Here is a 99,075-nt window from a genome sequence, read left to right as displayed (position 1 = left end):
CGCTTCAGAACTCTCAACATTATTGATGAAGGAACGCGTGAATGCTTGGCGATTGAGGTTGATACGTCATTACCGGCTGAACGCGTCATCAGGGTGCTTGAACGTTTAAAAGCCGAAAGAGGGTTACCGAAACAGATCCGAGTCGATAATGGCCCTGAACTCATTTCAGTTAACTTATTGAATTATTGTGAAGATAACCAAATTTTACTGTGCCATATTCAACCGGGAAAACCGCAGCAAAATGGGTTTATCGAACGTTTTAATGGTTCGTTCCGTCGAGAGTTTTTAAATGCGTATTTATTTGAATCATTAAGCCAAGTGCGAGAATTAGCGTGGTTTTGGCTGCAAGATTATAACCAAAATCGAACCCATGAAAGTTTAAATCACCTCCCACCGGAGGCCTATCGTCAACAGTTAGAAAACTCTAATTTAACGTGTCTCAATTAAAGGGGAGTGGACAAAGTGAATTCGACAAATAAAACCAATAATGATGAACTCTAAATAGTTTTTTGTTCACTAACTTAAAGGGGGAGCTTTTGCTCCCTTTTTGCTAATAAAATTTAAATAAAATAAACCTGACATCCCTTTACCTTATCATGAGAACAATTACTTAAAATCTGTATTCGTTGACAAGCATTTGCGCTAAAACTGTGGTTAAAGGGAGGATGAATTATGAAAAAATCATTACTAACACGTCTATTTGTTGCAATCATTTTTTTTACGGGGACTTCAATATTCGCTCAGGCAGCAGATAACACAGTATTAACGGAGTTAGCATTACATAAGACAACGGCTTATGAATACAGTGTGTTAAATATCACTCAAAACGAAGCTGATATTGAGTCAGAACGTGAAACTAAAGAGTTAGATAGTGCCCAGTTGCGTAGCATCACGAATGATAAACGATTTACTGGACGGCAGTTTGAAATATAAGTTAAATAAGTATCTATGATGTTTTTAAAGATGACTAATCACTAAAATCCGTATTGATAACGAAAAAAAACAATCTCAATCAGTATGAGGATAAAACATGTATAAGGGTTTATGTTTATGCGGTGCTGTAACAATCAGCGTGTCTAAGTCTGTTGATCAAATTAGTGTTTGTCATTGTGGTATGTGTCAAAAATGGAACGGGGGCCCGGGTTTCAGCATTGATGGGGGAAGTAATTTAACTATCGAAGGAAAGGAGGCAATAACGGTATTCGCTTCATCGTCTTGGGGAGAAAGAGCATTTTGTAAACATTGCGGTACCCATCTTTTTTATCACTTAATTTCCCCATCCACTTATTATGTGTCCGCAGCTTTATTCGAAGAAAGTAAAAATGCGCAAATGAGTATGCAGATTTATATTGAAAGTAAGCCAAAGTATTATAATTTCGTTGAAAAAACCCCTATGCTTACAGAGCAAGACATCATAAAACTAATGGGAGGGGTATCGGATTAAGTTGCACAGCTTATGGATTAAACTATATGCTATAAACAACAGGGCAAAAAGCCTCATTTCGTATTTTGTTTTCTATTTCTTTTGTTAAATTTAATTTGTATGTTATGCGTGTGCATTAAATTTGATTTATAATTAAGGGCATGGGCTCGCCTCGGCAAGTTAGTTTAAATATTGCTCATTAGTCGTCGGGCATTGCATTATTGAAATCATCCGCAGGTTGTTTTGAGGGAAAATAAATGAACAGTATGAAAGGAATGCGTCACGCTAGCAATATCGCGTGGGTACTGCAGTGGATATTAAACCTTGGTTTGATAGCATTAGCCGCGGTGCTTGTTTTCTTTTTAGCAAAAGAAACCGTTACGATGGCTTCATTGATGTTTGGAAGTACCAATGGGGCAACAGCGTATGAATTATTAGAAGGCATTGTCATATATTTTCTGTATTTTGAGTTTATTGCCTTAATAATCAAGTATTTTATGTCAGGTTATCACTTCCCACTAAGGTATTTTATCTATATCGGTATAACGGCAATCATTCGCCTTATCATTGTCGATCATAGTGACCCAATGACAACTTTATTGCATGCTGGTGCAATTCTGGTTCTTGTCATTGCCCTTTTTATTGCAAACACTGAAAAACTAAAACGAGAGTAATATTAATTAAGCTAATTTATCCATAGGCAAAAAAGAGTAGATTCGATTTCTTTTTTGTCTATAGATGATTCTGGTGGATACTTAAGCAATATATATTGGATGTCATACTATAAATTAATAAAATTTAAGATACGGTAAATTAGCTAAAAACTAATAAACTTAAATGTTATTAATGAAATTGAATTTATCTGGTTTATCCTATAAAAACTAATAACGAAAGTGTTTTACTTTTGAATATAGGTTATTTACTGTTATAAAGTCCCAATTCTAATAACATAAGTAACTTGTAAATATGACAACTAATACACTCTCTAAGAAAAAAGGGTTTTTAAACCGTGTCGAACGGATCGGTAATGTTATGCCAGATGTTACCATGCTGTTCGTTTATGCCCTTATTATATGTTGGTTTTTATCTTATCTACTTTCATTTGTAGATTTCAATTATTACCACCCAATATCAAAAGATAAAATCTCTATTGTTAATATGTTTCAGTATGAGGAAATAATACTATTTATTACAGCGGCAGTTAAAAACTTCATTAATTTCCCTCCGCTTGGTATAACAATTGTTGCCACACTAGGTATTGGCATTGCAGAAAGTAGTGGGTTTATTAATACGGCATTGAAAAAAATGCTATCGTTTATTTCCCCAAGAATGTTGACTCCAACCGTGGTCTTTGTGGGTATTGTTTCTCACATTGCCTCTGATTCTGCTTATGTCATTCTAATGCCAGTTGCTGCTATGATGTTCTATGCCAGTGGACGTCATCCATTAGCTGGTATTGCAGCAGCCTTTGCGGGGTTAGCTGGTGGATTTACTGCAAGTTATACGCCTTCTATTATTGACCCAATTATGCAGAGTTTTACGCAGGATGCCGCACAAATGTTGGCCCCCGGTTATAGCGTTAATGTGCTATGTAACTATTTTTTTAGTTTGGGTGGAACATTTGGTGTTATTTTCACCTGTTGGTTTATTACTGAAAAAATTGTTGAGCCTTGGTTAAATAAAAATTGCCCGATTACTTCAAGCGATGTTGATACTGACTCTGAGAAAAAATTAGGGATGATTACCGCAGTTGAACATCGTGCTTTTCGTATTTCAGGGTTAGTTCTGATTGCTTTAGGTATTGGCTTATTTGCGTTGTTATGGCCAGATTCTTCTCCATTACGTGGCCCTGATGGCAGTTTAACCAGCCCGAAAGCCCCGATCATGCAAATCGTTGTGCCATTGTTATTCATTTTCTTTGCGTTACCAGGGATTGTTTATGGGTATATGACGAAATCTTTTACATCAACAAGAGATGTCGTTAAGGCAATGGAAAACATTACTAAATCATTGATCCCATTTATTGTTTTTGCTTTTTTTGCCGCTCAATTCCTATATTCATTTCAGCATTCTAATTTAGGTACATTATTAGCACTATCAGGTGCTGAATTATTGCGGACATTAGATATGCCTTCTGGCATGACTGTTTTTGGTGTTATTTTGTTGACCGCGATATTAAATATCATGATCACATCAGCGACATCTAAATGGGCAATTATGGCGCCAGTATTAGTACCAATGCTTATGGCAGTAGGAATTTCGCCAGAGTTAACCCAAGCTGCGTTCCGTGTGAGTGATTCAGCGATGAACGTAAGCACACCGATGTTCCCTTTCTATCCTTTGATACTGATGTATTGCCAGAAATACTATAAAAATGCAGGGATAGGGACGTTGTGCTCTATGATGATCCCATTTACCATCGGGTTATTAATTATTCTGACGAGTACGTTATATCTTTTCTGGGCATTCGATATCCCAATCGGTTTTGACAGTGGTTATACATGGCACCCTGCACAATAAGCGGGCTTAATACCCGACATACTTGATATGTCGGGTAGATATAAAAAAGTTAAGGAATATAAAATGAATGAGTTAGGTAAACAATTAGAGCAGCGTTTTTATCGCTACCTCGCAATTGAAAGCCAAAGTGATGCAGCAAGTACTATTGTACCAAGTACAGAAGGGCAGCGTGAATTAGCTAAACTGTTAGCGGAAGAACTTGAAAGTTACGGCTTAAAAGATATTTATATTGATGAGCACGCCATATTATATGCGATGCGACCAGGCAATAAGCCTACTGCGCCAAAAATCGGCTTCGTCACCCATTTAGATACCGTTGATGTTGGCTTATCACCCGTGATTAAACCACAGACATTAAAATATGAGGGGAAAGACTTATGTTTAAATGCCAATGAAAATATCTGGTTCAAAACGGCAGAGCATCCTGAAGCGGCACCTTATGTAGGTGAAAATATTATTTTCAGTGATGGAACCAGTGTACTTGGTGCAGATAACAAAGCAGCGATTACCGTTGTGATGGAATTAATGAATAAACTGCAACATGCTGATTTTGATTGCGGGGATATTTATGTCGCGTTTGTACCTGATGAAGAAATCGGTTTACGTGGTTCGAAAATCATGGATTTATCCCGTTTTCAGGTAGATTTTGCTTACACTATTGATTGTTGTGCATTAGGTGAAGTTGTTTTTGAAACCTTTAATGCGGCCTCTATTGAGGTATCAATTAAAGGTATTACTGCGCATCCTATGTCAGCTAAGAATGTATTATTAAACCCTATTCGTGTTGCGCATGATTTTATTGGCTGTTTTGATCGTTTTGATACACCGGAACATACGGAACAGCGCGAAGGGTATTTCTATGTGACAGATTTAGTAGCAAACCCCGATAACGCAAAAATCAAAATGGCTATTCGTGATTTTGATCGCAATAGCTACGAAGCGCGTAAGCGTTTTATTGAACAAAGTATTGAGTTGATCCGAGCCCGTCACCCTAAAGCTAAAATTGAATTTAGAATTGATGATGTTTATAGCAATATAAGTGATTCTCTAGGGGATGACCGTACTGCTATCGATTTGATTTTTGATGCACTGAAAATTCAAGGTGTTGAAGCAAATGTAATCCCTATGCGTGGAGGGACTGATGGCTCTGCTTTATCGGCTCGAGGCATCTTAACACCAAACTATTTCACAGGGGCACTCAATTTCCACTCCTGTTTTGAATTTTTACCTGTGAGTTCTTTTGAGAAGAGTTATTTGGTATCAGAGACTATTTGCCGTTTAGTTGGGCAAAAATAGTTTAGTATTGATATTATGCGTAAAAGGCCATGTTATAAAGTGGCCTTTTTTATTGAATAGTTAATATTATTTACTTGGTGAATACTTTGTAGTTATAGTTTTTTTAACTTTAAAATAAGATAAATGAAAAAGAATATATGACTTTGTAACTATTTAATTTATTATTCTAACTGTTATCTCTAAATAAACACAGGGGGAGTAATTGATTAATATTATAATCATTGATGATAATAATATTACTATTCGCGGTTTTGAAGCTATATTTTCTCGGCATTCACGTTACAAAACTATCGCTTCATTTCCATCTATTCAGCAAGTGATTACATGGAATCGAAACCAAAAAGCGAATATTATTTTAATCAGTAGTGTTAAATTACAATATGATTCATTGAAAACATTACAAACACTTCGACGAACTCAACCAGATGTTGGGATAATTATTTATAATGTAAGAAATAATTATGCCTTTTTTTTAAAAGCATTAGATATAGGTATTTTTGGTTTGTTGAGTGTTCATGTCACAGAAGAAGACCTGATAGAGGCGATACGGGTGGTTAATGTAAAGCGCCGAATTATTTCTCCAGATATAGCCCAAGACCTTGCTCTGCACCGGTTAGATTATAGTCACCAGAAAGATTTATGTGATTTATTATCGGGACGTGAACTCGAAATCATGTTGATGATCACCAAAGGTATGCCGATTAAGGTCGTGGCGGAGGCTCTATCTCTAAGCCCAAAAACAGTAAATACTTATCGATATAGAATGTTTAGTAAACTTAATATCGGTAGTGATGTAGAATTAACACATATAGCTATTGGTTATGGTTTAATTACAGCAAAACAGGGTTTATCCGAGTGGCAGAACAGTTCGAGTCAAAAGCGTTCTTAAAAACAGTAACGAATCAACCGGGTGTTTATCGAATGTATGACACTGGGGGCACTGTTATCTATGTTGGTAAAGCGAAAGATCTTAAAAAACGCTTATCAAGCTACTTCCGTGAAAATGTGGGCAGCCGTAAAACAGAGCAGCTCGTTAAGCATATTGCTTCTATTGATGTCACTGTGACCCATACTGAAACGGAAGCATTACTCCTTGAACATAACTATATTAAATTATACCAACCTCGTTATAACGTGTTGTTACGAGACGATAAATCATATCCTTATCTTTTTTTAAGCAAAGAAGCCCACCCGCGTATTTCAATGCATCGAGGCGCTAAACATGCGAAAGGGGAGTACTTTGGCCCCTTCCCAAGTTCTTACGCGGTTAGGGAAACATTAGCCTTAATGCAGAAACTGTTCCCTATTCGCCAATGTGAGGACAGTGTTTATAAAAACCGCTCAAGGCCGTGTTTGCAATATCAAATTGGTCGCTGCTTAGGCCCTTGTGTAAAAGGGTTAGTGTCTGATGAAGATTATCAGCAACAAGTTGATTATGTACGCCTATTTTTAACGGGCAAAGATAAACAAGTTCTAGCTGGGTTAGTTGAACGAATGGAACAAGCCAGCCAAGCATTGCGTTTTGAAGAGGCTGCTCGTTTTCGAGATCAAATTCAAGCGGTGCGCGCAGTGACGGAAGAGCAATATGTTTCTGGTGATAGTGATGACCTCGATGTCATCGGCGTTTCTTTTGAATCGGGTTTGGCTTGTGTCCATGTTCTTTTTATCCGCCAAGGTAAAGTGCTTGGCAGCCGAAGCTATTTTCCTAAAGTGCCAACAGATACTCAACTTGAAGAGGTCGTCCAAACATTTTTAGGGCAATTTTATCTACAAGGCAGCGAAAATCGAACCTTGCCAGGTGAAATTCTGCTTGATTTCGCATTAACAGAAAAAGACCTATTAGCACAATCATTGTCTGAACTAGCAGGGCGAAAAATTAATATTCAAAGCCAACCACGTGGAGCAAGAGCGCGTTATTTGAAATTAGCACGTACGAATGCATCAATAGCGCTTTCTACACGGTTAGCTCAACACTCAACAATACAGCAACGTCTGGATTCACTTGGGAAAGTTGTTAACTTAACGTCGATCAACCGAATGGAATGTTTTGATATCTCTCATACCATGGGGGAGCAAACGGTCGCTTCTTGCGTTGTGTTTGATAAAACAGGGCCAGTGAAATCAGAATATCGGCGTTATAATATTACTGGGATCACGCCTGGGGATGATTATGCCGCAATGCATCAAGTGTTGACCCGTCGGTATGGTAAACATATTGATGAAAGTAAAGTACCGGATATCATTTTTATTGATGGCGGAAAGGGGCAACTTGGGCAAGCCAAAGATGTTTTTGCTTCACTTGAGGTGGATTGGGATAAAAACCACCCGTTATTAATCGGGGTGGCTAAAGGTACCGACCGTAAAGCAGGACTGGAAACATTATTTTTAAAACCGGAAGGGGAAGGGTTTGTATTACCTCCGGATTCGCCAGCATTACATGTGATCCAACATATTCGTGATGAGTCACATAATCATGCAATTACAGGGCATCGCCAGCGACGGGCAAAAGTAAAGAATACCAGTGCACTAGAATCGATTGAAGGTGTTGGGCCGAAACGCCGACAGATGTTATTAAAATATATGGGTGGCTTGCAGCCATTACGTAATGCAAGTATAGAAGAAATCGCAAAAGTGCCCTCGATCTCATACGCACTAGCAGAAAAGATCTATAATGCATTGAAACAGTGAGTGTCTTAGGGCAACATATTCATAATATCCAACTTGGTCAAAAAGTTAGTGAGCGTGATGAAATTAAACATACCAACGTGGCTGACATTATTTCGCGTCATCCTAATACCATTCTTTGTATTAGCTTTTTATCTCCCTGTCAGTTGGGGGCCTTTCGCATGCGCGCTTATTTTTGTCATCGCGGCGGTTACTGACTGGTTTGATGGCTTTTTAGCAAGGCTATGGAAGCAAACCACCAAGTTTGGTGCGTTTTTAGACCCTGTCGCTGATAAGGTTATGGTTGCTACGGCATTAGTATTAGTCACGGAAAGCTATGATGTCTGGTATGTGACTTTACCTGCCGCAACGATGATTGCTCGTGAAATTATCATCTCTTCTTTACGCGAATGGATGGCTGAAATTGGTAAACGTAGCAGTGTGGCTGTTTCTTGGATTGGTAAATTTAAGACGACAGCACAAATGATGTCACTAGTGGGGCTATTGTGGCGTCCAACGCCATTAATTGAAAACCTTTCAATTGCATTAATGTACATCGCGGCTATCTTAACATTTTGGTCAATGTTCCAATATTTAAAGGCTGCTTGGGCTGATTTGAGCGAAGCGTGATCGAAATGATTGAAAAAACAGCGAACGATCCAATTATTTCAATAATTGTATTGACTCGAAAGGTGAAATCAGTAGAATGCATCGCATCGAACGGCAACATGGTTTACCAAAATAAATAAGTAAATCAGCCAGTTTGAAAAGCATAAGCTGAAAAGTAAAGCTTTAAGCGGGAATAGCTCAGTTGGTAGAGCACGACCTTGCCAAGGTCGGGGTCGCGAGTTCGAGTCTCGTTTCCCGCTCCAAATTTCGCAAGAAATTAGGATAAGGCGCGTTAGCAAAGCGGTTATGCACCGGATTGCAAATCCGTGTAGCTCGGTTCGACTCCGGGACGCGCCTCCAAATTTAGCCCAGGTGGTGAAATCGGTAGACACAAGGGATTTAAAATCCCTCGGCCTTTAGGCTGTGCGGGTTCAAGTCCCGCCCTGGGCACCATCTTGAAGTAAACAAGCCTCAATGGTGTGTTTTATTTTAAGTTATAACTGGTCAATATATATTGTCTACCACAATATATTGATTAGTGGGTAAATGAGTAATTTACCTAGATGTTGTAAGAAAGACAATTTGGCCCAGGTGGTGAAATCGGTAGACACAAGGGATTTAAAATCCCTCGGCCTTTAGGCTGTGCGGGTTCAAGTCCCGCCCTGGGCACCATCTAAACTTAATTGAGGTTACTCTTTAAGTTTAACATTTAACCACCTTGAGGTGGTTTTTTTGTATCTAAATTTTGGCTTAACAAAGTTAGTGTTACGTGATGCTTTAACTGCTCAGCCATTTTTCGCTTCCCACTCATATATCACCCACCAAAAGAAAGCACATGGGTATGCCATGTAAATTAACACTAAATTGGTGTAAAAAACCGTAAGTCAGACCGTTCCGCCAGTGTTTTATGTCAGTATTCTAACTTTAAAAGAGGACCTGACTATGTCTAACATGAAAACAGAAGTTGTCGTTGTACGGTTAACTAAACACGAACGAGCGCTATTAGATACGGTGAAAACAAAGCCGCTATTAGCTGATTGGTTGAAAGAAATTGCAATGGCTGAGGCAAAACAACGAAAAAACAAAGAAGCATAAAGTTGTAAATTACCTTTATTATGCGAGGTTATTCTTTTTGATAAAAGGAAGGTTACCTTTTGATTAATCGACTACTTTTGTTAGTATCCAATGAGATAATTTAATTAGGATGCTACAAGCAATGATAAAGGGAATTTTGATTTCTATTTTGGTTGTATTAACCTCTGGTTGCATGACAAATAAACAGAGTGCCCCTTATGGTTTTCAGTGGGGGCTACAACCAAGTGATTTAAAAAAATTACGGTTAAAAGAAACCCAGTGCACTGGGTTTCAAGAAGGCGGGGCGCTATGCTCTGTTGTAGGTTCTCCTGAATTTCATAATAAACCCTTTTTATTAATATTTTCACGGGAAAATAATACATTGATGTTAATTTCAGCACAGGGAAATGCTAGTCGTGACCAGATGGTGATCCTTAATGAATATGATGAAATTAACCAGAGAATGTTTGAATCATATGGCTTGCCAAAACAAACCATTGAACGTTATAAGCGAGACGTGTTTTTCTTAGATAAAATCTCAGATGATGAAACGACACCATTTAAGCGAGTATATGAACAAGGTGATATGCGAATTATGGTCGGGATTGTGAGTAACTCCCATTTCAGAAAGATACAAGACAAAAAGGACATTATTTATTCAGTTATGGTTATTCATAGTTTAATTCCAAATAAGCCGCAATAGGCGGCTTCTAAGCAAGTACGCAACTTCTTAGATTTATTTGCTTTTGCGTTTTTTAATCAGCTCGCTCATATCTTTCTGCCTTTGAATAAGTGACTCAATCTCCGCGTGGTAGATATCAGTGAAATGACATTCTAAAGAAGTTGCTTCCCCATCGAAGACTTCAACATAGCTACCATCTTGTTTAATTCCCCAGTAATGGTTGTCGTCCCCAATGATTTTTAATAATGGTAAGACATCAGTAACCTCATAAATTTCCCTTAGACTGTTATAAGCAGTTTTAATACTTGCCCACTCAGGTAGTTCTTCAGTTTCGATGCCTAAAATGACTAAACCACGATGAAATGTCCACGCAGGGCCAACATCAAACAGCTTTGCTTCTGGCCAAGCGTCTTCTTGAGCTAAGACACATAGCCCATTAGTACGTTGCGAAAAGCGCAAAAAATCTTCGGGTAGCGTAATGCCTGTTACATTCTCTAAATCACGAATTGCTTCCTCAGTCGGTGAATGTGCCGCAACGACGTGAAAATCTTTTTTATTTATTTGCTGCAGAGTTTCCCAAATCAGTTCATAAAATTGTTCTGGGGGCATAGTGAAATACTCCTTAATCTGATGGGTATATAAAGTGCGTTATTTTCCGGATTTTTTACATAAATTGCGATCGTTTTCCAACTAAGAAAAGTCTTGTAGATGAAAATATCATTAGGTGATGGACTAATGATAAATATTTTATTAAGTAGACTGAGAAAATATAATGAAAAAAGCCGTATTACTTACATTATTTGTCATGTTGATACCCTTATCGTCACAAGCGGGTTCTAGTTATTATAGTTGTGAGAAAAAACTGATAAAATTAGAGAAAGAGTTTCGTAGTGCTGTATCTCATGGTAATAAACATAAAATTTATAAAATAAAGAAAAAAATCCATAAGCTGGGTGATAAATGTTATGACAGTTATTCAGGAGCAACAAGGGGATATGATTATTATCCTAGAGGAAAAGCCAGTGAGCTTGAGAGAGAACTGGATTCACTGAGGCGTGTTCTTGAAGCTTTGAACGACTTAAAATAGACACATTATTGGCAAAATGAGAAATAAACTGGTCTGTTCACTATGTTTATGCTCACTCTGTCTTAAGTAAATGGATAATATCAGGTATATTAGAACCTGATTGTTAGCTACCAAGAAAAAATTATTATGATTATCAAACCTAAAATTCGTGGTTTTATCTGTACTACAGCTCATCCAGCAGGCTGTGAAGCCAATGTACGTGAGCAAATAGCCTACGTGAAATCACGCGGCGAGCTGAAAAATGGCCCTAAAAAAGTTCTAGTTATTGGGGCATCCACCGGTTATGGCCTAGCATCTCGTATCAATGCTGCATTTGGCAGCGGTGCGGCTACTATCGGCGTTTTTTTTGAAAAACCAGGCAGTGAAAGTAAGACAGGCTCTGCAGGTTGGTATAACTCAGCCGGTTTTGATAAAGCAGCAAAAGAAGAGGGGCTATATGCAAAAAGCATCAATGGTGATGCCTTCTCGAATGAATGCCGTCAAACCGTCATTGATTTAATCAAACAAGATTTAGGCCAAATTGACCTTGTTGTTTATTCACTTGCATCACCCGTTCGTAAAATGCCAGAGACAGGTGAAGTGGTACGTTCTGCGTTAAAACCTATCGGTGAACCGTATAAATCAGTTGCGTTGGATACCAACAAAGATGTGCTGATTGAAGCCGTTGTTGAACCTGCAAATGAACAAGAAATTGCTGATACCGTTAAGGTGATGGGCGGGCAAGACTGGGAACTGTGGATGAACGCATTAGATGAAGCCGGTGTTCTGGCAGACAATGCACAGTCTGTGGCTTATTCTTATATCGGTACAGATTTGACTTGGCCAATATACTGGCATGGGACGTTAGGTAAAGCTAAAGAAGATTTAGACCGCGCTGCGTATGCAATCAACCAAAAATTGCAAGCGAAGGGTGGGGCTGCGTACGTCGCAGTATTAAAATCTGTCGTTACTCAAGCGTCTTCAGCTATTCCTGTGATGCCTCTTTATATCTCAATTGTATTTAAGATCATGAAAGAGCAGGGGATACATGAAGGCTGCATCGAACAAATCCAACGTTTATTCGCAACTAAATTGTTTACAGGCACGTCACCTGAAACAGATGAAAAGCACCGTTTGCGCTTAGATGATTGGGAGCTGCGTGATGATGTACAAAGTACATGTCGCGAAATTTGGCAGCAGCTTAATGATAATAACATCAATGAATTAACAGATTACCAAGGGTATAAAGCTGAATTTTTACGCTTATTTGGTTTCGGCTTAGATGGTGTTGATTATGATGCTGATTTAAGCGGTGAAGTTAACTTTGAAGTAAAAGAACTCATTTAATTGCTTTAATATCATAGAAGCTGTGATTAAAACCCGCATTTATCAATGCGGGTTTTATATTATCTATTAATCTATTTTACTTTTCACATATTGGATGAATTGTTGGCTGGTTTGTTCTGATGCGAAACTACGAGCGGGGATAATAATTGCGTAGATTCTATCCAAGTACAGATATAATAAATCACCATCGGTTCTAATAAATTGTACAGCGCTCCATTTTATTAAAGAAGTTCCATGGATACTTTTCTCATGTATACCTTCTTCATCAATACAATATTCTCGTTCAGTAAATAAAAAACCATTATCATCAGGAATTGCTTTATTTAGGACCTGAACAAGACGTAATGCAAAAGTGATAAACAGCAGTACTGCTAGTAAAAATGAAGTGAATATAATTGGTAAGGTCGCATTAAAATACCGAAAAGTGAAAACACAGGCAACGACAAAAATCATGACTAAAACTAAAAAAGGTAAATTATTGGTCTTATCTTTAGTGAAATAATGGTTTTTATGGCTGTAACGACTGAATTTCATATAATCTGCACGATTAAGTATTACAGAAATTGGATCTATCATAATCAGGTTTTTAGGTTGTTTTATAGAGTGGTTATAGTGAGGATAGTAACGATAATTGTGGGTGGTGTAAATCTGATCGCTTATATAAAATAAACAATCAGATTAGTTTCTTCAAAAAATAAGCTAAGTGATTATTGTTCTATAAAAACTTCGCCATTTCGAATGACGGCTTTGCCAGTGACTGTACCGTTTTCATCAAATTCTGTTACTGTACCTACGAGTACACCATTATTAAATGTACCTGTAATATTAGGTTTATTGCTTGCGGTATCATGGAAAATTGTAAATGGACCTGATAATTTACCTTTGTTTACCGTCATCTCAAGATCAATACGCCCATTCTTATGATAATTACGTACAGTTCCGTTGACTAAACAATCTTTAAGTTGAATGTCAGATTCTGGATTCCCATTTTCATAATAGGTTTTGATGTATTTGTCGAAACATCCTTTTTTTATCCATGTTTTGAATTCTGGTTTACCATTATCATATTCCATTCCAAATGGCCCATCCGAAATACCTTTTGGTGCTTTTGTGGACGGAAATTCAATATTTTTAAGTTCATCTAAGGATGAAAATTTGGATTCTGATTTTGAGGAAGTAGCGAGTTGGCACCCTGAGATAAATAAAACTAGAGAACATAATACAACTGATTTAAAACGATTTAGCATTAACATATAAACCCTATTATTTGCTGTGAAAAAATAATTGATTCAAATAACTATATGACTATAGCCTTTTTATAACGGCGTGTTGTGAGAATTATCTTAATTTATTCATTTTTAGTTATAAGCCCAGCATTTGTTTTTATCGTTTATTTGAACATTTTTAAATAACTGATTTTAGTCAGGACGATTATAAGGTAATTTAATGAAGTTAAGTGATTTTGTAAAAAAGGGAGTCATGGATGTTAGTTGTTGAAATGTTAAGTACCGGCGATGAAGTTTTACATGGGCAAATAATCGATACAAATGCGGCTTGGTTGGCGGATTATTTCTTTCAGCAAGGGCTTCCTTTATCTAGCAGAACGACAGTTGGGGATGATTTAGAGAGTTTAATCTCTACTTTTCTTGAACGCAGCTTACATGCAGACATTCTGATTGTTAATGGAGGGCTCGGCCCAACAAGCGATGATTTAAGTGCATTAGCAGCGGCTAAAGCTGTGGGAGTTCCTCTGGTAGAACACTCACAGTGGGTTACGGTTATGGAAAACTATTTTATTGCGAGAGGGCGAGTCATGCCTGAAACGAATCGCAAGCAGGCATTATTACCTGAAAATGCAGAATTAATTGATAACCCCGTTGGAACTGCTTGTGGTTTTTCATTAAAACTAAATGATTGTGTGCTTTTTTTCACGCCTGGGGTTCCTTCAGAATTTAAGGTCATGATTACTGAACAAATCTTACCTCAAATACGTGAGAAATTTACATTACCGGAACCGCCAGTTTGTTTGCGTTTAACTAGTTTTGGGCGTAGCGAAAGTAGTTTGGCAAAACAGTTTGATAGTATCTCTTTACCGGATGATTGTGTGCTTGGATATCGTTCTTCAATGCCAATTATTGAATTAAAACTGACAGGGCCTGCATCACGACGCCAACAAATGGAGAAATGCTGGCATACGATTAAACAAGGTGTTGGCGATAATATGATTTTTGAGGGGACGGAAGGTTTTGCTCAGAAAATTGCTAAACAATTACAAGATAGGGGGCTCCAAATAGCGCTGAGTGAACAATTTAGCGCAGGTTTATTAAATTGGACATTAAATGCGGCTAATATCTTAGTGCATCATGGTCAAGTTATTGTTCCGCAGTCGGAACAAAGCTTAATAAGCCTATTGCAACAAGCCAAAGATAATGCAGCTCAACAATCCGTACAGATTGGGCTCGCAATTGGTGATTATCATGACCAATACTTAAATGTAGCGCTATCAACACCAACAGGAAGCTATGCACAGCGGATACACTACTTACCTAATAATCATAGCCAAAAAGAAAAACAAGAAGTGAGCGTCATGTTAATGTTAGATATGCTGTCGCGCTGGTTAAATGCTCGAGAAGTTATTGGTTATTATGAGTGGTTAGTTCAAGTTGAGACTTTGGTTCTGGATAATGAGCTAAATGATGACGTTAAATCTTAATGGTTATATTCCAATGCTAGAAGAGGTTCCAATCCAATCGGAATTTCAGGAAATAATTACTGAAACAGTGGAGCAACTCGCTTGGCTATTCAAAACGAAATTACATAGTGTTTATGTATATGGAAGCGTTGCGAGGGGAAGCGCAACGCCTCAGCAATCGGATCTCGACCTTTGTGTCATTTTATTGCAACCAGCGACTGTACAAGAGAATGCTGGGCTAACTGAAATGCAACTACAATTAGTCACTCAGTACAGCAACGTTAGTAAAATAGATTTTGATATAGGTTTATACTCTGAAGTTATTGATAAAGATAATTTATATAGCTGGGGGTATTGGATAAAGCACCAATGCCGTTGTATTTGCGGGGCGGATTTGTCTACCCAATTTAATCCTTTTATGCCTTCACGGCAGATTGCTGAAGCGGTGAATGGTGATTTTGTTGAGGTGCTAAATGGCTATATACAGAAAATAAAAAATTGCAATAATTTCGATGAATTAAAGTTATTACAAAGAGCGGCTGCAAGGAAATTAATACGTTCAACAGATGTATTAAGGTTAGATACTGATCGGGATTGGCCAAGTAGTTTAAAGGATTATATGCAAAAATTTACGGGTAGATACCCTGAGCAAAAAAGTCGATTAGATTATTTTTTTACTCAGAGTTTACATCCTTCAGCTGATGCTAACCAATTTATAGATAATTTAATAGCCTTTATTAATTGGTTAGATCATGAAAGAAATATAGCGGGTTAAGCTTATTATTTTTCTGATTGTATTGATTCAATTATGTAATTGAAGCTTGAAATGCCTTTTCTACAGGCTTTCTCTTTTAAAACTGATGGTGTTTTATCGATTGCACCTTTTAGGCTTGTTAGCTGGCTTGCATAAGTTTCAGCGCCAATTATGTCAGGGTTGTTGTTTAAATATTCTACTGTACTGTCAACTTTTTGGTAGAAATACCCACATGGGTTGTCAGTGATTTCTATGGTGCTCAGTTCTTTTAGTGAATCAGGTAAGAGTTGTTGTGAGTTTTGCTTAACCAGCTCAATATATTCCCCTGATTTTATCTGTTCAACCATGGTATTAATTTTACTTTTTATGTTGAAAAACATCATAATAGTAGTAATTAAAGCAATAGCTAAAATAACATTTATAGTAATACTGACCCCGAGTAGATACTTTTTCATTAAATCCCTTAAGTAAAAAGATAAAGTTTTATTTGTATTGATTATAAGTTAACTAGGTTTATTTTAAATATATTTAGGATAAATGATTAAACGTAAGCTAACTTGGCTGGAGCCGCATTTTATTATTTTTGATAAGGGTTTTATCGTACTGTGAGAACAGAAACTTTAGAGTTTTGAATAACCATTGAGGCGGTCGACCCCAAGAAATAAGTGGACATACTTGGTCGACGTGAGCCGATAACAATTAAATCTGCATTAATTTCTTCTGCAACTCGTAAGATTTCATCCCTTGGGGTACCCATCAGAACTTGTGCACTATATTTATCAGCGGGAATTTTAAATTCTTTAATAATCTCTGCTAGTTTTTTGGTTACGCTCTCTTGTTCGCTATCGGCTTTTTCTGCAAAACCAAAACCCATTGTTGTATAAAAGGGAATGGTAGGGATAACCGCTAAAAAATGAACTTGCGATTTTTCATACTCAGATAGGTGCTGAATATGAGGCATGACTAAATGAGCTAAGCTTTTTTCTGTAATATCAATGGGGACTAAGATTTTAGTGTACATTTTTTCTCCAGCTATCATCTTGTGAACATGCAACCATTAAGCTTTATTTTTACAAAAATAGGGCGGTAAACCGATAAAATAGACATAGCTAATTATAGAATAAAATATGCCTCTAAAACTAAGGTTAGCATGTTAATTAGGCAAATACTTTGATGAAGTATTCAATCTCAATAACTTACTCAATACGCAATCAAAAATTTTAATGCGGTTTGTGCTATTGACCGTTATCGCTCTTTTATCGGTTAATTCAATGTTATATGATCCGTATATGGTTTGTATCTATTTTGTATTGTGAGGGTATTTTGGGGATTGTTAAAATTTCAGATGAATTACATGATTATTTACGTCATGCAAGCCAAGTAATGTCTCGTTCAATTAACTCACAGGCAGAGTTTTGGATCAAAGTTGGTATGCAAGCTGAATTAAATCCGCATAAAACATTTACTATGCTAATCAGCGAAATGCTAGAAAAAGAGTCTATTGAATCAAAAGGAAAAGTTCATGAATAACATTAAAATTAAAACAGCAGATGAAATTGAACTCATGCGTGAGTCAGGAAGGCTCTTAGCTAGCGTATTTAAGATGCTCGATTCTATTATGGTTCCGGGTATTTCGACGATGGAAATTAACGACAAAGTTGAGAGTTACATTGTTAATGAATTGCAGGCACGTCCTGCAAGTAAAGGGCAATATGGTTACCAGTATGTTTTGAATACTTCATTGAATGAAGTTGTTTGCCACGGTGTTCCTAAAACAGATGAAATAGTAAAAGCAAAAGATATTATTAATGTTGATATCACATTAGAAAAAAATGGCTTTATTGCTGATTCTAGCAAAATGTATGTTATGCCAGAAGCCTCCCCTTTAGCACGTAAGCTAGTTAAAGATACTTATGCTGCGATGTGGGAAGGAATTAAACAAGTTAAACCAGGTGCCACATTGGGTGATATTGGTTCAGCAATCCAACATTATGCGGAGTCTCATGGGTATAGTGTCGTTAGGGAATATTGCGGACATGGGATTGGGCGTGAAATGCATGAAGATCCACAAGTGCTGCATTATGGTGTACGCGGTAAAGGAATTGAATTAAAAGAAGGCATGACATTTACGATAGAACCGATGATTAACCAAGGTGGAATGAAAATTAAAACCAAAAAAGATGGTTGGACGGTAGTGACTCGAGACAAAAAATTATCAGCGCAATCAGAGCATACAGTATTAGTGACTAAAGACGGTTATGAAGTGCTGACATTACGAGATGAAGAAAAATAGCCCCTTATAAATTATTAGATAAAACTAAAATACCAGTTTGTGATCAGTAATCGATGGCAAACTGGCTGATTGTTATTAATTATTGCCTTAGTGCGATTGCTATGCGATTAAATGCACTCATTAACCCAATGGCTATAGTAAGGTCTGAAATTTGTACATCGGTAAAATGGGTTTTTAGTGTTTCAAATAGCTCATCCGATGTACCACTTGTGGCGATATTCACAACCGCTTCAGTCCAAGCTAATGCGGCTCGTTCTTTCGGGTCGAAATGATGGCTAACTTGCCAACCTGCTAGCGTGTCAATTTTTTTATTGCTAACCCCCGAAGAGCGTAAGGAATTGGCATGCATATCTAGGCAAAAAGCGCAGCCATTGATTTGAGAAACCCTTAAGTAAACAAGTTCAACAAGTTCTTTGCCTAATCCACTTTTATTGAGTGCATTTTTACAATCAATAAGCCCTTTATAGGCATCAGGGGATAATGTCGGATAAGCCAGTCTTAGTGCACTCATGGATAATTCCTCGTAAGTTCCGTTATTAGATAAATACAATATTAAAAATATTTTTATGAATCTTTTATTAGTCGGGCTTTTAGTCATATTTTTATACTAATTTTAAGTGAGTATATACTTATTCGCCGACGAAGAGGAGTGATGGTTGTATAGGCTGCTTAACAGATTAATTACTGGGGACCAGTAATAGTTTAGCGCTACAAGAGTGACTAAATTGCTGTTGAACATCGGGAGGAAGGTGATTGTCTGTAATAATATGAGTCAGTTCATCCATTTGGGCAACGCGAAATAATGACCATTTCCCGTACTTGCTGCTATCCGCTAACATAACAGATTGTGTTGCATTTTTAATAAGATCACGTTTTAGACCTGCTTTTTCTTCAGTTGGTGTCGTGATCCCTTTACTCAAGCTCCAAGAGTTGCAACTAATAAATGCAATGTCAGGGTAGATACTACGAAGAAGGCTTCGTCCATGCTCACCGATGCAGGATTGGCTGCTATCATCAATACGCCCACCAATAATGGTTACTTCTATCTGTTTAAACTCGCAAAGGAAAAGGGCAATGTGAAGGTCGGCGGTCACAACGCGCAGCGGCATATGCGTTAGCTCGCGAGCTAGCTCAAGCATAGTAGTCCCAGCATCAAGAAGGACAGTGTTTCCCGGTTCAATTAAACGGGCTGCTGCTTTTGCAATAGCCCGCTTTTCTCTTAGGTTACGTTGGTTTTTTTCGACAGTCGTGGGTTGCACTGGAATAAAACGATTTAGCGTTACCCCACCATGAGTGCGAGATATAACCCCAGTTTCATCTAGTTTAATTAAATCACGCCGGATAGTGGCCGCAGAAACAGATAATGCTTGTACAAGCTCATCAACAGTCACAAGGTTATGCTGTTTAAGGTACTCAAGTATTAAATCCAATCTATCCATTGTGCTCATTGATTACACTACATTCATTGCAAGTTTAAGGGAAATAGCCATGCTTTCAGGGTTTGCTTTGCCTGTCCAAGCAATATCAAATGCGGTTCCATGATCCGCAGATGTGCGTAAGAATGGAAGGCCAGCAGTGATATTAACACCATCATAAAAACCTAATAATTTTAATGGGATATGGCCTTGGTCATGGTACATTGCAACAACCATATCGTACTGCCCTTGATAAGCTTGTAAAAATACAGTGTCTGGGGGACAAGGACCATACGCATCGATGCCTTCAGACCTTACCTGTTCTATAGCAGGTTGTAAATATACGATTTCTTCGTCACCAAATAAACCGTTTTCTCCAGCATGGGGATTAACCCCTGCAATAGCAATACGTGGTTTTTCAATGCCAACTCGTTTTAAAAAATACGATGCAATGCGAGTCACAGTAACAACACGTTCGCTGTTTAATGTGTCTAAAAATTTTCGTAATGCGATATGGGTTGTGACATGAATGACTTTTAATTTTTCAGTGTAAAGCACCATGGCATAATCTTTAGTATTCGTTAGCTGGGCAAGGAGTTCGGTATGCCCAGGATAATTATGCCCTGCAAGGTGCAAAGCTTCTTTATTTAATGGCGCAGTAGCAATTGCTTTAACGTCACCAGCCAGCGCAAGCTCAGTTGCTCGTTTGATACAGCGAAATGCTAAGTCACCGGCTTGTGCTTGAACTTTGCCCGCGACAAGTTCATCAGGGGCAGCTAAAGGTTCATCAATGATATTGATAGTATCGGCCGAAAACTGGGCTTCATTGATATTGTTTATGATATTAAGTTTTACTTGAGGAACCAAACCCGATGTAATTAAACGTTGCATTGTTGCAGCACAACCAATAACAACAGCGGGAGCTCCTGCTAATTCACCTTCGGCAAGGGATTTAACGATAATCTCAGGGCCAATTCCCGCAGGGTCACCCATAGTAATAGCAACGACATTATTTTTCACAATAAATTTCCTCAATATATTTGATGGCTTCGCATAAAGTGGTTATTTGGCCAAACCCTCCCGCTTTTGTTATGACGGGCAAGTCATCGATTTCACTATCAATAAAGATGCCACAAGGTATACATGGCATAACCTCAGATTGGATTCGATAACCTTTTGCTCCCAAAGTATTGGCAACCGCAATAGCGATATCACCACCAGTTAAAAAAAGTCCCCCGATGCTGGCAACAGACAGCGTGTTTAATGTCAGCAAACTAATAAAGTCGCTGATTGTTTTTCCCAATTCATTACGCGTCATGCCATAGGTTATGCATAGCTCATCAATATGATGCCTATCTTGCACATCTCGACTACTACGTATGATGGTGTGTTTTTGTTGGTTTAATGTATGACTAACTTCTTTAATGAGTGCAGCCATGTAGTCATTTTGTGTATTGGATGCAAGGAACTGTGTTACATCAATATCAATGACGCTGGCATTACAGTGTGTTTGTGCATAATTTACCTGCTCAATGGTCGCGCTACTCATGGAGCCTGCAACGATAAATAGCGGTAATCCTCGCCTTTTACTCATAAAATTATCTTCAGGTAAGGCATTTGCAAACCCAGCGGCTCCGACTAATAGGCAAGGTTCAACTAATGAGGAAACGGCCTCAGCGATTAAGGTTAAATCACGCTCATTTTCGGCATCGGTAACAATAATAGTTGCTTGTGTAGGCGCTTGTGTTTGTAGCCATGTTGCGAACTGCCCTGAACGTATTTGTTCTAAAGAGATCTCGATCACGGGAAGAGCAGTTTGCTGATGAATTATCGTTTGTATACGTGATGAAACTACGGGTGTTTTTGGGTCAGATGCGAATTCAGTTTCTATCAGTGGTTTTCCATTAACTAAGCACTCACCGTTTAAGGTTACTCGTCCAGCAGCAGGAATAGCTGCGGCAACAATAGCGAGTTTAAGATTGGCTTCAGACATAACCGTTTCAATTTCTATGCCGATATTACCGCGGAATGTTGAGTCAATTTTCTTATAAATTAAAGGCTTTTCAGTTTGTGATAAAAAGGGTTTTAAGCTACCTCGGAGATTATCCGAGGCAGTTTCTGCATTTAGTGCACGGCTTTCGGTATTGAGCACCACGACATCAGCAAACCACGAATGTTTTTGTGTGCTATCGAGTAATATCTCAGTTCGAGCCTGTTTTTTTGCAAACTGGACGCCAGTATCATTGGCGCCTGTAAAATCGTCCGCAATAACGAGTAGTTTCATGACTAATTCCTCACTCTTCGGCAGCTTGAGGCTGTTTAGCTTGTTGACGTTTAGCGACCCAAGACGTCAGAACTGGGGTTAAAATGGCCGTTGTGATCACCGAGGCTGCAATCAATGGGGCTGCAGATAGCGCAATCGCTTCAAGGGATGGGTCTGCTTGGGCGATTGCCAGTGGCGTTGCAACGGCATTGCCAGCGGTACTTGATGCGGCTGCGCCAGCAATACCTGAGCCGCCAACTAAACGGTCAGCTCTGATATTGAACCAACCTCCAACAAATGTGGTGAGGGCACCTAATAAAATCCCCGCTAAGCCCCCTTGTAATAGCATTTCTAAGTTGATCCCTGCACCTAATGCGAAAGCAAAGAAAGGGATTAATATTGGCCCGCCTTTTGTCAGGAAGTCACGCATATGCGGATCTAAGTTACCTAAAATCATACCAACAATCAGTGGGACGAGAACTGCGACTAAGGCCATTAAAGGAATATTTGCCATCCCTGCGGCACCTAATGCGATCATGGTAAAGAAAGGGCCATCATTGAGAGATAAAATTGAGATAGCACCGACATCCCGTTTGTTACCAAATTCCCCCACTAACGCAGCGTATAAGCCACCATTTGAATTACTCATAGCAGCAATAATTGCAACGCCAGTTAAACCAAAGATGCCATCCATACCAAACAGGTAATCGACACCGAGCCCGAGAGCGATAGCGACAATTAATTTTGTTAATGTGATTGTACCGCCTTGTAATAGGGCTTGAGGGGCTGCTTTGAAGCTAATGCCTGCCCCCATGCACAGAAAACACGCCCCTATCAGTGCGGGAGCGCCATTTTTAAATAGTGAAGTGGTAAAGCCTCCTATTTCGAGAGACTGGGGTGCAAAGGTATTGATCAGAGCACCGATGACTAATGGCACAACCATCATGCCGCCAGGTATACGTTCTATCGATTTTTTTATTTGCATGGTTTTCTCCGCCATGATTTATTTTAGTCATAATGATTATATTTAATCAAAATAAAACAGCCGTGACCTAGATCTCATTAATGATTTTTAGTGGAGAAGTATCATTTTTACTCATAAATAGCCTTTTTATCGTTAAATATAGTGAAATAACTTCAGAAATAGGGCGTATGGAGTGCACCGATACTTTGATTGAAATCGATCATGTTGACTATTTAATGACTGCAATCATGCACATAAGCTTATTGATGGCATATTAGCTAACATTTCTTGGTTCAAATTTAGCGGGATAAAAGTCGTATTTTAAAGGAGGAGTTGAATAGGTGAGATAATAAGCGTTGCTAAATTTAACTGTTCACTGACTATAATAATTAGCATTACCACTTCTATTTTATGGCTAATTTCCAGATGAATAAATGCAGTAGAAGAAAGGACCACAAGAAAGGATCAGAAGTATCAAACATTATATAAGTCATACTTGCTTTAGTTAAGTAGATAGCGGTCTTTAAACTTATTTTTATTCAAACAGTATTTAATCTAATACAGAATTATTTTTATCAACATTGAAATAAAATAAATTTTTTAAATAAAAAGGATAATTTTTAAAATATAATGTTAGGTTTATTGTAAGGTCTATTCTATTTAAAGCCTTATATCTCAGTGTGTTAAATTAAATTATTGTCTTATGCATTTTTTGCATGGTATTTCGCCCATTTGCATTTCTCTTTAAGTTAAAAAAATGTAACTATCGATTTCAGGCTCAAGAGTCGCATCCAATAAAAGGTTATAGGTGATAACTATGACTTTAAATAAATAAAATAGGGGTACGAATGAACAGACACAAACTCATGAAACAAATTATGATAGCTATTATTCTAGGTATTATATTAGGATGGGGGTTTCATAATTATGCCGCATCAGTAGAAGAAGCAAAAAATATCGCATCTTATATGAATATTATTACTGATGTTTTTTTACGTTTAATAAAAATGATTATTGCACCACTTGTATTTGCAACAATCGTGTCAGGGATTGTATCAATGGGAGGCTCTTCTTCTGTTGGTAGTATTACAATTAAAGCGATGGTATGGTTTATTTCAGCAGCTGTAATTTCATTATTAATTGGAATGGTTTTTGTCAATGTATTCCAACTAGGTGTAGGTTTAAATTTAACAGTTCCAGCGGCTGCGGTAGATAGTGGTTTAAATACATCAGGGTTTACTCTGAAAGCTTTCATCACACATATTTTCCCTAAAAGCTTTGCGGAAGCAATGGCGAACAATGAAATTTTACAGATATTAGTTTTCTCAATCTTTTTTGGCTCTGGTCTTGCTTTTATTTGTAAAGACAAAAAAAGCCCCATAGTGACTTTAATTGAAGACTTATCTCGCATCATGTTCCGTATTACCGATTATGTGATGAGCTTTGCACCGATTGCGGTATTCGCTGCAATTGCTTCAGCCGTGACGGTTGAAGGTTTAGGTTTACTTTATGACTATGGGAAATTAATTGGGCTTTTCTATATTGCTTTAGCGGTATTGTGGGCAGTACTTTTCTTTGCTGGCTATGTTTTCTTAGGAAAATCTGTCTTTAGTTTGGGGAAATTAATTCGTGAGCCTGTCGCTCTCGCTTTCGCAACTGCAAGTAGTGAATCAGCTTATCCAAAAACAATGGAAGCTTTAAATCAGTATGGTGTCCCTAAAAAAGTGACAAGTTTTGTATTGCCTCTTGGTTATTCCTTCAACCTTGATGGTTCAATGATGTACCAGTCTTTTGCCGTATTGTTTATTGCGAATGCCTATGGGATTGACTTGAGTATCACAGAGCAAATACTTATTTTGTTAACCTTAATGGTAACAAGTAAAGGTATGGCTGGTGTAGCAAGGGCATCTATTGTGGTTGTTGCCGCGACATTACCTATGTTTAGTTTACCTGAAGCTGGGATTTTACTATTACTTGCCATCGATCAATTTCTTGATATGGGAAGAACGGCAACAAATGTTGTTGGTAACAGTATCTCTACCGCGGTTATATCTCGTTTAGAAGAGAGAAAAGGGCGTGTAAATGAGGAGTCTGAAATAGTGATGAGCGAAAAAACACCCACAACTTTATAGTGATGGTCACTATTATCTAGTTAACGCCCTTCTTATCAGAAGGGCTATTTCTTTAAGCATTGGTAGTTATTGCGCGGTTTGGTTTCTCATAAACTGCCAAAAGCGTTCTGATGAGATATTTAACCTAGCTTCGGTTCGATAGATATAAACCCCCATAGTGACTGATAATTTTGGGTCTAAAATAGCCAATTCATTTTTTTCAAGTTCATTTTTAATTGAGTAATCAGGTAACCAACCAACGCCGCTACCTGTTAGTATCATGCGTTTTAATACATCGCTCATAGATGAAACAAAAGAAAGTTCAAAGGGAAGGTTATCTGATTTATTGATTAATTGGTTGACTTGCCTCCCCATATAGCTTTCATCTGTATACTTCATTAAAGGCAATGTTGAGCTATCAATATTGAAAATAGGGCGTTTTTTTTCGTCGCAGGGAGAGACAAGATGTAGCCGGCTTTCTAGTATTTTCGTGTGTAAGAATGGTGATGACATTAACTCTTCGTTATAAAATGATAATATAAAATCACTTTGCCCTTCTTTGAGTTTATGTACTGCTTCATCAACATTTATTGACTCTACAAAAAAAATCTTATCTACATTTTTTGAAAATTGTGAAATAAAGTCAGGAAGTAAAAATACTGAAAGTGAATGCGCAGCCGAAATATTAATTTTTTGCTTGTCATTATCTATACCTTTAATTCGGTTTATTTGAAAATAAATATCATCAAGTAAATTTCTGGCATAAACAATAAAGCTTTTTCCTTGTGTGGTAAGTTGTAATGGGTTGGTATTTCTATCAAATATTTCAAAGCCAACCGATGATTCAATTGATTGAATTCTTCGGCTGAAAGAAGACTGTGATATATTTCTTTTTTCTGCAGCTAACGTAAAACTTCTACATTCTTCTAGTACAACAATATCGTGCAACCATTTAATTTCAAGATTACTGATCATTGTGTCCTCTAATGGTTTTTAGTTATTAATCTACTATGCAAATTTAGCATGACTTATAGAAACTCTGCAATTACCTAATGCTAACAATATGTCATGATATCATTAATTTGATGGAGGGCTTATGAAAAAAATATTAGGTATGTTAGGGGGAATGGGACCCGGAGCAACCGCGGATGCTTTTATTAAATTAATCAATAATACACATGCAAGTAAGGACCAAGAACATATTCCTATTATTATTGTGTCATTGCCTGATATTCCAGATAGAACAGAAAATATTATTTATAATGGGCCATCACCATTACCAGCAATGATACACTCACTTAAAATACTTGAAAGTGCAGGTGTATCTTGCATTATTATGCCATGTAATACGGCGCATTATTGGTATGAGGACTTAAAGAAAGAAATTAATATTAATTTTATCAGCATTATTGATGCAGCATGTAAAAAAATAATTGAGGATAATGTTAAAAAGGTAGCACTATTGGCGACGACAGCAACCATTCATACTAAATTATATCAAGAAAAACTAAATGTGAACAATATTGAATGTATTGTTCCCGATGAGGTTAATCAATATAAAATAATGCAGAGTATTATTTTATATAAATCGGGTGATTTAGCTAAAGCAAGAGAGTTGCTCTATCCTTATATTAGCCAACTAAAATCACGTGGTATTGATAAGTTTGTAATGGGTTGCACTGAAATTCCTTTAATATTAGACGAGCTTTCAAAAAACAACCCTGAGGATTTTATTGATGCAACAGAAGCATTAATAAAAGAAGCTATTAATTGGTATACTATGGATGAGAAAAGAGAGGTAGATGAAGAAAAAACAAATAAATTAATTGAATTTCATTGAAAATTATCATTCGCCATCACTGGGGTAATCTGATAAACATAAAAACTATTAAATAATAAATATATAATAATGCATTGTATAACATGTAATTGTGATTTTTTTGCATTCAATTTTTAATTGACTGTAATTTGAGCTGTTTTATCTTGTTGGATAGATGGGTTAGCCTTTAACTTTAGGAATATTAGACTTGTAGTTGTCCGATAAGTAGTGACAATAGTCGGTTTATTATAATGACTAATATTGTTAGATAGGGATTAACTCATGCAATTTAAATCAATGGTTAAATTGGTTGTTGGTGCAGTATTGCTATTTGTAATCGGTATTATTGGTATTAATTCATATACAATTGTGCAAGACGGTTCTGTTAAAGTGGGAACATTTCTAGGTAAAGTAGACCCTGTCGCTTATGATGCAGGTTTGCATTTCCCTATTAACCCATTTACTACTTTCGATACATATTCGACGAAAGACATTCGTGTTTCATTAAAGGAATTAAGAGTGCCTTCACAGGATAAGCTAAAATCGATTGTCGATATTACTGTAATGCTACAGTTTGATGGTGCTAAAGCACCAGTATTGCGTATTAATGGTGGTACTGAAAGTGAGGCATTGGATAAATATGTACGCCAAAAGCTTATTTCAACCATTCTCGAATTTGGTAAAGACGTCGCTAATGCACAAGACCTGTATACGGCTGATACACAAAGGAAACTTCAAGAGTCTATCCGTGATGCAATTCAAGGGTATGCATCCCCATATGGGTATACAATAAAAGAAATCATGATCCAAGATATTACTCTACCAGAAGTTGTTCAGGAACAAGTGGTCAACACTAAAATGCGCCAAGAGCAGATCAACCAAGCGAAAGCAGAAGCCGAAAAAGAGCGTGAGTTAGCACAGAAAAAAGTGGTGATTGCTGAAGCTGAAAGGGAATCAGCGGAACAGCAAGCGATAGCGAGGGAACGTAATGCGCAAGCAAGTTCTTTTGCGATGCGTCAAGAGGCTGATGCAAAATTATATGCGGCTCAGAAGGAAGCAGAGGCTAATGCGATATTACAACGCACAATCACCCGTGAAATGATTAACTGGAAACAGTTAGAAATTGAACAAATTAAAGCACATAAATATAAAGGTGAAGTGCCTAACATTGTTGTTGGCGCAGATTATGACGGTAAAATGATTATGGATATGCGAAATAGCCAATAATCAGCACTGATTAACAAAAACTATATTATTGAAACCAGCTCTATTCATTTAGGGCTGGTTTTTTATTTTACTGAGCACAATTGACGCGAAATCGACCAACGACTTGTTGTCTAATAAGCTTCCCCGATTATTTAACAACAGAAATTAACCGGTATTTAGCGGTATTAAAAATTAGGTAAAATATCTATGGTTCATATTGAAGAAATAACAAAACTCAATTTTTGGGATGTATGTGAACTTACATCAAATAAAAATGGTATTGCTACCGTATTAGAAGAGCACGTATGTTGCAATGCATACTCAATAGCGGAGTCTCACTATTATCCGGAATATATCCCCAAAGCACTTTATTGGGATGATAAATTAATTGGCTTTTTTATGTACAAAATAGTTGATGAACAGCCAACTCATGCTTTTATTTGTCGTTTTATGTTGGATTATAAATACCTTGGTAAAGGTTTAGGAAAACAGTCTTTTTCTGCAATTTTGGTGTATTTAAATAGCTTAGGAATACGAAAAATCTCTCTTGGGTTAGATGAGGAAAATATGATTGCTAAAAAAATATATTGCAGTCATGGGTTCAGCTTTACTGGTGAGATTATTGATGGTGAGCATATATATGCTTTGAACCTATAGGCATTAAAGTCAGGCTTTATCGCTAAGGTGGTAGCTCTAATTTGTATTTTTGTGATAGTTATTTGATAGTTGTGCTATATCGTAATCAAGTAAACAAGGAGTTGCTGTGATGCTTAATGTTTCTGGATTAATCAATGACTCCCCAATAGTATAACAATATTGGGGAGTTTATGTGTTTTAACGAACAATAATACCTAATAAAATTCCGATTGCACCAAAGTCAGCATCACTGAATGTAGTGTTAGCAATACCAATATCACCCAGAACAGGTAATAGGAATACAGGTAAGAAAGTAATCAACAAGCCTTGAGCAAACGCACCTAAAATAGCCCCGCGACGGCCGCCTGTTGCGTTACCGAATACCCCAGCGGCTGCACCGACGAAGAAATGTGGGACAACACCAGGAATAATGACGGTCATGTTTAATGCATACAATACAAACATGCCTAAAACACCTGCTGCAAAACTACTTAAAAAGCCTACTAATACAGCATTTGGGGCATATGGGAATACGACTGGGCAGTCTAAAGCGGGTTTTGCATTTGGTACTAATTTGTCAGAAATCCCTTTAAATGCAGGAACTATCTCGGCAATAACCATACGCACACCTTGCAGAATAATATAGACGCCCGCAGCGAATGTAATAGATTGCATCAATGAGAACATGAACCAATTTTTACCGCCACTGACTTCACGTACAAAATCACCACCTGCAAATAAGCAAGTAATAATGAAGATAATGAACATGGTAAATGAAATGGCGACTGGAGTATCACGTAGGAATAATAAGCTTTTTGGTACATTCATATCTTCGGTAGAGTGTTCTTTATTACCGAATTTGCTACCAATAAAGCCGGCCAATACATAAGAAATTGTCGAGAAATGGCCGATTGCAACATCATCTGAGCCCGTGACTTTTTTCATGTAGGGGTGAGCGATTGCTGGGAAAAAGACCATACAGAAACCAACAATCAGTGAGCCTACAGTAACCAGTAAGGTTCCTTCCATTCCTGCTGTAGCTAAGATCACTGCAATCATCATTGACATGAATAGGGTATGATGACCGGTTAAGAAAATGAATTTCCAAGGCGTCAGACGAGCAATCAAAATATTGATTAACATCGCAAAGAACATAATCATTGCCATTTCACGGCCGAAGCTTTTTTGTGCAATGGAAACAATTGCTTCGTTATTCGGTACAACACCATTTATACCAAATGCATGTTGGAAAATAGCTGAAAAATCACCTAATGAGCTTACGACTAGACCAGCACCTGCACCTAAAATGACAAAACCCATGATGGTTTTAATGGTGCCTTTAATACATTCAGTCACCGGTTTTTTCTGCGCTATTAAACCGATAAGGGCGATTAAACCGACTAAAATAGCAGGTTCAGATAAAACATCCTGCATCAGAAAACGAAAAAATGACATAGTGCCTCCGCTTACATTGCACCAAGTTTTTGTAAAGCAACAGACAGGCGTTCTTTCATCGCGACTTTGTCAATCATGTTATCGAGCGCTACGATTTCGCCACCAACTTGTTGGGCAACCAATTGCTCTGCAATGTCAGTTGTTCCTACAAAAATATCGCTTACAGTTCCTTTTGCTGAGCCTAAATCGACGTGATCTACATCAGCACTTACTTGTAAGTCTTTCAAAATATTTTTGATGCTCATTTCCATCATCAAACTTGTGCCTAAACCATTTCCACAAACAACAGTAATTTTCATAATATTTACCTTAATATTTAATTATTCATATTTAGCGATGATGCTAAGAATGTCATCTACGTTTTCTGATTGCATGATGCTGTCTATATCTTCTTGATTATCAAAAAGCTCCGCCAACTTTGCGATAGCGCCAATGTGGCTGTTGCTATCTGTTGCTGCGAGAACAATTAATAACTTAACTGGGTCGTTGCCTTCAGAACCAAATTCAACGCCTTGTTTAATAACAGTTAAACCTAGTGATAATTGATTTACGCCATCTTCTGGGCGTGCGTGTGGCATCGCAATGCCAGGTCCTAATACATAATAAGGGCCAATTTTCTCATGTGATTTAATAATGGCATCAATATATCTTGGTTCGATGAATTTATTATTAACCAAAGGGCTACAGGCGATTTTTATCGCATCTTGCCAATCAGTGGCGCTTTCGACGACCTGAATGACGTTAGGGGTCAGTAATGTCGTTAGCATAGAGTTACTCCTGGTATGCTGAATTTTTATCTTTTTTAATGGTTGAATGAATAGTAGTGATCTATGGTAGCGCTATCTAGCTTAAACTTTCATTTTCGTGATAGCGCTATCATTTTGAATAAAAATAGCGAACAAATACTAATTCAGGACACTTGTTGGCTGATTAACAAATTCAACCTATGGTAAGTTACTCGGGTTAATAATAAGTTTAGGCTAATTAAAAGTATTTTATGGAAAAAACACGAAAAAGAAAAAATACAGGGCGAGTCACGCTGCAAGATGTTGCAAAATATGCAGGTGTTGGGTCAATGACAGTATCCCGAGCGCTTCGTACGCCTGAATTGGTTTCAGACAAATTACGTGAAAAAATCAACGAGGCAGTTGAAGAACTGGGTTATATTCCAAATTCAGCTGCGGGTATTTTGGCGTCAGGCCAAAGCCGAACAGTCGCCGTTTTAATTCCGTCGTTACGTGATAATGCTAGTTCGGTATTTCTACAATCATTACAAGAGGTTTTGAATAAAAATAATTATCAAGTTGTCATTGGTAGTCATGACTATCAGCAGAAAAAAGAATCTGAAGTTTTATCTACATTATTACAGAGTAACCCTGCGGCCTTGATCATTTTTGGTGCGATTAATTCAGAGGGGGTATACACCTACCTTAAAAATGTAGATATACCTGTTATCAGTGTTGCAGGGGGAGGGAGTCATCCATTTACATTGAATATTAAAAGTAATATAGGGGAAGCGGTTAATTTTTTAACACATTATATGTTACAAAAAGGGTATAAGAAGATAGGCTATATTGGCGCTCAAATGGATAATAAAATGCAAAGCCAGCAACTAAGTGGCTGGAATAAGGCCATGCTCGAATATAACCAAAGTGCAGATCAAAGCATTACGACTCCTTATGTTGCTACCATGGATTTTGGACGTCAGGCAATTAGCGAAATGCTAACTCGTCAGCCTGAACTTGAGGCTGTGATTTGTAGCCACGAAATGATTGCGTTAGGGGTTATTTTTGAATGTCAAAGGCGCTTGATTAAAGTGCCGAAAATGTTGGCTGTTGCTTGTGTTGAAGGGTCCGCAAATTGCGACCATATTCACCCATCCTTGACTTCGGTACGCATTGATTATAGCAAAATGGCGAGAGAAGCTGCCAAGAAGTTGCAAAGATGGTTAGCGGATACTGACGGTGATCTTTCACAGAGACAAGAAGAAGTCATTTTCCCTTATAAGTTCGAAGCTAGGCAAAGTGCATAGGGGGGTATCGATTTAGTCACACTATTTTGTTATTTAACTGTCTCTTAAACAAGAAATTCTATAAGAAGTCACTTTTTTGTTCTAAAAAAGATTGTTTTTTTGGCTCTCAAAATAAGATTGTCGACTTGGTCACTGCATCATTCTTATTCCTTGCTACAGTATATTAGTAGGTCATATTTCACCTGTACTTAAGTTTAGACTTTTGACGGGTATTGACCTCTTTATAGCTTTAGACAATAGCAGGGGAAATATAATGAAATTATTAAAAACAGTTATTTCTACCGCAATTTTAGTTTCTTGCGGTGCATTAGCAACAACCACGGGGTCTGAAGTACTTAAGGTGCAAGACGGAGGTACGCCGAATAAGGTCTATACCGCGAATAAGCCTACGATTAAAGTTGCAACTTATAATATCGGAAAGAACGAGTTGGCATCAGATGTGAAAAATTTCGATGCTTTAAATAAAGCAATTGCGAGAATTGATGCAGATGTCATTGTTTTAACCGAAATTGATAACAAAACGGCGCGCAGTAAACATGTTAATCAACTGGAGGAAATCGCTAAGGCTAACAAGATGCACTTTGCATTTGGTAAAGCATTAGATTTTGATGGTGGTGAATATGGCGTAGGAATTTTATCAAAATATAAAATTGAAAAATCAAAAGTCATTAACTTGCCTTCAGGCGATGCGGAGCAACGTGTTGTATTATTATCTCAGATAACAAAACCGGGTTTTGATGCGCCAATTATTATAATGGGGACTCATCTTGATTGGCAAAAAGACCCAACAGTGCGTATTGGGCAGGTTCGTCATATTTTAGATGCGAGCATTGGGGATACAGACACTGGTTTTGATAATATAGCTGCATCAATAAAAATATTAGCTGGTGACTTTAACTCAACGGCTAATGAACAACCTATTCAAGAAATCCGTTATATGTGGCAGCCCGTTGAGAAAAAAGGGACGGATTATCGTAGTTGGCCAGCAGTTAATCCAGCGATTGACATAGACCACATTTTTACATTTAAAGGGCAAGTGTGGAATGTAAATGAAATGCAAATACCAACGGATAGCGAAGAGTTTCAATGGTCAAGTGTCAGTGACCATCTGCCAGTGATAGCGGAATTGGAGTTACAAGAGCAGTAGATAGGTAGGTAAAACGGAGTTGTATCGGTAAAGGCCTCATTTGCAGGCCTTTGTTACATCTGTACTTTCATTGTTTCTGAAGCAATTTCTGTCTCTGAATATAACGTTTTTCAGCTATTTCCAAATAACGTTCAACGGTTGAATATATTTGTTGACGTTGTTCCGATAACTGTGGGTCATTATCTAAGGCGGAAGAGGTTTGTTTAATAAACTCAGCAATATAGCTTTTAATACAACCAAACTGATTAGCCACATTAGCATAATAGTATTGGTAAACATAAGATTCTTGAGAATGGCTTAGGTCTGTATTGTTTTTTATATTGTTGGTTGCAAGCAAAAGTAATTGAATTTGTGTCATGGCATACCCTTTTTCTTTGGAAGGCAATGCTACCTGAATTTGAAATTTAAATTTGTCATTTTTAGTCGGAAAATTTTATGTATTAGTTTAATAGGGGGTTTTTATAGGAATATTCTGTAATTTGGGTTAGTTTAACTAGACGAATTGGGAGATGTTTGAGGTACACACAAGATTTAAATCATAATGATATCGTTAAATATTCTTATGGTTTATTTGTTAAATTATTGTATTAATCTGTTTTTTATCACTTTCAAAATGCTCATTGCAATCTCATTATCGATAATTTTCAATTATTAATCAATTCATTACGATATTTTTTGTTTTGGTTTTTTGGCTGTGGGCAATATGGGATGTAAAATAATATTGATAATGGAAAGGTAATGACGCTACTTATGAAACTAGTAGAAGAAGATAACCTAACTTTCCTTTTGATTGTAATTTATTGATTTATATTTACTTTTATCTTTTGTGTGTTTTTCTTGGAAGAGATAATCTTATTTATAAAATTACTCAATAATAAAATAAATAAATAATTTACTCATATACTGAGTCTATATACGCATTATATGAGTTTATTAACAATTAGACACACTAATTCTTAATTCGAATTGTTTAATAATATATTTGAAGTGATTACTATTAAATGATAATTAACAATTAAGTCCAATTATTGTTTCTATCATATAAAAGAGAAACGCTTTTTGTGAAAAAAATACAAATTGAAACAGTTAATCTTTCGGGTACTATTTATATTTTTAGCTTAATGCTGGTATACTTACTCATGTGATGGGTAAAATAAAGTATAAATACGAATAACCTATATGAAACTAGTTGTGTCTATTTACGTAGATTATTACTATTACGGAAAATAGCGATTAGGTCAAATGCGGTTGTCTAATAAGGTATTCTTAAGTAGGTAGTACCATCTATTATTAAATTAATTCTTATTTACTTACAATTAGCTAAAAATAACTACTCAGGTATTTTTGAGAGAAGTACTGTTGTGTCATTTTGGTCAATTGGCTGTGTCATTGCGTTTATGAGAGCTTAAAAACATGAATATCATAAAGTTGCTCACAATCTTATTGTTAACTGGGTGCTCTTTTATTTTAGGAGTAACGATGAATTATGCTCCAACACCTGATTTGGTAAAAATGGCAAAAAGTAGTGTGGAAGATTACTTGTCTTATCCTGAATCTGCGTCATTTAAAGGAGTGAAATATAATTTTATTCGGCAAACAGCAGACAAAGGGGACTTAGGCTATGTTTGTGGCGAAGTTTTTCGCGTAAAAAATGCTAAGTTAGAAGGGTACAAAAAATTTATTGTGAAAGCGTATACCTATAATGATGGTAGAGTCACAATGTCTATTCCAATGGTTGAAGGGGACTATGACTTATTACCGATGGAGATGGTAAATGCATTATGGCAAAAATATTGCTTTTGAGATTAGTCGGTAAGGGCTTTTTATCCGTTCAACATACAAATAAACAGGGAACAGAGAGAAGAAAGCCATAAAGCGGCTTTCTTCATTATAAGGCTAGATAAGGCTAGCTAATAGTTATTTAACCTTTTAACTCTCTAGCGCATTTCTGTAAGTGTAAAAAAGACGCAAACCGTATATCGTGATGCGCTTTATAGGCCTTATTCGGGTGGTAAGTTAAATCAATCGCACTAAACTTATTCATAGCCTGTGCGACATCATTACAAACTTTTCCTGCAACAGCACCTAGGATAGCGGAACCCAGCAATACAGGTTCACTTGCTCGGGTTGAAATAACTGGCACACCACATGCGTCTGCAAGTAATTGGCGGATTAGTGGGTGTTGACCCGCTCCACCACTAACAACGATATTTTCGATTGAAGCACCTGATTTAGCTTGTGCTTCAATAATTTGCCTCAAACCATACCCAATACCACAAACACCGGCAACATAGAAAGACAGTAAATTTTCCATGCTGTTATCCATTGTTAAACCTGCAATCACAGCTCTTGCATGTGGATCGGCAAAAGGCGCTCGGTTACCTAGAAATTCTGGGACAACATGTATTTTTTGTGCTAGTTCAACGGATTGAGAAGGAGAATCAGCTTTTTCTAGAACTAAATCTGCTAGCATGACAGGTAATGATTTCCCTTGTCTTTTGGCTGTTATTTGAGCTTGCGCTGAGGCTGGGTGTAATGAAAGCAGTTGGTCTATTGCAGCACCAGCGGCACTTTGCCCCCCTTCGTTTAACCACATACCAGGAACCATAGCGCTATAATAAGGCCCCCAGACCCCAGGTATAAAAACAGGTTCTTTGGTGGTTGTCATGGTGCATGAAGAGGTACCAAATACATAGGCCATATTTGCAGTTGCATCACCGTTCACACCTACAGTCCCAATCCCTCCTGCATGAGCATCAATCATACCGGCAGCAACAGGAGTGCCTGCGAGTAAGCCCATTTGCTGTGCGGCCTGTTCTGTTAACCCTGAACCACAAGGCGTGCCCGGCTCAACGATTTGTTGCCCAATGCGGGAGAAATTTTCTTCGACCAGTTCAGATAAACCAGCTTGTTGGAAATAATCAGCATCCCAACGTTTTTCATGGGCAAGGTAGGTCCATTTGCAGGTGACGGTGCAGGTTGAGCGTGCCAGTGAACCCGTTGATTTCCATGTCAAAAAATCAGCTAAATCAAAAAACTGCCATGCGTTATCATAGGTTTGGCGTAAATTTTCTTTTAACCACAATATCTTTGGTGTTTCCATTTCTGGAGAAATTTTGCCGCCCACATAATTTAAAACGGGGTGTTTTAACTGGTTAATACGCTCTGCTTGTTCAGTCGCTCGATGATCCATCCACACAATGATGTTACGTTCAGGGTCATTCGACGGGCTAACAGTGATCGGGTGCTTATCGTGTCCAATGACGACCAGTGAGCAGGTTGCATCAAAACCGACTCCAACCACTTGTTGTGGTTTTACATTAGAAGAGGTGATCGCTTGTTTGACACAGTAACAAACTGCTTTCCATATTTCATTACTCGACTGTTCCGCAAAATTAGCGCTATCGCGAAAAAGTGAAATATCATGTTTGGCTGAGGCTAGCATATTACCAGCCATATCAAAAACACCGGCACGCGCGCTACCGGTGCCAACATCAATACCAATAACGACATTGTCATTATTATTTAATGAGGTCGTTGGATTACTCATTTTTTCCTCCAAGATGTGGGCTGTAATCTATGACAAGTTGGTAGGTTAGAGGTCGACGCTATTTGGAACGATAACTAAATCACGGATAGTGACATTTTTGGGGCGCGTCAACATGAATAAAACGGCTTCAGCCACTTCAATCGGTTGCATTAAACTGCCATTAGCTAATGCCTCATCCATTTTTTCCTGCGGCCAATCGTCGAGTAGTGCGGTGACAACAGGGCCTGGTAATACTGCACCAACACGCACACCATGCTCAGAGACTTGGCGGCGCGTAGAATGGACAAACGCTTGAACGGCAAATTTTGATGCAGTGTAAATTGGTTCCCAGATCACAGGAACGACCCCAGCGATTGAACTGGTGAATAATACATCGCCAGACTTTTGAGCAATAAAATGTGGTAATACGGCACGAACACTACGAAAAGCTGCATTAATATTTAAATTCAATACCTTATCCCATACATCGGGGTCGCCTTCAGCAACGGGCCCACCAATATAGGCACCCGCATTGGCATGGAAGATATCTAAACGACCTGCTTTTTTTAGGATTTCATCTAACATCCCATCAACTTGTTTGGGGTTCATCAAATCGATGACTAATGGAATAGCGTTTTCGCCAAGTTCAGCCACGAGTTGATTCAATCTTTCTTCAGCACGGTCTATCAAAACGACTTTAGCGCCTGCTTTGATCAGTGTACGAGCACACTCAAGACCGATACCAGAAGCGGCACCTGTGATTGCTGCGACTTTGTTTTCAATGGAAATAGCCATAATTTTTACTCCAATTGGATATTTTAGCGGAAATATAAGAATAAAAAGCATTGTGAAATCAATGAAATGACAATGAGTCACAGGAACGGATAGGTGGCTACATATGAAAGACTGATAATATTTTTTTGTTTTATATCAGCTCAGAATTCATCAATTTCAGTTCTGCTCAATCGATGTAGCAGTATTGCGACTTTTCTACTTTGGTGTCAAGCTAGTAAAAAATGGAGATATGAATCTGTGACAAAGATCAGACAAAATAAGAAAACAACGATCTACGACCTTGCAGAATTAGCGGGGGTTTCAGCCAGTGCGGTGAGTGCTGTACTTAATGGAAATTGGCAAAAAAGGCGGATTAGCGCACAGCTTGCACAGAAAGTAATGCGTATCGCGGAAGAACAAAATTATTCTGTAAATAAGCAGGCCAGCTTATTACGCAGCAATAAGTCTAAAATTATCGGCATGTTAGTACCCAAATATGACAACCGTTATTTCGGTTCAATTGTTGAGCATTTTGAGGAAATGGCACGTGAAAGAGGGCTATTCCCTATTATCACCTGTACGCGACGTGATCCTAAACTCGAAATTGAAGCGGCACGCGCTATGCTTTCATATCAGGTGGATTGGTTGATTTCGACAGGGGCAACCAACCCCGATAAAATTACGGAAATCTGCCAAGTCTCCGGCGTGCCTACTTTGAATTTAGACTTGCCGGGCACATTGGCGCCTTCGGTCATTTCAGACAATTATCTCGGGGCGAAAACGCTAACCCAACGTATTTTGCGCAAACAAAAAACGCCACTTATACAGGGCGCCGCTCTAATTTTTATTGGTGGACGTGAGCATGATCATAATACTCGCGAGCGTATTCGCGGGTTTATTGATGCCCATCGCGAGCTAAGCATAGATGTCCCCAGTGAAAATATTTTGGCTTGTGGCTATGCGCCTGAAAAAGCAGAAAAAGCGCTCTCTGTTTTCTTTAAGCAGCATAATAATGACCCGCAAAAGATAGCGGAATGTGGCTTATTTATTAATTCAACAATTTCATTAGAAGGAGTGATGCGTTGGTTAGGGCATAAAGGGTATACTGGGTTACAGCAACCTAATTTAGGTTGTTTCGACTGGGACCCATTTGTTGCATTGCTAGGTAATGATATTGAAATGGTTAAACAAGATGTGCCTACTATGCTTAATCATATTTTTAATTTAATTGATAACGAAAATAGCCAAGCTCAACTGATTGAAGTCTTGCCAGTAGGAATAAGCTAATCCACGCTAATAATGATGATTGAAACCGCCTGCACAAAATTAACTTACAGGCGGGCTATGGCGAATTACTTATTGAGTGTTGTGACTAAGAGTTGATGCCGTTGATTATAAAACTTGGTATAAGTCATATAACCGGCCAAGATAGTTGAAAGGCTGGCGGTTCCCAGTAGCATAAATGTCACCATAATTTGGTATTTGACCGCTTGCAGTGGGTCAACGCCTGCAAAAATTAACCCCGACATCATGCCGGGAAGGCTAACAATTCCAACTGTTTTAGCTGAATCAACCGTGGGGATTAATGATGCGCGAATACTATCGCGGATTATGGAAGCAGAAGCCACTTTCGGTGTTGCTCCCAAGCTCAGCATTTCTTGGATTTGTTGCTGTTGGCTGGCAAAACGTTGACCAAGGTTATTAAAGCATAATCCTACGGCTATCATCGCATTCCCGGCTATCATGCCCGTTATAGGGATGACTTGCATAGGCGTAAATTCTATTGCGTTGGATAATATTAGGATAAGCAGCGTTAGGAATGTACCAGATGTAATCGCTATTAATGCCGTAACATAAACTTTATCAATATACTTACTTCTTTTTTTGGCATTCCACGCAGCATTAACGCAAATAAACATGACTAAGGCGATGGTGAGCAGTTTATGATCAACATTGAAGATGTATTTTAAGATATAACCCGCTATTAGTAGCTGGATGATAGCTCGACAGGTACTCCAAATTATATCTTTTTCTAGGGAAAGTTTTTCTTTATGGCTAATAAAAATAGCCACTAAAACTAACATGACCGAAAATGTTAGTGATTCATTGGAGATGGCTGGTTGGTGCACAGTAATATCCTATTATTCTTCATGATGAATGGGAAGGGTAATAACCTCATTGGTATGAGATATTTCATCTTGGTCATGGGTTACCCACAACACCCCGATTTTTTTATCAGTGGTAAGGTGGTGAATAAATTCATTTACTTTGATTTTATTTTCTTCATCAAGGGCACTGGTTATTTCATCTAATAGCAAAATTTGCGGTAAAAATTGTAAGTTACGGATAAGAGAAATACGTTGTTTTTCCCCACCAGAAAGCTCATTGATACCTTTTTCTAAAATAGTTTCATGCAGTGAGAAATAGTTTAAGTCACTTATTATCTTATCTTTATTGAAAGGTAACTTTCTTATTTGGTATGGAAATGCCAAATTATCATATACTGTTGTGCCAAATAAAGCAGGCGTTTGCGTACAGTATGAAACTTGTTGGCGATAGGTTTCTGGTAAAATAGTATTGATATCTTTTCCCTTGAAGGTGATCGAACCTTGAGTGGGGGAAATTAAAGATGCCACTATTTTTAATAAGGTGCTTTTTCCACAACCGGAAGGCCCTGTGATTAATTTGAAATCACCTGCTTGTAGGTTAATCTGCACATTATCGAGAATTGTTTTCCCATCAATGGTATAACCAATATCCTTCAATTGTAGCAGTAAATGGTTTTGTTCCATATTATCAATGACCTATTTAACTAAAATACGCAGTTTAACGCGAATGATACCCATTCCATTATTTTATCTGATGACAGTACATTTACGTTGTTCAATATCAATTTAGATATAACTAATATTATGCGCCAGTTATTGCTAAATTTATACTGTATTATGCAGATAGTGGTTAAAGGACTATCAATAGGGGACTATGATTGTTTTATAATCTGTCATTGTGCTATCGAAAAAATGGATTAAATACTCATGTTAATATAAACAAATAATCAGTTTGAATTTAATTGTGAACAAATGTTCTTAATCTTATTTTTCATTTCTAATAATATGAGAAGTGGCTCATTTTTATAAATTATAAATATAGATTTAAACCTGTAACACTATTATATTAGTAAAACTAAATATTAATTAACTCTCATCGAATATCATGGTGTTTCAGTTTCACCATCGTATTCATATTATATTTTTATTAAATATCACATCATGATGTTAAGGAATTATAATGAAAAAATTTAGTGGATATAACACCAACTTTTCTCTTGATGGTAAAGTGGCCGTGATCACAGGGGGAGCCGCAGGTATTGGGCTCGCCATTGCTCAGTTATATGCCGAGAAAGGGGCTAAAGTTGCCTTAGTTGATAAATCAGAAAAGGTTACTGAGGTAGCTAAAATGCTAGGAAATAGCTTAGGTATTCAATGTGATATCACAAATTCTGAGTCAGTTTCAGAAATGGTTCAACAGGTTTTACAGCATTATGGCTCATTGGATATTGCTGTAAATAGTGCGGGGATTGTGGCATTAGCTCCTGCGGAAGATTTAGCAGAGTCTGATTGGGACTTAACCATGAATGTGAACTTAAAAGGTACCTTTCTTGTTTGTCAGGCAGTTGGTAATATCATGATTAAACAAGGAAAAGGGAAGATAATTAATATGGCTTCCCAAGCAGGGGTCATTGCTTTAGATCAGCATGCCGCATATTGTGCCAGTAAAGCAGCGATCATTGGCTTAACTCAAGTATTAGCGCTGGAGTGGAGCCCTAAAGGGATACAAACTAATGCAATTTCTCCAACTATTGTGATGACGGAATTAGGTAAAAAAGCATGGGAAGGGGAGAAAGGTGATGAAATGAAAGAAAAAATTCCTGCTAGACGTTTTGCTGAACCATCAGAAATTGCGGCATGTGCGTTATTTTTAGCCAGTGATGCATCTGATATGATCACTGGACATAATTTAGTTATTGATGGTGGATATAGTATTCAATAATTATCTAATTAAAAATAAGCCAAATAATAATGTTATTATTTGGCTTGTAATAATAATTACAAAGTAGGATAACGAATTTTAATAAAACTTAGCTTTAATTATTTATCGGCCTGTAATAATGAAAGTGACATACTAATTAGCTTTTCAACAGTGAAACCAAAATAGTCAAATAACTGCTTAGCAGGTGCAGATTCGCCAAAGCTATTCATTCCCATTATTAACCCATCCAAGCCAACATATTTACGCCAGTAATCATCAATGCTAGCTTCAATGGCAATACGTTGACGAACATGATTAGGTAAAACCTGTTGTTTATATTCATCAGGTTGTTTATCAAAAGTATCAGTGGATGGCATTGATATAACATTGACGTTAAAACCCTGTGCGGTTAAAACCTGCCAGGCTTCAACCGCCAAGGTGACCTCAGAGCCCGTCGCAATTAACAATAACTCAGGTGATTGGCTATTACTTCGTAAAATATACCCCCCACGCTGGATACAGGTAAGTTGCTCAGAGGTACGTGAGTGCTGATGGAGATTTTGCCTTGAAAGGACTAAGGCCGTCGGCTTATTTTGTTGCAGTATGGCTTGTTGCCAAGCAACTGCGGTTTCTACTTGGCAACAGGGCCGCCATACGGAAAGGTTGGGAGTAGCCCGCAATGCGGCTAATTGTTCGACCGGTTGATGAGTCGGTCCATCTTCACCTAAGCCAATCGAATCATGGGTGTAAATCAGAATTTGCGGTAATTTCATTAAGGCGGCCATGCGTACCGCATTTTGAGCATATTCACAGAACATCAAAAAGGTTGCGGTGTAAGGGCGAAACCCTCCGTGTAATGCAATACCATTGGCAATGGCAGTCATGCCAAATTCCCGTACACCATAATGAATATAATTACCCGCAGGATATTCATTGATAGGTTTTGAGCCTGACCAGTAAGTCAGGTTACTCGGCGCTAAATCTGCCGAGCCACCCATTAGCTCAGGTAAAACAGGGCCGATAATATTGAGAACATTTTGTGAAGCCTGACGAGTGGCAATTTCTGCTGGGTTATTATTCAGGTGCTGAATGTACTCATTGATAACTGAACTAAATGATCCGGTAGGTTGGTTTGATAAGCGCTGGTTTAATTGAAGGGCTAATTCGGGATATTGCTTGGCATATTCCCGTAGAGCCTGTTCCCAACGTAATTGCTGTTCAGCACCACGCTCTATTGCATTCCATGGTTGGTAAATCTCTTCAGGGATTTCAAAAGGTGGGTACTCCCAGCCTAATTGTTGACGCGTTAATGCAATTTCATCGTTCCCAAGGGGAGCACCATGTGAACTCGCTGTTCCCGCTTTATTGGGGGAGCCATATCCGATAGTGGTACGACAAATAATCAATGTTGGTTTAGAGGTTTGTTGATGGGCTTGCTCAATCGCGGCTTTAATTGCAGGACGCGAATGCCCATCAATGGCTCTAATAACATGCCAACCATAGGATTCAAAGCGTTGTGCGGTATCATCGGTGAACCAGCCTTGTACATCACCATCGATAGAGATCTGGTTATCGTCATAAAAAGCAATCAGCTTATTGAGCTTAAGAGTCCCTGCTAAAGAGCAAACCTCATGGGAAATCCCTTCCATCAAGCAGCCATCACCGAGGAAAGTATAAGTAAAATGATCGACAACAGGGAAACCTGAGCGGTTAAAGGTAGCCGCTAGTGTTTTTTCCGCGATAGCCATTCCCACTGCATTTGCAATACCTTGTCCCAGAGGGCCTGTGGTGGTTTCAACTCCCGGTGTGTAGCCTAATTCAGGATGACCAGGTGTTTTTGAATGTAATTGTCTAAACTGCTTTAAGTCCTCGATAGAAACATCATAGCCCGTTAAATGAAGCAAACTGTATAGCAACATTGAGGCGTGGCCATTTGATAACACAAAACGGTCGCGATTAGGCCAGCAGGGGTCGGCTGGGTTATGTTGTAAGTAGTCTCTCCATAATACTTCAGCAATGTCTGCCATCCCCATAGGGGCACCTGGGTGACCCGAATTTGCCTGTTGTACAGCATCGATTGAAAGAAAGCGGATTGCATTTGCTAATTTATTTTGTGTTTGTGTGCACATAACAAAACTCCCAAATTAAAACTAACGTTCCCCATTTTCATATTCACTAATACGGGCTACTTTGGGTGCTGAACGTCCCCCTTCATAATGGGAAGCTAGCCATGTGTCGACGATTATTTTGGCTAATTCGGGGCCTATTACCCGTGCTCCGAAAGTGATAATTTGCGCGTCATTGCTTTTTTGTGCCCGCTCTGCTGAGTAAGTATCATGGCAAAGCGCTGCACGTATCCCCGCAACTTTATTGGCTACGATAGACATCCCAATACCCGTGCCACAAATTAAAATTCCGCGTTGATGTTTACCTTGTGTGATAGCGGTGGCGACGGCATGAGCAACGTCGGGGTACATTTCATCTTCAACCCCAGTCTTTAAGCAGTAATCTGTCACTTCAATATTTAGCTCTTTTAAATGAGCTTTAATTAAATCTTTCATTTCAAATGCAGCGTCATCAGCACCAATGGCAATAGATAGCATGATAGAGATCCTTATGATTGAACAAATGTTCATTAACTATTCAATTGTACTAAATAGAAAATAGGATCTTATGAACAAATAATCAATAGGTGAACATATGTTTTTATTTTTGGTATGCTTGATTCTGTGATCTAGGGCTTTAAATTACATTTTTTTTCGATAAATAGCGAAAAGTAGTCGTTTAAAAGCTATTTTATAAGAATATTTGCTCTAAATCACACTTTGACAATCTGGTTATGGGCAAGGATAAAGAAAAGAAGGTATGGTTAATTTGTATCTTCATTGAACTTATGTTCATTTTACAAACCGCCGAGGATAGAACTATGTGTGAACACTGTGATTCAAAAGCAACGATGAGCGCAGGCATCCCAGAAAAAATGCAAGCCGTGGTTGCTTATGCACCGAAAGATTACCGTTTAGAAACGGTGGATGTGCCAAAAATTAGTGAAGAAGAAATTCTAGTGCGTGTAGAAGCTTGCGGTATTTGTGCAGGTGATGTGAAAGCCTTCGAAGGTGCCCCAAGTTTTTGGGGGGATGATGAACAACCTGCGTATATTAAAGCGCCGATGATCCCAGGGCATGAGTTTATTGGTCATGTTGTTGGTTTTGGTTCAAAGGTAGAAGGTTTTGCATTAGGTGACCGTGTTATTTCCGAACAAATCGTCCCATGTTGGGAGTGCCGTTTTTGTAAACGTGGTGAATATTGGATGTGTGAAAAACATGACCTGTATGGCTTCCAAAAAAATGTGAATGGCGGTATGGCTCAATACATGAAATTCACTAAAGAAGCGATTAACTACCATGTTCCTGTTGATATGCCAATTGAAGATGCCATTTTGATTGAGCCTTATGCTTGCTCCTTACATGCAGTGCAGCGCGCCAATGTCAAATTGGGGGATGTGGTAGTACTTTCAGGCGCAGGAACATTAGGCTTAGGAATGATTGGTGCGATTAAAAAGTCTGGTGCTGGAAAACTGGTTGTTTTAGACCTCTTTGATAAACGCCTTGAACTAGCAAAAGAATTTGGCGCGGATATCGTATTGAATCCGAAACGTGATGATGTGGATAAAATCGTTAAAGACATGACGGAAGGCTACGGTTGCGATATCTACATTGAAGCGACAGGCGCACCAAAATCTGTAGAACAGGGGCTGAAAATGATCCGTAAACTTGGAACATTTGTCGAGTTCTCTGTATTTAAAGACCCAGTGACCGTTGATTGGAGCATTATTAGCGACCGTAAGGAACTGGACTTATTAGGTTCTCACCTAGGCCCATATTGCTACCCGTTAGTCATTGAAGGTATCGGTAATGGTGATTTCCCAACAAAAGGTGTCGTCACTGATATCTTACCATTAGAAAAATTCGCAGAAGGCTTTTCTATGATGGCGAAAGGTGACCCGCATATTAAAGTGGTCTTAGACCCGAACCTATAATGCTGTAGCCGGTTCAAATTAAACGCGAAATAAAAAATAACGATAAAAATTGGACCTGAATAAATGTCACCCTACCAAGGCTTGTTATTCAGGTCCTAACCCAGCGAACAAGCACTGAGGTTAACGATATGATAATCAATAAATTGTCTAAAGTAACGGGTTTTTCACCAAAGTTACTACTTGGCTATTTTGGCGTCCTTATCTTTATGATGGGGGAAGGGCTAGAACAAGGTTGGCTATCGCCTTTTATTATTAGCCGTGGAATGAGTATTGAAGAATCTTCATTACTTTTTAGTGTATATGGTTTTTTTGCAGCGGTTGCCGCATGGTTATCAGGGGTGCTTGCTGAGATTTATACGGCGCGTCGAGTGATGATTTTTGGCTTTGTGATGTTTGTGATTGGCTCGGTTATTTTCTTATCCGTCGGGCTGCCAAGCAATAGTTTATCTATCATGGTCCCAACTTATGCCTTACGCGGGTTTGGTTATCCAATGTTTGCTTATGGTTTTTTAGTTTGGGTAGCGTATGAAGCACCTATTAAAAAATTAGGTTCAGCCGTCGGAATTTTCTGGTTCGTTTATAGTGGCGGGCTAGGTGTATTAGGCGTGATGTATTCAAGTTATGCATTACCTATTCTCGGTGAAATGGCGACGTTATGGAGTGGGCTGATATTTGTCACTATTGGGGCATTTATAGCGATAGCGCTCAATCGTAATAAAGCGGGCGATGTACAAGACAAACCAAAAGAAAAAGTTTCGCTCAGCTATTTATTTAAAGGAATTACCATCGCATTTGAAAACCCTAAAATCGGTTTAGGGGGCATTGTAAGAACCATTAACACATCAGCGGCATATGGTTTTGTGATCTTCATGCCAATGTTTCTCGCTGACTTTGGTTTTTCTCGAACAGAATGGTTACATATCTATGCCGCACTTTGGACTGTCAATATTGCCTTTAACCTTATTTTTGGTGTTGTGAGTGACCGAATTGGTTGGCGCAATATTGTGATTTGGTTCGGTTGTGTCGGTTGTATGATTTGTACCCTAATGTTTTATTACGTACCGTACTATTTCGGTCACAGTTATACCCTGATGATGATTGCCGCCGGTTTGTTTGGCGCATGCTTGGCAGGATATGTGCCACTTTCAGCTATCATGCCAACGCTAGCTCCTGAAAACAAAGGTGCCGCAATGTCAGTACTTAACTTAGGTGCTGGGTTAAGTACCTTTGTTGGTCCAGCATTAGTAGGGATATTCATTAGTAGTGTTGGGGCATTGGGCGTGATTTGGATCTTCTCAGGGCTTTATTTATTTAGTGCGATACTGATGAAATTTATCACTGTACCGCAAGAACTGCTTGAACAGTCAGCAAAGATGCAGCTAACACCAGAAAATAAGTAAATTGAGGGAATTATGAATAGAATCATTAATGAACCTGATCTTGTTGTTGAAGATGCGATTCAAGGCTATTTGAAAGCGCACCCTGAATATTTTGCGCAAACGGAGAACGCTCGGGTTTTAAAATATCCACAAGCGCCAGTACCAGGAAAAGTAGGGATTGTCACCGGCGGGGGTTCTGGTCATGAACCTGCATTTTTAGGTTATGTTGGCGAAAATATGCTAGATGCGGTGGCGATTGGCGAAATTTTTTCCTCACCAACCGCAGGCGCATTCTTAGATGCCTTTAAAGCGGCTGACAGTGGCGCTGGTGTTGCTTGCTTATATGGCAACTATGCAGGCGATAACATGAACGTCAAAATGGCGATGAAAAAAGCTGAAAAAGCGGGCATGAAAATTAAAACGGTGGTGGCAACCGATGATGTTGCCTCAGCACCCGCCAGCGAAAAAGAAAAGCGTCGTGGTGTAGCCGGTGAAATTTTAATGTGGAAAGTTGGTGCCGCCGCCGCCAGTAAAGGTTATGACCTAGATGGCGTGATTGGCGCAGCACAAAAAGCTATTAATAACTGCCATTCTATTGGTGTCGGTCTAACGTCTTGCACCATTCCAGCGGTAGGGCATCCTAATTTTCATATTGAAGATGGCATGATGGAATTAGGCATTGGGCACCATGGTGAGCCGGGTATTGAAATCATGCCAATTCAATCTGCTGCACAAATGGCTCAAACAATGTTAACGCCAATCTTAGATGATATGCAGGCAAAACAAGGGGATGAAGTCGTGGTGCTAGTTTCTGGATTGGGCGCGACTCCCGTAATGGAGCTGTATATTTACTACGCAGAAGTTGAAAAACAATTGAGTGAGAAAGGTGTGCGCATTGTTCGCAATTACGTAGGTAATTACTTTACTTCATTAGAAATGATGGGCGTTACTCTAACCTTAATGAAGGTAGATGATGAATTAAAAACACTGATGGATGTACCTGCGTATTCATTAGGTTTAACTCAGGTTAAGTAAAGGAGCCAGTTATGCAAGTTATATCAACGGATTGTGGCAGTGAAGTAACCCTTGATTTAGTGAATATTATTGTGACAAATCGTGAATACCTGAGCGAAATTGATGGTGCTATTGGTGATGGTGACCATGGGATCAATATGGCAAAAGGTTTCAATTTATGTGCCAAGGCAATTGAAGGTCGTCAACTATCATTGAGTGAAGGGTTTGAAGAAATTTCAGATGCGTTGATGGAAGGTATTGGCGGGTCAATGGGGCCGTTGTATGGTAGCTTCTTTATGGGCATGTCTGACAGCATTTCAGGTAAAACAGAGCTAACGCAACAAGATTTTCTCGCCATGCTGCAAAATGGGTTATCTGAATTACAAGATATCAGCAGTGCCACTGTTGGTGATAAGTGTTTAATGGACACGTTGATCCCCGCGACCCAAGCATTCGAAGAAGCGACAACATCAGGTAAAAGCTTTAAACAAGCGCTTGACGCAATGCAAGAAGCTGCGATTGCAGGGCGTGATTCCACATTGGATTTAGTGGCAAAAATTGGTCGTGCAAGCCGTTTAGGTGAGCGTTCAAGAGGCGTGTTAGATGCGGGAGCAACCTCTTGCTGTCTCTTGTTATGTCAATTGGCTCAAAGTGTCGAAAAACAAGCTGCTCTAGCTAATGCCTGATTACCTAACCTAGTCATTATATGGATATATACGTCACCGTTGTTTAGGCGTATATATCCACTCTATTTTACAACTTACTTATTAATTGCCACTAGAAACGCTATACTAAAACCTTATTATCCTTGTTGCGATTAACACCAATAAAGAGGAAACCACTATCTTATGGATAGATCACAAACATCTTCCGATATCGAGCTACTCACTGAAATTGCGATAGCGTATTATCGTGATGAAATTACTCAGGAAGAGATCGCCAATAAGTTTGGTATATCGCGGATTAAGGTGGGGCGCCTATTAAAGCGTGCCAAAGAGGAAGGCATTGTTGAGATCAACGTACGCTATCATCCTATTTTTAGTACTCAGTTAGAGCAACAATTACTCTCTCGTTTTCCAATATCCCGTGCATTAATCGCATTAGACCATCCAGATGAAGAAGAGCAACGCTATCAAGTTGGAACGTTGGTTGCTAATTATCTATCAACCACATTACGCGACAATATGATTGTTACTGTAGGGCAAGGGCGCAATGTGGCGGTTGTGGCAGACAGCGGAGGAGCTGTACCTGAAAAAGATTGCCGTTTTATCTGTGGGATAGGCGGGACTCATCGCCCTGGTGATTCGATTAATGCAGACCATATCAGCCGCCGATTAGCGAAAAAATTTGGTGGAACCAGTGAAACCTTATATGCACCAGCCTATGTTGAAAATAACGAATTAAAGCAGTCATTCATGAAAAACGGCACCATCAAGGAAACCTTAGATCGCGCCCGTAAAGCGGATATAGCGTTGATTGGTATTGGTGACATGAATGAAGACAGCTATATGGTTAAGCTAGGTTGGTTTACGCCTCGTGAAATTGTTGATGCCAGCTTAAATCAAGGGGTTATTGGGGATATTGCGGGTTATGATTTTTTTAATGCACAAGGGCAACATGTAGACACTGTCATGAATGACCGGGTGATTGGTTTAAGTATTGATGAGCTAAGAAAAATCCCCTGTGTAATTGCGATTGCATCTGAGTCATCAAAAGCGATGGCGATCATGGGGGCCTTACGTACTGGGGCGATTGATATTATCGCCACTAGTGCCAGCAATGTGCGGACGATTTTAAAAATGTCCCAATAATGGACGACACCTATCTTAAATAAGCAATAACCCTGTTGGTGAGCCTATGGCACATGACAATCCTCCTAAGGGTGATTGATTTTGTCTTTTTTAAGCGGCATGGTGATGCTGTAAAAGCAAACCACCATGCCGAGAGCTACGTTGATAGCGAAACCGTGCTGTAAGCTATTTTTTATACAGCAAGGTCAACCGCCCAGTGATCATCAATAACAAAACAGCGGCACAGATTGCCATCAATACATTAAACCCTAGCCCCCAACTGATGGCCCATTTTAATTGTTCAAATGGTAATTGTTTTGGCATAGCCGCCAATGCATATTGCATAATGACCGAAACACTTGTCGCCCCCATCGCCGCGCCAATTTGTTGTAGTGTTGCGGTAAAACCTGATGCTTGGCCGACAAGCTCAGGGGTGACTTTTGCTAACACGAGATTTAACATTGGCGTCATAATCATGCCTTGTGTAAAGCCGATGAAGAATAATATTGGAGATAGCCATTCCACTGGGCTGTTTAATGAAAAAGCATACAATGCTATCAGGAGTAGCACATAACTTATTGCGTAGAATATGGCCCCCCAAAATATGACTCGGTCACCATAACGACGGGTCCAATATGGCGTTATAATTGATGAGATAACAAAACCAATACTTGAAGGAACAAATATTAAACCGGATAAAAACGGGGTTAAGCCCATGCCTTTTTGCAGTAGCAACGATAGCATCAAAGGGAAAGCAGATGATGTTGCGTACACGCTCATGACAACCAAAAGCCCAATGACAAAGTCACGATGGGTTAAAATGGATAGGGTAAATAACGGTGCTTTTCCTTGCTTTTCTAATCGTTTTTCTTGATAGACGAATAAGGTAAGAAGCATAATCCCACTAATGAGTAATACTGTGCCTATCGTTGACCATCCCCAGACGGGTAGCATGAGTAATGGAAATAATGCGCAACAAATACCGCTACTGGACAGGAATACACCATACCAATCTAAATTTACTTTCATTCGATGGCCTTCAAGTAGAAAACCCGATAAAAAAACAGCTACCGCACCAATGGGGAGGTTGACTAGAAAAATTGTCCGCCAGCCTAAGCCAAACAGGTCGAGTGTAATTAACCAACCCCCTAAAGCTTGCCCAGCAATAGCGGCCAATCCTAAACTCATTCCCAGATAGCCAAAGGCTTTTTTAGCTGTCTGCTCATTAAAATTAATGCGGATACTGGAATAGACTTGAGGGAACAATAAGGCAGCAGATAACCCTTGTAGAAACCGAGAAGTGACTAATAAAGATGCCGTTGGTGCTAAAGCGCAAAGTAGAGAGGTGATTGTAAACAGCGTCATTCCGACACGATATAAGCTTTTTTTGCCATAAATATCGCCCAATCGTCCCCCCGTGATCAGCAGCAGCCCAAATGCTAATTCATAGCCGACAATGATGAGTGTGATTTGTGTCAGATTGGCATTCAATGATTGCTGGATACTTACAATGGCTACATTGACAACAAACAAATCAAAAATTGTCACAAAACCTGCCAGTAATAAAACAAATAGCGCAATACTTTGGTGTCGGTTCATATTTTTCCCATTTAGACAGACAAATAAATGGGGACTATAATGAATGCATTATCCTGATACAATTTAACTAGTTATACTATTACTAAAAGCAATAGGCTATGAAAAATAGAGAACGTAACCGCCCTGAGTTAGCTGATTTTTTAAAGCAAAAACGTGAAAGTGTCTCTCCTGAATCAGTCGGTTTACCACGCACAACTCGCCGTCGAACGCCAGGATTGCGCCGAGAAGAAGTTGCCGCACTCGCTGGTGTTGGTTTGACGTGGTACACATGGCTTGAACAGGGCCGAGAGATAGGGGTTTCAACGCAATTTCTTGATAACCTGTCAAATGCACTTAATTTAAATACGGCTGAACGCCAGCATCTTTATCTACTTACGCATAACAGAGAGCCTATAGCGACTGGAAATACAGAACACTGTGTGCCTTCGGCAATTTCAAAAATGATCACTGATTTTCCAGATAACTATTTATGTTATGTGCTTAATTTGCATTGGGATGTACTGGCTTATAATTCACGTGCTGATGATTATTTTCATTTTTCCGAAGCTGAACCGTATTTATGTAATTTTCTTTATTTATTATTCACAGACCTTCGCTATCAAGAACGGTTTGCGGATTGGCCGTTAGTCGCTAAACAGTTACTCGCAAGTTTTCGTCGTGATTATGCTTTGACTAAAAATGACCCTAATATCAAAACATTAGTAAAAACGCTGGTGGGGCAATCTGCGCTATTTAATCAATTATGGAATAAGCATGAGATTTATCAGCCTTGTACTGGTGTCCGTGAATTGGTTTATCAAGGAAATTTAGAACATTATGACTACACATCACTGACGTTTGATATTGAAAAAGGGAATCGACTATTAGTTTATATTCCTAAATAAATCATATGCTTACTTATTTTTAATCTCTCGCCTTGACGAGTTGCAACTTGAATTATTTAGGAGTATGTTTTTAAAAAGAGTTCACATAATATAATAAATAACATTATGATTTTATGTAGAACTATGGGAGATGGCATTCCTCCTGTTACAAAACCGCCCATGTAGGGCTGATGATGCCTACGTTAACCTTTCCAAAAGATAGGGTACGTAGGTATTATGTGCCCTGAATTTAGGGCATGAATGATCTAATAGGAAACTTTCCTTTCATTTATCCCGCCAGACATTAAAGGAAGTTTCTATGTATGCCTCTTTATTTGCAATAGCGCTGGGTTCTGTTCTCGGTGGGTGGTTAAGGTGGTTTGTTAGCCTGAAACTTAATCACTTTTATCCCAATATTCCCCTTGGTACTGTTGTTGTCAACTTAGTGGGTGGCTTTGTTATTGGTTTTGCTATTTCTTATTTTGCCAACGCCAATATTAGCCCCGCCTATAAGTTATTTATTGTGACGGGCTTTTGTGGTGCATTCACCACTTTCTCCACATTTTCACTTGAAGTGGTCGTTTTAATTCAAGAGGGAAAATTTGGCTTTGCCATCAGCACCATTGCCATCCATGTTATTGGCGCGTTGGTCTTTACTTTGCTCGGTATGCTGTGTCATCACTGGTTAGCACAGGGGTAATATTAACCTTATAAACTGAACAAACCATTTTTTAATGGAATGATTCGTTATAAAAAAGAAGAAACTCAAGCGATGCATTATCGCCTGAGTTTCTGTTTTAATTATTTTCTAATAAATGATGAGCTGTGGCTTCATCGGTTACTAACCCTGTGACCCAACCGCCATTTAATACCGCTTGTATCGCGTGAGTTTTATGGGAACCCCCAGCAAAAGCAATAACAGGTTTATTCGGTGGTGCAAATAGAGGGACGCTGGTGTGTGTGTCATCTAACGCTGTCGATAGCCTTTCCCCATTGGCTTGAATAAAATGGCCTAATAGCTCAGCGGCTACGCCTTTCTCAAGTAACATTTCCAGTTGTTCATCGGTGACAAAGCCTTCCGAATTCAGCGGGCAGCCTTTTCCCACCTCACCAATACCAATAAAAGTTATGTCTGCATTTAAGGCTTTTTCTGTTACTTCCTTATACACACGGTGTTGGCACCACATGGCCTTATCTTCTGGGCTATCTGCATATAGCGGGGCAGGTAAGATATAATGGCGACATTGCAGCTTTTCTGCAAAACGCAGTGGAATATCATAACGTGTTGCCGAACTGTCCCGAGCGATAGCACCAATCAATGAAACACATTGATGTTGCGGGGTTTCTAGGTAAGGAAGGGCATCAATAATACTTCGTAATGTTCGGCCTGAACCAATACCGATCACTTGGGGGTTGTCTTGTTCGATTAATTGTTCCATTAATTCAGCGCCAGCCACTGAAATCATATCGAGGGTTGAGCCTGTATCAAGCTGGCCTGATGGAACCACACAACAATGTGTTAGTTGGTATTTCTGTTGAATTTCATTGGCGAGTTTAAGGCACTCAGTAATTGGGTGAGTGATCTGAACATGGACCATGCCTTGTTCTTTGGCTAGTGAAATAAGGCGTTGTGCTACTTGTCGTGATAAACCAAGTTCATGAGCAATTTCTTGTTGAGTTTTGCCTGCCACAAAATATAACCATGCTGCACGCGCTGCTTGCTCCATTTTTTTTAATTCTTTCTGCATGGACTGTCTCCTGCTTTTTTACGATATTGTAATTCTGGGCAATTGCTTATTAAAAGGGCAAAAGTCAATATTGTGAGCATTATCGCAGTAATTGTGATCAAGTTGAAACTAAAATATAACAAACGGGCATATGCCCAAACTTGTAGCAAATATTTATTCTAAGTTAAGGGGTCACAATGTTAAAGCAAAAATCAGTGTGGATGCACATCGGTGCTGGGTCATTTCATCGTGCTCATCAAGCTTGGTACTTACACCGCTTAATTCAACAAGGTGATGATAGTTGGTCAATCGCATTAGGGAATATCCGCAATGATGCTAATACATTGCTTGATAACTTAGCTAAACAAAATGGAGAATACACACTCGAAACGGTGTCCCCTGAAGGGGAACGTCAGTACGAAAAAATTACCTCGGTGCGTAAAATACTTCATTGGGACTCTAATTTAAGCCAACTCGTTGAACAAGGTTGTGATAAAGCGACTCGAGTGATCGCATTTACCGTAACAGAAGCAGGTTATTATTTGACTCCACAGCATGAGCTGGATGCTGAGCAACCAGATATCAAGGCTGATTTGGCAGGCGCAATGTGTACTATTTATGGTGCATTGACCCATATTTTACGGGCACGCTTAGCCGCACATGGTGAGCCGGTAACCTTATTAAACTGTGATAATTTACGTCATAACGGTGAGCGTTTCAGGCATGGTTTTTTATCTTTTTTACAATTAAAAGGTGAAACAGAATTATATCAGTGGGTAAAAGAAAGCACTCGCTCACCAAATACCATGGTAGATAGGATCACACCTCGGCCAACACCAGATGTGGCTGAACGTGTAAAACAACATACAGGCTGGGATGATAAAGCTCCGGTAATGGGGGAAGCATTCATTCAGTGGGTAATTGAAGATGACTTTATTAATGGGCGTCCAGCACTAGAAAATGTCGATGTTGAAATGGTGGATTCAGTATTACCGTGGGAAGAAGCCAAAATCCGTATTTTGAATGCAAGCCATAGCTGTATTGCTTGGGCGGGAACACTCATTGGTTTGAATTTTATTGATGATAGCACCCGTGAAGCGGCTATTAAACAGATGGCTTGGAACTATGTAACGCAAGATGTCATCCCTTCGTTATCACCAAGCCCGCTAGATCTTGAGCAATACCGCGATGTCGTTTTAGCTCGTTTTAGTAATCCTTACATAAAAGATACTAATCAGCGAGTTGCCGCTGATGGTTTATCAAAAATTCCAGGCTTTATCACTCCAACACTACAAGAATGCTATCAACGAGGCCAAGTTCCTGCAGCAACAGCAGTACTTCCCGCACTATTTTTTGTCTTTTTACAGCGTTGGGCACAAGGCAAATTACCGTATGAATACCAAGATGGCGTGCTTGATGCTGCATATTATCTACCCTTGATGAATGCCAGTGATGCATTGGAAAAATTCGTTTCCAGTGAAATGCTATTTAGCACATTAGCGCATTCAACGCAGTTTCATGAATTAATGAAAAATACAGTGGCAGATGTTGAACGCTGGTTGAAATCACCACATCAACCTCTGTAAGGAGAAAGTCGATGTACCTTGGAATAGACCTCGGCACTTCAGAATTGAAGGCAGTTTTAATTAATGGGCAGGGAGAAATTGTCTCCTCTAGCCATATGGCATTAACCGTGCAAAGGCCCCACCCTCAGTGGGCGGAACAATCGCCAGATAGCTGGTGGGAAGCGACTAATTCGGTGGTAGCCACACTTCGTCAAAAAGCACCAGAAGCATGGGCAGCAGTAAAAGCGATAGGTTTATCTGGGCAAATGCATGGTGCGGTATTACTTGATAATCATCATCAAGTGCTACGGGATTGTATTTTATGGAACGACACCCGAAGCGCGAATGAATGTGAATGGCTGATGGAAAACCACCCCGAGTTTTTGACAATAGGTGCCAACCTTGTCATGCCCGGTTTCACTGCGCCTAAATTATTATGGGTAGCACGTAATGAACCTGAGGTATTTAATCAAGTTGCTAAGGTATTGCTACCAAAGGACTATTTGCGCTGGAAAATGACTGAACAGTTTATCAGTGATATGTCAGATGCTTCAGGAACCCTATGGCTCGATGTCGCAAAGCGTGATTGGTCTGATAAATTATTGGCTGCAACAAATTTAACTCGCGAACATATGCCTACTTTAGTGGAAGGTGCAGAGAAAAGCAGTGTACTTCGTGCAGATTTAGCTTCCCAATGGGGGCTCAGTGCAGATGTTATTGTGGCGGGAGGCGGTGGGGATAACGCCGCCTCCGCTGTGGGGGTTGGTGCCGTTAATGAAGGGGATGCATTAATCTCTCTTGGCACGTCAGGTGTCATTTTTGTCGTGAACAATCAATTGCAGGCGGCACCACATCAAGGCGTGCATGCATTTGCTCATGCTTTACCAGACCGTTGGCATCAAATGAGTGTGATGCTAAGCGCCGCCAACTGTTTACGTTGGCTTTGCCAGTTGTTGTCTACAACGGAAAACCAATTGATGGATGAAGTAGGCCAATTGACTGAACAGCAAAAAAAACAATCTCCCGTGTTTTTACCTTACCTTTCTGGGGAACGAACTCCGCATAATGATCCTTACGCAATGGGGTCTTTTTTCGCCTTAAGGAATGAAACAACACGTGCTCAGCTTGGTTATGCGGTGATAGAAGGAGTGACGTTTGCCCTTGCAGATGGCATGAAAGTTCTAACTGAAACGGGCACACAAATTAGCCGTTGTAGTTTAACTGGCGGGGGAGCTCGTAGCCCTGTCTGGGCACAATTAATTGCCGATGTGATTGATATACCGATTGTTACACACCCTGCAAGTTCATCCGGTGCGTTAGGTGCAGCACGCCTAGCGTGGCTGGCGGATGGCGGAGATACCGAAACAGTATGCCAAAAACCTGATGTGTTAGACACTTATTCACCGCAAGAACAATACCAAACTTGGTTACATCAACGGCTTGATGTATTCCGTTTATTGTACCAACAGCAAAAACAAGCAAGGGAATTACTGCCACAGTAAGTCAGTATGGCGGTGTTCCCTACACACCGCCATTACTGTTAACTCTTCGCGATTGATTAAAATAACAAAATGACAATGAGGAAACTGCAATGGAACAGAAGCAGTATTGGCTTGGTTTACCTAAGCATTTGTTCTGGGGGTTCATCGCTATCGCTATTTTTATGAGTGGTGATGGTTTTGAAATGGCTTTTTTATCCAAACATATTACTGACTTAGGTTTTACACCGACGCAATCTGCTATGGTATTTACGGTATATGGCTTAATGGCAGCGGTTGCCGCATGGGCATCGGGTGTGGTGGCTGAAATTATTACTCCACTTAAAGCGATGATGATTGGGTTTATTCTGTGGATAGTGATGCATGCCTTATTTATGGCTTTTGGTTTAGGCCTGAAAAGCTATACTCTAATGTTATTATTTTACGGTATTCGTGGGTTGGCTTACCCGCTATTTATTTACTCATTTATGATGATGTTAGTACAGGTGATCCCCCGAGCTCACCTTGCTGCCGCAACTGGGTGGTTTTGGGCGATGTATTCTGTTGGGATAGGCGTAATTGGTAGCTATTTACCTAGTTTTTCTATTCCAATGATAGGGGAAACCGGCACATTATGGATGGCAATCGGCTGGGTCGCAGTTGGTGGTGCGATTGCTTATTTTAGCTTACGCCATGTTCCAGTAGACCGTTCAAAAGTAAACTTACCCATGAAGGATAAAATGGCGGAATTGTCGCGTGCTGCGACCATTTTATTCACCAATAAAGATATCTTTATGGCCAGTTTGATTCGCATCATTAACACGATTTCTCTGTTTGGTTTTGCGATCATCATGCCATTGCTATTTGTTGACCGCTTAGGGTTTACCATCTCAGAATGGTTACAAATTTGGGCCGTGTTCTTCTTTGTGACTATTTTTACTAATATTTTCTGGGGGATTGTTGGGGAGCATATAGGTTGGATACGCCAAGTCAGGTGGTTTGGCTGTTTAGGCATGGCTATCTCAAGCCTGATGTTTTACTACTTACCGGTCTATTTTGGGCATAACTTTGCGATTGCTTTAATACCTGCCATTTTATTAGGGATTTTTGTCGCTGCCTTTGTACCTATGACTGCGGTTTTCCCAAGTATTGAGCCTAACCATAAAGGCGCAGCGGTTTCTATTTATAATCTTTCGGCTGGGTTAAGTAACTTTGCTGCGCCTGCGATCGCCAGTTTGGTCTTACCTTTCTTTGATATTGTTGGCGTGGTTTGGGCGTATACAGGGTTGTATATTTTTGCAGGTGTTCTGACATTCTTTATTAAAGTCCCACAACCGGGTTTTGAAAATAATCGTAAGGTAAAAACCACTAAGTCTGTAGTAGAGCAGCAAACGAGTAATTAACTTATTTTATTAAACTCAAATCGAGCCCTATGGCCATATTATGGTTATAGGGCTTTTCTCATTTAGAGAGTAAATAAGGTATTAGAAAAGGCAAAAAAAGCGAAAGGTATATCCTCCTTTACAGTGGCAATATAAAGAGAAACAGATTAACGGTTAAATAAAGTATAATATTCCACGAAAATGGAAATATTAGTCATATTTGTAAGGCTGTTTCTGCTGTTATCGCGAGATTTATTGAAAATACATCCTGAAGCAATAGAATATAATTTCATAGATTAAAATTTAGTCTATAGTCGATCTTGTTATAAATAAGCTAATAAGTGAGATTAAATATTAATATCTGAACTATCATTAAGATGATATTAAGGAGACGATGCTTTCTGTTGTTATATCTGACTATTGAACAAGATTATTACCTTTATTCTAACCTACTTAATTCCTGTTTTGTTATCTATACATCTGTATTTTCGGTGTTATTATGATTTTTGTTGCAATTTTGTATTTTTGCAGCGAATTGCTCTTAATACTGATGTTTTATCAAACAAAATAAATTTTTTAATAAAGTTAAAAGATAAATTAAAAGCTTATAACACCAAAAAATAATCTAATAAAAAAAGATAAATGCGGGGAAAAAGTTATGTCACAGATGTTAGCTCTGTTTCTGATTGTGGGGATATTATATATCGGGGATGCTATTGCGGTTAGAACGAAAGCGTGGGTTCCTTCTGTTTTCGTGTGTGCGGTATTATTTTTAATCGGTTATTGGACTATTTTCCCAAAAGATATTGTCAGTATTGCGGGTATTCCTCAAGTGGTGGCAATTGCCTTAATGTATTTGCTAATTACCAATATGGGAACACTGTTATCTTTAAAAGAATTATTGCGTCAGTGGAAAACTATTTTAGTTTCATTAGCGGGTATTTTAGGGATCATCATTTTTACCTTAATTATTGGCGTAATGCTATTCGATTTAAATACAGTATTGGTTGCTGTACCTCCATTAGTTGGTGGTATTGTCTCTTCACTAATTATGTCAAAAGGTGCAGCGGAAGCTGGTTTGGTTGATTTATCGGTTTTCGCTATTTTAATTTATGTTATGCAAGGTTTTGCGGGTTATCCGTTAACCGCAATAATGTTAAAAAAAGAAGGGCGCCGAGTTCTGGAAAAATACCGTAATGGTCAATGGAAAGAAACATTAGCTACTGGAGAAACAAAAGAGGTTGAAGTCAAAACACTCGTTTCTGAAGACGAAATGCCTCGTATGTTTAAAAAAATTCCTAGCCACTATAATACAAGCTATTTCAAATTCTTACGTCTAGCTTTCGTAGGGTATTTAGCATATTTAGCGTCCAGTTTTGCCGCACCTTTTGTTAGTATTAGCCCTTTTGTACTGTGCTTATTATTCGGTGTAATTGCATCTTCATTAGGCTTTTTAGAAAGGCAGCCATTGCAAAAGGCTAATGGCTTTGGCTTTGCTATTATGGCGTTAATGTTGTTTATTTTTGATACATTAAACCATGCCACCCCAGATATGTTATTACGCCTAGTTTATCCGATGGTGGTATTAATTTGTGCTGCAGTGATTGGAATGTTTATCGCATCATGGATTGTTGGCAAAATTCTAGGCGTGACTAAAGAAATGGCTTTTGCTGTTGCGCTCACTGCATTGTATGGTTTCCCTGCAGATTACATCATTACCAATGAAGCGATTAATGCATTAACAAAAGATGAAAAAGAGCGGCAAGTATTAACTAGCCATATGTTAGGGCCAATGTTAGTGGGTGGTTTTATTTCTGTCACTATGGTTTCTGTGGTATTAGCGGGCATTATGGTTGCGTATATTGTTCCAGTAGCGGGGTAAATAAAACAATGGAAACAAGTACTTCAAGAATTCAGCGCCATTTAGAACAATTGGCAGAATATACTGCGACACCAGGTCAAGGTACAACGCGGATGAGCTATAGCGAGCAAGATAAACAAGCTCGTGATTATTTAAAGCAGGAAATGACCGCGTTAGGTTTACACGTTCGCGAAGATGCGATCGGAAATATTTATGGGCGTTTGGAAGGTCAACAGCCTAATTTACCGGCAGTTATTATTGGTTCTCACTTTGATTCAGTTCCTCACGGTGGTGCATTTGATGGACCAGCGGGGATAGTCACGGGGTTAGATGTTGTTGCTCGGATACGCGAACAAAACTTAACACCAAAGTACCCATTAGAGGTGATTGCGCTGGTGGAAGAAGAAGGAACCAGTTTTGGCCGTGGTTTGATGGCTTCAAGTGTAATCACGGGGCTAATTGGCACCAAAGAATTGCACCAATTAAAAGATAGGCAAGGGGTAAGTGCCGCTGAGCGAATGGCTGCTGCGGGTTTTAATGCCGACAAAGCGTCAGAAGCTGTGCTTGACCCTAAAAAAGTGAAAGCCTTTTTAGAATTACATATTGAGCAAGGCCCCGTATTAGAACAGGCGAATGAAGATGTTGGCATCGTCGAAACAATTGTTGGTATTAGCCAGTTAGAAATAAAACTCACAGGTAAAGCAGGGCATGCTGGCACAACACCGATGAATATGCGCGCAGATGCCCTTGTTTGCGCTAGCCGAATTATCAGCCAAATCCCTAAGCTTGCAGAAGCTGCGGGGGATAATACTGTCGCGACAGTGGGACGGTTGGCGGTTTTACCAAATGGGGCTAACGTGATCCCAAGTGAAGTCACCTTCAGTGTTGATATTCGTTCTAAAAACGATGAAGCCCTTAGAAAAGTCATCGCTCAAATTATGGCTTTAACAGAGCAAGAAAGTACTGAAGCGGGAATAGGCAGTGACATTATTCAGCCATTATATGTTCAACCGACTGAGCTAAATAGCGAGATTCATACTCTAATGCAAGAACATGCCAGCGCTCAAAAGCTACGTTTTCGTAGCATGGTCAGTGGTGCAGGGCATGATACGATGATTTTTGCACAGATCACCCAAACGGGACTGATATTTGTCCCAAGTCGCAATGGGCTTAGTCATCATCCGGATGAATGGACTGATTATGCACAAATTGCACGCGGTGTTGATGTGATGTTTGAAACCGTTAAGTCACTCATAGAATGTTAATTATTAATTATATAAGCCATGCAAAACGTTATTTTGTGATGGGGTAAAAGGTAGAAAAATGATCAGCAAAACTATTACAGCCGCAATCAAAAAACATACTCAAGAAATGATTGCATTTCGACGTGATTTACATGCTCATCCTGAATTGCCATTTGAAGAAGTACGTACAACAAAACGTATTGCCGAAGAATTAGACAAAATAGGCATAGAATATCGCTTAACTGAGCCAACAGGGGTTATCGCTGAAATCAAGGGGGCGAAGCCAGGCAAAACCGTTGCATTACGTGCTGATATTGATGCGTTACCCGTATTGGAATTAAACGATTCGTTAGAATATAAATCCACTACAGCAGGGAAAATGCATGCCTGCGGTCATGATGCACACACAGCCATGTTGTTAACCGCGGCCAAAGCGCTATACGAGGTACGTGAAGAGTTAGCCGGCAATGTGCGTTTGATTTTTCAACCTGCGGAAGAGATTGCTCAGGGTGCATTAGCGATGATCAAACAAGGGGCTATCGAAAATGTGGATAACGTGTTTGGTATGCACATTTGGACAACGACGCCATCAGGCAAAGTTTCTTGTAATGTTGGCGGTTCATTTGCGTCTGCGGATTTATTAAAAGTCACCTTTAAAGGACGAGGTGGGCACGGTTCTATGCCAGAGGCGACAATAGACGCTGCGGTTGTTGCTTCGGCTTTTGTGATGAATTTACAAGCTATTGTTTCTCGTGAAACCTCATCATTAGATTCAGCAGTGGTAACGATTGGTAAAATGGAAGTGGGAACTCGCTTTAATGTTATCGCTGAAAATGCGGTATTGGACGGAACGGTACGGTGTTTCGATATTGAAACGCGTAATCGTATTGAAGCCGCTATCCGCCGTTATGCAGAACATACTGCAGCGATTTATGGTGCAACAGCACAAGTCGATTATATTTATGGGACTTTACCTGTGATCAATGAAGAGCGCAGCGCACTGCTTGCTCAGTCAGTTATTTCGCAAGCCTTTGGTGAGCAAGCGTTGATCAACGAAAGGCCAACCCCAGGGGGCGAGGACTTCAGCTTCTACATTGAAGATATTCCGGGGTGTTTTGCGTTGCTAGGTACCGGGAATGCTGAGAAGGATACGCAATGGGCACATCACCACGGCTGTTTTAATATCGATGAAGATACGATGGCGACGGGGGCTGAGTTACATGCACAATATGCATGGGCCTATTTACAGCAGCAGGAATTTTAATTGAGTATGTTAATGCTCTTAGGGCTCGTTATTCTACCTATACCGGGCCTCCCTTTGACTTTGTTGCCTATTTATTTTGTTTATTAACACTCAGTATAGCGGCTAAGTATTTGGTCGCTATACATTATGATGGGCAAATATAGCCTCCCTTAGACGCTGTTGTTGTGTAAAACGTTGGTCTTCATTGAGTTGTGGGTCATGGGATAACTGCATTAGCATTTCATTCATATGGTGAACAGCGTTTTCACCAATGAGCCGGTCAACTTTTTCGATAATTTCATCATAGTAGGGCATGTTTTAAGCTCCAATTAATATAGTCTATGGCTATTAGAGTGTTATAGGTATTTATGATGTCAATTTTGTTTCTCTATGACCATAACGGCCATCGTATTGGGTTCTAAGGCTCGCATGATATGCGGCTCATCTCCTGGATAATGAATATAATCCCCAACTTTTAACTCGACAGGGTTATCTAATGGGCCAACCAAAGCCCTACCGGCCATAATAATGATATGTTCACTTACACCATGCATATGTGGTTCTGAAATACGGTCACGACCCGGTTGGGCAATAACAGTATAAATATCACGTCGTGAATCATTAGGTGCAGATGATAATAAAAATGCTAAATAATTAGCATGTTCCGCACTGACGGGAAGGGCTTCCCCGTGGCGTATCACAGTGACAGCATCTTGTTTTTCTTCAATTAAACGAGCAAAAGGGATATCTAACGCAACACAAAGCGCCCATAAGGTTTCGATACTTGGGTTACCACTACCAGATTCCAATTGCGATAAGGTCGACTTCGCAATACCTGCTTTACGAGATAACTCGGACAACGATAACCCATTTTTTTGCCTTTCACGAGCCAGTGCTTTGGAGATCAACTCAATGGGGGGCGAAGGTAAGTTCAATTTTTTATCCTATTTATAATACTCGCTACAGATGATGAGGCTTACGCATTTGTCACCTACCTGCAACTTGAATTTTTCTGAGTATTGATTGCACTTTATAGTAAAGATCGACATAATGAACAAATGTATTTTATATCGAACGATTGGAAAGTGCTAACTTCAACACTTAATAATAGCACAGTGAAAAATATCGCTCTCGTTTGTATTGCGGACTTAATTGTCGGTATTTCATATGGTGCACTTGCCCTTTCTCAAGGTTTTGATTGGTGGGTCCCTCTGACGTTATCTATTTTAGTACTTGCTGGAGCCTCTGAATTTTTATTTATTGGGGTTATTTTTTCAGGGGGAAGCCCCATTTCAGCTGCCTTAGCGGGTCTACTGGTTAATTCAAGGCATATTCCTTTTAGTTTTGCGGTTAGTGACCTAACAGGCAAGGGGGCAAAAGCGCTATTGGGTTACCACATCATGAACGATGAAAGCGTTGTATTTGGCTTAGCACAAGAAACAAATACAGAAAAACGCGCCGCATTTTGGCTGTGTGGGGTCGGGATTTTACTTTGTTGGCCTATAGGTGTACTGATTGGGGAAGTATTAGGCAGTTTAATCAGTGACACACATGTCTATGGCATGGATGCTATGTTTCCTGCGATTATTTTAGCGCTTTCATTGCCTGCGCTCACGGATAAACGCTTACGGATTACGGCCATTGTGGGCGCCGTTATTGCTGTTTTGGTAACCCCCGTCTTACCTGCTGGGATACCTGTTTTACTCGCATTATTGAGCCTAGTTATTTATATAAGGAAATAGTCATGACAAACAGCCCATGGTTAATATTTTGCGGGGTTTTACTACTAGCGGTCGGTACTTATTTAATGCGCGCATCTGGTGCATTACTTAGAGGCCGGGTGATTTTATCGGAAAATAGCAAAGCCCTTTTTTCAGCGGCAGCAATTATTATTTTGTTTTCTGTGGCCGTAACCTCTACATTATTTTCAGGAGAACAGTTGTCGGATTGGCAAAAAATAGTAGGGGTGTTAGTTGCAGGCGTACTTACATGGTATAAAAAACCATTTATTGTCATAGTTTTGTCTGCGGCAATTGTCACTGCGCTACTTCGGTTAATTTAGAATACAACTAATTGTAATTAGCGCGATAAAGCCCCTACCTAAAGAAAGTAGGGGCTATCAATTAAGCGGTTAAGTCTTTAATCGTCTCAGAAGGGCCATTGGTTTGTACTGACGCAATACCTTTTAATGCAGATTGTTTAGATGCATACATTTCACTTGTCGCAATGATCTCATGGTTAGCTGCTTTTAAAACGAAATAATAAGGCTGAGCAACATCTTTGGTAGATTTTTTTAATTCATAATACCCCATGGTAGGCTCCTGACTTTTGTGGTTAAAAATATGAAAACCGAGGAATAAATCATAAGCAGCAAATAAATATCTGCTTAAATAAGGTTAGTCGCTATTAGGTATTATTACTAGAAGAGGGGATAAAATTCAGAAAAAGTTCAAAAAAAAGCCCCTGATAAACAGAGGCAATCGTAGGATATATAGAACTCTTTATTATGTGGCTAAGATATCGGCTTCTATCTTATAAGGCTAGTCGATTATAGTTATCGATAAAAAAGGTTTTGCCGATAACGCCATGTAAGTTAACTGATATAGCTTACTACTGGGTTACTGGTGTATTGTTAGCTTTAGGCATCGGCATTGGAGTTATGTTCTTAAATTCAGGGACTTCCATCACGGTTACTTTAACCATGTAGCGTTTGCCATCTTCAATTTTAGGTGTATTATCCGCCAGCTTTTTTATTGTTTCATTTGGGGTAGTTGTCTGTTCCGCCACGTTATAAACCATATTATGGTGATTGCCATTTCCCATATGTTGACGTGGCATGTGGTTATTCCCTCCATTGCCGATGTTTGCTGCTGTCGCAGCAAAGCCGATAGACATTAAAGTTAGGGCGAATAAACTGGTAGTTATTTTTTTCATTGCGATTTCCTTTATATTGGTGATGAACCAATAGTTAACCAATTGATTTCCACCCGCAATCGCTTTTACCTCCGCTGACTGAAGCTCCTTAATTACTGCACTTTTTGTTCAATCTTAATTCATATTCATGAGAAAACAGTGGGTTAGTAGACTTTTTTTTACATTTTTAGACCTCTTGTGCTAATGGGAACTTAAGCACTGGAGACATCAAATCGGATAGTCTACGATGGTAAGTTAGGTTCTATATCAATAAAACCCTAACAAAGTGAGCGTATATGTCTGATAAAAAAACACCCCTTTCTTTGCTTGATTTAGCACCAATTATTCAAGGTTCCACAGCCAAGGAGGCTTTCGCTCATTCCCTTGATATCGCAAAATTAGCGGAAAAATTGGGTTATCACCGTTATTGGTTGGCAGAGCACCATAATATGACAGGGATAGCTAGTGCTGCGACTTCAGTGTTAATTGGCTACCTTGCCGCGAATACTCACACTTTGAGACTTGGTTCTGGGGGCGTCATGTTACCGAACCATTCACCATTGGTGATAGCCGAGCAATTTGGCACACTTAATACGTTGTATCCTGAGCGAATTGATTTAGGTATTGGGCGAGCTCCTGGAAGTGACCAAAGGACAATGCAAGCATTACGTCGTCATATGAATACGGATATTGATAATTTCCCGCAAGATGTAGCACAAATCGTGAGTTGGTTTGATGCAACTAACCCAGAGCCTGCGGTACGCCCGGTTCCTGGGTATGGTGAGAAAATCCCCGTATGGCTACTTGGCTCAAGCTTATACAGTGCGAGGTTAGCGGCTCAAATGGGGTTACCATTTGCGTTTGCTTCACATTTTGCACCGGACTTGCTGCTGCAAGCACTTGAGGTTTATCGTGCTAACTTTAAGCCATCATCACGGTTGTCAAAACCTTATGCCATGGTCTGCATTAATATTATTGCGGCAGACACCCAGCGCGAGGCCGAGTTTTTATTTACGTCGATGCAACAAGCTTTCGTTATGTTACGCCGAGGTCAGCCATCGCAGCTTCCCGCCCCTGTTGAAAGTATGGAAAACATTTGGTCGCCAGCAGAGGAATTTGGTGTGCAACAAGCATTGGGGATGTCATTAGTGGGAGATAAAACTAAGGTGGGTTACGGTTTACAAACCATTTTACGCCAAACTCAAGCCGATGAAATCATGGTAAATGGTCAAATTTTCGATCATCAAGCACGTTTATATTCCTTCGAGTTAGCTATGCAAGTCATGAATGAAATTGTTTAAATTAGCTTCATAGCATTTGTTTGCAAGAGCGCGGGCAATCAACTTTTATTCATAACCAGAAAAGATAACCCAGAGAACTCTGGGTCATTGACGGTTAGCAAGCGATTTGCGGGTGGTGAGGCTCTAAAGGCGGTAAACCATGCGCTGCTCGCGCTCTGTCACAGGCTTCATTATATATTCCATCCTGCCAAGATTGCTCAAATTCACGACACGGCGTAGGCCTTTGAGCATAAATGGAACAAGATACACATTTGCCTATTGTGCCTTCTAGGGCGGTACAACGGGTGTTTTGTTTTTGGTTAGTACCCTGCATACAGCTCATAAACGGCGTAATCTGCTCAGTTAAATGTTGGGGAACAACACCGCCGCCGCTTTCGGCTTCAGCCCAATAAAATGAGACACGAAAATAGGCGCAACAAGCACCGCAGCTTATACAGGGGTTATCTGAAGGATCAGTTTTTAGTATATGGACATTAGTCATATAAAGATAAAACTCCAAATATTTAAAACGATTAGAAATGTTAATGTTAATCGAAATATAGATATTGAATTAAACTTGGTAATTCATTGTATTGAAGTAATATGTATTGATGGTGGACATATGCAATGTTGAAATCACATAAGAAATGGTACTGCATTTGGGGTTGTTTTTAGTGCTTTAAAAAACTTCCCCAAAACCCCACCAAAATTTATCCCCAAAATAGTATGGAAACCGAGTCGATTAAATTACAACAATTTGCCATTCTTTTCCACGATCATCATTATATTTATCTGTCATTATTTGGGTTCGATGACCAAGTAATTTTTGTGTATCTATCCCTTGTTCTCTGTACAATCTTTCAGATAATGATCTAAGTTCATGGAAAGATGGTGCAGCGCCATCTTCCCATTCCAGCCCACATTTGTTTCGTGCATTCTTAAATGATGTAGTTAATGATGCATTTGATACCTGCCCTCCAATTTTTGCATTACCTGCAGTATGTTTGTAATGTAGTAGATAGGGGCTAACAACAAGATCTCGGCACATAGAAACAACATCACTTAATGTTAAATTCAACGCATCACATCTTAGCGATAGAGGTATTGCTAACTTGGTCCCTGTTTTTTCTTGCTGTACATGTAACATTCCATCCCAGATGTCTGAGAATTTCATGTTAGTAATATCACCAAGCCGTTGCCCTGTTATAACCGCCAATAACATCCCACAGCGCAAATAATGCTGGTGGTTTGCAGATTGCTTATAAATTTTTTCCCATTCTTCAAATGATAAACGCTCACGCTTGACCTTGTTTCTTGGTTTTTTGGTGGCCTGAGCAGGATTATAACCGGGAGGAACATGGCCCATGTGCTGTGCTTCTTTAAAAACATCGATAAGAACAAAACGCACAATTTGCGCCATTCTGTTGTGGCCTAGTGCTTTTACTTCATCAATGATCCCAGCTATTTCTAATGCTGTAATATCCTTGAGTGGTAGTGTCCCGCAATGCTGTTTAAATAAATTTAAGGGCTTTATTTTTTGTTTGTATGAGTTTAGTTTTAATTCGTTTAGTTCGACTCGCTCTTTCTGAATCTCTAGATATCTATCGATCCAGTTTGTAACGCTAATTCCCACTTTCTTGTTTTTAATTGTAGATAATCGTTCATTAACGCTGAGTATTTGTTTTGTTTGTTGCTCAGCGATAACTGTATTTGCTTGAGATGCCACAAGTGCGGCTTCCTCGGCATCCGTGCCAAGGCTGTGAAAGGTTCCAGTTAGCGGGTGTTTGTACTGCCAGTAAACTTTTCCGTTTCGTTTATCAAGCTTTCGATATAGATTAGGAATTGTAATTTTATGAGAGCGTGGTCTTGCAGCCATCAGATAATATCCTTTTTAGTTTGTCGCTTGCGCCATTTGGCAATTGCGGTTTTGAAACAACCCCGACCCACCGAGAATCACGATCTATCACCCATTTATTACCCACTTTAAGGGCTGGTGGTACCATCATGTTCGCTTTGGCGTACTTTCTTAGTACTTGAGTGCTGGGGGCGTTTTTACCGAATTCTAATGTTGCCCACTCTTCTAGTGATACCATCCTAGACATAATTATCTCCACATCTGCCGCATACAGATTTAAAAATTAAATATCGTCGTTAACTGGTTTAATTAAATGCTGGTGGATAATAGACACATACTTAGCTTGATGAATTGCATCGGCTAACGCATTGTGTTGCTCACCTTCGAACTGAAGTGTTTTCTTTGGATCGATTCCAGCATTACGGCCTATCTCTACAATCGTTCTAACACAACGATTATTCCAGTGTTTCCAGAATGGCTCTAAAACAACGGCAATATAAGCATTACGAAGAATGACATTATCGTAATCAACGCCATTCCCCCACACCTGCACATCATCAGTTAATGCATCTTCAGCAAAGCAATTAAGTTCATGTAGTGCTTTACGTAAATTAACCCCATCAGCAATGATAGCAGCTCTAGCTTCACTGCTTTGCTGCATCCACCAAAGCACAGTATCAGCATCTATATGAAGCCCTGCACGTTGGCAGCTACTTAAATCGACCACTTGGTAAAATGTAGACCCAATCTCACCAGTTGAAGGCTCAAAAGCTACTGCACCAATAGAAACAATGGCTGCATTGTTATGTGTGCTCATTCCCTCTAGATCTACCATTAAGTGTTTAAATTTCATTACGTCGCTCCAATTCAGTTTTAATCCATTCTTCGGCTTGGCCATTGCATGCAAGAACATCACCCATCATCAATTCAATATCAATCGATTCATTTGCTACGTGAGTGAGTTGACTCATAAACTTAGCAAACTCGTTTAAATTACAATCAATAAAATTAGCTCGATACGCACTAATTAAATGATTACGTGCAAATAGAACACCAAGCTTCATTTGTTCTTTATTGAATAGTGGCTCTTTCCGTAGTTTTTCAATTTCAGGACATAGTTTACGAATAAATTTTACCGCCTCTTCATGGCTTACTGATTTTTCCATTTGCTGATTGAACCAGGAGTTCAAATCACTAGAATGAGCTTTCATGTCATCGTGCATTTCAGGCTCAATCCATTGATAAATGCTCTGGACCCATGAGCGAGCTTCTTTGACATTACCGATAGATAGGTAGTGATCGGCAATCATCAGAACCATACTCCAGCGGTGAATATCCCAAGATAGTTTGAGGTCCATTCCGGCATTACGCTGAAGGATTTCAATTTCTTCTGTAAGTTTATTATTCACAATCACTCCTCCAAAAATTCTTTAAATTCTTGAATCTTTTCCTTTCTGCCTGCGCTAATTCCTCTTGAATAAGCAGTTTCCACTAAATCTATAATTGAGTTTATATTTTCTTTGGTTAGCGCTGTGTTATATATGGTTGCAGCTGGTGACCCATTTTCAAAAATAAACTGAATACCGTATTTATCTTTTTTATATTTATTAGATAAAATAGCCATAATCACACTCGCTTAAACTCAATAACCCACACCCACGGATTACTTTCATAATTACAGTCAGGCTTACTAACTGAATCCCATAAGTGACGAAACCAGCAAAATGCATCAGTACTGCCGCCAGTTAATTCTCTCTCCAGCGGATAGCCTTCAGCTTTAAAATCATCGTCGCTAGCTGCCTGTAGTCGCTCTACTCGAACATCAGTAATTTCTAGAGTGATACGTGAGTGACAACGTTTCATTCTAACTGGGGACTGCCATTTAACAGGAACATCTGCCCCACAGGCAGTTCTATACCTAACAGCATTTGGCTTATCTGCTTTATAAACAAAAAACTCACCAGTACCACCAAGGCAGTCGCGTCGCACTTGTAACCCAGCGGTTTCACGAACCCAAAGGCGATCGCCAACTCCACCGTGTGGACAGGCTATGCCAGCAATGCCAGCCCATATCCCTTCGTTATCCTGCATCATATCTTCGATATTAATCATTGACTGACATATATTACTAGGCCACCAAGTACCACCGTTTTCATTTGGTTTTGGCTGTGGCTTCATTATTATACGAGTTTGAGTTTTACGGCCATCAAGGATGGCGCGTACCATTTCTGAGTTAAAAATAATTCCGCGCTCTTTCATATCAGCCACCTATGCGTGTAGCAGTTCTAATGCGCTCATAAACCTCACTAGCTTGAATACGTTCATCACCAACATCACAGGCGCAGAAATATTCAAATGCAGCTTTTTCAGCTTCTTTATGTGCCCTGAGGAATTTTGCCTTTAGTTTTGCCACATCAAGCCTTAGCCATGAACAAACAGGACCGTCTTCTGATTCAGAAATGCCACCAATAAACCAGCCATCACCTTGAGGTTTGCTAGGCACCCAACCTGAGATATCACACTGGCCATCTTCAAAGTAGAGTTTGAATGTTGGGTGACTTTCATCGATATCGCCATCCATATAGACATTACAGATTTCAAGGCAGTTGTTATCAAACCATTGTTTTAAATATTCAACATCTTCACTTACGGGAATTTGCGAATGAGCCCAGTAGCCAAGTTCGTCGCGTTCTACTAATTCAGGTTTAATAGACATAATTAAATACCTTTATTTGCTTCAATTGATTTATAGGTAGACTTCATTTCTTGATAAAGTTCTTTTCCTTCACCTGCTTCGTAAAGCTCTTTCCATTTATCCCAATTATCGATAACAGCAGACCACTGGGGTGAGCATGCTTTCATTTCATGTAATTGGCTTGCTAGCTCAGGTACGGCTTCTAGTAATCGAATGCAGCGGCCTAAATCAGCACCATCCCAAGGGTAATGATTTGGAGCGCTAAATTGACCAGAAAGAACGGAAGCCATATATTTTGAACTCGCCCCAACATCATCACTAGCAAGCCATGCAGCAAGACCCATACCTTCAGAAGCTTTAATAAGCGGCTTTTTGAATTCATCACAAACCAAATTTGCAGCCCTAATAATGGCATTCATATAACGAGGTTCAGCAGGTATGCCGGGTATTTGTTTTTCTATTTCATTAGAAATAGCGGAAATTAAATCAATTTGGCTAAGTTGCATAATTAATACTCCACACAAAATTTAGATAATAAAAGTCCGTCTCTTAATAAAGAGAATTAATTCCTTGGTGTTGGCTAAATAACTTAAAGCTTGGATTCACCGCCAAGTGAATCAATTAATACTTTTATTAAAATATTTAATTCAGAAATAATTAAGAAGAAATCAGCATCAAAGCGTTGGTTATAATCTTCTCGTTCGATATCATCATTAGTTTCTAAAAATGCGGAATCAAATTTAAGCGTAGATAAAACAAAACTATCATCAATACAGAATGTAACCCTATCTTCATAACCTAATGATAATTTAGTAACTAGTTTACCTGCTTCAATATTTGTTTGAATTTCATCAGAAATTAAGTCTTGTTTTGTATATTTAGCAATTCCACCTTCTTCAAGGATGGCTTTCATTTCTGATTGCTCACCAAATACAAAGCCTTTTGGTAATTGCCCGCTTCTAACCCATTCTGTTAGCGTTAATTCAATAGGGTCTTTCATCGTTAACGGTACGACAGGCAGAGAACCAAGAGCCTTACGTATCATTGCAAAACACTCTTCAGCACGTCGATGTGACGATACTAGCGCAGCAATAAAGCCATCAGTAAGATTAACCCACACATCGAAACGGGTATACTTAGAGAATGCACGAGGTAGCAGTTCCTGAATAACTTCATCTTTAATGGCTTGGCGTTCAGCTTTCTTTAATTTTCTACCCTGATCCGCTTCTAGCTTCTCAATTTTTTTATTTAACTCATTATTGATAACAGGAGTTGGTAGCATTTTATCTTCTTTAAAAAGAGATATAAGCATCTGGTCATTAACTTGATGAGTCAAACAATCAGAATTACCAATACCAAGTGGTGGAATGAAGCCAAAACGTTGCATATCAAGTGAACCGCAAGGCTCATATTTTAAATTTGATAACTGCTCTTCGATATTATTAAAATCAATATCGCGAGTTATTCGATAAATAACTAGATTCTTAACATTAAAAACACTCATAAGATAATCCCTATTAAGTTAGCTTTGCTTTTCACCACAGAAAGGACAGTGAGACATTTTTACGTTGGTATCGAGTCTAGTTAAGTTCTTTGCCATTTCACCGTTTTTCTTTTTGGCACGATAAGCAAATTTATAATTAAGCATTACGTGAAATTTGCCATTTGAAAAATCAAGCACCTTATTATCCCAACCTGTTTCGGTGTCAGAAATAATTCCACCTTCAGTTACTTTCAGTGCTAATTTAGAATTTAATTCTTTAGCAACTCTATTCATGCAATCACACATATTTATGTCCTCAATAATTAACTCCACACAATAAATAAGACCACTGACAATATATAAAGACATATTACCTAGTATGGACTGACATAAAGTCAGTGACCTTATGTATTATGATAAAGGGCGGTGCGATACCGCCAAAAACTACAAGGGTCACTTATTACTAGCAGCGGCAATACTATTTTCAGCCAAGATACGCTGATAAATTTCTTCACGATGTACAGCAACATCTTTTGGGGCTTCAATACCAATCCGCACTTGGTTTCCTTTGACCCCTAAGATTTTAATTTTAATATCATCGCCGATCATGACTTCTTCACTGACTCTACGGGTTAAAATAAGCATTCCCATACTAAGTACTCCACACAATTGAATTCAGTTAAGCACTAACAGTAACTGCACACATATCCATGCACTCTGCAATTTCTTCGTCGAGCTTTTCGAGTTCAGCTTGCTTGTTATCACGGTCAGCTTGCAGTCTTTTAAGATGATTAATTAGTTTAGCCTTTGCCAGTATCCACTCGCGTACATCATCCTGCGACATTGGCACACTAAAAGTAACAATTGGTTCATTTGAATTGGTTTGCATGATATCCACCTAATGATTGTCTCGATGGAATAAATATAGCAATGAGTATTAATTATAGCAATAAGTATATTTTATTTGTTTTAATATGGACTGTATTTGATTGAAATTAAAGAGATTATTTTTTTATGTTTATAATAATACGAAAGGCTATCAGAATTTTTATAGAATAATTCTTGCAAATTTTACTTGAGAATATAAAGTATAAAACAATTTACTGTATAAATACACAGTAAATAACCAAAAGCTACAATGTTATATTCGAGAGGAATGAGACGATGGTGATAGTTTTGGTGAGAAATGGGGTTGGTAAGTATAGAGAGGTGCTTGTTAGTAAAAAAAAGAAAACAAGCTATCTCCTGAAATCACGAACAAGAAAGACAACTACACCGATAAATAGTGCAGAGGATAAATCAATCAATGGCACTCTATTATCATCAACTGACAGGAAGCCGTGACTACCACCATCTAAAAATTTATATACAGAAATAGAATTGTTGACCTGCGCTATCACCAGATCCCCCGTTCCTGGTGTTATCTCAGTATCTACAATAGCGATACTCCCGTTAGGTGCCTCAGCGCACCCTGTATTGCGACTAAGGACATATGCACGGTAAGACGGTAATGGCTTGCCCATGGGGGATAAAACGAAATCGTCAGTCTCACCAGTCTCATCCCAAACTGAAATATTAAGAGATTTATCTAGCCTAAATTTTTGCTCGTTATTAGACCCTTCCATTTCCCCAATGCCGTTCGCCAACCAATCAACATTCACGCCAAGAGCATTAGCTATATCAACTAATTTAACAGAGCCTTTAGCTTTTCCATTAACTAAACGCCAGATAGTAGGTTGAGCAACACCTGATGCTTCAGCTAAAGCACCCTGAGTCATATTGCCCCTATATTTCATAGCCTTTTGAAGGCGTTCAGACAGTGTCGTTTTCATGAATGCGAATTTATAGTCATGCGTATTAAAAATCAAATTCTCATTGCTATTGTATAAATTAATACTCATTGCTATTATTTATCTCACGACAATACTAAAAGGGTTAAAAAATGAAAAACGAAGCAATTCAAAAAGCAATTGATATTGCTGGGGGGCAAAAAAAACTAGCTGACTTATGCGGCGTTAGCCAACCTACAGTTTGGCGTTGGCTTCATGGAGGTGGTGTAGACGCAAGGTTGGTTATGTCTATTGTGAAAGCCACCAACAATGCTGTTTTACCTCATGAAATAAGACCAGATCTGTATGAACTAATTGGAACAGGCAAACAATAACAAATCCAACTAACTGAGTTAACTACCAACAAAGCAACGGAATTGTAGATATGTGCAAACAAACATTAAAAGAAGTCGTAAAAGAAATGTGTAAGGCATTCCCTGGTGGTCGTTCAGCGATGGCGGCTGCACTTGGAATTAGCGAAACCACATTCAACAACAAGTTGTATGAAAAAAATGGTTGTCGCTTTTTTGAAAATGATGAGCTGGAAGCAATGGAAGACTTATCAGGTACTAGAAAGCTGGTGGAATACCATGCAGCACGGCATGGCCTGTTATTACGTGAGCCTGTAAAAGCGGGCGATCTTAGCCATATAGATTTATTTGAAAAAAAGCTATCAACGGATGTTAGGCGTGGAAAGGTTGACCAGATCATTAAACAAGCGCTTGAGGATGGGGAGATAACACAAGATGAAGCAAATGATATTAGGAAGGCTCACCGCAAGCATATGGCGGCAAGGGATGAAGAAATTGAATCAATCATCATCTTGCATACGCGCGTTAGAAATAAGTGACGCCTCAGATATGCGGTCCGAGGCGTCGAGAACGCTAACAACTTTAGTGTGGAGTAATTAGCATGAGCAGTTTAAACCAGTTTCAACCTAAAAAGCAATTCCGCTGCTTACCAGTATCGAAATGTAGTCCGTTTCAATATGTAGAGATCATAACCTCTGCTGACGAGTCGGGCAACTACCAGACTAAACAACAATTGGTAGACAACAAAGATCTAGAAGGTATCTGGGCTCAGTACTATTTCCGCAGTGGGAGAGAGGTTAATGAGCAATGAAAAGCATAAAAACCTTAACCGTTACTTCCGAGATAGGCGCGGCATCGTCGTTAAAGTCATTGAGTGGGATCCGTACCAAAAACGGGTCATCTTCATGTGGGGTGATTATCCACATCGGTGCTTTGTTCCACTCTGGTTATTTCAACGTGATTACACAGAAGTTAAGTAGGTAGCAGCATGAGCGTAAAACTATCAAGTTATGTTTGGGATGGCTGCGCAAGTGCAGGTTTGAAAATAACCTCTGTTGCGATAATGGCCCGTCTCGCCGATTTTTCAAATGATGATGGTGTTTGTTGGCCATCAGTACCGACAATTGCCCGGCAAATTGGTGCGGGTGAAAGCACTGTTCGTACAGCAATAAAAGATTTAGAAAAGGGTGGATGGTTATCCAGAGAGAAGCGTCGTAAAGGTAACCGCAATGCGAGCAATATCTATCAATTAAATGTTGATAAATTAGCTTCAGCGGCAATGGCTGCGCTTTCTCAACCAGCAGAATCTGACCCGTCAAATTCTGCCCCCTCAAAACCTGATGCGTCAAATTCTGTTGCATCAAAATCTGTCCCGTCAGAATCAAGCAAAAATAACCGTTTTGACCCACCAGAATCTGGGGGCGATCCGTCAGTAACTTCAAAACAAGATCCATCAGTAACTAACTCTTCGTCGCAGAATTCTAACGAATCCAGCGACCAGTCAAAAATTGATTTTTTAAATCGTTACCCAGAGGCGGTGATTTACAGCGCTAACTTCAAAAAATGGGGAACGGAAAAAGACCTAGAGTGCGCCCAATGGCTATTTGAACGGAAGCAGTGGTTATTTCAAGAGCGTGGTATTGGTGAGCCTGATAAGCCTAACTTCACTGAATGGTCGAATACCGTTCGACTGATGCGTGAAATTGACGGGCGCAGCCACAAGGAAATTTGCCAACTCTACAAGCGCATTACCCTCGATGATTTCTGGCATTCAGTCATTTTATGCCCCTCCAAGCTCCGCGAGCAATGGGAAAAGGTCATTGTTAAATTTGCCAGTGGACAAAAAGTGAGTGTAGACCCAGTAGAACGTGACAATGCTTACACACGGATCATTGGTTCCAGACTAACCCCTAAAAACCGTATTGAAGAAATTGCAGCTGAATTAGCGGGCAAACAGGGTGTTCGTAACATGTCGGATTTTGTAGGCCGCAAGGCATGGGCAGGCATTTGGCAACAAGCAGCAGAGCAAGCAGCGAAAGAGGTGACAGCATGATGCGTAGTGAAACTAAAACAATCTATGGCGTTGACGTGCTAGGCATGATTGCCATGTTCAAACAGCTACGTAAATGGCGCACTATTCGCAAGCTTCGTAACAGATGGAATCAATCCCGTTGTGATTTAGTGAGTTGCAGGAAGTTTCGCCACTTAAACCATCATGCTGACCATTTTCAAGTTCAGCAGCGTTATAAGCATATGCGCGAGTATGTTAAATCCCACCAGCAGCGAGGTGCTATCTGATGAATAAATACATTCAAAGCCTCGAGGCGCTTAAAGCTAAACCACGACATAAGCTTAATGAGATTGGGGATCAGTGGTGTACACCCGATGAATTGTACTGGGGTATCAGCTCGATATATGGGTTATTCAAACTCGATTTATTTACTGACGGTAAAAACACTAAGGCACCTAACTTCTACACTGCAGAAGATAATGCTTTAACTCAAGATTGGTCGGAAAAGCTAAAAGAAGTTGGCGGTGCTGCATTTGGTAATCCACCATATTCACGCAGTTCATATCACGAAAAACAGGCTATAACGGGTGTTGGCCACATAATGAACCACGCCTTTGCAATGAGAGAGAAAGGCGGTCGCTATGTTTTTCTTCTGAAGGCGGCAACAAGTGAAAGCTGGTGGCCAGAAAATGCAGATCATGTTTGCTTCATTCGCGGTCGTATTGGGTTTGAGCTCCCTGCGTGGTTTAACCCATCAGATGATAAACAGAAGCCAACGGGGGCATTCTTTGCTGGCGCTATTGTCGTTTTTGATAAGTCATGGACAGGTAAACCATTTGATTATATCAAGCGTGAGGATCTAGAGGAACGAGGCAGAATATTCATAGAGCAAGTTAGGTGGTTAGCGAAGAGGGTGGCTGCATAAAATGATAACTGAATACCAATACACGCAAGGAATTGAAGTCATTAGGATTGGACGCGAATTTAAAACAATAAATGCAGCGATCCTAAAAAATGTTGCTAGTTATTCACCATCCGCTGCACACCGAACTTTTGAAATGCTGGAAAAAATTGGCTGCATAAAATATGTCGGCAATTTCCCTGCAGGGAAAACTAAGCAGAGGTCAAAGCAATACAGCATTGATCCCCACGCAATTACAAAGCTAAAAGCAATGTGGGAGACAAAATTAGAGGAGAAGGAAAAACCAGAGAGGGCAGAAAAGCTTAAAATACAGCCACTATCCGAGCCTAAAAAAGTGGACGAAATCAAGAAGTGCGAGCCCGAGCCTCAATTTGAGTGTGGGATTAAAGTTGTTGAAAAAGCTTACATAGGCGATATGGGGAGCGAGACGCTGAAGAAATTAGATAGACTTTTGGTGGGGGTTAGGGCGTGAAAAACAAAATGCCAGAAATTCACCAATGCAAATGCGGCAGTGAAGATCTGCATATTCTTACCCTCGAATACCGCACTTGGTTTTATGTTTATTGTCATAGCTGCGGTAAAAAAAGCCCTGCAATAAATGATAGGACAGAAGCGGTAAGAATTTGGAATGAGGTGGTATCAAAATGAATTCTTCAATTACTTTAATACTCCCATTTCCACCTAGTGTTAATGCTTGCTGGCGGAACATTAACGGTAAAACGTTAATTAGTGCAAAGGGGCGTGCATTTCGGGCAAATGCAGCTGCAGCAATCTATGAACAACTACGCAAAAGACCAAAGGCAATCACTAAGCATGTATCTGTCATTGTGAGGATGTACCCACCGTCAAAGCGTCGAATGGATATTGATAATTACTTGAAAGCCCCCTTCGATGCATTAACACATGCTGGGGTTTGGAGTGATGACGTTCAGGTTAGACGTGCTGTCATTGAATGGCATGAAGTCGTAAAGGGTGGTCGATTTGAAATTGAGATAAAGCCCCTTAACACAACGGTGGAGAAAATATCATGAGCCACAAATGGATATTAACCCCTATCATTATTCCTGAAGTTAATGCTGTGATGTTTAAACCAGGAGTAAGCCTAAATTTGTTTAATGGCAGAATGCTGATAACAACATTACCTGATGAATTAAAGCATCAACCATCAGGCCTTATCTCTCTTGCTGACCAATACCTCAGCGACGTAGTAAATGATGAGCGAGCATCAAAACCTGTATTAAATTTAACCATCAACCCCGAGCCACCAGCTAGTTTGATGTTGAAGCCTAAATTACAGCGCTGGATTAATGATAACTACCTGCAGTGGGTAAAATCACAACCATGTTGTGTCTGTAATTCCATCGCGCACGAAGCACATCACCTAATCGGTCATGGTCAGGGTGGAATGGGCACTAAGGCCCATGATTTGTTCACTATCCCATTGTGCCGTATTCACCACAGCGAGTTGCATAAGGATCCAAATGGGTGGGAAAGCGAACACGGAAGCCAATTATATTTTTTATTTCGATTCCTAGACCGTTCAGCGGCACTGGGTGTTTTTGGTTAATGCGTTGTGCGGAACGCAGGAGACTTTTTGCATGAGAGATATTCAGTTGGTTCTACAAAAATGGGCAGGGTGGACGAGCGATAATCCGAGCATCGATTATTCCCATATTGCTGCAGGCTTTAAAGGTCTAATTGCAAACAAGGAACCATCAAGAGAGTCATGCAGTGATGATGACGGAATAATTATAGATAGCGTTATTGCGAAGCTACGGCAGGTTAGAAAAGAGGAAGAGCTAGAGTTAATTGTGTTGCATTACCTTTATGGGGTGTCAAAACGCAATATTGCTAAGGAATGGAAAATGAGTGAGGGGCGAATTAGGCAAATGATGCAAGTTGCTGAAGGCTTTGTGGATGGTTGCTTAGCCATGCTGGGTGTAACCCTAGAAATGGACTCTGAGGTTATTAACAAAGTAAAAGCGATAGATAGTAAAAAAGTATTAGTGCGCTACGCAAATTCGATGTTATTGTGATAAGAGTGAATACGTTGTCACCTAACTTATAGAATGAAACCTCGCCATTTGTGCGGGGTTTTTTGCTTTCTGGGACTCAATAATGCAAATACCTACCGAATTAGTGTTCAGACCCGCCAGCGAATTACCAACTGAAGATTTAGAAGGAAAAGAGGTTATTGTACTTAATCCGTGCGATGGTTGGCATATTGGATATATTCAAGTCGATAAAGATGAAGATGATTGCTTTATCGGAATTTACTATTCACCCGGTGAGATAATGAGCCCTCATAGTTTTTATGTTGCGTGGGCACTTTTGCCAGATGGCATAGCTTTGAGTGATAAATTTGAGGGCGAGCCGAGCAATACTTGAATCGCCATTGTTGCGTATGTGAGCGGTACGACCATTCAACGGCAGAGCACAAATAACAAAAAGTGATATCAGAAGTGGGTGGTCATACTGTGACAATCATCAAAGGATAAGTTTAAATTTTAGTCTATTATTATTGAACAAAGGTAATTCGACGAACATCAGTCAGACTGTTTAATTACCAAAAAAATCACAAAATGTTTATGAATAATATGTGCGATGTATAAATAAGGCTCCACTTCGGTGGGGCTTTATTTTTGGCAAAAAAATACCACCTTTCGGTGGTGGCATAAATTAAATTACTGGGAAGCCAATAAAATGGAACCAACAATGCTTGATGAGTTTTTATACCACTAAGTTGACTTAAGGTAAATATATAAAAGCGATTCAGTTCACATAATGAAAACTCTATTTGCTAGCTTCTATCTTGCACATAGTGGCACTAAAGCGAGTAGGGTTTTCATTGTGGAGAATGCCAAGGCTGATTGGCTAACTCGCATGGGTTATCTGTACTTATCAGGATAGAAGCACACACGCCATGGGGAACCTGAACGCATACACTCTCAGCGTATGCCTCCACAACACCATTTCGAACAACAAAATATTCCAAAAATTATTCCAAGGGCTGCGCATTGCGTGGCCTTTTTCTATTTAAGAGAGGTAGTTATGAGTGCCCAGAGTGATAATGAACAAAATTTATACGAGGCCATGAAAAATGCGGCATCTAACGCCGCATTGTAAGGATTTAATATAGCTATTCAACATCACTTAAACGATAGGTCTCATCCAAGCCCCGAGCAGACTCCAGAATATCAGAATAAGTAGACTGTATTTTCCTAGAAAACTCCTTGGCGGTTTCCTCTGATAAAGTGGGATCTACACTTAAGAGGTTGGATTCATAATCTCGGTCTTTGATACTTTCAATGACCGAGTATGCTAAAGCTTTTTTTGTCATCAGGCAAAAAATGCAACAAGATGGAAATTGTGTGTTGAAGAGCTAAACATTTAGCTTGCACTATTAATATTCTCCACCGAAGTTAATCAGCCATCCCTTCGGTAAGTCACATAGGGCTGAACCTCTAACTTAACCTAAATATCAACTGAATTCATTAACCCACACTAGCTACTGTAGCTGGTGGATTTTCTATTACCCACGCACTAAGGAACGTAACTATGTACGCACTTAAATTAATGACAGAACGTAATGGCCGTAAAGTTGAGGAGTCACATTATTTGGGAAAAATGTACCGACTTGAGTTTTATCCAGTAGTCGATAATCCCGATATAGTTGCTCGACTGGAATACACAACAAAAGACGGTGTTCCTGCATTTGATATCAAACGAACAGATCATGCCTACATTACGACGGTAACTGGCGATACGGTTCGAGTTATCTGCAGAGGTAAAACACCTTCTCATTAACTGTTAAGAGAACAAATAATTTATGAGCACATCAATAGGGATAACCCTCGGTGCTGCTGGCGGTGGCGCGATGGGCGGTTTCCTTATTGGTGCCGACTATGGCGTTGTGCTAGGCGCAGTTATAGGCGCATCAGTTTCCGTCATTGCATCCAAAGATAATAACCGACGAAAGATACTTCATTTTATTTTGGCGTTAGGTGCGGGGATCCTCATTGCTAAAGAAGCCTCGGATTTTATTGCTCAGGTATGGCAATGGGAAATTAGCCCTAAGATAACAGCCATTATTATTTCGGCTTTATTAATCCCCGTTTTGGTGCTAGCTGCAAACAAAGACAACCTTAGAAAGTTGTTTAGTCGTATTGCCGCATCAATAGACCGAAACTTCAGTGGTATCGTACAAGCCATTAAAGATTGGCGAAATAAAGGGGGTAACTGATGGATGCCTTCTTAACGATTTTTATGGATATAGCCCGCTGGATAGATACTCACCCACTAGGGACTGCTGATATTTTGTTTAAGTCCGCTTCGGCAATCACGGTGTTTTTATGTCGTTACGCTAAGCGTCGGGATTCGATTATTGGCACCGTCTTATTTGTTTGTTGGGTTTATCAAATTTATCAAACGGCGGTGGGCGAGCGTATAGCAGCATCATCAGATGTATTGTTTAGTGGCGTTTTATTTACCGTTATCTTCTCTGCTGGTGGAAACATCATGTCGGTAGTCGTCATTAGTAAGCTATTAGCCCGAATCAAATCAATCTGGCTGCTCATTAAGCGGCCTTTTACTTTTATGGTGAAAAAATGACTGAACCTAAATGGCTAACTGAAGCCAGAAAAGAAATTGGCGTTTCTGAACATACCGCTGAAGGTTCGAAAGCCGTAGATCAAATGTGGATTGATAGCAAGTTACGTGGATTGGTTGGTACTGCACGTAAAGTGCCGTGGTGTGCTGGTTTTGTTAATGCCATGTTAGAGCGTGCTGGTATTAAATCCCCTCGCAAAGATGCTTCAAGTTCATTTGATACTTTCGGGCAAAAGCTAACAGAGCCTAAATATGGCTGCATTGTTCGCTTCTCACGCTCAGGCGGTGGGCATGTTGGTTTCTGTGTTGGTAAAACTGAAAATGGCTCGCTTCTTATCTTGGGTGGTAATCAATCAGACGCAGTAAACATCAAAGCGTTTGGGACTGACCGAGTTGTTGCTTATCGCTGGCCTGATGGCGTTGAAATCGATAATCGACCGATACCAGTTGGTGATGCTGCGCTGTCAGTGAAAGAGTCGTGATATGAAACTCGGTGAAACGATAATTTGCGTAGCTGTCATTTTGTTTATGACAGTCTTTATTGGCTGGCAAGGTGGAAAAATTGAAAATCTCAATAACCAACTATCTGTAAGCCAGCTACTAAATAGAGTAACCCAATCAGCAATCACTCTTCACTATCAAGTATCACTCGATAATATCAAAGCAAAGCAATTAGAGGACTCAGAACATGTCAAAGTTAAGACTGTTATCAAAACAGTGCTCAAAGACAATGAGTGCGCTAATACTGCTGTTCCCGATGATGTTGTTAGTGAGCTGCGGAAATACAAAAGAGGTATTGACTCCCGTTCATTCAGTACCGATACCAGCGCAATTAACCGCTGATTGTCCTCAGCCTGATGTACCAGAGCATATGGACTGGAAAGATATGCCACAGTTGCTCGTTGATGCCATGAAATCAATAGCAAAGTGCAACTTGGATAAGAAAGCAATACGGGAAATTGAACAACAACGAGCCTCTAAGTAATTAGGGGCTTTTTAATGGAGAAATATCATGGCAACACAAGGCTTCGATAAACCAGCTCAATTCCGTGAAGAGTTGGATAAAAGTATTCCGAAAGAATAAAAAAAGCCCCTCGTTGGCGTGGGGCAATGCTAGGAATGGGTATTAATAATTATATGAATAGCCCAAATGTCAAATGGGCGCGTGAATACTACCAGTATAAGTTAAATAATCTAGGTATAAATTGTTACGAAATACGGAAAAGAATATTGAAAAACGCGTATGCAAATAAAAAAAAGCCTACACAGCGGTAGGCTAAAGTATTGCTTTACGATGAATATCAGCGTTAAGCCTAGCAGGTTATTTCAAACGTGCAATTATATTGGTGATTATTAAATAGATTAGAGATAAAAAAAAGGCCCCGAGCCAGCATGCTTGGGGCTTAATGTAATCATATTGTTCATTTTATTCTAATCAGGCGTAAATATACACAGCTCCGTTTTTTAGTCAATTTATCTTTAGCTATCAGCTAATCACTGGTGGCCTTTTCATATATGGAGACAGTCATGTCAGATAAAAAAGAAATAGCCACCCTATCTATAAAGATATCAGTCGATAGCTCTGACTTAGATAAGCTGGAAGCGCAACTAAAGCGCATTGAAGGGCTGATGTCCAGCACTGGGCTGAAGCAGACAACAAGCGTAGGCTTTAGTATCAATGAATTCCGCACAATTAGCTCAGGTGAGGTTTTCCTTGATAGTAGTTCATTTATTACATCACTAGGAGAGGCGGTGGAAAAAGGGACTGAAGCAATTAAAGCCCAAGACGAAGCTTTAGTGGCAGCTATCAAAGAAGTCATTATTAAAGATGCAGCGCAAGGTGGTCCATTGTACCGAGCTATGCGATAGAAAGCGAGGTATTGAACATGCCACCACGCATTCCCCGCGCTTGTCGAAAGCACGGGTGCAGCAAGACAACCACTGACCGTAGTGGTTATTGCCAAGATCATATAAGTACAGGATGGGAAAACCACCAGCCCGGCAAGAGCAGGCATGAGCGAGGTTACGGTTCCAAGTGGGACAAGATACGCCCTCGCATCCTTCAGCGTGATAAACACCTTTGTCAAAACTGCCTGCCTCGAGCTGTAGAAGCCAAGACTGTCGACCATATCATACCTAAAGCACATGGTGGTACTGATGATGAGAGTAACTTGCAATCACTGTGCTGGCCTTGTCATAAAAGAAAGACAGCAACTGAACGATTACGCAAGTAGCTGTTATATATGAACATTTACATGAATGATAATAATTATCATCTATGGGAGGGGCGGGTAAAATCTCTACCCCTCTCGCCCTCTAGGACTGCCGCTTCAGGTGAATTTTTATATCCGCGAAAAATGAAATTAAAACTGGCTGATAGTTTAGCCTAATTTATGTATTAAAAATCAATAGCCTCGCAATCGCGGGGCTTTTTTATACCCGTCATTTGGTGCACTGCATGCGCCGTTATTTTTAAACATCGAACCTGTACTTAGGAATGAGCCTTGAGGTGATCAGTTATAGCTGATGTTGCTTCGATGGGCTGGTTTCCTATGCAGCAAGGTTCATTGCTAAGTAAGGTAAACATTATGCAATATCCAAGAGTAAGCGTTAATGGTGTATCTGTCAGAGTTGATAATGAAGGTAGATACAGCCTGAATGATTTGCATGCCTCCGCAGTAATTAATGGGGAGGCAAGAGAAAATCAAAACCCTAGCCAGTTTCTGAGAAGCAAACAGGTAAAGGCATTTGTCGATAAATTAAGCGCAATGCAAAATTGCACTGCGGTAAAAGTCATTAACGGTGGGCTTAATCATGGTGTGTGGGCGCTTGAGTTGGTGGTTATACGATACGCCGCTTGGCTAAAACCCGAATTTGAGATTCTTGTTTATAACACATTCAAGGATGCTGCAAGAAAAGGCCTTGATGTTATGGCTCGATTAAACAAGCTGGACCACATCATCAACACTGAAACCAAAAATGTCAGCGGTTGTGCAAGAATAATGGCCAATTGGGGATCGGGTGGACGTAAACAATTATTGCTTACCGCAAGAGAGCGAATTGTTTCTGAAGCACAAATCTACTTACCGGGCATTGATGATTATTAATGCTTTATTGGAGGTTCTGTTATGGCTGGCACTCCGGGCAAATCTGGTCGTCGCCCGAAGCCTACGGCCAGAAAAGAATTGGCCGGCAATCCGGGGAAACGTGCATTAAATAAAGATGAACCAGTATTCACGCCACTAAAAGGTGTGGCACCACCTGATTGGTTCACTGAGAACGAGTTAGAGCTAGCCATTGTCATGTGGGAGCTGACGATAAAAGAACTCTGCGGGCAAGGTATTCTGTGCATTACCGACCTTGCGGTGCTTGAGCGCTGGTGTGTGGCCTACCATATTTGGCGCAATGCAGTTATTGCAATCATGCGAGACGGAACTCGCTTAACTGGTGCAACCGGTGGACCGATAAAAAACCCTGACTTAACGACGAAAAAAGAGCAGGAAAGTGAAATGGATCGTACTGGCGCAATGTTGGGTTTAGATCCGAGCAGTCGCCAGCGGTTAATTGGTATGGCAGGGCAAAAGAAACAAGATAACCCCTTTATGAGGATCATTTCATCATGAGCCGTAAATCTTACCCGAACGTCAATGCAGCAAATCAATATGCGCGTGATGTGGTGCGCGGCAAGATTGTGGCGTGTCAGTACGTGATTGATGCTTGCCAACGACACATTGATGATATGGCCCAAGAGAAAGGGCGTAAATTCCGCTATCGATTTGATAAAGACTTAGCAGAACAAGCCGCTAAATTCATTCAGTTATTACCCCACACAAAGGGGGAATGGGCGTTTAAGCGCATGCCTATTACGCTTGAACCGTGGCAACTTTTTATCGTTTGTTGCGCGTTTGGCTGGGTGCAGAAGGGCACAAAGCTCAGGCGTTTCCGTGAAGTTTATACTGAAATCCCCCGTAAAAATGGCAAGTCGGCTATCTCTGCGGGTGTCGCACTGTATTGTTTTACATGTGATAACGAATTTGGTGCCGAAGTTTACTCAGGCGCAACAACCGAAAAGCAAGCGTGGGAAGTGTTCAGGCCTGCAAAATTGATGTGCAAGCGAACACCGTTACTCACGGAAGCATTTGGTATTGAAGTCAATGCAAAAAACATGAACCGCCCTGAAGATGGTGCGCGGTTTGAGCCGCTTATCGGTGATCCGGGGGATGGCCAATCGCCCCATTGCGCCATTGTCGATGAGTATCACGAACATGATACAGATTCGCTTTATACAACGATGTTAACGGGAATGGGGGCAAGGCGACAGCCGTTGATGTGGGCTATCACTACAGCAGGTTATAACATTGAGGGGCCTTGTTACGATAAGCGCCGCGAAGTGATTGAAATGTTGAATGGTACGGTACCGAATGATGAATTATTTGGTGTCATTTATACCGTAGACGACGGCGACGATTGGACAGATCCTAATACACTGAAGAAAGCTAACCCAAACATGGGTGTTTCTGTCTACAGTGATTTTCTGATTAGCCAGCAAAACAGAGCAAAAAATAACCCTCGACTTGCCAGTATCTTCAAAACAAAGCATTTAAATATCTGGGTTTCAGCGCGTTCAGCGTATTTCAATATGTTGAGCTGGCGAGAGTGTGAAGATAAAACCCTAACATTAGAAATGTTTGAAGGGCAATCTTGTGTTCAGGCACTCGATCTGGCCAGAAAATTGGATATGAACTCGCGGGTTCAGTTATTTACTCGTGAAATTGACGGCAAGCGGCACTATTACTGCATCTCTCCGAGCTTTTATGTGCCTTATGACGCTGTTTTTAGCTCAGATATTGAAAATCAGCGAACTGCAGAACGGTTTAGAAAGTGGGTGGAAACGGGCCATTTAAAGCTAACCGATGGCGCTGAAATTGATTATCGCGTTATTTTAGAAGATGCCAAAGCAGATAACTTGAATAACCCGATTGATGAAAGCCCGATTGACCCTCACGGTGCAACAAACTTATCTCACCAACTGGCTGATGAGGGATTAAACCCTATCACCATCGTTCAAAACTACACAAATATGTCTGATCCAATGAAAGAACTTGAAGCCGCGATTGCTTCAGGGCGTTTTCATCATGACGGTAACCCCATCATGACATGGTGTATGGGGAATGTGGTGGGTAAATATTTACCGGGTAACGATGATGTCGTTAGGCCTATAAAAGAGCAAAATGAAAATAAAATTGACGGGGCTGTAGCGCTTATTATGGCTGTTGGTCGGGCTATGCTGAACGAACAGGAAGAAACACTCTCATCTGTTTTATCGTCAAGAGGTTTAAGATCCCTCTAAGGAAACTCAATGAAATTTTTAACAATTACAGCCTTATTGGTTGGGATTGCTGGTGCCTGTTTACTATCGTTTGGTGCTTGGCAAGTTTACCCCGCGGCGGGGTATATAACAGCGGGTGGGCTATGTTTGTTTTGGTCATATCTGGTTTCAAAATCCATGAGCCAACCGAAAGATGATAAGGAGTAACTATGTTTTTTCCTGGTCTATTTCGGAAATCGAATGAGGGGATGACTTCACATGAACTCAGCGAGTTAATTGGGCTTTCTTATGATACCTATTCAGGCAGACGGGTAAGTCCGCAGTTAGCGATGCAATTAACCGCAGTATTTAGTTGTGTTCGAGTTTTAGCAGAATCCGTTGGGATGTTGCCGTGCTCCTTATATGAACAGCTAGAAAAAGGAAATCAGCGGGCAATACGAGAAAGAGTCCATAAACTAATATCCGTAAAACCCAATAACTACATGACTTCTCAGGAATTTTGGGAGTTGCTAATTGCCTGCTTGTGTTTGCGTGGTAATTTTTATGCTTACAAGGTTTACGCGCTGGGCGAAGTTGTTGAATTACTCCCTCTTAATCCCGGTTCAGTAACGCCAAAATTAAACAGTAATTGGGAGCCAGAATATAACGTCACATTTCCAAATGGTAAGAGTGAAACATTAACGCAGTCTGAAATTTGGCATGTACGCATTTTCACACTAGATGGATTAACCGGACTCAGCCCTATCGCTTATGCAAAACAAGCTGTTGGCCTTGGCTTGGCGACTGAAGAGCATGGCGCGAGATTGTTTGGTAATGGTGCTGTAACCAGTGGTGTTTTACAAACAGACCAATATTTAAAGGATGATGCTTATGAACGGTTAAGGGAAGATTTTGCGGGCAGACATCAGGGATTAGTTAATGCTCATAAACCTATGATCCTAGAAATGGGATTGAAGTGGCAGCAAATTAGCTTGTCTGCTGAAGATGCACAATTTCTTGAAACGAGAAAATTTCAGCTTGAAGAAATCTGTCGTATCTTCCGTGTACCGCTTCATATGATCCAAAATACGGATAGGGCCACGTTCAATAATATTGAAAACCTTGGGATCGGGTTTATCAATTACTCTTTAGTTCCTTATCTTACACGTATCGAACAGCGCATTAATGCTGGGCTTGTTAAATCAAGTAAGCAGGGTGTTTTTTATGCCAAATTTAATACAGGCGCACTGCTACGTGGTGATATGAAGTCGCGATTTGAATCTTATGCAACGGGTATCAACTGGGGGATTTATTCGCCAAATGAGTGTCGTGAATTGGAAGAGCTAAACCCACGTGAGGGTGGTGATATTTACCTCACACCAATGAACATGACCACAAAGCCAGAATCCTCAAAACAGGAGGGGGAAACGCATGTCGATAATGACAAAACAACGGCTTGATGTACCACTAAAAATTAAGTCAGTCACCGACTCGGGAGAGTTTGAAGGCTATGGCTCAGTTTTCGGCGTGAAAGATAGTTATGCGGATATTGTGATGCCGGGTGCTTTTCTTAACTCACTGAATCAGTGGAAAGAAAAAGAGTCATTACCCGCCATGCTTTGGCAGCACAAAATGTCTGAGCCGATTGGTATTTATACCGAAATGCGGGAAGACAGCACGGGGCTCTATGTCAAAGGGCGATTACTCATTGATGACGACCCCTTATCTAAGCGCGCGCATGCACACATGAAGGCCGGATCACTATCCGGCCTTTCTATTGGATACATCCTCAAAGATTGGGAGTATGACCGCAATAAAGATGCCTTTTTATTGAAGGAAATCGATTTGTGGGAGGTCAGTTTAGTGACATTTCCCTCAAATGATGAAGCCAGAGTCAGTGATGTGAAGTCGGCATTTGCTCGAGGCGAATTACCCACACAAAAAAGTATTGAGCGAGTCCTGCGCGATGTTGGGCTTTCGCGAACACAAGCTAAGGCCTTTATGGCTAAAGGCTACGAGGCACTTTCTCTGCGTGATGCTGAGCAAGACGCCATCGACACATTGAAATCCATTTTTGAATAATAAAGGTACTATTATGGCTGTAGATCATAAAGACGTTAGTGAAGTTGCGCAGGAACTGAAAGGTAAATTCGAAGAGTTTACCCAAAAAAATGACAAGCGCATCGATGCGATTGAAGCAGAAAAAAGTAAACTTGCAGGGCAAGTTGACTCATTAAACGGCAAGTTATCGGAGTTGAATGAATTAAAAACCAGCTTAGAAGCGGAACTGGCTGAAATTAAGCGCCCTGATGGTAGCGTAACTGCAACAAAAGAGGTGACTGAGCATAAAGCCGCCTTTGAACAGTTTGTTCGTAAAGGCAAAGAAGACGGTCTTGCAGATTTAGAGCGTAAGGCTATGCAAACGGGCTCTGATCCCGACGGTGGCTTTGCAGTGCCAGAAGAACTAGATCGCAGCATTATTACAGCCCTGCGCGATGAAGTGGTTATGCGTCAGGAGTGTAATGTTATTACAGTGGGTACGCCTCACTTTAAACGCTTGGTGAATCAAGGTGGTACGAATAGCGGCTGGGTTGGTGAGGTGGACAAACGTCCTGAAACTGCAACCTCAAAACTTGCCTCTATTGAGCCAGTGTGGGGGGAAATTTACGGAAATCCCGCAGCAACACAAGTTATGCTTGATGATGCCTTCTTTAATGTTGAGCAATTCATTACGGGTGAGCTGACGATTGAATTTGCTGAGCAAGAAGAAGCGGCTTTCACTCATGGTGATGGTGTCAAAAAGCCAAAAGGCCTATTAGCCTATGGCAGTGACGACCAAGCAGATAAAGATCGCGATTGGGGCAAGCTGCAGCATCTGTTACTGAAAAAGCCGACAGAAATTACCGCTGATGAAATCATGAAACTGATTTACACCATGCGTAAAGCTTACCGCTTGGGCTCTAAGTTCATGATGAACAACAACACCCTGTTCCAAGTCCGCACGCTGAAAGATTCTCAGGGCAATTACCTGTGGCAGCCGGGCTTGCAATTAGGCCAACCTTCCGCATTGCTGGGCTACGGCATCGCGGAAAATGAGCAGTTTGCGGATGTTGCTGCAGACTCAGCACCTGTTGCATTTGGTAACTTCAAGCGTTGTTACACCATTCTTGACCGTATTGGCGTCCGCATGTTGCGTGACCCGTACACCAACAAGCCGTTTGTGCATTTCTATACCACTAAACGCGTTGGTTCAATGATGACGGATAGTAATGCGGTGAAGTTGCTGAAAGCGCCAGCAGCAAAATAATTACAATATTATCCATGGCGGCTTAGTTGCCGCCTTTTTTATACCTCTTAGATGCGAACATAGTCGCATCAATTTAATAATATATAACGGAGGAATAATGTCTTTGCCAACCATAGAGGAGTTACGCCTGCAATGCCGCATTGATACCGAAGATGAAGATGCCATTTTATTGGGGTATTTATCAGCCGCTAAAGAAAAAGCCGCTAATTATTTAAATAGAACGTTACATGATGATAGCGTTCCTGATGATGACCCAAATGGCATAGCAATAACACCGATCATTAAGCTGGCATTAATGCTGGCGGTTGGTTTTTGGTATGACACGAGGGAGTTAAAGAAAATCCCTCAAGGATTTTACGAGTTGTTAAGCGACTACCGAATATCACCCATGAGGGCTAAGTAATGTTAGCAGGCGAACTTAATAAGCGCATTACTTTGTCACGCCCTGAAGAAATCAGAGACGAATTTGGTGAATCTAAGACAGAGCTAGTAAAAGTCACTGATGTATGGGCCAAAGCGGAGGCGATGTCTAATCGTAAAATTCGCACTGCCGACCAACAGCAAGTCATTGAAACTTATCATTTCACTATTCGGTCTCGTAACGATATCAATGAGGGATGGATAATTGCTTATCAAAATCGCAATTTCACGGTACGCGCATTAGATAGAAACCAGCCGGACCGTTTAATTATTACCGCGGAGGTCGATAGTCGACATGATAGAAACTGATATCAAAGCGGATTTAGAACGACTAACAGGATTAAGCGCATACCCCGTTGCGCTACCTTCCGACAAATTAGAAGGGGTGACTTATCAGCGCATCAGCGACCCTAAAATGATGACCGGTCTAGCAAAAATATCCCTAGTTCAAGCACGATTTCAAATTACTTTTCAAATCCCTAATGACTACTCAAAAGCATTAAAGCTTGAAAAGGTTGTGCTCAATGCTTGGGAAAGCATCACTCATGGCCATATTGGTCGTTATCCCGTTCAAACAGTTCAGCGAGGTAATTTCATGCAGAACCGAGAAGAGCAGACGGATAAACGGGTTATTTGGCGTGTGATGCGTGATTTTATTATCACTTATCCAGAGGGGGCTGAATGAGGGTAACTGTTGAGATAAAAGGCCTTAAAGAATTGGAGTATGAGTTAAACCGTTTAGGGGAAGACATAACAACAAAAGTGCTTCGGCAAGCTGGACGTGAAGCGATGGCACCTGTACTGGAGGATATGAAGCAGCACGCAGGCTATGATGCAACCAGTGAATCAGAGCACATGCGTGACAGTATCAAGATCCGCACAACGAGCCGCATGAAAGACCAAAAAACGTTATCTGTCATGACCGTTCGTGTAGGGCCAAGTAAAGCTCACGCAATGAAAGCCAAAGCACAAGAGTTTGGCACAGTAAAACAAATCCCTAATCCCTTCATCCGTCCAGCATTGGACTATAACCGCCAATTTATTTTAAACACGCTAGCCGCTGAGATACGCGCCAGCATCGAAAAATATCGTTAATTCATTTATTTGGAGTAAAAATTATGGCTGATAAATCTTCGCCAGAATACGCCATGCTTCCCGCTGGGACTATCGTTAAATGGGGTAAAGTGGGTGATTTACCAACTGCTTTGAAGCCGCTGGAAAACTGTAAAGCCATTGGTGCTACAGGCCTAACGGGTAGCTTTGTGGATTGCACCACGCTAAAGGATAAAAATAAGCAGTTTATTTCTGATATGCCAGAAGGCCCTGAAAAAACACTGGGATTTATCGATGATCCTGAAAATGCAGATTTTGCGGCTTTTTTGAATGCGGCACAGGCGCGTGAAACCGTGCAGTTCTTCATTGAACTTCCCAATAAACGTACTGCGACGATGATCTTGGCATTATCAGGTTGGGAAATGGCAGATATCAGTGCGCCAGCAAGTGAAGTTATCCAGATCTCAGTCAAAGGTAAGCAAAATAACCTGACTTGGGGTGTAGTTGCATCAGGAGGTACAAAATAATGTCATTGAAAGCTTCACTATTGAAAGCGTCCCCACATGTTGAAGAACATCCTATTTTAGGGGTAACAGTTTTTATTCGTCGTTTGACTATCGCTGAACTCGATGAGTATGAGCATGATTTACAAGAAGCCCAGAAAACGGGATTCAGTTCTGATGCGAGTAAAGCGGGTGCCAAACTTATCTTAAAGGCCATTTGTGATAAAGATGGACAGCCTCTTTCGAGTGATGAGCTACCCACAGCGGATGAACTTATTCAGGCACACGACACACCGACCCTGTTATCAGCAATGTCATTCGTGCAAAAATTTAGTTATGGCTCCGTTGAGGAAGCGCAAAAAAACTAACCAACTCACCCTATCTTAAGTTTATTTTCCAATTGGCTGACCGATGGGGTGAGCCTGACCCGAGAAAAATTGCTAAATTGCCTGCCAATATTATTACTCATTGGCAGGCATTTTTTATGCCTGAGCAAGAAAATACCACTGAAAACCAACAAGCTACTGCATCAATAGCGAGTGTTCGCACTGATATTGAATCGCAGTGTCATGATGTTATGAGGGCGATAAATGGCTGACGTTGCAAGTTTAGCGGTTGCGTTACACCTCAACGCAGCCTCTTTTAAATCCCAAGTGTTTGATGCCTATGATTCTGCCAGTAAAGAATCGAAAAAGTTTGCACAAGCTGCCTCTAAAGATGCCGGGCAGACCGCCACTAAATTATTGGAAGTTTCAGCTAATGCACGAAAAGCAGGGGCGGATCTATCCGCTTCTGGTCAGCTAGCGCGCCATTCTCAAATGGGGTTTGCTCAACTCCGTACGGCATTAACCAATGTTTCCGCTGGCTCTAATGTGGCTACCAGTAGTTTAATTGGCGGTTTCATTCCTGCGCTTGAACGCTCTTTAGAAAATGTGAACAACGTTAAGTTTTCTTTAGCAGAGCAACAACGTGTCGCGCAAGAGGCTGCTCGTGAGGCCATTAATTTATCGCGTGCACAGATTGAAGGTGCGCAAGCCGATAGAAAAAGTGCTCAAGAAAAAATCAATCTTGCCGCAAAAATGCGAGATGAAGCTATTGCTAGGCGGGAGCAAGCTTTCTCACTCGATGAATATTTAGAGCGCCAAGTCGAAGTTAATAAACAACACGGTATTTCTGTTAGTTATGCAGAGGAGCATGCCAAAAATGCTCGGGTTATCCGTGAAGCCAATATTGCCGAGGCTGAAGCCAAAAAACGGATACAAAGTGCATCTATTGAAATAGTTTCTGCTAATAAAAGCGAACTCGAAGGTAAGAAAAACCTCACTACGGCAACCAATCAATTATCCGAAGCTAGCAAAGAGCTGACATTTTCTCAGCGTGCCGCAGCTAATAGCGCGAGTTTGTTCAAAAGCGCATGGGGAATGATGGGGGGTGCTGTTGGTGTTGGGATTATGGCATCAGCAGGCGCGTTTACTTATCTTTATTCCCAGTATCAGCAAGCTGAAGAACGCCAAAAGGCCTTTAATGCTGCTTTACAAAAAGGTGGGTTAGGGCTAACAACAACCGCCTATGATCTGCGCAATCTTGCCAATGAGTTGGGTGGTACCGCAGAAGCCTATAAATCAGTTACCGCAGCTGCTTCAGCGGGTTTTTCTGGAGATTTATTGCATCAAGTGTCAGAACTTGGTGTTCAGATGGAAAAATCAGGTGGTAGCGTTGATGAACTGATCTCTAGGTTAGTGGCATTAGGTGAGCGACCAGTTGAGGGGCTGCAAAAGGCAATTGATGCAGGGCATATTATTGACGCCCAAACCATGGAAAGGATAGCAAGACTAGAACGTGAGGGGAAAAAACAAGAGGCGGCTAGTGCAGCTAGATTAGCGGCAACCGCTGCAATGAAAGAGTATCATCAACAAAGTGATGCATTTGCTGAAAACCACGAGAAGCGGATTAGGGAATTAGATAAAACTTACGCTGGGTTACACATGACAATTCGCAACCTAGATATGGGGGGAAGCGATCCATTCTTAGGCATGTATGTAGCCACTAAAAATTTATTAACTAATAAGTTAAAACAGGAACAAGAAGAGCGACAGAAACAACAATTTGAACAACAAAAAAATTTAACTGACAACTTAAAGCTCCAGATTAACTTTAATGCAGCATTTTCTGCGGGTATCGATCAACAAAAAGAACGAGCTGAAAGACAAAAGCAATTTAAGGACATGCTTGATAAAGGCACAATTTCCGCAACGGAGTATCAACAAGCTCTAAAGGGATTGGATAAGTTATTTACGACGCCTAAAAAAACAGGGGGTAGCGCCGCTGTTGATGAAGGGAAGCAGCGTATAGAACAACTCTTACAACAAGGCGCTGCATTACGTGCTCAGTTAGAGGAAACCGAGGGGCTTACAGCGTCTGAGCGTAAACTTGCTTCATTTGAGCAAGAGTTGCTTGGGTTACAAGGGCAGCATTTAAATGCCCGACAAAAAACTATTCAAGCCCATTCATCTGAAATTCGGGCGCAGTTAATAAAAAATGCAGAGTTAGAAAAAGAAATAAAATATAAGGAGTTACGAAAAAAGTTTGATGATCAAAATTTTGAGATTATGCAAAAAACTTCAAAATTAAGCCAAGATGCAACAAATCAGATATTACAGATGACGATGAGCCAGCCAGCCTATGATTTAATGCTGGAGGAGCAGCGTATTCGTGATGATTTTCGCCAGAAACGCTACCAATTGGACAAAGAAGTTTCTGACAAAACAACACAATTGTATGCGGATCAGACAACTTTCTTAGCATCCGAAGAGCAAAAGCAGATTGAGATAGCTCGGCAATCCTCCAAAGATAAATTATCTGCACAGAAAGGTGCCTACGCAGGTATGGCTAAAGGTGTTCAGGACTTTGGCAATACGGCTAATAATGTTCACGAACAAATGCGTACAATTACTCAGAATTCACTTGATAACATGTCATCAATGATGGCGGATTTTGTGACAACGGGTAAATTGAATTTTGGTGATTTTGCACAATCTATCGTGAATGATATCACTAAAATGATACTCAAGATGATGATTTTTAATGCCTTAAAGTCAGGTTTAACAGGCACAGCATTTGGTGACATGATGGGGCTTAAAGCCGAGCCAAACGCAAAAGGTAATACTTACGAATCACCAGGACTAAGTTTGCATAGAAATAGTATTGTCAAATCACCAACACTATTTCCTTTTGCAAAAGGTGGTGTGCCGGGGATGGGGCTAATGGGGGAGGCTGGGCCAGAAGCCATTATGCCACTAACTCGTGGTCGTGATGGTTCTCTTGGTGTGAGGATACTTGGGTTAGAGGAGTCGCAACAAGCAGCACCTAATATCATCATCCAGCAAACTTTTCATTTAACGGGTTATGGCGACCAGGCATTGCAAGATGCTATGCAGGAAGCGGCTAGAATGGGAGCAAAGCAAGGTTCTGATGATGCTTTGGCAAAAATACAACGTGATTTCCTTGCTAAAGGGAAGATTCGAGGGGCACTAGAGAGGTAATCATGATACTTGAATGGCCTGACGCAGTTGTGCCTACTAGTATGAGCTGGCAATTAATCAGCAATAGCAAAACATTCACTTCGGTATTCACGGGCAGTAGTCAAACTGTCAGATTTCCGGGGAGTCGCTGGCGATGTGTATTGACCTTTAATAATCTGACGGAGGAATTATCAAGGGAACTGGAAGTTCTTTTAGCCTCTTTGGATGGTGAAAGTGGACGAGTTAAAATTAGTAATTGGGTTAGGCAGGGATTGAAGGGTAAGGGTTCACCGTTGGTTGGGTTGGCTAATCAAACAGGTAGATCATTGCAAACTAAAGGGTGGTTGGCCAATTCGATTGTTATACGTAAAGGAGATTATCTTACTGTCAGTAATGAATTAAAGATGGTTACCGAAAATGTGGTTAGTGATAAAGATGGAAATGCTATTATCCCTATTTCTCCTATGTTGCGTTTATCACCAGCACTCAATGATAAAATAGAAACAGTTGAGCCATTTGGCATCTTTAAGCTGACGAGCAATGATCAGGGTAATTTCCAATATCGACCCGGAGTCTTTTCAAATGTCACTATCACACTGGAGGAGGCGCTAACGTAATGCTCTATCATCCTTTTTCAAATGACATGGTTCGGGCGATAAATGAAGGTGCTGAATTGGTTGTCGCTGCAAAATTAGATTTAAAATCAGGAGTTACACGTGCGCATACAGGGATTGGTAGCCTCATTATTGCTGGTGAGGTTTATCTTGGAGTAGGTTCTTTTGGAAAGATTGAGCCCGTTTCAGAAACGAATTCGACTAGTCCTCAGCAGCTTATTTTATCACTTTCTGGTTTTGATTCGTTTTTAATCGCGGATGTTATGAATGAGCGAAGTCGGGGGCGCAATGTTAGTGTCATGCTGGTGGCTTTAGGCAAAGACGGACAGCCTATATTAGCTGAAATTATTTTTTCAGGGCAAATATCTAATATTGGCGTCACCACAGGTAATGATAATGAAGTTTCAGTAACGGTATCCAATCGTTTTGAGCGATGGTCGCAGGGATTACCTGACAGATTCACTGATAAGTCATGGAGTAAACGACATATAGGTGATCGCATATTTCGATATGTGGCACAAATGGCTGAGCGTGCTATATATTGGGGTAGCAAAAAAGATGCACCAACATTTATTTATAAGTAGAGATCATTTATTCTGAGGACTAAGTGACGCTTAGTTGGATTGAACGATGAAAAAAGAATTTCTATATGTCTTAGGCTTTTTATTTATTTTACTTGTGATATTTTTTATTGTGCGATTTTTTAAGGTTACCGACGATAAAATTATTTCAGTAGCTGAAATGGCGATATCAGAGGTTTTGCATGACCCATATTCAGCGCAGTTTAGTAAAATAGCAGTAAAAAAGAATAGTAATGAAGGATATTCGGACTTTTATAAAGTTTGTGGATTTGTTAACTCCAAGAATCTATATGGCGCATACACGGGGAATAAGCCATTCATTATTTCTGTTATGGCTACAGGAAGTAAAACTATCAAGGTCGTCGATGGAACTTTAAATATAGGAAATGATAGTTTCACTAATGGAGTAATTAATGAGCTTTGTAATGAATGAATATCTAAGGCGATAATATATTGAGCTCTACTAGTTTTAAATAAATAATTTTATCGATTTTTAAGACCCGCTTCGGCGGGTTTTTTTATGCATGGAGATCAGCAAATGCGACATCCAAATTGGACAACTCAACTCCCTGAAATTCTACAGCAAGCGATGCACAAGCCATTTTCATGGGGTGAACATGATTGTTGTTTATTTGCAGCGGATTGCGTTATTGCCGTGTGTGGTGTCGATATCGCAGAAAAGGCTCGAGGCAGATACAAAACTAAATCAGGGGCTATGCGAGTTTTAAAGGCAGTGTTCGGGGATTTGGAAACTGGTCTATCGGGCTTTTTTCAAGAAATAGACCCTAATGAAGCAATGCGCGGAGACATTGTTATGTTCAATGGTGATGACGGTAAAACCCTTGGTGTTCTGTGGGCGAATAAAATATGGGCTGTA

The 99,075-nt window shown here is 39.9% G+C and carries 121 protein-coding genes, 4 tRNA genes and 1 riboswitch (1 of these 126 only partly in view); of the genes, 84 read left to right on the top strand and 41 right to left on the bottom strand.

Annotated elements, in window-relative coordinates; genetic code table 11:
* From ACIPUA_RS04285 to ACIPUA_RS04215, 15 genes are all read left to right on the top strand, one after another.
* A partial coding sequence (locus ACIPUA_RS04285; protein ID WP_449059244.1) for a transposase occupies positions 1-447 on the top strand: 447 nt, incomplete at its 5' end.
* 225 nt (positions 448-672) lie between these two features.
* Entirely contained in the window at positions 673-933 is a 261-nt protein-coding gene (locus ACIPUA_RS04280) for a hypothetical protein (RefSeq protein WP_042844169.1), read from the top strand.
* Between the two features lie 97 nt (positions 934-1,030).
* Entirely contained in the window at positions 1,031-1,444 is a 414-nt protein-coding gene (locus ACIPUA_RS04275; RefSeq protein ID WP_042844168.1) for a GFA family protein, read from the top strand.
* 245 nt (positions 1,445-1,689) lie between these two features.
* A complete protein-coding gene (psiE, locus tag ACIPUA_RS04270) occupies positions 1,690-2,097 on the top strand; it encodes a phosphate-starvation-inducible protein PsiE (protein ID WP_370661220.1) in 408 nt (135 codons plus the stop codon).
* 292 nt (positions 2,098-2,389) lie between these two features.
* Positions 2,390-3,943: an AbgT family transporter gene (locus tag ACIPUA_RS04265; protein WP_042844166.1), complete on the top strand. Its 1,554-nt coding sequence runs from the start codon at positions 2,390-2,392 to the stop codon at positions 3,941-3,943.
* 63 nt (positions 3,944-4,006) lie between these two features.
* Positions 4,007-5,239 (top strand): peptidase T, encoded by a 1,233-nt coding sequence (pepT, locus tag ACIPUA_RS04260; protein ID WP_042844165.1) that lies wholly within the window; start codon positions 4,007-4,009, stop codon positions 5,237-5,239.
* Between the two features lie 202 nt (positions 5,240-5,441).
* Positions 5,442-6,128 carry a LuxR C-terminal-related transcriptional regulator gene (locus ACIPUA_RS04255; RefSeq protein ID WP_042844164.1) on the top strand — a complete coding sequence of 229 codons (687 nt, stop codon included), beginning with the start codon at positions 5,442-5,444 and terminating at the stop codon, positions 6,126-6,128.
* Positions 6,095-7,927, top strand: coding sequence for an excinuclease ABC subunit UvrC (gene uvrC / locus ACIPUA_RS04250; protein ID WP_042844163.1), 1,833 nt, complete (start codon positions 6,095-6,097; stop codon positions 7,925-7,927). The genes ACIPUA_RS04255 and uvrC overlap by 34 nt, the downstream gene beginning before the upstream one ends.
* A 57-nt stretch (positions 7,928-7,984) precedes the next feature.
* On the top strand, positions 7,985-8,533 hold the full coding sequence (pgsA, locus tag ACIPUA_RS04245) for a CDP-diacylglycerol--glycerol-3-phosphate 3-phosphatidyltransferase (protein ID WP_042844162.1): 549 nt from the start codon (positions 7,985-7,987) through the stop codon (positions 8,531-8,533).
* Between the two features lie 166 nt (positions 8,534-8,699).
* Positions 8,700-8,775: transfer RNA gene (locus ACIPUA_RS04240), tRNA-Gly, on the top strand.
* Between the two features lie 23 nt (positions 8,776-8,798).
* Positions 8,799-8,872 (top strand) — tRNA-Cys (locus tag ACIPUA_RS04235).
* Positions 8,873-8,878: 6 nt separating this feature from the next.
* A tRNA-Leu gene (locus tag ACIPUA_RS04230) sits at positions 8,879-8,965 on the top strand.
* A gap of 132 nt (positions 8,966-9,097) precedes the next feature.
* Positions 9,098-9,184 (top strand) — tRNA-Leu (locus tag ACIPUA_RS04225).
* Between the two features lie 270 nt (positions 9,185-9,454).
* Positions 9,455-9,607 (top strand): hypothetical protein, encoded by a 153-nt coding sequence (locus tag ACIPUA_RS04220; protein WP_042844161.1) that lies wholly within the window; start codon positions 9,455-9,457, stop codon positions 9,605-9,607.
* Between the two features lie 121 nt (positions 9,608-9,728).
* Positions 9,729-10,289 (top strand): hypothetical protein, encoded by a 561-nt coding sequence (locus tag ACIPUA_RS04215; RefSeq protein ID WP_042844159.1) that lies wholly within the window; start codon positions 9,729-9,731, stop codon positions 10,287-10,289.
* A 33-nt stretch (positions 10,290-10,322) separates the two neighbouring features.
* On the opposite strand, the gene ACIPUA_RS04210 is transcribed toward ACIPUA_RS04215, so the two are convergent.
* Entirely contained in the window at positions 10,323-10,877 is a 555-nt protein-coding gene (locus ACIPUA_RS04210) for an SMI1/KNR4 family protein (protein ID WP_449059302.1), read from the bottom strand.
* A gap of 163 nt (positions 10,878-11,040) precedes the next feature.
* Between ACIPUA_RS04210 and ACIPUA_RS04205 the strand changes: the two genes are divergently transcribed.
* Positions 11,041-11,355, top strand: coding sequence for a DUF1090 family protein (locus ACIPUA_RS04205; protein ID WP_048606937.1), 315 nt, complete (start codon positions 11,041-11,043; stop codon positions 11,353-11,355).
* Positions 11,356-11,481: 126 nt separating this feature from the next.
* Complete coding sequence (gene fabV / locus ACIPUA_RS04200; RefSeq protein WP_042844155.1) at positions 11,482-12,681, top strand: enoyl-ACP reductase FabV; 1,200 nt, start codon at positions 11,482-11,484, stop codon at positions 12,679-12,681.
* 66 nt (positions 12,682-12,747) lie between these two features.
* On the opposite strand, the gene ACIPUA_RS04195 is transcribed toward fabV, so the two are convergent.
* Together ACIPUA_RS04195 and ACIPUA_RS04190 are read right to left on the bottom strand one after the other, a co-directional pair.
* Positions 12,748-13,215 carry a YcxB family protein gene (locus ACIPUA_RS04195; protein ID WP_449059301.1) on the bottom strand — a complete coding sequence of 156 codons (468 nt, stop codon included), beginning with the start codon at positions 13,213-13,215 and terminating at the stop codon, positions 12,748-12,750.
* Positions 13,216-13,388: 173 nt separating this feature from the next.
* Entirely contained in the window at positions 13,389-13,934 is a 546-nt protein-coding gene (locus ACIPUA_RS04190; RefSeq protein ID WP_210855743.1) for a toxin-antitoxin system YwqK family antitoxin, read from the bottom strand.
* Between the two features lie 230 nt (positions 13,935-14,164).
* On the opposite strand from ACIPUA_RS04190, the gene ACIPUA_RS04185 reads away from it, so the two are divergent.
* Positions 14,165-15,394 carry a nicotinamide mononucleotide deamidase-related protein YfaY gene (locus ACIPUA_RS04185; RefSeq protein WP_166685375.1) on the top strand — a complete coding sequence of 410 codons (1,230 nt, stop codon included), beginning with the start codon at positions 14,165-14,167 and terminating at the stop codon, positions 15,392-15,394.
* Positions 15,375-16,148, top strand: a complete 774-nt coding sequence (locus ACIPUA_RS04180; RefSeq protein ID WP_071548001.1) for a nucleotidyltransferase domain-containing protein — start codon at positions 15,375-15,377, stop codon at positions 16,146-16,148. The genes ACIPUA_RS04185 and ACIPUA_RS04180 overlap by 20 nt, the downstream gene beginning before the upstream one ends.
* Before the next feature lie 5 nt (positions 16,149-16,153).
* On the opposite strand, the gene ACIPUA_RS04175 is transcribed toward ACIPUA_RS04180, so the two are convergent.
* Entirely contained in the window at positions 16,154-16,582 is a 429-nt protein-coding gene (locus ACIPUA_RS04175) for a hypothetical protein (RefSeq protein ID WP_048606946.1), read from the bottom strand.
* A 140-nt stretch (positions 16,583-16,722) separates the two neighbouring features.
* Positions 16,723-17,148, bottom strand: a complete 426-nt coding sequence (locus tag ACIPUA_RS04170) for a universal stress protein (protein ID WP_042844149.1) — start codon at positions 17,146-17,148, stop codon at positions 16,723-16,725.
* Positions 17,149-17,450: 302 nt separating this feature from the next.
* Between ACIPUA_RS04170 and ACIPUA_RS04165 the strand changes: the two genes are divergently transcribed.
* Complete coding sequence (locus tag ACIPUA_RS04165; protein ID WP_048606948.1) at positions 17,451-17,657, top strand: ParD-like family protein; 207 nt, start codon at positions 17,451-17,453, stop codon at positions 17,655-17,657.
* The gene (gene map / locus ACIPUA_RS04160) at positions 17,650-18,420 is read left to right on the top strand and encodes a type I methionyl aminopeptidase (RefSeq protein WP_042844148.1); all 771 of its coding nucleotides are present in this window, start codon (positions 17,650-17,652) and stop codon (positions 18,418-18,420) included. The genes ACIPUA_RS04165 and map overlap by 8 nt, the downstream gene beginning before the upstream one ends.
* Before the next feature lie 79 nt (positions 18,421-18,499).
* Here the strand turns inward: map and ACIPUA_RS04155 are convergent, their stop codons facing one another.
* The 5 genes from ACIPUA_RS04155 to ACIPUA_RS04135 all read right to left on the bottom strand — a co-directional run bounded on the left by ACIPUA_RS04155 (position 18,500) and on the right by ACIPUA_RS04135 (position 23,083).
* Positions 18,500-18,931, bottom strand: a complete 432-nt coding sequence (locus tag ACIPUA_RS04155) for a carboxymuconolactone decarboxylase family protein (protein WP_048606953.1) — start codon at positions 18,929-18,931, stop codon at positions 18,500-18,502.
* 166 nt (positions 18,932-19,097) lie between these two features.
* A complete protein-coding gene (locus ACIPUA_RS04150; RefSeq protein ID WP_042844145.1) occupies positions 19,098-19,868 on the bottom strand; it encodes a DeoR/GlpR family DNA-binding transcription regulator in 771 nt (256 codons plus the stop codon).
* Positions 19,869-19,871: 3 nt separating this feature from the next.
* Entirely contained in the window at positions 19,872-20,828 is a 957-nt protein-coding gene (locus tag ACIPUA_RS04145; RefSeq protein WP_449059307.1) for a D-threonate 4-phosphate dehydrogenase, read from the bottom strand.
* 16 nt (positions 20,829-20,844) lie between these two features.
* Entirely contained in the window at positions 20,845-22,119 is a 1,275-nt protein-coding gene (gene dtnK / locus ACIPUA_RS04140) for a D-threonate kinase (protein WP_048606955.1), read from the bottom strand.
* A 10-nt stretch (positions 22,120-22,129) separates the two neighbouring features.
* On the bottom strand, positions 22,130-23,083 hold the full coding sequence (locus tag ACIPUA_RS04135) for a 2-keto-3-deoxygluconate permease 1 (protein WP_449059300.1): 954 nt from the start codon (positions 23,081-23,083) through the stop codon (positions 22,130-22,132).
* An 827-nt stretch (positions 23,084-23,910) separates the two neighbouring features.
* On the opposite strand from ACIPUA_RS04135, the gene ACIPUA_RS04130 reads away from it, so the two are divergent.
* Positions 23,911-25,194 carry a dicarboxylate/amino acid:cation symporter gene (locus ACIPUA_RS04130; protein WP_042844141.1) on the top strand — a complete coding sequence of 428 codons (1,284 nt, stop codon included), beginning with the start codon at positions 23,911-23,913 and terminating at the stop codon, positions 25,192-25,194.
* A gap of 66 nt (positions 25,195-25,260) precedes the next feature.
* On the opposite strand, the gene ACIPUA_RS04125 is transcribed toward ACIPUA_RS04130, so the two are convergent.
* Complete coding sequence (locus tag ACIPUA_RS04125; protein ID WP_042844140.1) at positions 25,261-26,148, bottom strand: LysR substrate-binding domain-containing protein; 888 nt, start codon at positions 26,146-26,148, stop codon at positions 25,261-25,263.
* A 121-nt stretch (positions 26,149-26,269) separates the two neighbouring features.
* Here ACIPUA_RS04125 and ACIPUA_RS04120 point away from each other — a divergent pair, with 121 nt between their 5' ends.
* From ACIPUA_RS04120 to ACIPUA_RS04110, 3 genes are all read left to right on the top strand, one after another.
* Entirely contained in the window at positions 26,270-27,013 is a 744-nt protein-coding gene (locus ACIPUA_RS04120) for an aspartate/glutamate racemase family protein (protein WP_166696783.1), read from the top strand.
* A gap of 261 nt (positions 27,014-27,274) precedes the next feature.
* Positions 27,275-28,219, top strand: a complete 945-nt coding sequence (locus ACIPUA_RS04115; protein WP_042844138.1) for an SPFH domain-containing protein — start codon at positions 27,275-27,277, stop codon at positions 28,217-28,219.
* Between the two features lie 186 nt (positions 28,220-28,405).
* Entirely contained in the window at positions 28,406-28,855 is a 450-nt protein-coding gene (locus ACIPUA_RS04110) for a GNAT family N-acetyltransferase (RefSeq protein WP_042844137.1), read from the top strand.
* A 177-nt stretch (positions 28,856-29,032) separates the two neighbouring features.
* Here ACIPUA_RS04110 and ACIPUA_RS04105 read toward each other — a convergent pair whose 3' ends face one another.
* The 3 genes from ACIPUA_RS04105 to ACIPUA_RS04095 are packed head-to-tail and all read right to left on the bottom strand — an operon-like array spanning position 29,033 to position 31,056.
* Positions 29,033-30,289: a PTS ascorbate transporter subunit IIC gene (locus ACIPUA_RS04105; protein ID WP_036958647.1), complete on the bottom strand. Its 1,257-nt coding sequence runs from the start codon at positions 30,287-30,289 to the stop codon at positions 29,033-29,035.
* An 11-nt stretch (positions 30,290-30,300) separates the two neighbouring features.
* Positions 30,301-30,588 (bottom strand): PTS sugar transporter subunit IIB, encoded by a 288-nt coding sequence (locus ACIPUA_RS04100; protein WP_042844135.1) that lies wholly within the window; start codon positions 30,586-30,588, stop codon positions 30,301-30,303.
* Positions 30,589-30,609: 21 nt separating this feature from the next.
* Positions 30,610-31,056, bottom strand: a complete 447-nt coding sequence (locus ACIPUA_RS04095) for a PTS sugar transporter subunit IIA (protein WP_042844133.1) — start codon at positions 31,054-31,056, stop codon at positions 30,610-30,612.
* Between the two features lie 230 nt (positions 31,057-31,286).
* On the opposite strand from ACIPUA_RS04095, the gene ACIPUA_RS04090 reads away from it, so the two are divergent.
* Both ACIPUA_RS04090 and ACIPUA_RS04085 read left to right on the top strand, forming a co-directional pair.
* Positions 31,287-32,321, top strand: coding sequence for a LacI family DNA-binding transcriptional regulator (locus ACIPUA_RS04090; protein ID WP_042844132.1), 1,035 nt, complete (start codon positions 31,287-31,289; stop codon positions 32,319-32,321).
* Between the two features lie 253 nt (positions 32,322-32,574).
* Complete coding sequence (locus ACIPUA_RS04085) at positions 32,575-33,468, top strand: endonuclease/exonuclease/phosphatase family protein (RefSeq protein ID WP_071548006.1); 894 nt, start codon at positions 32,575-32,577, stop codon at positions 33,466-33,468.
* A gap of 67 nt (positions 33,469-33,535) precedes the next feature.
* Here ACIPUA_RS04085 and ACIPUA_RS04080 read toward each other — a convergent pair whose 3' ends face one another.
* Positions 33,536-33,826 carry a hypothetical protein gene (locus tag ACIPUA_RS04080; protein WP_048606965.1) on the bottom strand — a complete coding sequence of 97 codons (291 nt, stop codon included), beginning with the start codon at positions 33,824-33,826 and terminating at the stop codon, positions 33,536-33,538.
* A gap of 1,121 nt (positions 33,827-34,947) precedes the next feature.
* Between ACIPUA_RS04080 and ACIPUA_RS04075 the strand changes: the two genes are divergently transcribed.
* Positions 34,948-35,271, top strand: a complete 324-nt coding sequence (locus tag ACIPUA_RS04075; protein WP_225832900.1) for a hypothetical protein — start codon at positions 34,948-34,950, stop codon at positions 35,269-35,271.
* A gap of 118 nt (positions 35,272-35,389) precedes the next feature.
* Here the strand turns inward: ACIPUA_RS04075 and ACIPUA_RS04070 are convergent, their stop codons facing one another.
* On the bottom strand, positions 35,390-37,018 hold the full coding sequence (locus ACIPUA_RS04070) for an FGGY-family carbohydrate kinase (protein ID WP_449059299.1): 1,629 nt from the start codon (positions 37,016-37,018) through the stop codon (positions 35,390-35,392).
* 45 nt (positions 37,019-37,063) lie between these two features.
* Positions 37,064-37,792 (bottom strand): SDR family oxidoreductase, encoded by a 729-nt coding sequence (locus ACIPUA_RS04065; RefSeq protein ID WP_042844127.1) that lies wholly within the window; start codon positions 37,790-37,792, stop codon positions 37,064-37,066.
* Positions 37,793-38,029: 237 nt separating this feature from the next.
* Between ACIPUA_RS04065 and ACIPUA_RS04060 the strand changes: the two genes are divergently transcribed.
* Positions 38,030-39,058, top strand: a complete 1,029-nt coding sequence (locus tag ACIPUA_RS04060) for a LacI family DNA-binding transcriptional regulator (RefSeq protein ID WP_042844126.1) — start codon at positions 38,030-38,032, stop codon at positions 39,056-39,058.
* 65 nt (positions 39,059-39,123) lie between these two features.
* Here ACIPUA_RS04060 and fetB read toward each other — a convergent pair whose 3' ends face one another.
* Together fetB and fetA are read right to left on the bottom strand one after the other, a co-directional pair.
* On the bottom strand, positions 39,124-39,900 hold the full coding sequence (gene fetB / locus ACIPUA_RS04055; protein WP_042844124.1) for an iron efflux ABC transporter permease subunit FetB: 777 nt from the start codon (positions 39,898-39,900) through the stop codon (positions 39,124-39,126).
* Between the two features lie 12 nt (positions 39,901-39,912).
* On the bottom strand, positions 39,913-40,563 hold the full coding sequence (gene fetA / locus ACIPUA_RS04050; RefSeq protein ID WP_042844123.1) for an iron efflux ABC transporter ATP-binding subunit FetA: 651 nt from the start codon (positions 40,561-40,563) through the stop codon (positions 39,913-39,915).
* Between the two features lie 493 nt (positions 40,564-41,056).
* Between fetA and ACIPUA_RS04045 the strand changes: the two genes are divergently transcribed.
* Positions 41,057-41,821 carry an SDR family oxidoreductase gene (locus tag ACIPUA_RS04045; protein ID WP_410054824.1) on the top strand — a complete coding sequence of 255 codons (765 nt, stop codon included), beginning with the start codon at positions 41,057-41,059 and terminating at the stop codon, positions 41,819-41,821.
* Positions 41,822-41,919: 98 nt separating this feature from the next.
* Here ACIPUA_RS04045 and tkt read toward each other — a convergent pair whose 3' ends face one another.
* Both tkt and rpiB read right to left on the bottom strand, forming a co-directional pair.
* Positions 41,920-43,929, bottom strand: a complete 2,010-nt coding sequence (gene tkt, locus ACIPUA_RS04040) for a transketolase (RefSeq protein ID WP_449059298.1) — start codon at positions 43,927-43,929, stop codon at positions 41,920-41,922.
* A gap of 21 nt (positions 43,930-43,950) precedes the next feature.
* Entirely contained in the window at positions 43,951-44,403 is a 453-nt protein-coding gene (gene rpiB / locus ACIPUA_RS04035; protein WP_042844119.1) for a ribose 5-phosphate isomerase B, read from the bottom strand.
* A 323-nt stretch (positions 44,404-44,726) separates the two neighbouring features.
* Here rpiB and ACIPUA_RS04030 point away from each other — a divergent pair, with 323 nt between their 5' ends.
* From ACIPUA_RS04030 to ACIPUA_RS04010, 5 genes are all read left to right on the top strand, one after another.
* The gene (locus tag ACIPUA_RS04030) at positions 44,727-45,839 is read left to right on the top strand and encodes an MDR/zinc-dependent alcohol dehydrogenase-like family protein (RefSeq protein WP_042844118.1); all 1,113 of its coding nucleotides are present in this window, start codon (positions 44,727-44,729) and stop codon (positions 45,837-45,839) included.
* A 128-nt stretch (positions 45,840-45,967) separates the two neighbouring features.
* A complete protein-coding gene (locus ACIPUA_RS04025) occupies positions 45,968-47,239 on the top strand; it encodes an MFS transporter (protein WP_042844117.1) in 1,272 nt (423 codons plus the stop codon).
* A 12-nt stretch (positions 47,240-47,251) separates the two neighbouring features.
* On the top strand, positions 47,252-48,253 hold the full coding sequence (locus ACIPUA_RS04020) for a dihydroxyacetone kinase subunit DhaK (RefSeq protein ID WP_042844116.1): 1,002 nt from the start codon (positions 47,252-47,254) through the stop codon (positions 48,251-48,253).
* 11 nt (positions 48,254-48,264) lie between these two features.
* A complete protein-coding gene (gene dhaL / locus ACIPUA_RS04015; protein WP_042844115.1) occupies positions 48,265-48,918 on the top strand; it encodes a dihydroxyacetone kinase subunit DhaL in 654 nt (217 codons plus the stop codon).
* Between the two features lie 162 nt (positions 48,919-49,080).
* On the top strand, positions 49,081-50,043 hold the full coding sequence (locus ACIPUA_RS04010) for a sugar-binding transcriptional regulator (protein ID WP_042844114.1): 963 nt from the start codon (positions 49,081-49,083) through the stop codon (positions 50,041-50,043).
* A gap of 165 nt (positions 50,044-50,208) precedes the next feature.
* On the opposite strand, the gene ACIPUA_RS04005 is transcribed toward ACIPUA_RS04010, so the two are convergent.
* Positions 50,209-51,621: an MFS transporter gene (locus tag ACIPUA_RS04005; protein WP_071548013.1), complete on the bottom strand. Its 1,413-nt coding sequence runs from the start codon at positions 51,619-51,621 to the stop codon at positions 50,209-50,211.
* A 98-nt stretch (positions 51,622-51,719) separates the two neighbouring features.
* Here ACIPUA_RS04005 and ACIPUA_RS04000 point away from each other — a divergent pair, with 98 nt between their 5' ends.
* Together ACIPUA_RS04000 and crcB are read left to right on the top strand one after the other, a co-directional pair.
* On the top strand, positions 51,720-52,505 hold the full coding sequence (locus tag ACIPUA_RS04000) for a helix-turn-helix transcriptional regulator (RefSeq protein ID WP_042844111.1): 786 nt from the start codon (positions 51,720-51,722) through the stop codon (positions 52,503-52,505).
* A gap of 117 nt (positions 52,506-52,622) precedes the next feature.
* Positions 52,623-52,692, top strand: a riboswitch (Fluoride riboswitch).
* Positions 52,693-52,803: 111 nt separating this feature from the next.
* The gene (crcB, locus tag ACIPUA_RS03995) at positions 52,804-53,184 is read left to right on the top strand and encodes a fluoride efflux transporter CrcB (protein WP_042844110.1); all 381 of its coding nucleotides are present in this window, start codon (positions 52,804-52,806) and stop codon (positions 53,182-53,184) included.
* Positions 53,185-53,281: 97 nt separating this feature from the next.
* Here crcB and ACIPUA_RS03990 read toward each other — a convergent pair whose 3' ends face one another.
* Positions 53,282-54,232, bottom strand: coding sequence for a sugar-binding transcriptional regulator (locus ACIPUA_RS03990; RefSeq protein ID WP_042844108.1), 951 nt, complete (start codon positions 54,230-54,232; stop codon positions 53,282-53,284).
* Between the two features lie 176 nt (positions 54,233-54,408).
* On the opposite strand from ACIPUA_RS03990, the gene dalD reads away from it, so the two are divergent.
* The 6 genes from dalD (at position 54,409) to ACIPUA_RS03960 (ending at position 63,005) form a co-directional block, all read left to right on the top strand.
* The gene (gene dalD, locus ACIPUA_RS03985) at positions 54,409-55,797 is read left to right on the top strand and encodes a D-arabinitol 4-dehydrogenase (RefSeq protein ID WP_048606977.1); all 1,389 of its coding nucleotides are present in this window, start codon (positions 54,409-54,411) and stop codon (positions 55,795-55,797) included.
* 11 nt (positions 55,798-55,808) lie between these two features.
* Positions 55,809-57,278: a xylulokinase gene (gene xylB, locus ACIPUA_RS03980; RefSeq protein ID WP_449059297.1), complete on the top strand. Its 1,470-nt coding sequence runs from the start codon at positions 55,809-55,811 to the stop codon at positions 57,276-57,278.
* 89 nt (positions 57,279-57,367) lie between these two features.
* On the top strand, positions 57,368-58,657 hold the full coding sequence (locus ACIPUA_RS03975) for an MFS transporter (protein ID WP_042844105.1): 1,290 nt from the start codon (positions 57,368-57,370) through the stop codon (positions 58,655-58,657).
* Between the two features lie 637 nt (positions 58,658-59,294).
* Positions 59,295-60,518, top strand: a complete 1,224-nt coding sequence (locus ACIPUA_RS03970) for a hypothetical protein (protein ID WP_042844104.1) — start codon at positions 59,295-59,297, stop codon at positions 60,516-60,518.
* A gap of 8 nt (positions 60,519-60,526) precedes the next feature.
* The gene (locus ACIPUA_RS03965; RefSeq protein WP_449059296.1) at positions 60,527-61,762 is read left to right on the top strand and encodes an allantoate amidohydrolase; all 1,236 of its coding nucleotides are present in this window, start codon (positions 60,527-60,529) and stop codon (positions 61,760-61,762) included.
* Between the two features lie 58 nt (positions 61,763-61,820).
* Positions 61,821-63,005 (top strand): amidohydrolase, encoded by a 1,185-nt coding sequence (locus ACIPUA_RS03960; RefSeq protein ID WP_166687145.1) that lies wholly within the window; start codon positions 61,821-61,823, stop codon positions 63,003-63,005.
* 117 nt (positions 63,006-63,122) lie between these two features.
* On the opposite strand, the gene ACIPUA_RS03955 is transcribed toward ACIPUA_RS03960, so the two are convergent.
* Together ACIPUA_RS03955 and ACIPUA_RS03950 are read right to left on the bottom strand one after the other, a co-directional pair.
* On the bottom strand, positions 63,123-63,299 hold the full coding sequence (locus ACIPUA_RS03955) for a DUF2526 family protein (protein WP_072035161.1): 177 nt from the start codon (positions 63,297-63,299) through the stop codon (positions 63,123-63,125).
* Positions 63,300-63,358: 59 nt separating this feature from the next.
* On the bottom strand, positions 63,359-63,919 hold the full coding sequence (locus ACIPUA_RS03950; protein WP_042844101.1) for a helix-turn-helix domain-containing protein: 561 nt from the start codon (positions 63,917-63,919) through the stop codon (positions 63,359-63,361).
* Between the two features lie 123 nt (positions 63,920-64,042).
* Here ACIPUA_RS03950 and ACIPUA_RS03945 point away from each other — a divergent pair, with 123 nt between their 5' ends.
* Together ACIPUA_RS03945 and ACIPUA_RS03940 are read left to right on the top strand one after the other, a co-directional pair.
* Complete coding sequence (locus ACIPUA_RS03945; RefSeq protein WP_272693679.1) at positions 64,043-64,726, top strand: AzlC family ABC transporter permease; 684 nt, start codon at positions 64,043-64,045, stop codon at positions 64,724-64,726.
* 2 nt (positions 64,727-64,728) lie between these two features.
* Positions 64,729-65,046, top strand: a complete 318-nt coding sequence (locus tag ACIPUA_RS03940; RefSeq protein WP_042844097.1) for an AzlD domain-containing protein — start codon at positions 64,729-64,731, stop codon at positions 65,044-65,046.
* Between the two features lie 61 nt (positions 65,047-65,107).
* Here ACIPUA_RS03940 and ACIPUA_RS03935 read toward each other — a convergent pair whose 3' ends face one another.
* Together ACIPUA_RS03935 and ACIPUA_RS03930 are read right to left on the bottom strand one after the other, a co-directional pair.
* Positions 65,108-65,296 (bottom strand): YegP family protein, encoded by a 189-nt coding sequence (locus tag ACIPUA_RS03935; protein ID WP_042844096.1) that lies wholly within the window; start codon positions 65,294-65,296, stop codon positions 65,108-65,110.
* Between the two features lie 298 nt (positions 65,297-65,594).
* Entirely contained in the window at positions 65,595-65,918 is a 324-nt protein-coding gene (locus tag ACIPUA_RS03930; RefSeq protein WP_042844094.1) for a hypothetical protein, read from the bottom strand.
* 275 nt (positions 65,919-66,193) lie between these two features.
* Between ACIPUA_RS03930 and ACIPUA_RS03925 the strand changes: the two genes are divergently transcribed.
* Positions 66,194-67,198 (top strand): luciferase-like monooxygenase, encoded by a 1,005-nt coding sequence (locus ACIPUA_RS03925; RefSeq protein WP_042844093.1) that lies wholly within the window; start codon positions 66,194-66,196, stop codon positions 67,196-67,198.
* Positions 67,199-67,292: 94 nt separating this feature from the next.
* Here ACIPUA_RS03925 and ACIPUA_RS03920 read toward each other — a convergent pair whose 3' ends face one another.
* The 14 genes from ACIPUA_RS03920 to ACIPUA_RS03855 all read right to left on the bottom strand — a co-directional run bounded on the left by ACIPUA_RS03920 (position 67,293) and on the right by ACIPUA_RS03855 (position 75,006).
* A complete protein-coding gene (locus ACIPUA_RS03920; RefSeq protein WP_042844092.1) occupies positions 67,293-67,679 on the bottom strand; it encodes a YkgJ family cysteine cluster protein in 387 nt (128 codons plus the stop codon).
* A gap of 240 nt (positions 67,680-67,919) precedes the next feature.
* Entirely contained in the window at positions 67,920-69,053 is a 1,134-nt protein-coding gene (locus ACIPUA_RS03915; RefSeq protein WP_449059295.1) for a phage integrase Arm DNA-binding domain-containing protein, read from the bottom strand.
* Positions 69,028-69,279: an excisionase gene (locus ACIPUA_RS03910; RefSeq protein WP_349487052.1), complete on the bottom strand. Its 252-nt coding sequence runs from the start codon at positions 69,277-69,279 to the stop codon at positions 69,028-69,030. The genes ACIPUA_RS03915 and ACIPUA_RS03910 overlap by 26 nt, the downstream gene beginning before the upstream one ends.
* Positions 69,280-69,315: 36 nt before the next feature.
* A complete protein-coding gene (locus ACIPUA_RS03905) occupies positions 69,316-69,885 on the bottom strand; it encodes a 3'-5' exonuclease (RefSeq protein ID WP_449059294.1) in 570 nt (189 codons plus the stop codon).
* Positions 69,875-70,441: a hypothetical protein gene (locus ACIPUA_RS03900; protein ID WP_449059293.1), complete on the bottom strand. Its 567-nt coding sequence runs from the start codon at positions 70,439-70,441 to the stop codon at positions 69,875-69,877. Before ACIPUA_RS03900 ends, ACIPUA_RS03905 begins: the two co-directional genes overlap by 11 nt.
* 2 nt (positions 70,442-70,443) lie before the next feature.
* The gene (locus ACIPUA_RS03895; RefSeq protein ID WP_449059292.1) at positions 70,444-70,656 is read right to left on the bottom strand and encodes a hypothetical protein; all 213 of its coding nucleotides are present in this window, start codon (positions 70,654-70,656) and stop codon (positions 70,444-70,446) included.
* 2 nt (positions 70,657-70,658) lie between these two features.
* The gene (locus ACIPUA_RS03890; RefSeq protein ID WP_449059291.1) at positions 70,659-71,291 is read right to left on the bottom strand and encodes a hypothetical protein; all 633 of its coding nucleotides are present in this window, start codon (positions 71,289-71,291) and stop codon (positions 70,659-70,661) included.
* Position 71,292: 1 nt separating this feature from the next.
* Positions 71,293-71,748, bottom strand: a complete 456-nt coding sequence (locus ACIPUA_RS03885; RefSeq protein ID WP_449059290.1) for a hypothetical protein — start codon at positions 71,746-71,748, stop codon at positions 71,293-71,295.
* Between the two features lie 2 nt (positions 71,749-71,750).
* On the bottom strand, positions 71,751-72,233 hold the full coding sequence (locus ACIPUA_RS03880; protein WP_449059289.1) for a hypothetical protein: 483 nt from the start codon (positions 72,231-72,233) through the stop codon (positions 71,751-71,753).
* Between the two features lie 83 nt (positions 72,234-72,316).
* Positions 72,317-73,231, bottom strand: a complete 915-nt coding sequence (gene rdgC, locus ACIPUA_RS03875; protein ID WP_449059288.1) for a recombination-associated protein RdgC — start codon at positions 73,229-73,231, stop codon at positions 72,317-72,319.
* 18 nt (positions 73,232-73,249) lie between these two features.
* Positions 73,250-73,504, bottom strand: a complete 255-nt coding sequence (locus ACIPUA_RS03870; protein WP_275076804.1) for a hypothetical protein — start codon at positions 73,502-73,504, stop codon at positions 73,250-73,252.
* 159 nt (positions 73,505-73,663) lie between these two features.
* Positions 73,664-73,855, bottom strand: coding sequence for a carbon storage regulator CsrA (csrA, locus tag ACIPUA_RS03865; protein WP_449059306.1), 192 nt, complete (start codon positions 73,853-73,855; stop codon positions 73,664-73,666).
* A 34-nt stretch (positions 73,856-73,889) separates the two neighbouring features.
* Positions 73,890-74,099, bottom strand: coding sequence for a hypothetical protein (locus tag ACIPUA_RS03860; RefSeq protein WP_164528383.1), 210 nt, complete (start codon positions 74,097-74,099; stop codon positions 73,890-73,892).
* A 349-nt stretch (positions 74,100-74,448) separates the two neighbouring features.
* Positions 74,449-75,006 carry a helix-turn-helix domain-containing protein gene (locus ACIPUA_RS03855; RefSeq protein WP_267490868.1) on the bottom strand — a complete coding sequence of 186 codons (558 nt, stop codon included), beginning with the start codon at positions 75,004-75,006 and terminating at the stop codon, positions 74,449-74,451.
* Positions 75,007-75,152: 146 nt separating this feature from the next.
* Here ACIPUA_RS03855 and ACIPUA_RS03850 point away from each other — a divergent pair, with 146 nt between their 5' ends.
* The 38 genes from ACIPUA_RS03850 to ACIPUA_RS03665 form a co-directional block, all read left to right on the top strand.
* Positions 75,153-75,374, top strand: coding sequence for a helix-turn-helix domain-containing protein (locus ACIPUA_RS03850; protein ID WP_094962336.1), 222 nt, complete (start codon positions 75,153-75,155; stop codon positions 75,372-75,374).
* A 50-nt stretch (positions 75,375-75,424) separates the two neighbouring features.
* A complete protein-coding gene (locus ACIPUA_RS03845) occupies positions 75,425-75,889 on the top strand; it encodes a YmfL family putative regulatory protein (RefSeq protein WP_449059287.1) in 465 nt (154 codons plus the stop codon).
* Positions 75,890-76,150: 261 nt separating this feature from the next.
* On the top strand, positions 76,151-76,330 hold the full coding sequence (locus ACIPUA_RS03840; RefSeq protein WP_181489602.1) for a DUF4222 domain-containing protein: 180 nt from the start codon (positions 76,151-76,153) through the stop codon (positions 76,328-76,330).
* 8 nt (positions 76,331-76,338) lie between these two features.
* Entirely contained in the window at positions 76,339-77,403 is a 1,065-nt protein-coding gene (locus tag ACIPUA_RS03835; protein WP_449059286.1) for a helix-turn-helix domain-containing protein, read from the top strand.
* Positions 77,400-77,648 carry a hypothetical protein gene (locus ACIPUA_RS03830; protein WP_449059285.1) on the top strand — a complete coding sequence of 83 codons (249 nt, stop codon included), beginning with the start codon at positions 77,400-77,402 and terminating at the stop codon, positions 77,646-77,648. Before ACIPUA_RS03835 ends, ACIPUA_RS03830 begins: the two co-directional genes overlap by 4 nt.
* A complete protein-coding gene (locus ACIPUA_RS03825; protein ID WP_048608715.1) occupies positions 77,648-78,286 on the top strand; it encodes a phage N-6-adenine-methyltransferase in 639 nt (212 codons plus the stop codon). The genes ACIPUA_RS03830 and ACIPUA_RS03825 overlap by 1 nt, the downstream gene beginning before the upstream one ends.
* A gap of 1 nt (position 78,287) precedes the next feature.
* On the top strand, positions 78,288-78,755 hold the full coding sequence (locus tag ACIPUA_RS03820) for a hypothetical protein (protein ID WP_240133334.1): 468 nt from the start codon (positions 78,288-78,290) through the stop codon (positions 78,753-78,755).
* 172 nt (positions 78,756-78,927) lie between these two features.
* On the top strand, positions 78,928-79,314 hold the full coding sequence (locus ACIPUA_RS03815; RefSeq protein ID WP_166685737.1) for a RusA family crossover junction endodeoxyribonuclease: 387 nt from the start codon (positions 78,928-78,930) through the stop codon (positions 79,312-79,314).
* On the top strand, positions 79,311-79,850 hold the full coding sequence (locus tag ACIPUA_RS03810) for a DUF968 domain-containing protein (protein ID WP_166685736.1): 540 nt from the start codon (positions 79,311-79,313) through the stop codon (positions 79,848-79,850). Before ACIPUA_RS03815 ends, ACIPUA_RS03810 begins: the two co-directional genes overlap by 4 nt.
* A gap of 31 nt (positions 79,851-79,881) precedes the next feature.
* Positions 79,882-80,319, top strand: coding sequence for an antiterminator Q family protein (locus ACIPUA_RS03805; RefSeq protein WP_166685735.1), 438 nt, complete (start codon positions 79,882-79,884; stop codon positions 80,317-80,319).
* Positions 80,320-80,401: 82 nt separating this feature from the next.
* Positions 80,402-80,671, top strand: a complete 270-nt coding sequence (locus ACIPUA_RS03800) for a hypothetical protein (protein ID WP_241098309.1) — start codon at positions 80,402-80,404, stop codon at positions 80,669-80,671.
* 1,170 nt (positions 80,672-81,841) lie between these two features.
* Positions 81,842-82,090 (top strand): hypothetical protein, encoded by a 249-nt coding sequence (locus tag ACIPUA_RS03795; RefSeq protein ID WP_110591881.1) that lies wholly within the window; start codon positions 81,842-81,844, stop codon positions 82,088-82,090.
* Positions 82,091-82,112: 22 nt separating this feature from the next.
* Entirely contained in the window at positions 82,113-82,526 is a 414-nt protein-coding gene (locus tag ACIPUA_RS03790; RefSeq protein WP_166685732.1) for a putative holin, read from the top strand.
* Positions 82,526-82,894, top strand: a complete 369-nt coding sequence (locus ACIPUA_RS03785) for a hypothetical protein (protein WP_166685731.1) — start codon at positions 82,526-82,528, stop codon at positions 82,892-82,894. Before ACIPUA_RS03790 ends, ACIPUA_RS03785 begins: the two co-directional genes overlap by 1 nt.
* Positions 82,891-83,373, top strand: a complete 483-nt coding sequence (locus ACIPUA_RS03780; RefSeq protein ID WP_166685730.1) for a TIGR02594 family protein — start codon at positions 82,891-82,893, stop codon at positions 83,371-83,373. The genes ACIPUA_RS03785 and ACIPUA_RS03780 overlap by 4 nt, the downstream gene beginning before the upstream one ends.
* Before the next feature lies 1 nt (position 83,374).
* Complete coding sequence (locus tag ACIPUA_RS03775) at positions 83,375-83,734, top strand: hypothetical protein (RefSeq protein WP_166685729.1); 360 nt, start codon at positions 83,375-83,377, stop codon at positions 83,732-83,734.
* Positions 83,622-83,876, top strand: coding sequence for an Rz1-like lysis system protein LysC (lysC, locus tag ACIPUA_RS03770; protein WP_432212249.1), 255 nt, complete (start codon positions 83,622-83,624; stop codon positions 83,874-83,876). The genes ACIPUA_RS03775 and lysC overlap by 113 nt, the downstream gene beginning before the upstream one ends.
* A 542-nt stretch (positions 83,877-84,418) precedes the next feature.
* Positions 84,419-84,760: a hypothetical protein gene (locus tag ACIPUA_RS03765; protein ID WP_166685721.1), complete on the top strand. Its 342-nt coding sequence runs from the start codon at positions 84,419-84,421 to the stop codon at positions 84,758-84,760.
* A gap of 17 nt (positions 84,761-84,777) precedes the next feature.
* The gene (locus ACIPUA_RS03760; protein ID WP_166685728.1) at positions 84,778-85,125 is read left to right on the top strand and encodes an HNH endonuclease; all 348 of its coding nucleotides are present in this window, start codon (positions 84,778-84,780) and stop codon (positions 85,123-85,125) included.
* Positions 85,126-85,479: 354 nt separating this feature from the next.
* Positions 85,480-85,998 (top strand): KilA-N domain-containing protein, encoded by a 519-nt coding sequence (locus ACIPUA_RS03755; RefSeq protein ID WP_449059284.1) that lies wholly within the window; start codon positions 85,480-85,482, stop codon positions 85,996-85,998.
* Positions 85,999-86,019: 21 nt separating this feature from the next.
* Positions 86,020-86,514 carry a phage terminase small subunit P27 family gene (locus ACIPUA_RS03750; protein ID WP_211889040.1) on the top strand — a complete coding sequence of 165 codons (495 nt, stop codon included), beginning with the start codon at positions 86,020-86,022 and terminating at the stop codon, positions 86,512-86,514.
* Positions 86,511-88,241 carry a terminase large subunit gene (locus ACIPUA_RS03745; protein ID WP_449059283.1) on the top strand — a complete coding sequence of 577 codons (1,731 nt, stop codon included), beginning with the start codon at positions 86,511-86,513 and terminating at the stop codon, positions 88,239-88,241. Before ACIPUA_RS03750 ends, ACIPUA_RS03745 begins: the two co-directional genes overlap by 4 nt.
* A gap of 9 nt (positions 88,242-88,250) precedes the next feature.
* Positions 88,251-88,427, top strand: coding sequence for an ABC transporter ATP-binding protein (locus tag ACIPUA_RS03740; protein WP_162598872.1), 177 nt, complete (start codon positions 88,251-88,253; stop codon positions 88,425-88,427).
* 2 nt (positions 88,428-88,429) lie between these two features.
* Positions 88,430-89,659, top strand: coding sequence for a phage portal protein (locus tag ACIPUA_RS03735; protein WP_449059282.1), 1,230 nt, complete (start codon positions 88,430-88,432; stop codon positions 89,657-89,659).
* Positions 89,637-90,281 (top strand): HK97 family phage prohead protease, encoded by a 645-nt coding sequence (locus ACIPUA_RS03730; protein ID WP_449059305.1) that lies wholly within the window; start codon positions 89,637-89,639, stop codon positions 90,279-90,281. Before ACIPUA_RS03735 ends, ACIPUA_RS03730 begins: the two co-directional genes overlap by 23 nt.
* Positions 90,282-90,294: 13 nt before the next feature.
* A complete protein-coding gene (locus tag ACIPUA_RS03725; protein WP_449059281.1) occupies positions 90,295-91,506 on the top strand; it encodes a phage major capsid protein in 1,212 nt (403 codons plus the stop codon).
* Positions 91,507-91,603: 97 nt separating this feature from the next.
* Entirely contained in the window at positions 91,604-91,909 is a 306-nt protein-coding gene (locus ACIPUA_RS03720) for a head-tail connector protein (protein WP_109913112.1), read from the top strand.
* A complete protein-coding gene (locus ACIPUA_RS03715; protein ID WP_449059280.1) occupies positions 91,909-92,235 on the top strand; it encodes a phage head closure protein in 327 nt (108 codons plus the stop codon). The genes ACIPUA_RS03720 and ACIPUA_RS03715 overlap by 1 nt, the downstream gene beginning before the upstream one ends.
* Positions 92,222-92,611, top strand: a complete 390-nt coding sequence (locus ACIPUA_RS03710; protein ID WP_449059279.1) for a hypothetical protein — start codon at positions 92,222-92,224, stop codon at positions 92,609-92,611. The genes ACIPUA_RS03715 and ACIPUA_RS03710 overlap by 14 nt, the downstream gene beginning before the upstream one ends.
* Entirely contained in the window at positions 92,608-93,021 is a 414-nt protein-coding gene (locus ACIPUA_RS03705) for an HK97-gp10 family putative phage morphogenesis protein (RefSeq protein ID WP_196732008.1), read from the top strand. Before ACIPUA_RS03710 ends, ACIPUA_RS03705 begins: the two co-directional genes overlap by 4 nt.
* Before the next feature lie 23 nt (positions 93,022-93,044).
* On the top strand, positions 93,045-93,506 hold the full coding sequence (locus ACIPUA_RS03700; RefSeq protein WP_187710565.1) for a phage tail protein: 462 nt from the start codon (positions 93,045-93,047) through the stop codon (positions 93,504-93,506).
* A complete protein-coding gene (locus ACIPUA_RS03695; protein WP_196723622.1) occupies positions 93,506-93,850 on the top strand; it encodes a phage tail protein in 345 nt (114 codons plus the stop codon). Before ACIPUA_RS03700 ends, ACIPUA_RS03695 begins: the two co-directional genes overlap by 1 nt.
* 32 nt (positions 93,851-93,882) lie before the next feature.
* Positions 93,883-94,080, top strand: coding sequence for a hypothetical protein (locus ACIPUA_RS03690; RefSeq protein ID WP_449059278.1), 198 nt, complete (start codon positions 93,883-93,885; stop codon positions 94,078-94,080).
* Positions 94,073-97,024 carry a phage tail tape measure protein gene (locus ACIPUA_RS03685; protein WP_449059277.1) on the top strand — a complete coding sequence of 984 codons (2,952 nt, stop codon included), beginning with the start codon at positions 94,073-94,075 and terminating at the stop codon, positions 97,022-97,024. The genes ACIPUA_RS03690 and ACIPUA_RS03685 overlap by 8 nt, the downstream gene beginning before the upstream one ends.
* The gene (locus ACIPUA_RS03680; protein ID WP_213637476.1) at positions 97,024-97,620 is read left to right on the top strand and encodes a hypothetical protein; all 597 of its coding nucleotides are present in this window, start codon (positions 97,024-97,026) and stop codon (positions 97,618-97,620) included. Before ACIPUA_RS03685 ends, ACIPUA_RS03680 begins: the two co-directional genes overlap by 1 nt.
* Positions 97,620-98,201, top strand: a complete 582-nt coding sequence (locus ACIPUA_RS03675; protein WP_449059276.1) for a hypothetical protein — start codon at positions 97,620-97,622, stop codon at positions 98,199-98,201. Before ACIPUA_RS03680 ends, ACIPUA_RS03675 begins: the two co-directional genes overlap by 1 nt.
* Positions 98,202-98,247: 46 nt before the next feature.
* Positions 98,248-98,631 (top strand): hypothetical protein, encoded by a 384-nt coding sequence (locus ACIPUA_RS03670; protein ID WP_272527572.1) that lies wholly within the window; start codon positions 98,248-98,250, stop codon positions 98,629-98,631.
* 105 nt (positions 98,632-98,736) lie between these two features.
* Positions 98,737-99,075: the 5' portion of a DUF6950 family protein gene (locus tag ACIPUA_RS03665; RefSeq protein WP_187710559.1), read on the top strand. 60 nt of this gene lie beyond the right edge of the window; 339 of the gene's 399 nt are visible here — the first part of the coding sequence; it begins with the start codon at positions 98,737-98,739; the stop codon falls past the right edge of the window.

Source organism: Providencia sp. AGC89 (assembly GCF_053543535.1).
Note: the sequence above shows the minus strand (reverse complement) of the source record. Positions and strands in the feature narration are given on the sequence as shown.

What these genes read in the sequence shown, in the direction of transcription:
- ACIPUA_RS04005 (WP_071548013.1), bottom strand. Translation starts at nt 51,621, where the DNA reads ATGAACCGACACCAAAGTATTGCGCTATTTGTTTTATTACTGGCAGGT.
- ACIPUA_RS04075 (WP_225832900.1), top strand. Translation starts at nt 34,948, where the DNA reads ATGAATTATGCTCCAACACCTGATTTGGTAAAAATGGCAAAAAGTAGT.
- ACIPUA_RS03815 (WP_166685737.1), top strand. Translation starts at nt 78,928, where the DNA reads ATGAATTCTTCAATTACTTTAATACTCCCATTTCCACCTAGTGTTAAT.
- ACIPUA_RS03705 (WP_196732008.1), top strand. Translation starts at nt 92,608, where the DNA reads ATGAGGGTAACTGTTGAGATAAAAGGCCTTAAAGAATTGGAGTATGAG.
- fetA (WP_042844123.1), bottom strand. Translation starts at nt 40,563, where the DNA reads ATGGAACAAAACCATTTACTGCTACAATTGAAGGATATTGGTTATACC.
- ACIPUA_RS04210 (WP_449059302.1), bottom strand. Translation starts at nt 10,877, where the DNA reads ATGCCCCCAGAACAATTTTATGAACTGATTTGGGAAACTCTGCAGCAA.
- csrA (WP_449059306.1), bottom strand. Translation starts at nt 73,855, where the DNA reads ATGCTTATTTTAACCCGTAGAGTCAGTGAAGAAGTCATGATCGGCGAT.
- ACIPUA_RS04175 (WP_048606946.1), bottom strand. Translation starts at nt 16,582, where the DNA reads ATGAAAAAGTATCTACTCGGGGTCAGTATTACTATAAATGTTATTTTA.
- ACIPUA_RS03720 (WP_109913112.1), top strand. Translation starts at nt 91,604, where the DNA reads ATGTCTTTGCCAACCATAGAGGAGTTACGCCTGCAATGCCGCATTGAT.
- ACIPUA_RS03955 (WP_072035161.1), bottom strand. Translation starts at nt 63,299, where the DNA reads ATGCCCTACTATGATGAAATTATCGAAAAAGTTGACCGGCTCATTGGT.
- pgsA (WP_042844162.1), top strand. Translation starts at nt 7,985, where the DNA reads ATGAAATTAAACATACCAACGTGGCTGACATTATTTCGCGTCATCCTA.
- ACIPUA_RS04265 (WP_042844166.1), top strand. Translation starts at nt 2,390, where the DNA reads ATGACAACTAATACACTCTCTAAGAAAAAAGGGTTTTTAAACCGTGTC.
- ACIPUA_RS04065 (WP_042844127.1), bottom strand. Translation starts at nt 37,792, where the DNA reads ATGGCTATTTCCATTGAAAACAAAGTCGCAGCAATCACAGGTGCCGCT.
- ACIPUA_RS03810 (WP_166685736.1), top strand. Translation starts at nt 79,311, where the DNA reads ATGAGCCACAAATGGATATTAACCCCTATCATTATTCCTGAAGTTAAT.
- ACIPUA_RS03935 (WP_042844096.1), bottom strand. Translation starts at nt 65,296, where the DNA reads ATGGGGTATTATGAATTAAAAAAATCTACCAAAGATGTTGCTCAGCCT.
- ACIPUA_RS03925 (WP_042844093.1), top strand. Translation starts at nt 66,194, where the DNA reads ATGTCTGATAAAAAAACACCCCTTTCTTTGCTTGATTTAGCACCAATT.
- ACIPUA_RS04115 (WP_042844138.1), top strand. Translation starts at nt 27,275, where the DNA reads ATGCAATTTAAATCAATGGTTAAATTGGTTGTTGGTGCAGTATTGCTA.
- ACIPUA_RS03715 (WP_449059280.1), top strand. Translation starts at nt 91,909, where the DNA reads ATGTTAGCAGGCGAACTTAATAAGCGCATTACTTTGTCACGCCCTGAA.
- ACIPUA_RS04100 (WP_042844135.1), bottom strand. Translation starts at nt 30,588, where the DNA reads ATGAAAATTACTGTTGTTTGTGGAAATGGTTTAGGCACAAGTTTGATG.
- ACIPUA_RS04120 (WP_166696783.1), top strand. Translation starts at nt 26,270, where the DNA reads ATGAAAAAAATATTAGGTATGTTAGGGGGAATGGGACCCGGAGCAACC.
- ACIPUA_RS04170 (WP_042844149.1), bottom strand. Translation starts at nt 17,148, where the DNA reads ATGTACACTAAAATCTTAGTCCCCATTGATATTACAGAAAAAAGCTTA.
- ACIPUA_RS03990 (WP_042844108.1), bottom strand. Translation starts at nt 54,232, where the DNA reads ATGCAGAAAGAATTAAAAAAAATGGAGCAAGCAGCGCGTGCAGCATGG.
- ACIPUA_RS03915 (WP_449059295.1), bottom strand. Translation starts at nt 69,053, where the DNA reads ATGGCTGCAAGACCACGCTCTCATAAAATTACAATTCCTAATCTATAT.
- ACIPUA_RS03780 (WP_166685730.1), top strand. Translation starts at nt 82,891, where the DNA reads ATGACTGAACCTAAATGGCTAACTGAAGCCAGAAAAGAAATTGGCGTT.
- ACIPUA_RS04275 (WP_042844168.1), top strand. Translation starts at nt 1,031, where the DNA reads ATGTATAAGGGTTTATGTTTATGCGGTGCTGTAACAATCAGCGTGTCT.
- ACIPUA_RS03750 (WP_211889040.1), top strand. Translation starts at nt 86,020, where the DNA reads ATGGCTGGCACTCCGGGCAAATCTGGTCGTCGCCCGAAGCCTACGGCC.
- ACIPUA_RS04095 (WP_042844133.1), bottom strand. Translation starts at nt 31,056, where the DNA reads ATGCTAACGACATTACTGACCCCTAACGTCATTCAGGTCGTCGAAAGC.
- ACIPUA_RS03795 (WP_110591881.1), top strand. Translation starts at nt 81,842, where the DNA reads ATGTACGCACTTAAATTAATGACAGAACGTAATGGCCGTAAAGTTGAG.
- ACIPUA_RS03785 (WP_166685731.1), top strand. Translation starts at nt 82,526, where the DNA reads ATGGATGCCTTCTTAACGATTTTTATGGATATAGCCCGCTGGATAGAT.
- tkt (WP_449059298.1), bottom strand. Translation starts at nt 43,929, where the DNA reads ATGTGCACACAAACACAAAATAAATTAGCAAATGCAATCCGCTTTCTT.
- ACIPUA_RS04155 (WP_048606953.1), bottom strand. Translation starts at nt 18,931, where the DNA reads ATGAGTGCACTAAGACTGGCTTATCCGACATTATCCCCTGATGCCTAT.
- ACIPUA_RS03970 (WP_042844104.1), top strand. Translation starts at nt 59,295, where the DNA reads ATGTCACAGATGTTAGCTCTGTTTCTGATTGTGGGGATATTATATATC.
- psiE (WP_370661220.1), top strand. Translation starts at nt 1,690, where the DNA reads ATGAAAGGAATGCGTCACGCTAGCAATATCGCGTGGGTACTGCAGTGG.
- ACIPUA_RS03890 (WP_449059291.1), bottom strand. Translation starts at nt 71,291, where the DNA reads ATGAAAGAGCGCGGAATTATTTTTAACTCAGAAATGGTACGCGCCATC.
- dalD (WP_048606977.1), top strand. Translation starts at nt 54,409, where the DNA reads ATGTTAAAGCAAAAATCAGTGTGGATGCACATCGGTGCTGGGTCATTT.
- ACIPUA_RS03805 (WP_166685735.1), top strand. Translation starts at nt 79,882, where the DNA reads ATGAGAGATATTCAGTTGGTTCTACAAAAATGGGCAGGGTGGACGAGC.
- ACIPUA_RS03870 (WP_275076804.1), bottom strand. Translation starts at nt 73,504, where the DNA reads ATGAATAGAGTTGCTAAAGAATTAAATTCTAAATTAGCACTGAAAGTA.
- ACIPUA_RS04125 (WP_042844140.1), bottom strand. Translation starts at nt 26,148, where the DNA reads ATGATCAGTAATCTTGAAATTAAATGGTTGCACGATATTGTTGTACTA.
- ACIPUA_RS04195 (WP_449059301.1), bottom strand. Translation starts at nt 13,215, where the DNA reads ATGAAATTCAGTCGTTACAGCCATAAAAACCATTATTTCACTAAAGAT.
- ACIPUA_RS03830 (WP_449059285.1), top strand. Translation starts at nt 77,400, where the DNA reads ATGATGCGTAGTGAAACTAAAACAATCTATGGCGTTGACGTGCTAGGC.
- ACIPUA_RS04135 (WP_449059300.1), bottom strand. Translation starts at nt 23,083, where the DNA reads ATGCAAATAAAAAAATCGATAGAACGTATACCTGGCGGCATGATGGTT.
- ACIPUA_RS04030 (WP_042844118.1), top strand. Translation starts at nt 44,727, where the DNA reads ATGTGTGAACACTGTGATTCAAAAGCAACGATGAGCGCAGGCATCCCA.
- ACIPUA_RS03885 (WP_449059290.1), bottom strand. Translation starts at nt 71,748, where the DNA reads ATGTCTATTAAACCTGAATTAGTAGAACGCGACGAACTTGGCTACTGG.
- ACIPUA_RS03930 (WP_042844094.1), bottom strand. Translation starts at nt 65,918, where the DNA reads ATGAAAAAAATAACTACCAGTTTATTCGCCCTAACTTTAATGTCTATC.
- ACIPUA_RS04105 (WP_036958647.1), bottom strand. Translation starts at nt 30,289, where the DNA reads ATGTCATTTTTTCGTTTTCTGATGCAGGATGTTTTATCTGAACCTGCT.
- ACIPUA_RS03760 (WP_166685728.1), top strand. Translation starts at nt 84,778, where the DNA reads ATGCCACCACGCATTCCCCGCGCTTGTCGAAAGCACGGGTGCAGCAAG.
- ACIPUA_RS03855 (WP_267490868.1), bottom strand. Translation starts at nt 75,006, where the DNA reads ATGAAATATAGGGGCAATATGACTCAGGGTGCTTTAGCTGAAGCATCA.
- ACIPUA_RS03700 (WP_187710565.1), top strand. Translation starts at nt 93,045, where the DNA reads ATGGCTGATAAATCTTCGCCAGAATACGCCATGCTTCCCGCTGGGACT.
- rdgC (WP_449059288.1), bottom strand. Translation starts at nt 73,231, where the DNA reads ATGAGTGTTTTTAATGTTAAGAATCTAGTTATTTATCGAATAACTCGC.
- dhaL (WP_042844115.1), top strand. Translation starts at nt 48,265, where the DNA reads ATGCAAGTTATATCAACGGATTGTGGCAGTGAAGTAACCCTTGATTTA.
- ACIPUA_RS04145 (WP_449059307.1), bottom strand. Translation starts at nt 20,828, where the DNA reads ATGGGTGACCCTGCGGGAATTGGCCCTGAGATTATCGTTAAATCCCTT.
- ACIPUA_RS04070 (WP_449059299.1), bottom strand. Translation starts at nt 37,018, where the DNA reads ATGAGTAATCCAACGACCTCATTAAATAATAATGACAATGTCGTTATT.
- ACIPUA_RS03905 (WP_449059294.1), bottom strand. Translation starts at nt 69,885, where the DNA reads ATGAAATTTAAACACTTAATGGTAGATCTAGAGGGAATGAGCACACAT.
- ACIPUA_RS03835 (WP_449059286.1), top strand. Translation starts at nt 76,339, where the DNA reads ATGAGCGTAAAACTATCAAGTTATGTTTGGGATGGCTGCGCAAGTGCA.
- ACIPUA_RS03850 (WP_094962336.1), top strand. Translation starts at nt 75,153, where the DNA reads ATGAAAAACGAAGCAATTCAAAAAGCAATTGATATTGCTGGGGGGCAA.
- dtnK (WP_048606955.1), bottom strand. Translation starts at nt 22,119, where the DNA reads ATGAAACTACTCGTTATTGCGGACGATTTTACAGGCGCCAATGATACT.
- ACIPUA_RS04025 (WP_042844117.1), top strand. Translation starts at nt 45,968, where the DNA reads ATGATAATCAATAAATTGTCTAAAGTAACGGGTTTTTCACCAAAGTTA.
- ACIPUA_RS03800 (WP_241098309.1), top strand. Translation starts at nt 80,402, where the DNA reads ATGCAAATACCTACCGAATTAGTGTTCAGACCCGCCAGCGAATTACCA.
- ACIPUA_RS04020 (WP_042844116.1), top strand. Translation starts at nt 47,252, where the DNA reads ATGAATAGAATCATTAATGAACCTGATCTTGTTGTTGAAGATGCGATT.
- ACIPUA_RS03755 (WP_449059284.1), top strand. Translation starts at nt 85,480, where the DNA reads ATGCAATATCCAAGAGTAAGCGTTAATGGTGTATCTGTCAGAGTTGAT.
- ACIPUA_RS04190 (WP_210855743.1), bottom strand. Translation starts at nt 13,934, where the DNA reads ATGTTAATGCTAAATCGTTTTAAATCAGTTGTATTATGTTCTCTAGTT.
- ACIPUA_RS03765 (WP_166685721.1), top strand. Translation starts at nt 84,419, where the DNA reads ATGTCAGATAAAAAAGAAATAGCCACCCTATCTATAAAGATATCAGTC.
- ACIPUA_RS03775 (WP_166685729.1), top strand. Translation starts at nt 83,375, where the DNA reads ATGAAACTCGGTGAAACGATAATTTGCGTAGCTGTCATTTTGTTTATG.
- ACIPUA_RS04205 (WP_048606937.1), top strand. Translation starts at nt 11,041, where the DNA reads ATGAAAAAAGCCGTATTACTTACATTATTTGTCATGTTGATACCCTTA.
- ACIPUA_RS03675 (WP_449059276.1), top strand. Translation starts at nt 97,620, where the DNA reads ATGCTCTATCATCCTTTTTCAAATGACATGGTTCGGGCGATAAATGAA.
- ACIPUA_RS04000 (WP_042844111.1), top strand. Translation starts at nt 51,720, where the DNA reads ATGAAAAATAGAGAACGTAACCGCCCTGAGTTAGCTGATTTTTTAAAG.
- ACIPUA_RS03820 (WP_240133334.1), top strand. Translation starts at nt 78,288, where the DNA reads ATGATAACTGAATACCAATACACGCAAGGAATTGAAGTCATTAGGATT.
- ACIPUA_RS04185 (WP_166685375.1), top strand. Translation starts at nt 14,165, where the DNA reads ATGTTAGTTGTTGAAATGTTAAGTACCGGCGATGAAGTTTTACATGGG.
- ACIPUA_RS03910 (WP_349487052.1), bottom strand. Translation starts at nt 69,279, where the DNA reads ATGTCTAGGATGGTATCACTAGAAGAGTGGGCAACATTAGAATTCGGT.
- ACIPUA_RS03790 (WP_166685732.1), top strand. Translation starts at nt 82,113, where the DNA reads ATGAGCACATCAATAGGGATAACCCTCGGTGCTGCTGGCGGTGGCGCG.
- xylB (WP_449059297.1), top strand. Translation starts at nt 55,809, where the DNA reads ATGTACCTTGGAATAGACCTCGGCACTTCAGAATTGAAGGCAGTTTTA.
- ACIPUA_RS04080 (WP_048606965.1), bottom strand. Translation starts at nt 33,826, where the DNA reads ATGACACAAATTCAATTACTTTTGCTTGCAACCAACAATATAAAAAAC.
- ACIPUA_RS04180 (WP_071548001.1), top strand. Translation starts at nt 15,375, where the DNA reads ATGATGACGTTAAATCTTAATGGTTATATTCCAATGCTAGAAGAGGTT.
- ACIPUA_RS04150 (WP_042844145.1), bottom strand. Translation starts at nt 19,868, where the DNA reads ATGAGCACAATGGATAGATTGGATTTAATACTTGAGTACCTTAAACAG.
- ACIPUA_RS04090 (WP_042844132.1), top strand. Translation starts at nt 31,287, where the DNA reads ATGGAAAAAACACGAAAAAGAAAAAATACAGGGCGAGTCACGCTGCAA.
- ACIPUA_RS03940 (WP_042844097.1), top strand. Translation starts at nt 64,729, where the DNA reads ATGACAAACAGCCCATGGTTAATATTTTGCGGGGTTTTACTACTAGCG.
- pepT (WP_042844165.1), top strand. Translation starts at nt 4,007, where the DNA reads ATGAATGAGTTAGGTAAACAATTAGAGCAGCGTTTTTATCGCTACCTC.
- ACIPUA_RS03880 (WP_449059289.1), bottom strand. Translation starts at nt 72,233, where the DNA reads ATGCAACTTAGCCAAATTGATTTAATTTCCGCTATTTCTAATGAAATA.
- ACIPUA_RS03945 (WP_272693679.1), top strand. Translation starts at nt 64,043, where the DNA reads ATGTATTTTATATCGAACGATTGGAAAGTGCTAACTTCAACACTTAAT.
- ACIPUA_RS04110 (WP_042844137.1), top strand. Translation starts at nt 28,406, where the DNA reads ATGGTTCATATTGAAGAAATAACAAAACTCAATTTTTGGGATGTATGT.
- ACIPUA_RS03845 (WP_449059287.1), top strand. Translation starts at nt 75,425, where the DNA reads ATGTGCAAACAAACATTAAAAGAAGTCGTAAAAGAAATGTGTAAGGCA.
- ACIPUA_RS04280 (WP_042844169.1), top strand. Translation starts at nt 673, where the DNA reads ATGAAAAAATCATTACTAACACGTCTATTTGTTGCAATCATTTTTTTT.
- ACIPUA_RS03740 (WP_162598872.1), top strand. Translation starts at nt 88,251, where the DNA reads ATGAAATTTTTAACAATTACAGCCTTATTGGTTGGGATTGCTGGTGCC.
- fabV (WP_042844155.1), top strand. Translation starts at nt 11,482, where the DNA reads ATGATTATCAAACCTAAAATTCGTGGTTTTATCTGTACTACAGCTCAT.
- ACIPUA_RS03735 (WP_449059282.1), top strand. Translation starts at nt 88,430, where the DNA reads ATGTTTTTTCCTGGTCTATTTCGGAAATCGAATGAGGGGATGACTTCA.
- ACIPUA_RS04085 (WP_071548006.1), top strand. Translation starts at nt 32,575, where the DNA reads ATGAAATTATTAAAAACAGTTATTTCTACCGCAATTTTAGTTTCTTGC.
- ACIPUA_RS03695 (WP_196723622.1), top strand. Translation starts at nt 93,506, where the DNA reads ATGTCATTGAAAGCTTCACTATTGAAAGCGTCCCCACATGTTGAAGAA.
- rpiB (WP_042844119.1), bottom strand. Translation starts at nt 44,403, where the DNA reads ATGCTATCTATTGCCATTGGTGCTGATGACGCTGCATTTGAAATGAAA.
- ACIPUA_RS04130 (WP_042844141.1), top strand. Translation starts at nt 23,911, where the DNA reads ATGAACAGACACAAACTCATGAAACAAATTATGATAGCTATTATTCTA.
- ACIPUA_RS04010 (WP_042844114.1), top strand. Translation starts at nt 49,081, where the DNA reads ATGGATAGATCACAAACATCTTCCGATATCGAGCTACTCACTGAAATT.
- ACIPUA_RS03895 (WP_449059292.1), bottom strand. Translation starts at nt 70,656, where the DNA reads ATGGCTATTTTATCTAATAAATATAAAAAAGATAAATACGGTATTCAG.
- ACIPUA_RS04215 (WP_042844159.1), top strand. Translation starts at nt 9,729, where the DNA reads ATGATAAAGGGAATTTTGATTTCTATTTTGGTTGTATTAACCTCTGGT.
- ACIPUA_RS03860 (WP_164528383.1), bottom strand. Translation starts at nt 74,099, where the DNA reads ATGCAAACCAATTCAAATGAACCAATTGTTACTTTTAGTGTGCCAATG.
- ACIPUA_RS03965 (WP_449059296.1), top strand. Translation starts at nt 60,527, where the DNA reads ATGGAAACAAGTACTTCAAGAATTCAGCGCCATTTAGAACAATTGGCA.
- ACIPUA_RS03825 (WP_048608715.1), top strand. Translation starts at nt 77,648, where the DNA reads ATGAATAAATACATTCAAAGCCTCGAGGCGCTTAAAGCTAAACCACGA.
- ACIPUA_RS03725 (WP_449059281.1), top strand. Translation starts at nt 90,295, where the DNA reads ATGGCTGTAGATCATAAAGACGTTAGTGAAGTTGCGCAGGAACTGAAA.
- ACIPUA_RS03960 (WP_166687145.1), top strand. Translation starts at nt 61,821, where the DNA reads ATGATCAGCAAAACTATTACAGCCGCAATCAAAAAACATACTCAAGAA.
- map (WP_042844148.1), top strand. Translation starts at nt 17,650, where the DNA reads ATGAATAACATTAAAATTAAAACAGCAGATGAAATTGAACTCATGCGT.
- ACIPUA_RS04220 (WP_042844161.1), top strand. Translation starts at nt 9,455, where the DNA reads ATGTCTAACATGAAAACAGAAGTTGTCGTTGTACGGTTAACTAAACAC.
- ACIPUA_RS03745 (WP_449059283.1), top strand. Translation starts at nt 86,511, where the DNA reads ATGAGCCGTAAATCTTACCCGAACGTCAATGCAGCAAATCAATATGCG.
- ACIPUA_RS03670 (WP_272527572.1), top strand. Translation starts at nt 98,248, where the DNA reads ATGAAAAAAGAATTTCTATATGTCTTAGGCTTTTTATTTATTTTACTT.
- ACIPUA_RS03685 (WP_449059277.1), top strand. Translation starts at nt 94,073, where the DNA reads ATGGCTGACGTTGCAAGTTTAGCGGTTGCGTTACACCTCAACGCAGCC.
- crcB (WP_042844110.1), top strand. Translation starts at nt 52,804, where the DNA reads ATGTATGCCTCTTTATTTGCAATAGCGCTGGGTTCTGTTCTCGGTGGG.
- lysC (WP_432212249.1), top strand. Translation starts at nt 83,622, where the DNA reads ATGAGTGCGCTAATACTGCTGTTCCCGATGATGTTGTTAGTGAGCTGC.
- ACIPUA_RS03920 (WP_042844092.1), bottom strand. Translation starts at nt 67,679, where the DNA reads ATGACTAATGTCCATATACTAAAAACTGATCCTTCAGATAACCCCTGT.
- ACIPUA_RS03975 (WP_042844105.1), top strand. Translation starts at nt 57,368, where the DNA reads ATGGAACAGAAGCAGTATTGGCTTGGTTTACCTAAGCATTTGTTCTGG.
- ACIPUA_RS03840 (WP_181489602.1), top strand. Translation starts at nt 76,151, where the DNA reads ATGAGCAATGAAAAGCATAAAAACCTTAACCGTTACTTCCGAGATAGG.
- ACIPUA_RS03710 (WP_449059279.1), top strand. Translation starts at nt 92,222, where the DNA reads ATGATAGAAACTGATATCAAAGCGGATTTAGAACGACTAACAGGATTA.